Origin of the sequence: Nonomuraea sp. 10N515B (assembly GCF_052245915.1) — a bacterium.
In the GTDB taxonomy this organism is placed as follows: domain Bacteria; phylum Actinomycetota; class Actinomycetes; order Streptosporangiales; family Streptosporangiaceae; genus Nonomuraea.
Genome location: NZ_JBQQBQ010000047.1, coordinates 1 through 81,286, shown reverse-complemented (window position 1 = coordinate 81,286; position 81,286 = coordinate 1). Strand labels below are relative to the sequence as shown.

At 72.2% G+C, this 81,286-nt stretch carries 70 protein-coding genes; 38 read left to right on the top strand and 32 right to left on the bottom strand.

All coding sequences use genetic code 11. The features are described 5' to 3' along the window. Positions 1 to 64: 64 nt before the first annotated feature. From ACTWQA_RS43515 to ACTWQA_RS43505, 3 genes are read left to right on the top strand one after another with little or no spacing between them, the layout of a single operon-like run. Positions 65 to 355, top strand: a complete 291-nt coding sequence (locus ACTWQA_RS43515) for a helix-turn-helix domain-containing protein (protein WP_443164740.1) — start codon at positions 65 to 67, stop codon at positions 353 to 355. Further along, positions 352 to 1,473 (top strand): retropepsin-like aspartic protease, encoded by a 1,122-nt coding sequence (locus ACTWQA_RS43510; RefSeq protein ID WP_443164739.1) that lies wholly within the window; start codon positions 352 to 354, stop codon positions 1,471 to 1,473. The genes ACTWQA_RS43515 and ACTWQA_RS43510 overlap by 4 nt, the downstream gene beginning before the upstream one ends. Before the next feature lie 37 nt (positions 1,474 to 1,510). Further along, entirely contained in the window at positions 1,511 to 2,725 is a 1,215-nt protein-coding gene (locus tag ACTWQA_RS43505; RefSeq protein ID WP_443164738.1) for a winged helix-turn-helix domain-containing protein, read from the top strand. Between the two features lie 5 nt (positions 2,726 to 2,730). Here the strand turns inward: ACTWQA_RS43505 and ACTWQA_RS43500 are convergent, their stop codons facing one another. Then, positions 2,731 to 4,002: an ABC transporter substrate-binding protein gene (locus tag ACTWQA_RS43500; protein ID WP_443164737.1), complete on the bottom strand. Its 1,272-nt coding sequence runs from the start codon at positions 4,000 to 4,002 to the stop codon at positions 2,731 to 2,733. A gap of 69 nt (positions 4,003 to 4,071) precedes the next feature. Next, positions 4,072 to 4,944 (bottom strand): AraC family transcriptional regulator, encoded by an 873-nt coding sequence (locus ACTWQA_RS43495; protein ID WP_443164736.1) that lies wholly within the window; start codon positions 4,942 to 4,944, stop codon positions 4,072 to 4,074. Between the two features lie 96 nt (positions 4,945 to 5,040). Between ACTWQA_RS43495 and ACTWQA_RS43490 the strand changes: the two genes are divergently transcribed. Then, positions 5,041 to 5,820, top strand: coding sequence for a phytanoyl-CoA dioxygenase family protein (locus ACTWQA_RS43490; RefSeq protein WP_443164735.1), 780 nt, complete (start codon positions 5,041 to 5,043; stop codon positions 5,818 to 5,820). Between the two features lie 222 nt (positions 5,821 to 6,042). On the opposite strand, the gene ACTWQA_RS43485 is transcribed toward ACTWQA_RS43490, so the two are convergent. Further along, positions 6,043 to 6,468 carry a hypothetical protein gene (locus ACTWQA_RS43485; protein WP_443164734.1) on the bottom strand — a complete coding sequence of 142 codons (426 nt, stop codon included), beginning with the start codon at positions 6,466 to 6,468 and terminating at the stop codon, positions 6,043 to 6,045. Between the two features lie 192 nt (positions 6,469 to 6,660). On the opposite strand from ACTWQA_RS43485, the gene ACTWQA_RS43480 reads away from it, so the two are divergent. Next, complete coding sequence (locus ACTWQA_RS43480) at positions 6,661 to 7,842, top strand: glycosyltransferase family 4 protein (protein ID WP_443164733.1); 1,182 nt, start codon at positions 6,661 to 6,663, stop codon at positions 7,840 to 7,842. Here the strand turns inward: ACTWQA_RS43480 and ACTWQA_RS43475 are convergent. Further along, positions 7,826 to 8,086, bottom strand: coding sequence for a hypothetical protein (locus tag ACTWQA_RS43475; protein WP_443164732.1), 261 nt, complete (start codon positions 8,084 to 8,086; stop codon positions 7,826 to 7,828). The two genes, ACTWQA_RS43480 and ACTWQA_RS43475, sit on opposite strands and share 17 nt — an antisense overlap. 299 nt (positions 8,087 to 8,385) lie before the next feature. On the opposite strand from ACTWQA_RS43475, the gene ACTWQA_RS43470 reads away from it, so the two are divergent. The 5 genes from ACTWQA_RS43470 (at position 8,386) to ACTWQA_RS43450 (ending at position 16,130) form a co-directional block, all read left to right on the top strand. Then, positions 8,386 to 9,777, top strand: a complete 1,392-nt coding sequence (locus ACTWQA_RS43470; RefSeq protein WP_443164731.1) for an amino acid permease — start codon at positions 8,386 to 8,388, stop codon at positions 9,775 to 9,777. A gap of 115 nt (positions 9,778 to 9,892) precedes the next feature. Beyond that, positions 9,893 to 12,211, top strand: a complete 2,319-nt coding sequence (locus tag ACTWQA_RS43465; protein WP_443164730.1) for an ATP-binding protein — start codon at positions 9,893 to 9,895, stop codon at positions 12,209 to 12,211. Beyond that, complete coding sequence (locus ACTWQA_RS43460; RefSeq protein WP_443164729.1) at positions 12,208 to 14,283, top strand: ATP-binding protein; 2,076 nt, start codon at positions 12,208 to 12,210, stop codon at positions 14,281 to 14,283. The genes ACTWQA_RS43465 and ACTWQA_RS43460 overlap by 4 nt, the downstream gene beginning before the upstream one ends. Before the next feature lie 30 nt (positions 14,284 to 14,313). Next, positions 14,314 to 15,456, top strand: coding sequence for a sensor histidine kinase (locus tag ACTWQA_RS43455; RefSeq protein ID WP_443164728.1), 1,143 nt, complete (start codon positions 14,314 to 14,316; stop codon positions 15,454 to 15,456). After that, a complete protein-coding gene (locus ACTWQA_RS43450; protein ID WP_443164727.1) occupies positions 15,453 to 16,130 on the top strand; it encodes a response regulator in 678 nt (225 codons plus the stop codon). Before ACTWQA_RS43455 ends, ACTWQA_RS43450 begins: the two co-directional genes overlap by 4 nt. Here the strand turns inward: ACTWQA_RS43450 and ACTWQA_RS43445 are convergent. Beyond that, positions 16,120 to 16,776 (bottom strand): DUF2306 domain-containing protein, encoded by a 657-nt coding sequence (locus ACTWQA_RS43445; protein ID WP_443164726.1) that lies wholly within the window; start codon positions 16,774 to 16,776, stop codon positions 16,120 to 16,122. The two genes, ACTWQA_RS43450 and ACTWQA_RS43445, sit on opposite strands and share 11 nt — an antisense overlap. 156 nt (positions 16,777 to 16,932) lie before the next feature. Here ACTWQA_RS43445 and ACTWQA_RS43440 point away from each other — a divergent pair, with 156 nt between their 5' ends. Together ACTWQA_RS43440 and ACTWQA_RS43435 are read left to right on the top strand one after the other, a co-directional pair. Further along, positions 16,933 to 17,931: an NAD(P)-dependent alcohol dehydrogenase gene (locus ACTWQA_RS43440; RefSeq protein WP_443164725.1), complete on the top strand. Its 999-nt coding sequence runs from the start codon at positions 16,933 to 16,935 to the stop codon at positions 17,929 to 17,931. 92 nt (positions 17,932 to 18,023) lie between these two features. Further along, positions 18,024 to 18,830, top strand: a complete 807-nt coding sequence (locus ACTWQA_RS43435) for a peptidoglycan recognition protein family protein (protein ID WP_443164724.1) — start codon at positions 18,024 to 18,026, stop codon at positions 18,828 to 18,830. 6 nt (positions 18,831 to 18,836) lie between these two features. On the opposite strand, the gene ACTWQA_RS43430 is transcribed toward ACTWQA_RS43435, so the two are convergent. The 3 genes from ACTWQA_RS43430 to ACTWQA_RS43420 all read right to left on the bottom strand — a co-directional run bounded on the left by ACTWQA_RS43430 (position 18,837) and on the right by ACTWQA_RS43420 (position 23,044). Then, on the bottom strand, positions 18,837 to 20,753 hold the full coding sequence (locus ACTWQA_RS43430; RefSeq protein WP_443164723.1) for a S41 family peptidase: 1,917 nt from the start codon (positions 20,751 to 20,753) through the stop codon (positions 18,837 to 18,839). 141 nt (positions 20,754 to 20,894) lie between these two features. Next, positions 20,895 to 22,358: an MFS transporter gene (locus ACTWQA_RS43425; protein WP_443164722.1), complete on the bottom strand. Its 1,464-nt coding sequence runs from the start codon at positions 22,356 to 22,358 to the stop codon at positions 20,895 to 20,897. Between the two features lie 56 nt (positions 22,359 to 22,414). Then, positions 22,415 to 23,044: a TetR/AcrR family transcriptional regulator gene (locus ACTWQA_RS43420; protein ID WP_305917095.1), complete on the bottom strand. Its 630-nt coding sequence runs from the start codon at positions 23,042 to 23,044 to the stop codon at positions 22,415 to 22,417. Positions 23,045 to 23,228: 184 nt separating this feature from the next. On the opposite strand from ACTWQA_RS43420, the gene ACTWQA_RS43415 reads away from it, so the two are divergent. Further along, positions 23,229 to 27,392, top strand: a complete 4,164-nt coding sequence (locus ACTWQA_RS43415) for an HAD-IC family P-type ATPase (RefSeq protein WP_443164721.1) — start codon at positions 23,229 to 23,231, stop codon at positions 27,390 to 27,392. Between the two features lie 34 nt (positions 27,393 to 27,426). Next, complete coding sequence (locus tag ACTWQA_RS43410; protein ID WP_443164720.1) at positions 27,427 to 27,789, top strand: hypothetical protein; 363 nt, start codon at positions 27,427 to 27,429, stop codon at positions 27,787 to 27,789. Between the two features lie 15 nt (positions 27,790 to 27,804). Here the strand turns inward: ACTWQA_RS43410 and ACTWQA_RS43405 are convergent, their stop codons facing one another. Both ACTWQA_RS43405 and ACTWQA_RS43400 read right to left on the bottom strand, forming a co-directional pair. Continuing rightward, complete coding sequence (locus ACTWQA_RS43405; RefSeq protein ID WP_443164719.1) at positions 27,805 to 28,455, bottom strand: carboxymuconolactone decarboxylase family protein; 651 nt, start codon at positions 28,453 to 28,455, stop codon at positions 27,805 to 27,807. Positions 28,456 to 28,510: 55 nt separating this feature from the next. Beyond that, on the bottom strand, positions 28,511 to 29,674 hold the full coding sequence (locus ACTWQA_RS43400; RefSeq protein ID WP_443164718.1) for an SRPBCC family protein: 1,164 nt from the start codon (positions 29,672 to 29,674) through the stop codon (positions 28,511 to 28,513). A 249-nt stretch (positions 29,675 to 29,923) separates the two neighbouring features. Here ACTWQA_RS43400 and ACTWQA_RS43395 point away from each other — a divergent pair, with 249 nt between their 5' ends. From ACTWQA_RS43395 to manA, 4 genes are all read left to right on the top strand, one after another. After that, positions 29,924 to 30,868 carry a cucumopine synthase-related protein gene (locus ACTWQA_RS43395; protein ID WP_443164717.1) on the top strand — a complete coding sequence of 315 codons (945 nt, stop codon included), beginning with the start codon at positions 29,924 to 29,926 and terminating at the stop codon, positions 30,866 to 30,868. Further along, positions 30,865 to 31,953: an NAD(P)/FAD-dependent oxidoreductase gene (locus tag ACTWQA_RS43390; protein ID WP_443164716.1), complete on the top strand. Its 1,089-nt coding sequence runs from the start codon at positions 30,865 to 30,867 to the stop codon at positions 31,951 to 31,953. Before ACTWQA_RS43395 ends, ACTWQA_RS43390 begins: the two co-directional genes overlap by 4 nt. A 3-nt stretch (positions 31,954 to 31,956) precedes the next feature. Then, positions 31,957 to 33,183 (top strand): cytochrome P450 family protein, encoded by a 1,227-nt coding sequence (locus ACTWQA_RS43385; RefSeq protein ID WP_443164715.1) that lies wholly within the window; start codon positions 31,957 to 31,959, stop codon positions 33,181 to 33,183. A 203-nt stretch (positions 33,184 to 33,386) separates the two neighbouring features. Beyond that, positions 33,387 to 34,565, top strand: coding sequence for a mannose-6-phosphate isomerase, class I (gene manA, locus ACTWQA_RS43380; RefSeq protein ID WP_443164714.1), 1,179 nt, complete (start codon positions 33,387 to 33,389; stop codon positions 34,563 to 34,565). 12 nt (positions 34,566 to 34,577) lie between these two features. On the opposite strand, the gene ACTWQA_RS43375 is transcribed toward manA, so the two are convergent. Continuing rightward, positions 34,578 to 36,242 (bottom strand): FAD-dependent oxidoreductase, encoded by a 1,665-nt coding sequence (locus ACTWQA_RS43375; protein WP_443164713.1) that lies wholly within the window; start codon positions 36,240 to 36,242, stop codon positions 34,578 to 34,580. A gap of 92 nt (positions 36,243 to 36,334) precedes the next feature. Here ACTWQA_RS43375 and ACTWQA_RS43370 point away from each other — a divergent pair, with 92 nt between their 5' ends. The 3 genes from ACTWQA_RS43370 (at position 36,335) to ACTWQA_RS43360 (ending at position 38,842) form a co-directional block, all read left to right on the top strand. Then, a complete protein-coding gene (locus ACTWQA_RS43370) occupies positions 36,335 to 36,913 on the top strand; it encodes a helix-turn-helix domain-containing protein (RefSeq protein ID WP_443164712.1) in 579 nt (192 codons plus the stop codon). 114 nt (positions 36,914 to 37,027) lie between these two features. Next, positions 37,028 to 37,858, top strand: coding sequence for a hypothetical protein (locus ACTWQA_RS43365; RefSeq protein ID WP_443164711.1), 831 nt, complete (start codon positions 37,028 to 37,030; stop codon positions 37,856 to 37,858). Between the two features lie 90 nt (positions 37,859 to 37,948). Beyond that, positions 37,949 to 38,842: an ABC transporter permease gene (locus tag ACTWQA_RS43360; protein WP_443164710.1), complete on the top strand. Its 894-nt coding sequence runs from the start codon at positions 37,949 to 37,951 to the stop codon at positions 38,840 to 38,842. 9 nt (positions 38,843 to 38,851) lie between these two features. Here the strand turns inward: ACTWQA_RS43360 and ACTWQA_RS43355 are convergent, their stop codons facing one another. Then, the gene (locus tag ACTWQA_RS43355) at positions 38,852 to 39,907 is read right to left on the bottom strand and encodes a TIGR04222 domain-containing membrane protein (RefSeq protein ID WP_443164709.1); all 1,056 of its coding nucleotides are present in this window, start codon (positions 39,905 to 39,907) and stop codon (positions 38,852 to 38,854) included. 222 nt (positions 39,908 to 40,129) lie between these two features. On the opposite strand from ACTWQA_RS43355, the gene ACTWQA_RS43350 reads away from it, so the two are divergent. Genes ACTWQA_RS43350 through ACTWQA_RS43340 form a run of 3 tightly spaced genes read left to right on the top strand, consistent with a single transcriptional unit; the run spans position 40,130 to position 44,318 of the window. Beyond that, positions 40,130 to 40,618, top strand: coding sequence for a VOC family protein (locus ACTWQA_RS43350; protein WP_443164708.1), 489 nt, complete (start codon positions 40,130 to 40,132; stop codon positions 40,616 to 40,618). A 47-nt stretch (positions 40,619 to 40,665) separates the two neighbouring features. Then, positions 40,666 to 41,418, top strand: a complete 753-nt coding sequence (locus ACTWQA_RS43345; protein ID WP_443164707.1) for an HAD family hydrolase — start codon at positions 40,666 to 40,668, stop codon at positions 41,416 to 41,418. Next, positions 41,415 to 44,318, top strand: coding sequence for a pyridoxamine 5'-phosphate oxidase family protein (locus ACTWQA_RS43340; protein ID WP_443164706.1), 2,904 nt, complete (start codon positions 41,415 to 41,417; stop codon positions 44,316 to 44,318). The genes ACTWQA_RS43345 and ACTWQA_RS43340 overlap by 4 nt, the downstream gene beginning before the upstream one ends. A gap of 10 nt (positions 44,319 to 44,328) precedes the next feature. Here the strand turns inward: ACTWQA_RS43340 and ACTWQA_RS43335 are convergent, their stop codons facing one another. The 3 genes from ACTWQA_RS43335 to ACTWQA_RS43325 form a co-directional block, all read right to left on the bottom strand. Further along, positions 44,329 to 45,498 carry an esterase-like activity of phytase family protein gene (locus ACTWQA_RS43335; RefSeq protein ID WP_443164705.1) on the bottom strand — a complete coding sequence of 390 codons (1,170 nt, stop codon included), beginning with the start codon at positions 45,496 to 45,498 and terminating at the stop codon, positions 44,329 to 44,331. Positions 45,499 to 45,658: 160 nt separating this feature from the next. Then, positions 45,659 to 46,453: a putative protein N(5)-glutamine methyltransferase gene (locus ACTWQA_RS43330; protein ID WP_443164704.1), complete on the bottom strand. Its 795-nt coding sequence runs from the start codon at positions 46,451 to 46,453 to the stop codon at positions 45,659 to 45,661. A 29-nt stretch (positions 46,454 to 46,482) separates the two neighbouring features. Continuing rightward, a complete protein-coding gene (locus ACTWQA_RS43325; protein WP_443164703.1) occupies positions 46,483 to 46,995 on the bottom strand; it encodes a MarR family winged helix-turn-helix transcriptional regulator in 513 nt (170 codons plus the stop codon). A gap of 77 nt (positions 46,996 to 47,072) precedes the next feature. Between ACTWQA_RS43325 and ACTWQA_RS43320 the strand changes: the two genes are divergently transcribed. The 4 genes from ACTWQA_RS43320 to ACTWQA_RS43305 all read left to right on the top strand — a co-directional run bounded on the left by ACTWQA_RS43320 (position 47,073) and on the right by ACTWQA_RS43305 (position 52,122). Continuing rightward, the gene (locus ACTWQA_RS43320; RefSeq protein ID WP_443164702.1) at positions 47,073 to 47,984 is read left to right on the top strand and encodes an EamA family transporter; all 912 of its coding nucleotides are present in this window, start codon (positions 47,073 to 47,075) and stop codon (positions 47,982 to 47,984) included. 5 nt (positions 47,985 to 47,989) lie between these two features. Beyond that, positions 47,990 to 48,622, top strand: a complete 633-nt coding sequence (locus tag ACTWQA_RS43315) for an NAD(P)-dependent oxidoreductase (RefSeq protein WP_443164701.1) — start codon at positions 47,990 to 47,992, stop codon at positions 48,620 to 48,622. Positions 48,623 to 48,676: 54 nt separating this feature from the next. Then, on the top strand, positions 48,677 to 49,540 hold the full coding sequence (locus ACTWQA_RS43310; RefSeq protein ID WP_443164700.1) for an SMP-30/gluconolactonase/LRE family protein: 864 nt from the start codon (positions 48,677 to 48,679) through the stop codon (positions 49,538 to 49,540). A 389-nt stretch (positions 49,541 to 49,929) separates the two neighbouring features. Further along, positions 49,930 to 52,122, top strand: coding sequence for a prolyl oligopeptidase family serine peptidase (locus ACTWQA_RS43305; protein WP_443164699.1), 2,193 nt, complete (start codon positions 49,930 to 49,932; stop codon positions 52,120 to 52,122). Here ACTWQA_RS43305 and ACTWQA_RS43300 read toward each other — a convergent pair whose 3' ends face one another. The 4 genes from ACTWQA_RS43300 to ACTWQA_RS43285 form a co-directional block, all read right to left on the bottom strand. Further along, a complete protein-coding gene (locus ACTWQA_RS43300) occupies positions 52,123 to 53,022 on the bottom strand; it encodes a pentapeptide repeat-containing protein (RefSeq protein ID WP_443164698.1) in 900 nt (299 codons plus the stop codon). A gap of 44 nt (positions 53,023 to 53,066) precedes the next feature. Continuing rightward, the gene (gene uppS, locus ACTWQA_RS43295) at positions 53,067 to 53,786 is read right to left on the bottom strand and encodes a polyprenyl diphosphate synthase (protein ID WP_443164741.1); all 720 of its coding nucleotides are present in this window, start codon (positions 53,784 to 53,786) and stop codon (positions 53,067 to 53,069) included. Between the two features lie 99 nt (positions 53,787 to 53,885). After that, entirely contained in the window at positions 53,886 to 54,665 is a 780-nt protein-coding gene (locus ACTWQA_RS43290; RefSeq protein ID WP_443164697.1) for a TetR/AcrR family transcriptional regulator C-terminal domain-containing protein, read from the bottom strand. 93 nt (positions 54,666 to 54,758) lie between these two features. Next, positions 54,759 to 56,303 (bottom strand): LLM class flavin-dependent oxidoreductase, encoded by a 1,545-nt coding sequence (locus ACTWQA_RS43285; protein WP_443164696.1) that lies wholly within the window; start codon positions 56,301 to 56,303, stop codon positions 54,759 to 54,761. A 104-nt stretch (positions 56,304 to 56,407) separates the two neighbouring features. On the opposite strand from ACTWQA_RS43285, the gene ACTWQA_RS43280 reads away from it, so the two are divergent. Together ACTWQA_RS43280 and ACTWQA_RS43275 are read left to right on the top strand one after the other, a co-directional pair. Then, the gene (locus tag ACTWQA_RS43280) at positions 56,408 to 56,872 is read left to right on the top strand and encodes a MarR family winged helix-turn-helix transcriptional regulator (RefSeq protein ID WP_305917124.1); all 465 of its coding nucleotides are present in this window, start codon (positions 56,408 to 56,410) and stop codon (positions 56,870 to 56,872) included. 85 nt (positions 56,873 to 56,957) lie between these two features. Next, positions 56,958 to 57,935, top strand: coding sequence for a small ribosomal subunit Rsm22 family protein (locus ACTWQA_RS43275; protein WP_443164695.1), 978 nt, complete (start codon positions 56,958 to 56,960; stop codon positions 57,933 to 57,935). Between the two features lie 2 nt (positions 57,936 to 57,937). Here the strand turns inward: ACTWQA_RS43275 and ACTWQA_RS43270 are convergent, their stop codons facing one another. The 4 genes from ACTWQA_RS43270 to ACTWQA_RS43255 are packed head-to-tail and all read right to left on the bottom strand — an operon-like array spanning position 57,938 to position 60,783. Continuing rightward, positions 57,938 to 58,279, bottom strand: coding sequence for a DUF4180 domain-containing protein (locus ACTWQA_RS43270; RefSeq protein ID WP_443164694.1), 342 nt, complete (start codon positions 58,277 to 58,279; stop codon positions 57,938 to 57,940). After that, positions 58,272 to 59,210 (bottom strand): alpha/beta fold hydrolase, encoded by a 939-nt coding sequence (locus tag ACTWQA_RS43265; protein ID WP_443164693.1) that lies wholly within the window; start codon positions 59,208 to 59,210, stop codon positions 58,272 to 58,274. The genes ACTWQA_RS43270 and ACTWQA_RS43265 overlap by 8 nt, the downstream gene beginning before the upstream one ends. Continuing rightward, positions 59,207 to 59,608 (bottom strand): helix-turn-helix domain-containing protein, encoded by a 402-nt coding sequence (locus ACTWQA_RS43260; protein WP_443164692.1) that lies wholly within the window; start codon positions 59,606 to 59,608, stop codon positions 59,207 to 59,209. Before ACTWQA_RS43260 ends, ACTWQA_RS43265 begins: the two co-directional genes overlap by 4 nt. A 41-nt stretch (positions 59,609 to 59,649) precedes the next feature. Continuing rightward, the gene (locus ACTWQA_RS43255; RefSeq protein ID WP_443164691.1) at positions 59,650 to 60,783 is read right to left on the bottom strand and encodes a winged helix DNA-binding domain-containing protein; all 1,134 of its coding nucleotides are present in this window, start codon (positions 60,781 to 60,783) and stop codon (positions 59,650 to 59,652) included. A 166-nt stretch (positions 60,784 to 60,949) separates the two neighbouring features. On the opposite strand from ACTWQA_RS43255, the gene ACTWQA_RS43250 reads away from it, so the two are divergent. From ACTWQA_RS43250 to ACTWQA_RS43235, 4 genes are read left to right on the top strand one after another with little or no spacing between them, the layout of a single operon-like run. Continuing rightward, complete coding sequence (locus tag ACTWQA_RS43250) at positions 60,950 to 62,488, top strand: phenylacetate--CoA ligase family protein (RefSeq protein WP_443164690.1); 1,539 nt, start codon at positions 60,950 to 60,952, stop codon at positions 62,486 to 62,488. Beyond that, positions 62,485 to 62,931: a DUF4188 domain-containing protein gene (locus ACTWQA_RS43245; protein ID WP_443164689.1), complete on the top strand. Its 447-nt coding sequence runs from the start codon at positions 62,485 to 62,487 to the stop codon at positions 62,929 to 62,931. Before ACTWQA_RS43250 ends, ACTWQA_RS43245 begins: the two co-directional genes overlap by 4 nt. Further along, positions 62,928 to 64,016, top strand: a complete 1,089-nt coding sequence (locus ACTWQA_RS43240; protein ID WP_443164688.1) for a hypothetical protein — start codon at positions 62,928 to 62,930, stop codon at positions 64,014 to 64,016. The genes ACTWQA_RS43245 and ACTWQA_RS43240 overlap by 4 nt, the downstream gene beginning before the upstream one ends. Then, positions 64,013 to 64,933 carry a hypothetical protein gene (locus ACTWQA_RS43235; protein WP_443164687.1) on the top strand — a complete coding sequence of 307 codons (921 nt, stop codon included), beginning with the start codon at positions 64,013 to 64,015 and terminating at the stop codon, positions 64,931 to 64,933. The genes ACTWQA_RS43240 and ACTWQA_RS43235 overlap by 4 nt, the downstream gene beginning before the upstream one ends. Positions 64,934 to 64,980: 47 nt before the next feature. On the opposite strand, the gene ACTWQA_RS43230 is transcribed toward ACTWQA_RS43235, so the two are convergent. The 6 genes from ACTWQA_RS43230 to ACTWQA_RS43205 form a co-directional block, all read right to left on the bottom strand. Further along, positions 64,981 to 65,799: a nucleotidyltransferase domain-containing protein gene (locus ACTWQA_RS43230; protein ID WP_443164686.1), complete on the bottom strand. Its 819-nt coding sequence runs from the start codon at positions 65,797 to 65,799 to the stop codon at positions 64,981 to 64,983. Positions 65,800 to 65,868: 69 nt separating this feature from the next. Continuing rightward, positions 65,869 to 66,369, bottom strand: coding sequence for a MarR family winged helix-turn-helix transcriptional regulator (locus ACTWQA_RS43225; RefSeq protein WP_443164685.1), 501 nt, complete (start codon positions 66,367 to 66,369; stop codon positions 65,869 to 65,871). Between the two features lie 49 nt (positions 66,370 to 66,418). Continuing rightward, positions 66,419 to 67,588 carry a substrate-binding domain-containing protein gene (locus ACTWQA_RS43220; RefSeq protein ID WP_443164684.1) on the bottom strand — a complete coding sequence of 390 codons (1,170 nt, stop codon included), beginning with the start codon at positions 67,586 to 67,588 and terminating at the stop codon, positions 66,419 to 66,421. Positions 67,589 to 67,672: 84 nt separating this feature from the next. Then, positions 67,673 to 68,686: an ABC transporter permease gene (locus ACTWQA_RS43215; RefSeq protein WP_443164683.1), complete on the bottom strand. Its 1,014-nt coding sequence runs from the start codon at positions 68,684 to 68,686 to the stop codon at positions 67,673 to 67,675. Then, the gene (locus ACTWQA_RS43210; RefSeq protein WP_443164682.1) at positions 68,680 to 70,227 is read right to left on the bottom strand and encodes a sugar ABC transporter ATP-binding protein; all 1,548 of its coding nucleotides are present in this window, start codon (positions 70,225 to 70,227) and stop codon (positions 68,680 to 68,682) included. Before ACTWQA_RS43210 ends, ACTWQA_RS43215 begins: the two co-directional genes overlap by 7 nt. 96 nt (positions 70,228 to 70,323) lie before the next feature. After that, positions 70,324 to 72,624 carry an ATP-binding protein gene (locus ACTWQA_RS43205; protein ID WP_443164681.1) on the bottom strand — a complete coding sequence of 767 codons (2,301 nt, stop codon included), beginning with the start codon at positions 72,622 to 72,624 and terminating at the stop codon, positions 70,324 to 70,326. A gap of 213 nt (positions 72,625 to 72,837) precedes the next feature. Here ACTWQA_RS43205 and ACTWQA_RS43200 point away from each other — a divergent pair, with 213 nt between their 5' ends. Beyond that, positions 72,838 to 74,070, top strand: a complete 1,233-nt coding sequence (locus tag ACTWQA_RS43200; protein WP_443164680.1) for an RNA polymerase sigma factor — start codon at positions 72,838 to 72,840, stop codon at positions 74,068 to 74,070. A gap of 117 nt (positions 74,071 to 74,187) precedes the next feature. Next, complete coding sequence (locus ACTWQA_RS43195; RefSeq protein ID WP_443164679.1) at positions 74,188 to 74,670, top strand: metallophosphoesterase family protein; 483 nt, start codon at positions 74,188 to 74,190, stop codon at positions 74,668 to 74,670. Here ACTWQA_RS43195 and ACTWQA_RS43190 read toward each other — a convergent pair. Beyond that, positions 74,663 to 75,694 (bottom strand): ABC transporter substrate-binding protein, encoded by a 1,032-nt coding sequence (locus tag ACTWQA_RS43190; protein WP_443164678.1) that lies wholly within the window; start codon positions 75,692 to 75,694, stop codon positions 74,663 to 74,665. The two genes, ACTWQA_RS43195 and ACTWQA_RS43190, sit on opposite strands and share 8 nt — an antisense overlap. A 287-nt stretch (positions 75,695 to 75,981) precedes the next feature. Between ACTWQA_RS43190 and ACTWQA_RS43185 the strand changes: the two genes are divergently transcribed. Then, complete coding sequence (locus ACTWQA_RS43185; protein ID WP_443164677.1) at positions 75,982 to 77,274, top strand: FAD-binding oxidoreductase; 1,293 nt, start codon at positions 75,982 to 75,984, stop codon at positions 77,272 to 77,274. Between the two features lie 16 nt (positions 77,275 to 77,290). Here the strand turns inward: ACTWQA_RS43185 and ACTWQA_RS43180 are convergent, their stop codons facing one another. Together ACTWQA_RS43180 and ACTWQA_RS43175 are read right to left on the bottom strand one after the other, a co-directional pair. Then, entirely contained in the window at positions 77,291 to 78,196 is a 906-nt protein-coding gene (locus ACTWQA_RS43180; protein ID WP_443164676.1) for a lysophospholipid acyltransferase family protein, read from the bottom strand. Continuing rightward, positions 78,193 to 78,927, bottom strand: coding sequence for a GNAT family N-acetyltransferase (locus ACTWQA_RS43175; protein ID WP_443164675.1), 735 nt, complete (start codon positions 78,925 to 78,927; stop codon positions 78,193 to 78,195). Before ACTWQA_RS43175 ends, ACTWQA_RS43180 begins: the two co-directional genes overlap by 4 nt. A 543-nt stretch (positions 78,928 to 79,470) precedes the next feature. On the opposite strand from ACTWQA_RS43175, the gene ACTWQA_RS43170 reads away from it, so the two are divergent. After that, entirely contained in the window at positions 79,471 to 81,201 is a 1,731-nt protein-coding gene (locus tag ACTWQA_RS43170; protein ID WP_443164674.1) for an ABC transporter family substrate-binding protein, read from the top strand. The last annotated feature ends 85 nt before the right edge of the window (positions 81,202 to 81,286 follow it).

The following is an 81,286-nucleotide window of genomic DNA, read 5'->3' as shown; positions in this document are numbered from 1 at the left end:
CGAGCACCAGATCGACGACCTGATCGCGGCCGACGGTACTGCCGCGGCGTAGACTCTGGATTCGATGTGCAGCCCGGCCAGGCTGGCGCTGCTCGCTGCGCTCGCCGGCGGGCCACGCGGGCGGGCCGAGCTGCAGGACGCGCTGGGCGCCGAGAGCTCGACCGGGCACCTGTACCACCACCTGCGCGAGCTGCAGCGGGGCGGGTTGATCCGGCAGCCGCGGCGCGGCACGTACGAGATCGTGGGGCGAGCCCTCATCCCGCTCCTCGCCATCCTGTCCGCCGCCCTCGACGTCGGCCCCGGCTCGCCGGGGGTCGACGACCCCGCCCCGCCGTCCGAGACGGAGCCGGAATGATCACGCCACGGCACCGCGCCGCGTGGCGGGCCTGGCGATCGGGGGACGTGGACGAGGCCGCCCGCCTGGCGCGACCGCCCCGTGGCGCCGAGCGGTTACTCGTCCTGGCCGACCTGGTGCGCGGGCGGTTCGAGCAGGGGCTGGCCCGCTACCAGGCGCTCCGGCGCCCGCCGCGTGCGCTGGACATGCCGGTGGCGCACGCCTGGGTGCACCTGGACCGGGTGGACAAGGCGTGCGAGCACTTACACCGCCGGCGCCGCCGCCTTCCGCCCGGTCTGGCGCTGCGGCGCGACCACCCGATGACGGTCAAGGCGGACGGGCCCGTCACGCTGCCGTTCGCCGACCATCCGCTGGCGCCGTACCTGCCGGCCGTCGAGGGCACGCTGAACGGGCGCCATACGCTCATCCACCTGGACACCGGAGGCGCGTTCCTGGTGATGGGCCTGGAGCGGGCGGCGGCGATGGGCGTCGAGGCCGTACCGGCCGGCCGCCGCTTCCACGGCGTCACCCGCACGCCGGTCCGCACCGGCCTCGTCCGGGAGCTGGACCTCGGGGGCGTGGCGCTGACGAACGTGCCGGTGGACGTCCTCCCCACGCTGACCGGCCCCCAGGACATCGTGATCATGGGCACCTGCCTGCTGCGGCACTTTCTGCCCACCATCGACGCTCCGGCCGGTCATCTCCTCCTGGCCCCGCGCGGGCACCGTCCTCCGCCGGACGGCGTCCGGGTGCCGTTCTGCCTCTGGGCGGACCACTTCATGTTCGCGAAGGGCGGCCACGGCCCGCGCGATCTCACCTTCTTCGTCGACTCCGGCCTGGTGCACCTGATCGAGGACGACGGCAGGATCAGGCAGGCGGCCGTGCTGGCGACGAGGTCCCAGTACCGCACCTGGGGCATCCCTCGTGCCGATCTCGCGGCCACCCACCTCACGGCACCGCACCCGCTGCGCCTGGGACCGCTGGAGCAGCCGGCGCACCTTCTGTCCGTCGCGCCGGGCAGGACTGCGCCGTGGTCCGACTTCGGCGGCGTCAGGATCGACGGGCTGATCTCGCAGGCTTTCCTCTCCGAGTACGCCTGGACGCTGGACTTCGACCGCCAGGAATACACGTTCCAATAGCTCCGGTCGAACTCTTTTTCGAGTACGCTTGACGACCATGTCGCGCCCCCTGACGCTCAGCCTCACGTCCGCAAGGCGGCTGGCCGTGACCTGCCAGCACCTGGCCGGTCCCCGCCCAGGCAACGACCTCGACGGCCTGCGGCAGGTGCTGCGGACGTTGCGGTGTCTGCAGCTCGACCCGGTCAACGTGGTGACACGCAGTCACCTGCTGGTGCTCTGGAGCAGGGTCGGCGGCTACGACCCGGGCGACGTGGACGTGCTGCTCTGGCGCGAGCGCTGGCTGTTCGAATACTGGGCGCACGCCGCGTCGATCGTGCTGGCCGAGGACTACCCCATCCACCAGGTGATGATGCGCGTCTACCCGGCGGGCGAGTCCCGCTACGCGCAGCAGGTCCGCGACTGGCTGGCGGCGAACGACGCCTTACGGCAGCACGTCCTCGACCGGCTGCGGGAGAAGGGTCCGCTGCCGGTCGGCGGGTTCGACGACCTCGCGGCCGTCGCGTGGCGGTCGAGCGGGTGGACCCATGGCCGCAACGTCGAGCGGATGCTGGACTTCCTGTGGTTCCAGGGCCACGTGATGGTGGCGGGCCGGGAGGGGCGTACCCGCCTGTGGGACCTGCCCGAGCGCGGGCTGCCGCAGTGGGCCGAGCTGGAGCCGTTGCCGCGGGAGGAAGCGGTGAGGCGGGCGGCCGAGCACGCGCTACGCGCACTCGGCGTGGCCCGCGCGGCCGACATCGAGCGGCATTTCATCCGCTCCCGCTATCCCGGCCTCGCCGAGGTGCTGAGCGGCCTGGAGGCGTCGGGGCGGGTCGTGCCCGCCGAGGTCGAGGGCGGCGACGAGCGGTGGTACGTCCACCGCGACGTGCTCGGCCTGCTGGAGCGCGACTGGGAGCCGCGCACCACGCTGCTGTCGCCGTTCGACAACCTCATCTGCGACCGGGAGCGGACCGAGCGCCTGTGGGGGTTCGTGTTCCGGACGGAGATGTACGTGCCCAAGGCCAAGCGGCAGTACGGGCACTACATCCTGCCGATCCTCCACGGCGAGCGGCTGGTCGGCAGGCTGGTGCCGCGTCTGGACCGGCGCCGGGCGCGGCTGGAGATCGAAGGGTTGTTCCCCGAGCCGGGCACGTCCGCGGACACGGCGACCGCCGTGGGGCGGGCGGTCGCCGAGTTGGCCGCCTTCGCCGGGGCCCGCGAGATCGCCTACGGGGACAAGGTGCCGGACCCGTGGCGAGCCGCGCTGTCGCCCTGACGCGCTCAGTTTCCTTGCTTGTGCGTGCTCCAATACTCATCGGCGGCGGCCTGGATGTCGGCGAGCACCTTCTCGTAGGTGTCGGGCTTGGCGACGAACCCGCTGAAGCCGTCCAGCGCGGCGGTGAGCACGGGTGGCGGCGTGGCCTCGAAATACCGGTTGACCAGCCGATACTCGCCACTGCCCGCGGCCTTGCCGACCTCCGCGATGGCCTCGTCGGCGACGGCGACCTTGGGGTTGGCCGAGACGTCTCCCCTGGCGGTGGCCCACTTCTCCTGCGCGCCGGCCCCCACCCACCACTTGAGATATTTCATGCTGGCCGCGGGATCGGGCGCCTTGGCCAGCGAGCACAGCGGGCCGCTCTCGAAGATCATCGAGGTCTTGGGGAGGGACGCGTTGACGTTCGGGATCACGAAGAAGCCGTAGTCGGTGCCCGGCTTCATGCCGCGCTGGGTCATGCTCGTGTTGAACCACGTCCCGAACGACACCATCGCCGCCTTGCCGGTCTTGAGCACGTCGCCGGGGTCGGTCTTGTCACCGGGGTTGTTGAAGTAGCCCGCATCGATCATCGACTTCCAGCGTTTCATCACCTCCACCACGCCGGGATCGGTGTATTTGGCCTGGCCGGTGGACAGGCGGTCGTACAGGTCGGGGTCGGTGCCGGCGAGGAGCTGCTCGAACCAGACGAAGGAGAACAACACGGAGGTGTGATAGAAGGCGGGCACGCCGTTCTTCTTCAGCGTGCCGGCGATCTGGATCAGCTCGTCCCAGGTCGCAGGCGGCTTCAGCCCGTGCTCGTCGAAGAGCTTCTTGTTGTAGAACATGCCCCAGTAGGCCGCGTTCAACGGCACGCAATACTGCTTGCCGCCGATGGTGTAGTAGGGGGCCAGATCGGCCGACAGGTCGCCGTTCTTGATGGCCTCCTGCCAGATCGCGGTCGTCTCCGCCACCTGCTTCTGGGCGACGATCTCCGCCAGCCGCCCGCCCGTCGTCCAGGTGAACAGGTCGGGTTTCACGCTCGTGCGGAAGGACGCCTTGATGAACGCCTGGTACGTCGGCTCGTCGGTGTAACCCACCGACTTCATCGACAGGCCGATCTGCTGTTGGGACAGGACGCCCATCTCGTCGAAGTATTTGCTCCAGGCGCCCTTGTCGTTGTAGAGCTTCAGCTCGGTCTTGCCGGGCTGCTGCTGCCCGGCGGTGTCGCCGGAGGAGCCGCAGCCGGCGAGTAAGAGGGAAGTGACGGCGGCGATGAGCACTGGACGCGACCGGATCATGCCCGGCCCTCCTGTTTCACTTGTGGTCCTGGCTGGAGATGAAAACGGGCCCGAGTGCAAGTCATCTAATCACTTGATATCTTGGGCGTCCATAGCCGCCGGAACAACAGCCCGCCTCGTGGTCTCCCGGTAGTCCCGGGGCGCCATGCCGTAGGCGCGTTGAAAGAGCCTCCCGAAGTACGACTGGCCGGAGAAGCCGCACCGGTGCGCGATCCCGCCGATGCTCTCCGTGGTCGTGGTCAGCAGCAGCGCGGCGTGCTCCAGCCGCCGCCTGGCCACGAACGCGACGGGCGTGCAGCCGTAGTGCGTGCGCATGGAGCGGGCGAGGTGCCCCGGGCTCACCGCGGCCAGGGCGAGCAGCCGGGGAAGCCCTTCGCGCAGGTTCTCCTCCCGGCTCATCGCGACGCAGGCCGACACCAGCCAGCCGGGCCGCCGGTCCACGGCCGTGCCGTCCGCGCTCTCCAGCAGCGGGACGACCGCCGTCCAGAGCCGCACCAGGTCGAGCACGCGCGGCACACCGGAATAGGCGCCCAGCACGCGGGCGAACTCGGCCGCGACCGGCCCCTCCAGGTCGGCGCGCGCCGCCGGTGGCAGCTCGCGCCGGTCCCAGTCCGCCGTGCCGGCCAGCCCGGCGAGGTCGGCGAAGGCCCGCCAGCGCTCGCTCGGGAAGGCGATGTTGACGAACCGCAGGCCCGTTGCGGTCGTGGCGGCGAACTCGTGCCGGTCGTGCGGCCGTACCAGCACAACATCACCGGCACGCAGCGGCATCTCGCACTCGCCCACTCTCTGGGTGCCCACCCCCGCCGTCACGAACACCAGCTCGTGGAAATCGGCGTGCGTGTGCGGCTCGGGCCGGTCGCGGCGGCCGCCGGTCACCGGCACCAGGGCCGCGTGGTACGGCAACCCGGCCGCGAATTCGACCCACCGCAGAATCGTCGGCATGTCAGGAAATTAATAGTTATGGAGCGGCGAGTACTAGTAACTCGGGCCGCAGTCACCGAAGAATCCGGATCGACGCCCTTCCCTGCAGAGGAGTACATGGTGATCAAGGATGTCGAGCGGACCCTCCAGGACTACGACCGCAACGGCTACACGATCTTCCGGAACGTCCTCGACCGCGACCTGGTCGCCGAGGCGAGCGACCACGTCGCCTGGCTCCAGGCCAAGCACCCGGACCGGCTCGGCGAGGACCTGGCCACCGAGCTGGTCGCCGGCGACCCGTTCTGGGTGCGGCTGGTGAGCGACGACCGGCTGCTGGACCTCGCCGAGTTGTTCGTCGGCCCGGATATCGCCCTGTTCGCCGCGCATTACATCAGCAAGCCGCCCTTCTCCGGCATGCCGGTCCTGTGGCACCAGGATGGGGCGTACTGGCCGCTGGAGCCGATGCGGGTCGTCACGCTGTGGCTCGCGGTCGACGAGTCCACGCCGGACAACGGCTGCGTACGGGTGATCCCGGGCTCGCACAAGGAGGACCTGCACGCGCTCCGGCAGCGCGACGACATCGACAACGTGCTCGGCTCGGAGAGCGCGGTGACGGTGGACGAGTCGCGGGCGGTGGACCTGGTGTTGTCGCCCGGCGACGTGGAGGTGCACCACCCGAACATCCTGCACGCCTCCAACGCCAACACCTCGCCCAGGCGCCGCTGCGGCCTGACGATCAGGTACATCCCGACCTCGACCCGGATCACCAGCGAGCAGCAGCCATTCGTGTCGGCGCTGCTGCTGCGCGGCGACCCGGGAGTGAACGTCTACCAGCCGCTCCCGAGGTACGTCGAGGGTGAGCACATGCCGTTCGCCGGCGCGGAGAAGTGGGCCTGAGCCAGACCTCTCATCGGTAGACGGCACCTGGTAGACGAGCTTGCGCCCGCGCAGGTGCACCCGCACCCGGTACGCCCCGGGACCGGCGGCCGTCAGGCCGGTCACGGTGGTTCCCTGGGTGTCGGAGAGGGCCAGAGTGCCGCGCGGGCTGTCGTAGCCGACCTCGACCACCTCGTCCCACCCCTTGGTCCTGCGCCACGACCAGCAGGATCGCCGTCACCGTCAGGACCGTGGCCGCCGTGCGGGTGAAGCGGCCGCGGCGGCGGCCACGCATTCCGGACCGAACGCCCCATCGACCAAGAGCAGCAGCAGGCTGGGGAGGTGCCGGAGGAGCAGCACCACAGCCGCAGCGCGGCCGACGATCCCGCCGAGCCGGTCCCGCCCGGTTCTGACGCTCGCATACCAGCCCGCGAAGGCCAGGACGATCAGCGGTGCGCCGCCGTACCAGAACAGCGGGAACGCTCCGATCAGGTTCGCCGGGATCATCGAGTCGATCTCGTAGCCCGGGCACCCGCCAGAGATCATGACCGCGTAGAAAAAGCTGCTGCGGTCGCCTCCGGTCAGCAGAGACAAGACCCGGGTGGAGATGCTGGGAGCCAGCGCGGTCAGCAGAGCCGCAGTCCAGAGAACCCATGATCGTCGGGGCACGAGAGGGGAGACTAGGAGACGATGGCACCATCCGCCCATAGCGGAAGAGGAAAGCCGCATGACCGACCTGGACGCGCGAGAAGGCCTGGGCGGCCGGGACCGCCGCGTCCATGCAGACCGGGGTGTTCGGTTCCCAGTCAATCCCCAGAAAAGGCCAGTACTCTCACCCTTCATGAAGTGGGAGTACCAGACGTGAAGATCCGGTACATGCTGCTGCACGCCTACGGCATGGGCGGCACCATCCGCACGGTGGTCAACCAGGCCGGAGCGATGGCCGAGGCGGGCCACGACGTCGAGATCGTCAGCGTGGTGCGGCGGCGCACCAAGCCGCAGTTCGCCATCGACCCACGGGTGCGGCTGTCGGCGCTGGTGGACCAGCGCGACGGGGTGGCCTCCGATTCGCTGGCCCGCAAGGTGTGGCGGCGGGCCCGCGGCAAGATCGTGCCGTACGGCGAGTTCGCCGCCGAGTACTTCACCGAACGTGTGGAGGCCACGGTCATGGACTACGTGTCCTCGCTGACCGACGGCATCCTGGTCACCACCCGCCCGGCACTGAACCTGATCTCGGCCCGCCGCGCCTCCCGCAAGGTCATCCGGGTGGCGCAGGAGCATATGAACCTGGCCGCCTACCACCCGGCCGTACGCGAGCAGATCGCCCGCCACTACGGCCGCTTCGACGCGATCACGGTGCTGACCGAGACCAGCCGGGCCGAGTACCGGGCGCTGCTGAGCCCCGGAGCGCCGGTCGTGCGCATCCCGAACGCCGTGCACATGGAGCACCGCAAGCACTCCGACCAGAGCAACCCGGCCGTGATCGCGGTCGGCCGCCTGGTGCCGCAGAAGGGCTTCGACATGCTCATCCCGGCGTTCGCCGCGGTCGCGGACGCCTACCCGGAGTGGACGGTGCGGATCTTCGGCACCGGACCGTCGCAGCAGCGCCTGCAGGAGCGGATCGACGAGCACGGCATGGGCGGGCGGATCCGGCTCATGGGCCGCACCGACCGCATCCACGAGGAGCTGGCCAAAGCGTCCATCTACGCCCTCAGCTCGCGGATCGAAGGGCTGCCGATGGCGATGATCGAGGCGATGGGCCACGCCCTGCCGATCGTCGCCTTCGACTGCCCCACGGGACCCGCGGACGTGCTGACGCCCGGCCGGGACGGGCTGCTGGTGCCGTCGCGCGACTTCGAGAAGCTGGGCGAGGCCCTCGCCCGGCTGATGGGCGACCGCGAGTTGCGCGCGCGCCTGGGCGCCGCCGCGGCGGAGACGGCGCACGCCTATACGCCGCAGGTCGTGATGCCGCTCTGGAAGGAGCTGTTCGCCGCCCTGGCGAGCGGCCGGCCGCTCCCCGCGAGCCTCACGCGAAGTCCGTGATGACCGGCACCAGGGCCCGCGGCCCGCGGAACGGGATCATGTGCGGCATGCCCGGCACGACGACGCGGGGCAGCTTGTCCTCGGGGCGGTCGCGCATCGCCTCCTGGAACGTGGCGACGACCCGCCGGAGCCCCGCGTCCCGGTAGTCGGCCACGTTGAGCGGCGCCATGCGCGGGCTCTCCCGCACGGAGTTGCGCAGCCACCTGCCGATCATGCGCGGCCAGGAGCGCGCCCGGGGATCCACCGCGGGCGGCAGCTCCTCGGCCTCGAGCCAGGAGACCAGGGCGTCGGTGAGCCCGGGCAGGTCGAGCGGGCGTGCTGTGCCGCCCTCCCGGAGGGACGCGCCGCCAGCCGGTCATGGGCCACCGGCCGGCCTTGACGGTCCGCCGTTCCAGATCCGTGCGATCCATGCGTTCACAGGTGCCCGCCGGAGGGCCGCGAAACCACGTTCTGGAAGTCGTCAAATCCCGAGGGCGGGCAGTATGGCGCGGGCCGTACAGGAAAGGGGCCCGAGAGGAGACCCGCTGGAGCAAGGAGGCCGTGATGGTTTCGTCGCAGAGCGTGTTCCGCCGCAAGCCGGTCGAGCAGATCGCGGAGGAGCACGAGGGTGAGCTGTCCCGGGCGCTCGGGTTGTGGCAGCTCACCGCGATCGGCATCGGCGGCATCATCGGCGCGGGCATCTTCGCCCTGGCCGGGGCGGTGGCCAACCAGACGGCGGGGCCGGCCGTGCTCGTGTCGTTCCTCCTGGCCGGGGTGGCCAGCGCGGCGGCGGCCTTCTCCTACGCCGAGTTCGCCGGCATGATCCCGAAGGCCGGGTCCGCCTACACCTACGGCTACGCGGTGCTCGGCGAGGTCGTGGGCTGGTTCATCGGATGGGACCTGTTGCTGGAGTACACGGCCATCGTCGCCGTCGTCGGCATCGGCATATCCGGATATTTCGGCTTTCTGGTGCAACAGTTGGGCATCACCCTGCCACCGTGGATGCTCGGCGCGCCGGGGACCGGAGACGGGCGCGTGGTGGACCTGTTCGCGGTGCTGCTCTGCCTGCTGATCGCCTTCCTGCTGAACCTGGGCATCAAGGCGGCCGCCAGGTTCGAGACGTTCGTGGTCGCGATCAAGGTGGCCGTGGTGCTGCTGGTGATCGGGGTCGGGTTCTTCTTCATCGACCCGGCCAACTACACGCCGTTCTTCCCCTTCGGCGTCAGCGGGGCCATCACCGGCGCGGCCACGGTGTTCTTCGCCGTCTTCGGCTACGACGCGATGAGCACCGCCGCCGAGGAGTCCAAGGACGCCCGGCGGCACATGCCCAAGGCCATCGTCTACTCTCTGGCCATTTCCATGGTCCTGTACGTGCTCGCGACGCTCGTCCTCACCGGCATGCAGAACTACCGGGACATAGACCCGGAGAGCGGATTCTCCTCGGCGTTCGCCGCCGCCGGGCTGTCCGGCCTGGCCACGCTGATCGCGGCGGGCGCCGTCATCGGCATCCTGACCGTCATGTTCACGTTCATGCTGGGCGTCACCCGGGTGTGGTTCTCCATGAGCAGGGACGGGCTGCTGCCCCTGTGGTTCGCCCGGCTGCATCCGGTACGGCGGGTGCCCACGCGCGTCACCTGGATCGTGGGCGTCGCCTCGGCGCTGATCGCCGGGTTCCTGCCCATCAGGGAGGCGGCCGAGCTGACCAACATCGGCATCCTGCTGGCCTTCGTGGTGGTGTGCGCGGCCGTGATCGTGCTCCGCTACCGCCAGCCCGACCTGCACCGGGAGTTCCGCACGCCCGGCATGCCCGTGGTGCCGGGCATCGGCGTGCTCTTCTCCCTCTGGCTGATCACCTTCCTGGACCCGGTGACCTGGCTGCGCTTCGCCGTGTGGTTCGCGCTGGGACTCATCATCTACTTCGCGTACAGCCGCCGTCATTCCGCGCTCAATACCTGACCACGACCAGGGTTTTACCGAGGGGAGAGATCCGTAAAACGGCCTGGACATAATCTGGGTTGTGGGGCTCGGCACACGGCATGGTGACCCGGGCGCCTGAGTCGTTGGAGCAATCATGACCATGGCCGCGCCGCACGTCTCGGGCGGTCTGCCGGCGGAGCTCAACACTTTCGTGGGCCGCCGGCACGAAATAGCCGAGGTCAAACGGCTGCTGTCCGAGGCCAGGCTGGTGACGCTGGTCGGCGTGGGAGGCGTCGGCAAGTCCCGGCTGGCCCTGCGCGTCGGGTCCGACCTGCGGCGCGCCTTCCACGCGGGCGTATGGCTGATCGAGCTCGCCGCGCTGGAGAACCCCATGCTTCTCGTCCCGGCCGTCATGGAGAAGCTGGAGATCCAGGACCGTTCCGTACGCCCCCCTATCGAGGTGCTCGTCGACCACCTGCGGGACAAGGAGATGCTCGTGCTCCTGGACAATTGCGAGCACCTCCTGGACGAGTGCGCGGCCATGGTCGACACGCTGATGCGCGCGGCCCCCGGCCTGCGGATCCTGGCCACCAGCCGGCAGGCGCTGGGCGTCGCCGGCGAGCGGACGATGCCGTTGCCGACGATGTCGGTGCCGGACGCCGACGGGGCGGGGCCGTCGGCCGAGGCGATGGGGCGGTCCGACGCGGTGCGGCTGTTTGCCGAGCGGGCCAAGGCCGTGCTGCCCGGCTTCGAGGTCACCGACGCCAACAGAGAGAGCGTGGCGTGGATCTGCCGGCGGCTGGACGGCATGCCGCTGGCGATCGAGCTGGCCGCCGTCCGGCTGCGGGCCATCTCCGTACAGCAGCTGCTGGCCCGGCTGGACGACCGCTTCCGCCTGCTCACGACGGGGGCGCGGACCGCGCTGCCGCGCCAGCAGACGCTGCGGGCGCTGATCGACTGGAGCCACGCTCTGTGCACCGAGCAGGAGCAGCTGCTCTGGAGCCGGCTCTCGGTGTTCTCCGGCGGCCTGGACCTGGAGGCGGCCGAGCAGGTCTGCGGCGGGAACGGCATCGCCGTCGAGGAGATCATCGACCTGGTGAACGGCCTGGTGGACAAGTCCGTGCTGGCGCGCGAGGAGCAGCAGAACGGCGTCAGGTACCGGCTGCTGGAGACGATCCGCCAGTACGGCCGCGAGCGGCTGCGGGAGTCGGGCGAAGAGGAGGAGCTGAAGGCCCGCCACCGCGACTGGTACCGGGACCTCGCCCTCCGCGCGCAGGAGGGATGGTACGGGCCCGATCAGGTGGCCTGGTTCGCCCGCCTGCGTGCCGAGCACGGCAATCTCCGCACGGCCATGGACTCCTGCCTCACCACGCCCGGCGAGGCGGAGGCCGGCCTGGTCATCGCCGCGGCGCTGCGGTTCTACTGGATCGCGGCCGGCGCGCTGCGCGAGGGACGCAGCTGGCTCGACCGGCTGCTCGCGGCCGAGCCGGCGCCCACCGCCGCACGCGCCAGGGCCCTGCTGGTCAACGCCAGGCTCGCGGTCCTGCAGAGCGACTTCGGCGTGGCCACGGCGATGCTGGAGGAGAGCAAGGATCTGGGCCACCGGCACGGGGACGCGCTGGTCCTCGCCGGCGCGGCCTACGTCTGCGGCCTCGCGGCCCTGATCCAGCGCGACCCGTCCCGGGCCGTGACCCTCCTGGGCGAGGCCATCGAGGCCCACCGCGCCGCGGACGACCAGATGGGCGTGGTCAACGCGATGATGTACCTGGCCACCGCGCACTCCCTGCTGGGCCACCCCCAGCAGGCCGCGGACCTCTACAAGGAATGCCTGACGATCTGCGAGGTCCAGAACGAGCACTGGTTCAGGTCGTACACGCTGTGGGTGTTCGGGATCGAGACGTGGAAGCAGGGCGACACGGCGCGGGCGGTCGAGATGGAGCGCGAGGCCATCCGGCTCAAGCAGCCCTTCGACGACCGCCTGGGCATCGCGCTGTGCATGGAGGCGCTGGCCTGGATGGCCGCCGAGGACGAGGCCGAGCGGGCCGCGGTGCTGCTCGGGGCCTCCCAGGAGAGCTGGCGCTCGTTCGGCGGGCCGCTGTTCGGCTACCTCTCCGCCTTCCACGAGAGCGCCGAGACGGTGGCGCGCGAACGCCTGGGCGCGCGCGACTTCGACGCGGCCTTCCACAAGGGCACCGAGATGAGCTGCGCCGAGGCGCTCGCCTACGCCATAGGCCGCGCCGCCCCGCGGGACAAGCAGGCGCGCGAGACCTCGCCGCTGACCCGGCGGGAGCGGGAGATCGCCGCGCTCGTCGCCCAGGGCATGAGCAACAAGGAGATCGCGGCCCACCTGGTGATCGCGCAGCGCACCGCCGAGGCGCACGTGGAGCACATCCTGTGCAAGCTCGGGTTCACCTCGCGGACCCAGATCGCCGCCTGGATCTACGAGCAGGACCGTTCCGGGAGCTCGTCATGACCACCGGCCTCGTGACGGATAAATCCAGCTTTGTCGGGCGCAAGCGTGAATTGTCGGAATCCCGGCGCATGCTGGCCTCGAGCCGGCTGCTCACCCTGACCGGCCCGGGCGGCGTCGGCAAGACCCGGCTGGCGCTCAGGCTCGCCGAGATTCTCCGGGGCAGTTTCCGTGACGGGGTGGAGGTCGTGGAGCTGGCCTCCCTGGAGACCGGCGAGCTGCTCGAGCCGACGGTCGCCGCGGCGCTGGGGCTGCGCGACGCCGGCCCCGATCCGGTGAAAGTGATCATCGACTACCTGTCGGACCGGCGGATGCTGCTCGTGCTCGACAACTGCGAGCACGTGCACGAGGCCTGCGCCCGCCTCGTCGACCGGCTGCTGCGCTCCGCTCCCCGGCTGCGCATCCTGGCGACCAGCAGGCGGACCCTGGGCGTGTACGGCGAGCAGGTGCTGCCCGTCCCCACGCTGCCCGTACCCGACCCCGGGCACGGGTTGCGGGAGACCGCCCGCCACGACGCCGTCCGCCTGTTCGTGGAGCGCGCGGCGCGGGCCGTGCCCGGCTTCTCGCTGCACCCGGGCAACAAGGCGTGGGTGGTGCGGCTGGCCCGGCGGCTGGAGGGCATCCCCCTCGCCATCGAGCTGGCCGCGGCCCGGCTGCGCACCTCGACGCTGGAGGACCTGGCACGCGAGCTCGACGAGCGCCTCGACGTGCTGGCGGCCGACGCCCCTTCCGCGCCGCCGCGCCATCGCACGCTGCGCGCCACCATGGACTGGAGCTTCGGCCTGTGCTCGGCCGGGGAGCGGCGGTTGTGGTCACGGCTGTCGATGTTCCCCGGCGGGGTCGATCTGGACACCGCCGAGTCGGTGTGCGCCGGCGACGGCATCGACGACATGGAGGTGCTCGACCTGCTGGCCGGGTTGGTGGACAAGTCCGTCGTGGCCGGCGAGCTGCGGGAGGGCAGGCTCAGGTACCGCATGCTGGAGAGCCTGCGCGCGTACGGGAGCGAGCGGCTGCCGGCCGCCGACCGGCGGCTCCTGCGCTCCCGCTACGTCCGGCACTACCGTGAGCTGGTGGAGCGCCACCGCATCGACCGCCTGGTTCCCGACCAGCTCGAGCGTTACAACCTGCTGCGCGGGGAGCTGCCCAACCTGCGGGCGGCGCTCGACGCGTGCATGTGCGAGCCCGCGCTCGCACCCGTGGGGCTGGGCACCGCGTCGGCGATGTGGTGCTACTGGCTGCTGGCCGGCTCGCTCACCGAGGGCCGCTACTGGCTGGAACGCGGCCTGAGGCTGGTGCCGGACGGCACCAGCACGCGGGGGCAGGCGCTGTGGGCGTGCGGCCTGCTCGCGCTGCGCCAGGGCGACGTGAGGGCGGCCGGGCCGCGGCTCGGGGAATGCCGTGACCTCGCATGTCAGGCCGGGAACGACCGGATCCTGCCGCGCGCGCTCATGGCCGAGGGCGTGGCCGCGTTCTCCACCGGCGACGGCCGCCGGGGTCTGGAGTTGCTGCGCGAGTCCCTGGCGCTCCACCGGGCCATGGAGGACCTAGACGGCGTGCTGTACAGCTTGTACTTCGCCGCCGCGTACGGCTCCAGCGAGGACCCCCGCCAGGCCGCCGAGTTCGGCGAGGAGCTGCTGGACCTGTGCGAGCGGCACCACGCTCTGGTCTCCCGCGCCTACGCCCAGATGTCGCTCGGCGTCGCGCGGTGGAATCTGGGCGACTGCTCGCGGGCGGAGGAGCTGGTGACGGCGGCCACCGAGTTCGCCGGCGAGATCGGCGACCGATGGTGCCTCACCCAGTGCCTGGAGGTGCTGGCGTGGGCGGCGGGCCGGCGCGGGGAGCATGAGCGGGCGGCGGAGCTGCTGGGCGCCGCGCATGTGTTGTGGCGGGTGATGGGCGCCGCGCCGGAGCGGCTGAGTTACCACGCCGTCTGGCACGAGCGCTGCGAGCAGCAGGCGTGCCTGGCACTGGGCAGGCGGACGTTCTCAGGGGCGTTCCGCGCCGGTGAGCGGCTCGGCCCGGACCGCGCCGTGGCCTACGCCTGTGGCCGCGAGAGCATCGCCCAGCACGCGTAGGCCGGTGCGGGGTCTCGATAGCATGATGGGGTGCACGGTCTTCTCCGCTCCTTATGGAACGAGCCACGTGCCCCCAACCCTCCACGGCGGGTGTGGCGGGACTGGGCGCTCGTAGGAGTGCTCGTGCCGGTCGCGGTGCTCGAAGGGGTCATGCGGCCGGACCTTTCCTGGCGGGCCCTGTCGGTCGCTGTCACCGTCGGGCTGGTGTTCACGTTGTTGTGGCGCCGCACCAGGCCGCTGCTGATGGTCCTGATCATTTTCGCCGCCACGAGCCTGGCGCCGTTGTTCACCGGTGGCGCGGCCATCGAGATGTACACGATGGCCTACGTGCTGGTGGCGCTGTACGCGTTGTTCCGGTGGGGGTCGGGGCGGGAGGTCGCGATCGGGTTCGCCATCATGCTGGCCACCGTCTCGATGTCGGTGGCCGCCGGCCGCATCGCCGCCCCCGCCGACATGGTCGGCGCGTTCGCCGTGATGTTCTCCTCCTTCGCGCTGGGCGTGGCCTTCCGGTTCCGGTCGCGGGCCAGGATGCGCGAGCTCGACCAGGTCAAACTGCTCGAACGCGAACAGCTGGCCCGCGACCTGCACGACACCGTCGCCCATCACGTCTCGGCGATGGCCATCCGCGCCCAGGCGGGCCTGGCGACGTCGGCCACGCATCCCGGCGCCGCCACCGAGGCGCTGCGCGTGATCGAGGCCGAGGCGTCGCGCACGCTGGCCGAGATGCGGGCCATGGTCCGGGTCCTGCGCAGGCACGAGCCCGCGGAGCTGGCCCCCGGCAAGCACATCGCCGATCTCGCCCAGCTCGCCGGTCAGGCCCGCGTCGGCCCGTCCGTCGACGTGGAGATCCGCGGCGACCTCGACAGCCTGCCGCCGTCGATCGGCGCCGCGATCTACCGCATCGCGCAGGAGTCGGTCACCAACGCCAGGCGGCACGCGCGGCACGCCACGCGCATCGAGGTGAGCGTGGCCGCCGACGACACCTCGGTGCGCCTGCGGGTGAGCGACGACGGCGACAACAGCTCCACGCGCACGATCTCGTCGGCGGGATACGGGCTCATCGGCATGATCGAACGCGCCGGCCTGCTCGGCGGCAGCTGCGAGGCGGGCCCGAACCCGGGCCGGGGCTGGACCGTGACGGCCGTGCTGCCCCGCACCGGGGCGGTGACATGAGCACCACCATCCCCGACAGGAACATCACGGTGGTCGTGGCCGACGACCAGGAGATCGCTCGCACCGGACTCAGGATGATCCTCGACGCCCAGCCGGACATCGAGGTCGTCGGCGAGGCCGGCGACGGGCGACGGGCCGTCGAGCTCGCCCGGCGGCTGCGCCCCGACGTGTGCCTGTTCGACATCCGCATGCCTCACCTCAACGGCATCGACGCCACCCGCCTGCTGGCGGGCCCGGACGTCGGCGACCCGCTCGCCGTGGTGGTCATCACCACGTTCGACCTGGACGAATACGTCTACGAGGCGCTGCGGGCGGGCGCCCGGGGCTTCCTGCTCAAGGACGCGGGGCCGCAGCTGCTGGCCCAGGCCATCCGGGCGGCCGCGGGCGGCGACGCGCTGATCGCGCCGAGCATCACCGCGCGGCTGCTGGGCGCTTTCGCCGGCGCCGGGCCGGCCGCGCCGCTCGCGCAGCCCATCGAGGCGCTCACGGACCGGGAGGAGCAGATCCTGCTCACCGTGGCACGCGGGCGGACCAACAGCGAGATAGCCGCCGAGCTGCACATCTCGCTCAGCACGGTCAAGAGCCACGTCGCGAGCCTGATGACCAAGCTCGGCGTGCGCAACCGCGTGGAGATCGCGATGTGGGCGTACGAGACCAAGCGCGTCAAGCACTGACCCGGGACCGCCGCCGCCGGCGGATGATCCCTTCGGCGACGGCGAGGTTGATCACCCAGCCGGCGGCCAGGAGCAGCGCACGGGTGACCTCGTCCTGCTCACCGCCGTGCACGATGAGCCAGACGGCCTGGGTCACCGCCTGCGTGCCGGCGCCCATGCCGATCGCGTAGGCGCGGGTCATCCAGGCGCGGTGCCCGGCGATGTCCCGCCGCAGGATCGCGGCCAGGCCGAGCACGAGGGAGACGGCCATCGTCGTGCCGAACACGAGCCGGAAGGCGGCCAGCAGATCGCCGTCGCCGGGCGGGCGGGCCAGGAACAGGGTCATCCACAGGCCGGACAGCGCCGTGACGAGCCCGGCGGGGATGAGGTTCCGCCCCGCCGGGCGGTGCCAGCGCCGCCGGACGCGGCCGAACTGGAACGCCCCCAGGACGCTGTACAGGCTGGCGGCGACGATGTGCAGCATCACCGGCAGCGGCATGGCGACGAACCGCGCGTTCGCGGGCGTGACGTCGGCGCCGCCGGCCAGCTCGGTCAGCCGGACGGCGCCGGCGAGCACGGGAACGAAGCTGAGAACGATGAGCCCGGCGGGAAGGAGCCAACCTGCCCTGGTGGCCGGGCGGCGTGTCCTGGTGGTCTGGAGGGTCATGCCTCGATCGTGGCCGCCGGGGCGGTCGCGGTTCATCGGCGGAACGGCTCGGCCGACCCGGCCTATCGGCCACCGAGGAGGTCGTACTTTCGGCCGTTGGACCCGGGGCGGGTCTTGGCGACACTGACGTTCAACCGCTCCCGGAGGAGGAATGTGATGAAGGCTTTCGCTCTACGCACGTACGGCCCGCCCGCCGCGCTCAAGCTCATGGACGTCGACCGGCCCGAGCCCGGCCCCGGCGAGGTGCTGGTGCGGGTGCGCGCCACGTCCGTCCAGCCCTACGACTGGCACCTGATGCGCGGGGAGCCGTACGTCGCGCGGGTCATGCCCGGCGGCCTCGGGCTGCGCAAGCCGTCGATCCCGATCCTCGGCGCCGACGTGGCCGGCGAGGTCGAGGCGGTCGGGAAGAACGTCACCGAGTTCGCGCCCGGCGACGAGGTGTTCGCGATGTCCAAGCAGGGCGGGTTCGGCGAGTACGTCCGCGTCGAGGCAGCCGAGCTGGCGCCGAAGCCGCGGAACCTGTCGTTCGAGGAGGCGGCCGCGGTGCCGCTGGCGGCCGGCACCGCGCTGCTGGCCGTCCGCGACGACGGCAGGCTCCAGCCCGGGCAGCGGGTCCTGGTCAACGGGGCCTCGGGTGGCGTGGGGACGTTCGCCGTGCAGCTCGCCAAGGCCTTCGGCGCGCACGTCACCGGCGTCTGCAGCCACAGGAACGTGGACCTGGTCCGCTCACTCGGCGCCGACGAGGTCGTCGACTACACCAAGGAGGACTTCACCCGGCTCGGCCGCCGCTTCGACCTCGTGGTGGACAACGCGTGCAGCCGGCGCGCGTCGGCCTACCGGCGGGTCCTGAAGCCCAAGGGCATCCACGTCCTGGTCGGCGGGCCCGCCGGCCGCTGGTTCCAGCCGGCCGGGCGGATGTTCGCCACGCTGGCGGCCGGTATGTTCCTGCCCCACAAGGTGGTGCTGACGGACGTGGTCGGGTGCACGGCGGAGCAGAACAGGCGCAACCTCCTCACGCTGACCGGACTCATCGAGGACGGCCAGGTCAGCCCGGTCATCGATCGGCAGTACCCGTTCGAGGAGATCCCCGCGGCCATCAGGTACCAGGAGGAGGGCCGCGCCCCGGGCAAGGTCGTCATCACGGTGTCGGCGTAAGATCGCCCCGATTCTCGCGATCACGCAGAGATAGGGCATGCTAAAGATCTGTAAGCAACTGCCCGCGACGATTGCGATGAAGGTTCCTGATCATGCCATTCCTGACCCAGCTCGCCGACGTCGCCCGCCGCACCGGCGGACCGGTGACCGAAGTGGCCGGATGGAAGACCCGCGGTCACGGGCCGCAGCCCGAGGTGCAGGGCATCGTCTGTCACCACACCGCGGGCCCGCCGGCCGGCGGCGACTACCCGTCGCTGGCCGTGGTGCGCGACGGCCGCCCCGGATTGGACGGGCCGCTGTCGCACTTCGGGCTCGGCAGGTCCGGGCGGATCTACGTCATCGCCGCCGGACGATGCTGGCACAACGCCCCGTCGACCTCCCCGCGGCACGACAACTCCAGCTCGATCGGCATCGAGGCGGAGAACAACGGCGTCCAGCCCTGGCCCGCGGCGCAGGTCGAGGCCTACATCCGGCTGTGTGCGGAGCTGTGCCGCGAGTTCGGGCTGCCGGCCTCCCGGGTGAAGGCGCACCGGGAGGTCAACACCGCCAAACCGGACCCGCACTCCCTCGACATGAACGACTTCCGGGCGTCCGTCGCCGCCATCGTCAAGGGCGACCCGGACCCATCCTGGACGGAGACCATCGTGAAGAACCTGCCGCTGATCCGCCTCGGTGACGACAACGCCGACGTCAAGACGGTCAGAGGCTGCCTGTTCGCCCGCGGTCACGTGCCGCGGGCCGCCTACGCCGGCGTCCAGGACGGGCTCGAGGGCTGGTTGACGTCCACCCGCTGCGACACCGGCCTGGTCGAGCTGGTCCGCGGATTCCAGCAGGCCGAGGGCCTCGACGAGGACGGCGTCGTCGGGCCCAAGACCTGGCCGTCGCTGCTGCGCGTGTGAGCGGGGTCAGCCGACGATCGTGCGGGCCGCGACGAGCTCCCCTTCCTTGAAACCCTCCACCCGGACCACCTGGGCGGCGCCGATCCCCGGGACGGGGAACGTCACGGACTCCTGGGCCAGGTCCACAGACAGCCGCGGCCGGCCGTCGAGGTAGACGTCGGCCCGGTCCACGAGCCGGCTCCGCAGGGTCAGCTCGCCGCTCGCCGCGGCCACCTGCGCCTCGAGGCGGCGCACCGGCCGACCGGCCAGCAGCTGCCCGGCCCGTTCGAGCAGGTCCGTGTTGCCCTGGAGCACGTCCCTGCGCGTCATGCGGTGCCGCTGGTCGGGCACGACGCCGAGGTCCTCGACGGGGGTGCCCGCGAGGTCGTGCACGCGCAGGGTGCGCCGGATCGACACCCGCATGTTCGCCTGCCCCGGCAGCGGCCTGTACGGCGTGTCCGCGGCCGGCTCCGGCAGCTCCAGCAGCGTGCTGAGCAGCTGGTGCGTCCACACGTTGGCGCCGCCGGCGCCGGTGTTGCCGTCCACGCCGAGGACGGGGCCGATCTTGTGGTCCTGGAAGCCGGCGGCGAAGATGTCGGTCGCCGAGTAGCAGCGGGCGTCGGTGATCAGCACGACGGGGCCGTGGTAGCGCTGGCCGATGGCGTTGGCCCCGTCGGCGGGCGTGATGGTGAAGCCGCCGGAGTAGACGGCGCCCGTCTCCAGCGCCTGCTCCATCGACCTGCACCACGGCGTGAGGTCGATCTGGCCGGTCGGGTTGTTCTTGTGCTGCCCGCAGATCCGCAGGTTGAGCGGCGTCGCGATGAACTGCGTCGGCTCCGGGGAGATCGGGTGGGGGGTGAGCGTCTGCAGGAGGAACTCGCTGGCGAAGATGTGCCCGCCGCCGTTGCCGCGCACGTCCACGATGAGCCCGTTCTGCGGCAGCAGCTCGAGGAGCCGGACGAACTCCCGGACGAACCCGTCGGGGTTGTTGACGTTGAACGTGAACACGCGGATGTGGCCGTACGTGCCGGACGCGGTGACCACGCTCCTGGCCCGGAACACCGCCGGCATGGACGTCGGGACGTCCGCGCCCGGCGCCGCGGGCTCGGTCGTCAGGTCCGCGAAGGCCAGCGACTCCCGCGCCGTGACCGACGTGGGCACGTACAACATCGTGACGGCGCGGCCGATCTCGTCCGTGCCGAGGTCGAGCCCTTGAGCCACGGCCGCGGTGCTGAGCTCGTCGGCGTCGACGAAGGGCGGCACGTTGTCGGTGATGCGCCACTTCTCCCGCAGCTCCCGGGAGATCCCGTCGCCGTTGACGGAGGTGAGCACCACCCAGTCCTCGTCGGGTGGCACGTGGATGCGCAGCGGCCGGAGGGTGAGCGACTGCAGGCCGCGCGAGTGCCGCGCCGCCGCGTTGCCGCCGGCGAAGCGTGCCGCGTTGAGCGCCACCGCCCGCTCGATCGGCACCCCGTTCCAGTGCGTCACCTCCACGCCTGGGCCGAACCCGGGAGCGGAGAAGCCCTCGACGACCCTGGTCACCACGTAGTGCGGAGCGTCGCCCTCGAAGTACTCCTCGATCTGGTACGGCAGGTACGCGATCTTGCCGGAGAACGGCACCGGCAGCAGGTAGTTGGTGTGCAGGTCGCGCATCGAGTGGAAGATCTCCGACAGCTCCTGGTGGAAGCGCCACTCCGGATCCATGCCCATCTCGCTCTGCCGGCCGAGCCGCTGGGCCAGCAGCCTGAGCCGCTGGACCGGGTTCACGGCGTGCATCGCGGCCTTGAGCGGCAGGTGCACGTAGTTCTGCTCGATGAGCACGAGCGCCTGCTGGACCAGCGTGCGCCGGTCGGCGAGCGTCAACGTGCCCGCCGTGCGCAGGAAGTCCGGCAACTCCACCGCGTCGGCCAGCCGCTTCGCCATCGTCTCTGATGCCTCGGTCATGCCTTGCCCACCCCCAGGCGTCGTGGCGCGGCCCTGTCGGCCGGAAGGGGCGCCGGGCGGCCGCGCGGATCGGATTCCCGCAGGCTGGCACGGGACGGGCGGCGGCCGCCTCGGGGGCCGCCCTAGGGCTTTCCCTAGGTTTCACCCCACGGGGACCGGCCGGCTGTCGCGTGCCCGGATGAGCAGCAGCGAGATCGCCACGCCGGCCAGCCCCGCGGCCGCGGCCACCAGGCAGGTGGTGGCCAGCGCGCCGGTGAAGGCGTTCCTGGCCGTCTCCTGGGCGGACTGGCTCACCAGGTCGAACCGGCCGCCGGCCACCACCGCTGCCTGCCCGGGGAGCTCGGCCCCGATCCGGGTCGTGAAGATCGCCCCGAACGCGGCCACACCGGTGGCCGTGCCCAGCGGGAAGAAGGTGTTGGACAGGCCCGAGGCCATGCCCGCCCGTTCGCTGGGCACGACGTCGAGCGTGACGCCCAGCAGCGGCGGGAAGGCCAATGCCCCGCCGACGCCGAGCAGCACGAAGCCGGGCAGCGCGACGAGCCACGAGCTGTCCGGCCCCACCCTGGCCATCAGGACGAAGGCGATCGCGATCAGCGCGAAGCCCCCAGCCATCAGCCGGGACGCGGGGATCCGCTCCCCCAGCCGACCGGCCAGCGGGGCGACGATCAGGATGGGCAGGGTCAGGGCCAGCAGCCGCAGCCCGGTCTCCAGCGGAGAGTGCCCGAGCATGCCCTGCAGCCACAGGATCAGGTACGGCAGGATGCCGAAACTGGTGATCCTGGCCAGGAACGTCAGCAGCACCGCGCCGGTGAACGTCGGCATCCGGAACAGGCGCACGTCCAGCACGGCGTACGGGCGGCGGGCCTGCACCGCGACGAACAGCCCGAGCAGCACCAGACCGGCGACCAGCGCCGCCAGCACCCCCGGCGAGCCCCAGCCCTGGCCGGGACCGGCGATCAGCGCGTAGTTGAGCGCGAAGAGCATGCTGACGGCCAGCACGGCGCCGGCCACGTCGATCCGGCCGGCGGGTGCCTCCCTGGCCGGCTCGCGCAGCCGCAGCAGCGCCCCGGCCAGCAGGATTGCCCCCACGGGCAGGTTGATCCAGAAGATCCACCGCCAGCCGAGCGTGTCCACCATCAGGCCGCCGACCAGCGGCCCGAGCCCGGCGGCCGCGCCGCCCGCGGCGGAGAACGCCCCGATGGCGCCCTGCCGGGCGCGGCCCGCCGGATAGGCGCCGGCGATGAGCGCCATCGCGGTGCCCATGACCATCGCTCCGCCGACCCCCTGCGCGATGCGGAAGGCCGTCAGCGCGCCCGGGCTCCAGGCCGCCCCGCAGGCCGCGGAGGCGGCGGTGAACAGGGCAACCCCGGCCGTGAAGATCGCGCGGCGGCCGACGCGGTCGGAGACCGATCCCGCGGTGAGCAACAGGGCGGCGAACGCGAGCGTGTAGCCGTTGATGGCCCACTGCAGGCCGTCCAGACGGGCCGCCAGCTCACCGGCGATCTCGGGGAGCGCGACGTTGACGATCGTGATGTCCAGGGTGAGCAGAACCGCGGCCAGGCAGACCACGGTCAGGGTCCACCCGGCCTTCGGAGGCTGAGTCATGCGTACAAAGTACACAGAAATTAGGCAAACCTAAATAGAGCGCGGGAGAGATCTGCTCAGCGGGTCGCCAGCGCGTCCACGAGCGCGCGGAGCCCGTGCAGGAAGGCGGCCTCGTGGTCGAAGGAACGCAGCGCGCGGCGGGCCCGCTCGGGGTCGTCGACCGAGGAGGCGAGCAGTTGCTCGCGGGCGGCGCGCCGCTCGGGCGCCACTCCGGGCAGGTAGGACAAGTGGCCGAGGACGTACCACCACAGCGCGGCGTACCCGTCGGTCCCCTGCCGGTCGTCCTGGCCCAGCTCGGCGAAGCGGTCCAGGGTCCAGGTGAACAGGGCGGCGGCCCGGGGCGCGAACTGCTCGCCCTGGCGCAGGATCTCCACGACCCAGGCATGCTGGGCGAGGTAGGCGTCCACGGCGGCGAACGCGGCCACCAGCCGCTCCTGCGGGGTCCCCTCCTCGTCCGGCAGCGGCGGCAGTCCCTCGGCCACGTCCTCGAGCAACGCGAGGATGAGCGCCCGCTTGTCCGCGACGTGCCGGTAGATCGCCATCGGAGCGGCGCCGAGCTCGGCCGCGACCCGCCGGATGGTCAGCCCGCCGACGCCTTCCGTCTCGGCCACTCGCCGGCCCGCGGCCACGACGATCCCGCGGGTGAGGAACTGGCGACGTCCGCTGGAGCTCGTACGCGTGACCACGTCTTTCACTGTAGTGCCCGCCTCCTGCCACGTGATCGCTTCCGCCTGGGCACGGAGCGTGCTGCAGGGGCCTGCGGTAAAGGCGTTGTTCATGGAGATTTAATGAACGTCCTCGACTGATCCCGCCTGGCGGGGTACGGGGACACCCATGCTCGGACACCTCACTCGTACCTTGTTGCGCCGTGTGACGGACGCGGTCGGCGCTCTCGGCGGGCGCTCGACCTGGACATATCCGGGCCACATCCATCTGGAGCTGCTGCGCGAGCCGGTCCTGGCGGCCGAGATCGAGGGCAGGCTGCAGGCGGTCCCGGGCGTGCGGTGGGCCCGGGTCAACGTGCCGCTGAGCCGGGCGATCGTGGCGCTGGACGACCCGCCCGCCGACACCGCCGAGCTGATGAGGGCGCTGGAGGAGGCGGAGGCCAAGGCCGGGTCGCGGGTGGCCGCCGAGCCGCCGCCCGGGCTGGTCCTGGCGGCGGACCTGGGCGGCATCGCGGCGACCGGCGTGGAGTGGCTCCTCCACCGCACCCCGCTGCCCGGGGAGGTCGCCGGCCTGGTGTCGTTGGTCGACAACCTGCCGCGGCTCCGCGACGCCATCGACGACGCGATCCCCCTTCCCGCGCTGAGGACGTGGCTGCCGGTGGCGAGCGCCGCCGTGAAAGGCCTGGCGCCCGGCCTGACGGGGCTGGTGGTCGACACGGCCCAGCGTCTGGTGCAGATCAGGGAGAACCACGCCGTGGACAGCGCGTGGCAGGCGGTGCACGAGCGCCTGACCGGGACGCCGGAGCAGGCCGCCGCCTCGGCGGTCCCCGCCGAGCGGCCCGTCCCGCTGCCGCCCGGCCCCGCCGACCGCTACGCCGACCAGCTGCTCGCCGGTGCGCCGCTGGGCGGCCTGGTCGGCTCGCTGCTGAGCATGAACGCCCGGCGACAGACGGCGATGATCTGTACGCCCAAGCCGGCGTTCGCGGGACGCGAGACGTTCGCGGCCGAGCTGGGCTTCGTGTTGTCGCGCCGCGGCGTGGTGATCGCCGACCGCGCGGCGCTGCGCCGTCTGGACCGGATCGACACGGTGGTGTTCGACGAGGACGTCCTGCTGTCGCCACGCAGTGCGATCGGCGAGGTGCGGCCCGCGCCCGGCGCCGACCATGAGGAGATCGCCACGTGGCTCTACCGGCTGTTCGACCCCGACCGGCCGGAGGCCACGCAGGAGGAGGGGCCATGGCGGCTGCGGGCCCGCGGCCGGCGGCTCACCCTGACCCGCGACGGCGAGAAGCAGGCGACCGCCGAGACCGTGCGGCAGCGCTCGCCGGACGCGGAGGCGGCCGTGGCGGCCGCGCGCAAGGCCGGGCTGCGTGTGATCGTGCGGCCCGGCGCGGGCGCGGAGCGGGTGCGGGAGCTGCAGGCCGGCGGGGCGGGCGTGCTGCTGGTGTCCTCCGACCCCCAGGCCCTGGCGCAGGCCGACTGCGGAGCCGGGGTCACCCCTGGGGTCCGCACCGGCTCGGCGGCCGGCGCCCCGGCCCCGCCTCCCTGGGGCGCCCATCTGCTGCTCGACGACGACCTGCGGCCTCTGGTCGCGCTGATCGCCGCCATCCCGGCGGCCCGCGAGGTGGCCGCCGGCGGGGTGCGGCTGGCCCGCGGCGGCACGGGCGTGGGCGCCCTGTTCGCCCTCACCTCTCCCGCCCCGCGCTCGGCGGGCAACGCCCTGACGGCGATGCACGTCGCGACCTGCCTGTCGATGGGCCACGGCGCCTGGCGCGCCTGGCGTACCACGCTGACGCCCGCCCTCACTCCGGCCGATCCGCGGCCGTGGCACGCGATGCCGGTCGAGACGGTACTGCGCGAGCTGGACACCGGCCCTGGCGGGCTGAGCGGAGCGGAGGCGGCGCGCAGGCGGACACCGGTCGCCGCCAACGGCAGGCGGCCGTCGCTGCTGCGCGAGACGGCGGCGGAGCTGGCCAACCCGTTCACGCCCGTGCTCGCGACCGGCGCGGTGGGCTCGGCCGCGGTGGGCTCTGTCGTGGACGCCGCCCTGGTGTCCGGCGTGATGGGGCTGTCGGCGCTGGCCGGCGGCGTGCAGCGGGTGGCCACCGCGCGCACGCTGGCCGAGCTGGCCGGGCACGTACGCGTCCGCGCGCGGGTCCTGCGTCACGGCGAGGAACACGACGCCGACGCCCGTGACCTGGTCCCCGGCGACGTGGTGGTGCTCTCGGCGGGCCAGGTGGTGCCCGCCGACTGCCGGATCGTGGCGGCGGTCGGGCTCGAGGCCGACGAGTCGGCGCTGACCGGGGAGTCCCTCCCCGTGGCCAAGAACACCGCGCCGATCTTCGCCAGGGACGTGGCCGATCGGCGCTCCATGCTGTACGAGGGCACCTCGATCGCGGCAGGCACGGCCACGGCCGTGGTGGTGGCCGTGGGTGAGGCCACGGAGACGGGCCGCGCCCTGGCTGCCGCCGAGGAGCGCGCCCCGCGCAGCGGGGTGGCCGACCGGCTGGCGCGGATCACCCGGGCCACCACGCCGATCGCCGGCGGTGCGGCGGCGGCGCTGACGCTGGCCGGCCTGGTGCGCGGCCGGCCCCTGCGCCAGGCACTCGCCGAGGGTGTCAGCCTCGCCGTGGCCGCGGTGCCCGAAGGCCTTCCGCTGCTGGTCAGCGCGGCGCAGCTGGCGGCGACCCGCCGGCTGTCGGCGCACGGCGTGCACGTACGCGATCCGCGGACCATCGAGGCGCTCGGCCGGGTCGAGGTGTTGTGCTTCGACAAGACGGGCACGCTGACCGCGGGTGAGATCCGGCTGACCCGCGTCTGCGACGCCCGCCGCGAGGTGTCCGTGCGGAGGCTGGGCGATCTCGACACGGTCCTGGCCACCGGACTGCGCGCGACGCCCCGCCGGGAGGGCAACGGCGAGCACAGCCACCTGACCGACGCGGCCGTCGCCGCCGGCGCCGAGGCCGCCGGGGTGAGCCGCAGAACGGGGGTGCACGGCTGGCGCGAGCTGGCGGCCCTGCCGTTCGAGCCGTCCAGGGGTTTCCACGCCGCCCTCGGCAAGAACGGGCGGACCAGGCTGCTCAGCGTCAAGGGCGCGCCCGAGACCGTGCTGCCGCGCTGCACCCGCGTGCGGGTGAACGGCCAGGAGCGCCCTCTGGACGACAAGGAGCGGCACCGCGTCGAGGAACACGTCGAGCGGCTGGCCGCCTCCGGGCACCGCGTGCTGGCCGTGGCCGAACGCCCGGTGACGGGGCGCGACGATCTCGACGACGGCGACGTGGCCGACCTGACCTTCGCCGGGCTGCTCGGCCTGGCCGACGTGGTGCGGCACACCGCCAGCCCGGCGGTGACCCGCCTGCGCGCGGCCGGCGTGCAGATCGTCATGATCACCGGGGATCATCCCAGCACGGCGAGCGCCATCGCCGCCGAGCTGATCGAGGCCGAGCCACGGGTGCTCACCGGCGCGGAGCTGGACGCCCTGGACGACACGGAGCTGGACGAGCGGCTGCCCTCCGTCGACGTGGTGGCCCGCTGCACGCCGGAACAGAAGGTCCGGGTCGTGCGCTCGTTCCAGCGGATCGGCAAGGTGGTGGCGATGACCGGCGACGGCGCGAACGACGCCGCCGGGATCCGGCTGGCCGACGTCGGCATAGCGCTGGGCCTCACCGGCACCCCGGCGGCGCGGGCCGCCGCCGACATCGTCGTGAGCGACGACCAGCTGGAGACCATCGTCTCGGCGCTGGCCGAGGGCCGCGCCATGTGGGCCTCGGTCCGCGAGGCGCTGGCCATCCTGGTGGGCGGCAACCTGGGCGAGATCGGCTTCACCCTGCTCGGCGCGCTCGCCGCCGGCTCCTCCCCGCTGTCGGCCCGCCAGCTGCTGCTGGTCAACATGCTCACAGACCTGGCGCCCGCGCTGGCCATAGCGCTGCGCGCCCCCTCGCCCGAGGAGGCGGCGAACCTGTTGCAGGAGGGTCCGGAAAGCTCGCTGGGTAAGGCGCTCACGCGTGACATCGCCCGGCGCGCCGTCATCACGTCGCTCGGCGCGGGGATCGGGTGGACGCTGGCCAGGTTCACCGGCACACCGGCGCGAGCACGCACGGTCGGGCTGGTCGCGCTGGTCGGCACCCAGCTGGCCCAGACGGTGCAGACCGCGGGACGGGACCGGACCGTGCTGCTGAGCGCCGTGGGCTCGGCGGTGGCGCTGGCCGCGATCGTGCAGACGCCCGGCCTCAGCCACTTCTTCGGCTCCACGCCGCTCGGCCCGGTGGCGTGGCCGATCGCGCTGTTCTCGGTGGGCACCGCGATGGTCATCGACAAGGTCGCGGAGCGTCCGTTGAACACCATTATGGACAGGTTCATGCTGAATTAGCGCGTTAGGACGGGTGCCCGGCAAGCAATCCGGTGTGCGCATCGTTTGGTTAGCGAACTTCGTCACTTCTACGTCGGGCGGGCTGCGTACCGCCCTGCACGAGCTCGGCGCCGGATACGCGGCGGCGCGGTTACCGGGTCATCACCGGCCGGCGGAGGCTGCGCCGGCTGCTGGAGGAGCCGTGCTGCTGCGCGGCGGCCTGGCCGAACGCATCCCCGACCCTGAGGGCGGCATGGCGCGCAAGCTCCGCATCACCGAGGAGGGACTGCGGCGGGTGGCGGCGGAGCGCGACTTCCGGCTCGGCGGCCTTGCCACGGTGCTGAAGGACTGGAGCCGGCAGGAGCTGACATCCTTCGCCGAGGGCCTGGCGCACTTCAACGCCAGCATCGAACAGTAGCCGCCCGGGGCGCGCTCATCCGGCCGGCCGCCGAACGTCAGACCGGGGGGCGAGGTCTGGTTCGCCACCTGCCCGGTCGCCCGGCTCGCTCTCCTTGTGCTCGCCCGCGAAAACCCTCAGCTGCATGGCCAGCGTGGCGTAGTAGCCCACCAGGGTCGTCAGCTCGAACAGGCCCCGCTCCCCCAGCGCCGCCACCGCGCCGGCGTACTCCTCGTCGGTCAGCTCGCCCGCGACGGCCAGCGTGGCCGCGGCGCGCACGGCGGCCTGCTCCGCGGGGTCGTCCAGGCCGGCCGAGCGGCCCTCGCGCAGCGAGGCCAGCTCGGACTCGGTGAGGCCGCACGTACGGCCCACCGCCTCGTGCGCCTCACGCTCGAAGTCGCTGCCCCAGTGCGCGGCCACAGTGAGGATCGCCATCTCCCTGATCCGGGCGGTCAGGACCGAGCCGTACCGCACGGCCGTGCCCACCGCCTGCAACGCCAGGCCGACGGGAGGGCTCAGCAACATCGCGTTGAACGGGCCCCGCAGCCGTCCCCGCTCATCGGCGAGGGCGAACGCCTGCGGCCCCGCCGCCCGCGGCCCGGCCGCGATGGCGCGGTAGACCTCGGCCTGATCCTCGTCCAGGTGCTCGGGCAGCAGCCCGGGCAGCCGGGTCTTGCGGTGGGACATCCAGACTCCCTGCGAGTACGCGCCGATCGCTCAGATCCGTATCACAGCGTTCCTCCTAGCGCGAGCCGGCCGGTTGCCGCCGGCTCTCGGCGTACGACCGCAGCCGCATCAGGTCCTGCCGCAGCTTGCGTGCCGGGTTCGCGCCCAGCAGCCGCGCCGCGGCGTGGCCTGCCGCGCCCGCCACCGGGTTGTAGGCGAGCCGCACCTGGACGCGGGTCCTGCCGTCGGGCTGCTCGTCCAGGCACAGCGAGCCGGTGTGGGCGATGAGTTCGCCTTCGGCCGACTGCCAGGCGATCTCCCGGCCCTCCTCGCGCCTGATCTCGGTCGCGTCGAACCGGATCGGCGTCCCGGCGGGCCCGCTGATCGTCCAGTGGGACGTCCGGCCGTCGGCGGAGCGGCGTACCTCGAGCACGTCCGGCATGAAGCGGGGGAAGGCCGAGTAGTCGCTCACCAGCGACCACACGGTCGCGGCAGGCGCGTCGATCGAGATGCCCTCTGTGATGTCGACGGCGTGCCGGCCGGCTTTGAGCCCGGTCAGGCGCCGCAGCGGCAGGTTCGTCGCCGCGCGGGCGGCCAGCAGCGCGCCGGCGCCGCGGACGGCCCAGGCGACCGGCCGGGGCAGCCCGCCCGGCAGCGCCATCATGCCGGCGGCGGCCGCGCCGGCCAGGAACCTGGCGGTCGGCGACCACTGCTGCTGCAGCAGCTCGGGCACCGGTTCGCGGCGCCTGCCCGCGCCCTGGAGCCGCGGCGACTGCGCCGCGTCATCGTAGGGAGTCCAGTGCGCCTCGACGCCTTTGACGCCGGGGATGTGCCGGAGCGCCCGCCTGGTCCGCTCGTCCTCTGTGGCGAGCACGTCGCCGTCGAGCCTCACGACGCGGTCCTGGACGTGGACCTCCACCGCGTGCGGGTAGCTGACGTGGCGGCCCAGCTCCGCCCGTACGCGCTCGTAGAGCACGCGGTCGTCGACCGACCGGCCGGCGACACGGTAGCGCACGGCGGCCGCCGAGCCGCGGCTGCGATTGGCCAGGTCCCGGCGGAGGACGCCCAGCCCGTCACGCAGCTCGTGCCTCGCATGCGCCGCCTTGTCGCGGCTCTTGGCCCGGCGGGAGCGTCCCCGCGCCGGATCGAACAGGTAGGCGATCGCGGCTCCGGCGCAGAAGCCCATCCCGGCCGCGGCCGCTTTCCCGGCCAGGTGCGTCTGCCGCTCCCCGGCTGTCATGTAAACCTTTCTCGCACGCATCGGGATCCACCCCTCGTCATCGCCTTTTGAGCAGGTCGGCTACCCTCCGCCCTCGCCCCCTAACGACCCTCCGCCCACCGCCGGCGCGACGTCCGGCCCGGCCGTCACACCATGGCCCGGGCACCGGTGGACCGGCGGCTGAACCGCTCCCCCGGACGCGGTCATGACCCGGTAAAGCGCCCACCCCCGCCCGAATCGACACAAAACGTGACGTTAGAGTGACAAATTGTGAACGACTCGAAGCATGTGGAAATAGCCTGGCCCGCCCTCGGGATCACCGTGGCGGCCGAACTCGACCAGCGCAACCCGGCCCTGGCCCAGTGCTTCTGGGACGCGTTGCCGTACCGCAGCCTGCAAGGCCACGCCCTGGTCGCGGGCAATCACCTATACCACGTCGCACCGGTCCATTCGCTGCTGCACGCGCCCGCGGCCTACCGCGTGGACCGGCGCACCGTCCCTGACGGGACACTGTTCTGCTCGCGGCTGCAGCATCTCGGCATCAAGTACGGCCGGCTCACCGAACCGATGACCGCCACGCCCATCGGCCAGGTCGTCCCGGAGGATCTCGACGCTCTCGTCGAGGCCGGTCGCGAGGTGTGGCAGTCCGTCTACACCACCAAGGAGCCGATCATCGCCGAGGTGCGCCGCGCCGGCGAGCCGGGCGGCCACGATCTGCCCCGGCTGCCCGTCGGCGACCCGGAGCTCAACGGCCTGATCGCCGACGTGCACGCCGAGACCGAGCGCATCTGGCTCCACCCGCCGCGCGAGCTGGTCGACCTGCACGCGGGCCGGATCCCGTCGCAGGCCGGCAGCTACGAGACGGTCCTGACCACGCTGCTGTTCGTCAACGGCGAGACCCGTCCGCTCGGCTACAGCTGCTACGGCGGCCTCGTGCGCGCCGCCCTGGACGGCATGCCGCTGCCGTGGCTGCGCCAGATGACCCGGCAGCTCGCCCACACCCCGGCGGAGTTCCTCGGCTACTGCGGCCTGGACACGCTGTGGGGCTTCACCAAGCGGCTCATGGACGGGCTGGATCGCCTCAACAGCCATGCCGACTACATCTCGGCCATGGCCCACATGGCGCTCTACTGCAACTGCCTGGGCGGCTGGAACCTGCACCTGTTCCCGTGGCACACCGGCGACCGCCTGCGCCGCGTGGAGGCGACGGTATGAGCGACACGGATGTGGCGGTGATCGGCGGTGGCGTGATCGGGCTGTCGATCGCCTTCCACCTGGCGGAGGCCGGGGTCGAGACCATGCTGCTGGAACGCGGCGCGCTCGGCTCCGGCGCCTCGCGCGCCACCGCCGACGTGGTCCGGTCGTACTTCGCCGGCAACGCCGTCAGCTCGGCGCTGGCCGTGCGCAGCCTCGACGCCTACCGCGCGTTCCCGGCCAGGCCGGGCACCGAGCTGCCGCTGCGACAGGTCGGCTACCTGGTGTTGTTCAGCGAGCCCGAGCAGGTGACGGCCTTCGAGGCCGACCTGCCGGCCCAGCTGGACGCCGGTGTGGACGTGGGCCTGATCAGCGTGGAGGAGGCCAGGGAGCACAATCCGCTCATCGGCGACCTGCCGCTGCTGGCCGCCGCGTACTCGCCGCAGGCCTACGTCTCCGACACCACCGCCATCGTCACCGCCTACGCCGAGGCGGCCGAGCTGGCGGGCGCCACCCTGCGTACTGGCTGTCCGGTCACCGGGCTCGACGCGCTGGGCGGCCGGGTGTTCACGGCGGACGACGAGATCACCGCCGACGCGATCGTGTGCGCCGCCGGCGCGTGGTCGGCTTCGCTCGTGCGCTGCGCGGGCGTGGACCTGCCGCTGGTCGAGCCGACCGAGCAAGAGCTGCTGGTCACCGACCTGCTGCCGCCGGGCACGCCGGACATCCCGGTCACGCTGCACGCCGCCAGCGGCCTGCTGGTACGGGTGCGCGGCGACCGCCTGCTCATCGGCATGGGCTATCCGGGCCCCGATCGGGCGGCCTGGCGGCGCGGGGTGGCCGCTCAGCTCGCGGTGACGTACCCGAGCCTGGCCGGCGTGGCCCTGCACACGGCCGTCACCGGCCTGCGGGACGCCAGCCCGGACAAGACGGCCTTCATCGGCCACCAGCCGGGGCCTCCGGCGTTCCTGTACGCGACCGGGTTCTCGGGCCACGGCCTGTGCAACGCGCCGGCCGCCGGCGAGCTGGTCCGCGATCTCTACCTCGGCAAGGACCCCGGCATCGACATCGCCGCGCTGTCGGTCGGCCGGCAACGAACGGGATGACCCATGACCGAGCTGATCCGATTCGTCATCGACCCGGCGACCCGCGAGCTGCACGCCGACAACGAGCGGCTGCGGGACGCGGGGCCGCTCGTGCCCGTGACGGCCGAGGGCGTGGACGCCTGGGCCGCCACCCGGCACGCGACCCTGCTGGCCGTGCTGACCCATCCGGACATGACCAGGGAGATCCGCTATTGGGACCCCGCGGAACGCGGCACCGCCCGGCCGGGGAGCGCGATCTTCCGCATCGTCACCGACATCTCCATGCTCAACGCCGACGGTGAGGATCACCGGCGGCTCCGCGCGCCGCTGGCCGCCGGGTTCAGCCCGCGCCGGATCGAGCAGCTGCGGCCCAAGATCGCCGCGATCACCGCCGAGCTGATCGACCGGCTCGCGGAGCTGCCGCCCGACCAGCCGGTGGACCTGCGGCGGGACTTCGCCTACCCGCTGCCGCGCGAGGTGATCTCCGAGATGATCGGCATCCCGCGCGCTCACCAGGACAGGCTGCACGAGCTCACCGACGCGGTCGCGCAGGTCAGCGGCGACCTCGAGGACGGCCCGGAGGTACGCGGCACTCTGCACGCGTTGCTCCACCAGATCATCGAGGAGCGCCGGCAGACGCCCGGCGAGGACCTGATCACCGATCTGATCACCCTGCGGGAGCAGGACGGCGGCCGGTTGTCGGAGTCGGAGCTGCTCGCCACCATCGACCTGCTGTTCATCGCCGGGCACGTCACCACTGTCAACCTCATCACCAACGCCATCGGCGCCCTGCTCAACGTGCGGGGGCAACTCGATCTGCTGCGCTCGGGCCGGTGCCCGTTCAGCGCCGCCGTGGAGGAGACGCTGCGCTGGGACTCGCCCATCGCCTACTTCCCGTTCCGGTACGCCATGCGCGATGTCGAGATCGACGGCGTGCACCTGCGGGCCGGGGAGCCGGTGCTGGCCTGCTTCGCCTCGGCCGGGCGCGATCCCGACCAGTACGGGCCGGACGCGGATCGGTTCGACATCAGCCGTCCGCCGGCCTCGCATCTGGCATTCGGGCACGGGCCGCACTTCTGCCTCGGCGCGCCTCTGGCGCGGGTCGAGGCCGAGGTGGCGCTGGAAGCGTTGTTCGCGGCGTTTCCCGCCATCAGGGCCGCGGCCCGGCCCGAGGAGCTGAGCCCGCTGGACAATCTGCTGGGCAACAGCACCCGCAGCATGCCCGTCATTCTCGGCCCGCGGGCCCGCTAGCTCGCACTCCCGTCGCAAGGCCGCAGGAACTGCTCTTCCAGCTCGGGCGGCTGGTCCGCTGGGCCGGCCGAGCTGGTCGAGCCCGTCGCCATCCGGTACGGTCGTCAGTCCACGCCTGCTGTTCACCCGAGGTGCGGGACCCGGCTACGCATGACATCCCCTCCCGTTCTAGGCTCCACTCACCACGATTGGAGTCATACGCCGTGCCACAGCCCGACCTGCGCACCCCCGCGCGCCTGGCCACCACCATCCGCCCCTATGACTGGGGCTCGGTGACCGCCCTGCCGGAACTGTTCGGAACAGAGCCGACCGGACAGCCGCAGGCCGAACTCTGGATGGGCGCCCACCCGGGCGCTCCCTCGACCGTCGGCGGCGTCCCGCTCGGCGAGCTCATCGCCGCCGACCCGGCAGGCACGCTCGGCGAGCCGTCCGCCGCCCGCTTCGGTCCCGCGCTGCCCTACCTGCTCAAGATCCTGGCCGTCGCGCGGCCCCTGTCGCTGCAGGTCCACCCCACCACCGAGCAGGCACGGGCCGGGTTCGCCGACGAGACGGCGCGCGGCATCCCCCTCGACGACTTCGCCCGCACGTACAAGGACGCCTCGCACAAACCCGAGATGGTCTGCGCGGTCACCCCGTTCCACGGGCTGTGCGGCTTCCGCTCCCCCGCCGCCACCGCCGATCTCCTCGACCGGCTCGCGGTGCCCGGCCTGCGGCCCTGGGTCGACATGCTGAGGAGCGCGGAGCCCGGGGACGCGTTGCGCCGGGTGTTCGCCGAGATGCTCGACGACGCCTCCCTGCCGCTGCGGGCGGAGGTCGAGGCGGCCCTGCTCGACGCGGACGACGCCGATCTCGCGGTCTACGCCGACCTCGCCCGCGCCTGCCCGGGCGACCGGGGCGTGGTCGCGGCGCTCCTGCTCCATCACGTGAGCCTGCGCCCCGGCGAGGCCCTCTACCTCGGCGCCGGGGTGCCGCACGCCTATCTCGGCGGCGTCGGCGTGGAGATCATGGCCAACTCCGACAACGTGCTGCGGTGCGGGCTCACCACCAAGCATGTGGACGTGCCCGAGCTGATGCGGGTCGTGGACTTCACGCCGGGCGAGCCGTTCCTGGTCCGGCCGGAGCCCGGCGAGCCCGGCGCCCACCACTACCGGCCGCCCGCCCCCGAGTTCGCCCTCAGCCGCCACGACCTCGACGGGGAGAGCACACACGAGCTGACCGGCGGCCTGCCGCAGATCGTCGTGTGCGTCGAGGGCGAGGCCCTGCTGGGCGACGCGCTGGCGCTGCGGCCGGGAGAGTCCGCCTTCATCCCGGCGAGCGTGCCTTCGACGCGGCTCGGCGGCAAGGGCACCGCCTACCGCGCACTCCCGGGAGCCTCCGCATAGCGCGGATATGGATCAGGGGAGCCTGCGGAGCTTGAGCAAGTTGTCCTTCCGCGCGCCCGGCCGGCCGTCGGGGCCGTTCTGCGTGCGCTCGAACTCCTCGCTGCGGAGCACCTCCCACTCCCCCTCCGCGGGCTCGAGCGCGTCGAGGACCTCCTGCGGAGTCGGGAAATGCACCTCCGCGGGCGGGTTGTGCTCCCAGGACGGCCAGTCCGCGTGCCCCACGACGAGCAGCACCCCGCCGGGTGCGACGGCCGCGGCGGCGGCCCGCAGGATCTTCTCCCGCGGCAGGTCCGTGGGAGCGTGCAGGTAGCAGGCGGAGACGAGGTCGTAGGAGCCCTCGGGGAAGGACATGCCCAGGTCGTGGCGCTGCCAGTCGATGCGGCCGGCGACGTCGGCGTCCCTGGCGTGCTCGGCCGCCCGTTCGAGGGCCACGTGGGAGATGTCGGTGGCGGTGACCCGCCAGCCGCGGCGGGCGAGCCAGATCGCGTCGGCGCCCTCGCCGCAGCCCAGGTCGAGCGCGGTGCCGGGCTCGAGGCCCGCGGCCTCGCGGACGAGCGCGACATTGGGGTTGCCGCTCCAGACCTGCGCCTTCTCGGCGTAGAAGGCGTCCCAGAACTCCTCCGGGGGAAGCGCCGTCCCATGCCATCCGGACCCGCCGTGGGACTCGCCGTGGGACTCGCCGTGGGACTCGCCGTGGGACTCGCCGTGGGACTCGGCGCCCGCGGAGCCGGCGCGGCGGTCGGTGACGGCGCGGCGGGTCTCCTCGGCGATCAGGTCGGCGTTGATGGCCGCCGCCACCCGCACGGCGCCCGCGGCGGCGACGATGACCTGATCGGTCACGCTGGCCGCGTTCCCCACGACCCACACTCCGGGGACATTCGTGGCGCCCATCGCGTCGGCCGGGATGCGGGTGCCGATCACGTGGCCGCCCATCTCCTGCTCCTCGGTCTCCAGCCCCAGCCCGGCGAGCAGGTCCTCGCGGGCGGTCAGACGGGTGGCGACGGCCAGCGCCCGGCACTCCACCACGGTGCCGTCGGCCAGCCGCACTCCGGCGAGCCGATCCCCGGTCACCTCCAGGCCGGCCACCCGCCCCTCGACCACCGCGACGTCCCTGGCGGCCAGTTGCTCGCGCTGCTCCGCGTCGGGTTCGGGGCCGGTGTGCAGGAAGAGGGTCACCTCGTCGCTCCACTGCCGCCACAGCAGCGCCTGGTGCACGGCCAGCGGCCCGGTGGCCAGCACGCCGATGGCCTGGTCGCGGACCTCCCAGCCATGGCAGTACGGGCAGTGCAGCACGTCCCGTCCCCACCGCTCGGCCAGCCCCGGCACGTCGGGCAGCTCGTCGACCAGGCCGGTGGCCAGCAGCAGCCGGTCCGCCGCGACCGCCGACCCGTCGTCCAGCAGCACCCGGAAGCCGCCCTCGACGCGCTCGGCGGCCACGACCGTGCCGGTCACGATCTCGCCGCCGTACCCGATGACCTCCTCGCGGCCGGCGGCCAGCAGCTCGCGCGGCGGCGTGCCCTCCCGTGTCAGGTACGTGTGCACACCCGCCGCCGGGGCGTTGCGCGGCTCCCCCGCGTCGATCACCAGCACCTTGCGGCGGGCCCGTCCCAGGGTGAGCGCGCCGCTCAGCCCGGCGGCCCCGCCGCCCACAACCACCACGTCGTACTTCGTGTTCACAGCTCGGCTCCTCTCCATCGATCCGCTACGCCACTGTCCGCCGCCCGCTGCCCATTTGACAAATATCGTTGCCGTATTGGCAAAGTAGCCGCATGGACCTCGAAGAGACGCTCCAGGCGGTCGGACCGCGGCTGCGGGCGCTGCGCCAAGAGCGCGGCGCGACGCTGGCGCAGCTGTCCAAAAGCACCGGCATCTCCGTCAGCACCCTGTCGCGCCTGGAGTCCGGGCAGCGCAAGCCGACCCTGGAGCTGCTGCTCCAGCTCGCCCGCGCCCATCAGGTTCAGCTGGACGAGCTGATCGACGTGCCGGTGACCGGCGACCCCCGCGTTCACCTGCGGCCGTTCAAGCGATTCGGCACGACGTTCATCCCGCTGAGCCGCCGCCCCGGCGGGGTGCAGGCGTACAAGCAGATCTATCCGCCGCACTGGCCGGGGTGCGATCTGGAACAGAAGGTCCACGAGGGCTACGAGTGGCTGTACGTCCTGTCGGGGCGGCTGCGGCTGCTGCTCGGACCGCACGACGTGATCCTGACGCCTGGCGAGGCGGCGGAGTTCGACACGCGCGTCCCGCATGCCTTCGCCAATCCCGACGCCGAGCCGGCCGAGGTGCTGGGGTTGTTCGGGCCGCAGGGAGAGCGCATGCACGTCAGGGCCCGCCCCTCCGCCACATGACGGTCCGCGCAGCGCCCCACGCGTTCGCCCACCGGCTTGGGCGATGGGCCGCCGCCGGTCTCGGGTACGTCTTACTGTCAGCAGGACGCGATCCGCAGCCCCCAGGAGGTCCGCATGAGACCACGTATCGAGAGCGCGCTGCCGTTGCTGATCGCGCTCGGCCTGGCCCTCGCGGGTTGCGGCGGTGGATCACCACGCGAGACTCCTGCCGCGACGGCCTCCCCGCCGCAGGCCAGCCCGACACCCACGCGACCGGAGACGCCGCCGACCCCCGAGGCGACGCGGTCACCGGCATCGTCTCCCAGCGCGACGGCGCCGCCCGGTGAGGAGGACCGGCTCGTGGCCGGCCACTACCAGCCGCTGTGGCCGTTCGCCACGCTGGCCGAGGCACAGGAGTGGCAGCGTGGCCACCGGGCGAACCGCCGCGGCGCCTGGCATCTGGACGCGCGCCGTACCGCGCTGGCCTTCACCCGCGACTACCTCGGCTTCAAGGAGATCGACCGGGCCGTGAAGACCGTGAGCGAGGGGCGGCACGCGCGCGTGCACGTCGGCTTCCGCGCCGAGGAGGGCCCGCGGCCGCTGGTCGCCGCCATCGTCCATCTGGTCAGGTACGGCTCAGGCCCGGACGCTCCGTGGGAGGTGGTCGGCACCGACGACACCTCGCTCACGCTGACCACGCCCAAGTACGGCGCCGCGGTCACCTCTCCGCTGACCGTGGGCGGCCGCATCACGGGCGTGGACGAGAGCATCAGGATCCAGGTACGCGGCGGGTCCGTCCTGGGCGAGCAGTGTTGCCTGCCCGCGGGCGGCGAGAACGCGCGCTGGTCGGCCGGGGTCTCCTTCACCCCGGCGCCGGGCCGGACGCTGACCATCGTGGCCTCGACCGGCGGTCATATCGCCGAGGTGGAGCGCTTCGCGGTGACGGGCGTGACCATGGCACGGTAGGCCGCGACGCTCCCCGGGAAATCTCGGCCAACACCCCCGGCGGCGGGGGATGATCGGACTGCTGACGACCCACCAAGCATCGAGGTGCCCATGAGCCAACTGGAAAACACTTCACAGGACAGCGGGTCGCTGGCCGAACTCGCGAAGAAGCACGGGCTCCGCCCCGCCATAGCGCGCCCGCGCTTCCCCGCCTATGTGCGCCAGCTGTGGACGCGGCGGCATTTCATCCAGACGTACGCGACTTCGCGCAATGTCTCGAAATACTCTGGCTCGGCCCTGGGGCAGCTGTGGCAGATCATCACCCCGCTGCTGAACGCGGCCATCTACTACGTGATGTTCGGCCTCATCCTGGGCGGCAGCAAGAACATCCCCAACTACCCCGCCTTCCTGCTGACGGGCATGTTCGTCTTCACGTACACGCAGCGGACGGTCACCGCCGGCGCCAAGTCGATCTCCGGCAACCTGTCGCTGATCCGGGCCCTGCACTTCCCGCGGGCCTCGCTGCCGCTGGCGTACACGATCCAGGAGCTGCAGCAGCTGGTCATCTCCATGGGCGTGCTCCTCGTCATCGTGGTGATCACGGGCGAGCCGCCCTCCTGGTTGTGGCTCATGATCCCGGTGGTGCTGGTGCTGCAGACGCTGTTCAACGTCGGGGCGGGGCTCATCATGGCCAGGCTGGGGGCGTCGATGCGCGACCTCAATCAGTTGCTGCCGTTCATCATGCGTACGTGGTTGTACGCCTCGGGCGTCTTCTTCGCCATCCACGACAAGGTCGTCAACAGCGCGGGATTGCCCGAATGGGTGGCCACCGCCATGTACCTCAACCCGGCCGCCTCCTACATCGAATGGATGCGCGACCTGCTCATCGAGAGCCACACGCCCCCGCGGATGGTGTGGGTGTCGTGCCTGTGCTGGGCGGTGGTCGCGCTCATCGCCGGCTTCTGGTACTTCTGGCGCGCCGAGGACAGGTACGGCCGGGGGTGATGGCGGCTGTCACGAGCCGCCGCCCCCGCATCCGCCGCCCCCGCCGCATCCGCCGCCGCCACCTCCGCCTCCGTCGCCGCCCCCGAAGGAGCCGCCCCCGTAGGAGCCGCCCCCATCGCCGCCTCCGAAGGTGCCTCCGCCGTAGCCGTGGGAGCCGCCGCCGAAGTCGAAGAACCCGCCGTCGGACCACCCGCCGCCGCATCCGCCGCCGCTGGACCCGCCGTGCGAGCTGCTGTACGACCCGCAGTGGCCGGGGGCGCAGCAGGCGGCGGTCCGGCCGGCCCTGACCCGGGTGTCGCGCCCCAGCGTGTCGGCCAGCTGCCGGTCAGGCAGCTTGGTGAGCCCGTGCAGCGCCACCAGCCGGATGTCGCCGGAGCTCGGCTGCGACCCGCCGGCCCCATGGCCCACGTGCGCCGGCTCAGGGACGTCCGCCTGCTCCAGCGCGGCCTTGCCCGCCTTCGTCAGCGGGTTGGCCAGGGCGCGGCGCAGCCAGAAGCAGAAGGCCACACCCACGACGGCCGCCGCGGCGGCGATCACGATGGCGGCCACCGGCGCCCGCAGCAACAGCCCCGCCACGGCCACCGCCGCCGCCAGCGCGGTGAGGAGGACCAGCCTGCTCGCACGCCGCCGCGAGCGCCCCCGGTCGGCCGGCGGCACGATGAGCCCGTTCCGCCACAGCGGCGTGGTCAGCCGCAGCATCGTGTGATCCTCGAGAGTGCTGTGCCGTACCTGCGCCGTCGTGCGCCCGCCCGGCGCCGACTTGACGTGCTTGTACACCGCCCGCTCGACCGGCATCTGCTTGTCCGGCCGGAACCCCTGCACCGGCGTGACGACTCCCTCGCTCGACACCCGTACGCCGCCTTGCGAGACGAGCGAGACCAGTGCCGTGTTGACGACCCGGCGCGGCCCACCCGCCAGATACGCCGTCTCGTAGAGGTCGAGCGGCTGGCGCATGGTCGAAGCCGCGGTGGCGCGGGCGCGGAATACCACCATCCAGGTCCTGATCGCGGTCATCGTGATGAACGCGAACAGTGCGATGGCGACCCCGGAGAAAACCACGTTCATGGGCGTCCCCTGACAGGAAAGGTGCTGGAAAACCCCGTTTGGTCAAAAGACGTTTCCTGCCGGGGCCGCGGTTCCCGGGAAAGTTTGCAAAATGAGCAAAAGGTGCCCGCCCACGCCCCGACCTGCGACATGACGGGAGAAATGGCAGGAGGGGATGAACGCGCACGGCGAGCGGGTTGCCGTAGGGGAATGAACGTCGTGGCTCGCACCCGGAGGAGAACCATGAGCACGCACGCCGAGCCCGAGGGCGGCCGCCGCCCGGTCCGCCAGCTCCGCCTGGTGGTGGAGGCGGACGACTACGAGGCCGCGCTGGCCTTTTACCGCGACGTCCTGGGGCTCCCCGAGCAGGCCGCGTTCTCCAGCGGGGACGGGGCCCAGGTGGCGATCCTGGACGCCGGGCGGGCCACGCTGGAGATCGCCAACCCGGCGCAGAAGAAGATGATCGACGACGTGGAGGTGGGGCGGCAGGTGGCGCCGAAGATCCGGGTCGCGTTCGAGGTGGACGACGCACGCGCCACCACCGAGCGGCTGGTGTCGGCGGGCGCGGCCGAGGTGGCGCCGCCGACGGTCACCCCATGGGAGTCGCTCAACGCCCGCCTCGACGCACCGGCCGGCCTGCACATCACGGTCTTCGAGGAGCTGCGCCCCCTGGAGGAACGGGAGGCCCTGGACGGGTTCGGCACGAACGACCGCCGCGACCCGGCCCCCTGACCGGCGAGGCCAGGGCTGGAGGGCGTTTGCGCGGGTAGCGTCCAGGCATGGCCACCTTCGACCTCACCAGCATCCGCGCGGTCGTCTTCGACACCGACGGCGTGGTCACCGACACGGCTCGGGTGCACGCCGCCGCGTGGAAGCACGTGTTCGACGGGTTCCTGCGCAGCCGCGGCTCGGCGCCGTTCGACGTGCGCGCCGACTACCTGGCGTATGTGGACGGGCGGCCGCGGCTGGACGGGGTGCGGACGTTCCTGGCCTCCCGGGGCATCTCGCTGCCCGAGGGCGGGCCGGGCGACGAGCCGGATACGCCGACCGTGCACGGGCTGGGGCGGGCCAAGGACGCGTTGTTCGTGGCGGAGATCGACAAGCACGGCGTGGCGGCGTACCCGTCCACCGTGGCGCTGCTGCACGAGCTGCGCCACCGCGGCTGCCGTACGGCGGTGGTCTCGGCCAGCCGGCACTGCCGCGCGGTGGTGTCGTCGGCGGGCCTGCTGCACCTGTTCGACGTGCTGGTGGACGGCGCCGACGCCGCCAGGCTCGGCCTGCCGGGCAAGCCGGACCCCGCGCTGTTCCTGGAGGCCGCCCGCCGTCTGGAGCTGCCGCCTGCCGGGGTGGCGGTCGTGGAGGACGCGCTGCCCGGCGTGGAGGCGGGCCGCAGGGGCGGCTTCGGCCTGGTCGTCGCCGTCGACAGGGGCGGGTCGCGGGCAGCCGCGATGCGGGCAGCCGGGGCGGACGCCGTCGTCGATGACCTGGCCGACGTGCGCGTGGCGGGACGGGTGCCCGTGGGGCGGCCATGAACACCTGGATCCTGGTCTACGACGGCTTCGACCCCAAGGGCGAGGGACTGCGCGAGGCGCTGTGCACGCTGGGCAACGGCAGGTTCGCCACGCGTGGCGCCACGCCGGACGGCGAGGTGCGCACCCCCGGCACGTACGCGGCCGGCTGCTACGACCGGATCGACTCCTTCGTGGCCGGCCGTACCGTAACGAACGAGGACATCGTCAACCTGCCCGACTGGCTGCCGCTGACGTTCGCCACGCCGGACGGCGACTGGTTCGCGCCCGAGCGGGCCGACCTCCTGGCCTACCGCCACGTGCTTGACCTGCGGCACGGGGTGCTGACGCGGAAGCTGCGCTGGCGCGACGACGCGGGCCGGGTCACGGCGGTGCGCCAGCGCCGGCTGGTGTCGATGGCCGACCCCTACCTGGCGGCGATGCAGACCACCTTCACGGCCGAGAACTGGTCGGGGCCGCTCCGCGTGCGGTCCATGCTGGACGGGCGGGTGGCCAACGACGGCGTGGCGCGCTACCGCGACCTGCGTGGTGACCATCTGACCTGCCACGACACCGGAACGCAGGACGACATCACCTGGCTGACCGCCATCACCCGCTGCTCCCGCATCACCATCGCCCTGGCCGGCCGGATCGACGCCCCCGGGCGACCGTGCGTGCTCCATCGGGAGGCCGACAACATCACCTGCGAGCACGTGCTGGATGTCAGCCGGGGCCGGCCGGCCGTCCTCACCAAGACCGTGGCACTGGCCACGTCACGTGACCACGCCAGCCACGACGCCCGCTCGGCGGCGTTGCGCCACGTGCGCCGCGCCCCGCCGTTCGACGACCTGCTGGCCCGGCACGCGGCCGCCTGGGAGCGGCTGTGGCAGTGCGCCCGGCTCGACGTGGGCGGCGCCGAGTTGTCGCGGATCGTGCACCTGCACATCTTCCATCTGCTGCAGACGCTCTCCCCGCACACCGCGGACCTCGACGCCGGCGTGCCGGCCCGCGGCCTGCACGGCGAGGCTTACCGCGGCCACGTGTTCTGGGACGAGCTGTTCGTCCAGCCCTGGCTGAGCCTGCGCTTCCCGGAGATCTCGCTCGGCCTGCTGCGTTACCGCTGGCGGCGGCTGCCCGAGGCGCGGGACGCCGCCCGGGAGGCCGGGTACGGCGGCGCGATGTTCCCCTGGCAGAGCGGCAGCGACGGCCGCGAGGAGACCCAGATCCTGCACCTCAACCCCCAGTCGGGCCGCTGGCTGCCCGACCACTCGCACCTGCAGCGGCACGTCGGCCTGGCCATCGCCTACAACGTCTGGCAGCACTACCTGGCCACCGGATCCATGCCGCCGTGGTGCGCCGAGCTGCTGCTCGACATCGCCAGGTTCTTCGCCTCGATGGCGGTGCGGCACGGCGACCGGTACGAGATCCGCGGCGTCATGGGCCCCGACGAGTACCACGACCGCTACCCCGGCGCCGCCGTACCCGGCGTGGACAACAACGCCTACACCAACGTCATGACGGCCTGGCTGCTGCTGCGCGCCCGCGAGACCGCCCGCCTGGCGCCCGACCTGGTGCCGGACCGGGCCGAGCTGGAGCGCTGGGACGAGATCGGCAGCTGCCTGCGGGTCGACTTCCACGACGGCGTCATCAGCCAGTTCAGCGGGTACGCCGACCTGGAGGAGCTCGACTGGCATCGCTACCGCGGCGTGCGCCGCCTGGATCGGGCCCTGGAGGCCGACGGCGACGACGTCAACCGCTACAAGGCGTCCAAACAGGCCGACACCCTCATGCTCTGCTACCTGCTGACCGGCGATGAGCTGACCGGCATCCTGCGCGGGCTCGGCTACCCCGTCGAGCCCGGCCTGCTCCCCCGTACGATCTCGTACTACCTGGAGCGCACCAGCCACGGTTCGACCCTCAGCGCGGTCGTGCACGCCTGGGTGCTGTCCCGCGCCAACCGTGCCCAGTCCTGGCGGTTCTTCACCGAAGCGCTCCACAGCGACATCAAGGACGTCCAGGGCGGCACCACCGCGGAGGGCATCCACCTGGGCGCCATGGGCGGCACGCTGGACCTCTTGCAGCGCTGCTACCTGGGGTTGGAGCTGCGGCGGGACGGGCTGCGGCTGGACCCGCTGCTGCCCGGGCGGCTCGGCTTGTTGTCCATGCCGATCCGCTTCCGCGGGCGGCAGCTGTTCATCGACGCCGACCATCGGCAGGCGCGCGTCAACGGCGTCGCGTGCCGGTCGTACAGAGGAGGGGAAGCGATCATGACTGGGACGGGAGATCTCGGGCGTCGCATCATCCATCACCGCGAGCGCCTCGGCCTGACCCGCGAGGAGGTCGCCGAACGCGCCGACATGTCGCCGGGCTACCTGACCTACCTGGAGGAGCACCCCGACATGCCGGACACCGGCGCGCTCTACCGCCTGGCCGACGCCCTTCGGACGACCGCGGAGGAGCTTCTCGGCGGGGGCAGGGAACGACCGCCCGGACACGGTCCCGCCATGGCCAATCCGACCATGGAGGTGCTGGACGAGGAGGAGTGCCTGCGGCTGATCGGTCCCGGCGGGATCGGGCGGGTGGCGTTCAACGGCTCGCACGGGCCGACCGTGCTGCCGGTCAACTACAAGATGCACGAGGGCGCCATCGTCTTCCGCACCGCCGCCGGCGGCCCCATGGACCGGGACCTGCGTACGGGGCTCGAAGGGGTCGACATCAAGATCGCCTTCGAGGTGGACCTCTTCGACGAGACCAACCGGGAGGGTTGGAGCGTCCTGGTGCAGGGGCCGGTCCATCACGTGCCGGAGGAGGAGGTGCCCGAGGTGACCCGCGCGGGCGTCACACCGTGGGCGGGCGGCGAACGGCATCTCTACATCCGCATCGCCTGCCAGCAGATCACCGGCCGCCGCATCCACGGGCTGTAGCGGGCCGGCGTCAGCGGCAGCCGGTGGCGCCGAACGCCAGGAACTGCGTCACCTCCTGCTGGCTGAAGTTGTCGTCCGACCCGATCACCAGGGTGCACTCGCCGCTCGCCAGGCGCGGCCCCCAGGCCATGCTCTCCAGGTTCTGCACCGGCGTGCTGACCGCGCTCAGGTCGTGGACCAGGCGTTTGACCACCGGCCGGTACGGCCTGCCGGCTTCCGGGGAGCGCGTGTCCAGCACGTTCGCGGCGTCCTGCAGAGAGCGCCTGTCCAGGACGTCGGTGGCGCCACGCAGGTCGATCTCGTACAGCCGCACCCGGTAGTCGACGCCCTCGATCCAGGCACGTTCGAGCGCCAGATAGCGGTATTCGTCGATGGGCAGGATCTCCGACACCCCGCTGTCGGACTCCCCGCCGGGCGGGACGGGGGCGACGGGCAGCGGGTCGAGCGGATAGACGTACTGCCCGCGCAACCTGCCTGCCCGGTTCCACACGGTGAGCCGCGCGGGTGCGCCTCGATCAGCCGTCGGCGGCGGCCCGTCCTCATAGCGCGGACCCTCGGTGACGGCGGTGATCGTACGGGCCGTGACGGCCAGCCCCTCGAAGCCGAAGTTGCGGCGCGGACCGCTGTCGGCGCCGGTCAGCCGCAGGTTGTGCGGTAGCCGCAGCTCGCCCAGGTGCCGTCCCTGCAGGTCCATCGCCCGTACGGCGGACATGGAGATCGGGATGGCCGGGTTTCTGGCGTCCGGCCGGTCGCCTTCGTCGCCCCACAGCAGCCGGCCGCTGCGCCGGTCGAACCTGATCGTCTCGGGGTCGGCCGACTCCGGCTTGCCGTACGCCGGGTACGGCGTGCCGTCGGCCCTGGTGAGCGTCGTGACCCCGGTCAGCCGGACCCCGTTGAACGCCCCGGTCACCCGGTCGATGTCCAAGTGACCGGTGTAGAAACGGGCCGGGTTGTAGCGCCATCGGTCGTCGGAGATGAAGTACCAGATTCCGGTGCTGGGATCCCGGTCGATGCCGGACAGCCCGCCCACGGTGGTGCCCTCGACGCGTGTCATGTGCGGCACCTGCTGCTCCCCCAGAAATCGGGTGATCCGCACCGGATCCCGCCGTCCCGCCGCCGACGCCGGTGGTGGCGGCGTGGTATTCGCCGCCACCACCGCGAATGCGACGGCAATGACCATTGTTCTCCGCCTAAGAGCCATTTTCTCCCCCATATGGAAGGGCCGCCGACTGGACTGACGGAGAAAATGAAAGCGCGAATGAAGAAGGAAGTCCATGCAGGCAGGACGCCACAATAGACGTAGGCCACCCATAAAACAGGGCAAATTCCGGCGCTTTTTCTTAAGGAAGGCGGCCGATGACGGCGGTGGCGTCCAGCTCGTCGGAGCCGGCCGCGCGGGCCGTCAGGCCGGCGAGCTCGACGGCGCGCACGGTCGCCGCCGCCTGGCGTGCGCTGGTCTCGATCAGGAGGTGACCGCCGGGAGCGAGCCATTGGGGCGCCCGCTCGATCACCCGGCGTACGACGTCCAGCCCGTCGTCGCCGCCGTCGAGCGCCACGCGCGGCTCGTACAGGCGGGCCTCGGGCGGAAGCAGCCCGACGGACCCGGACGGCACGTAGGGCGGGCTGGCGATCAGCAGGTCGACCCGGCCGCGCAGGGTGACGGGGAGCGGCTCGTACAGGTCGCCCTCGTAGACGTGCCCGCCGGGAAGGTTGCGCCGGGCGCAGCGCACGGCGGCGGGGTCGAGGTCGGCGGCGTACAGCTCGGCCGGGCGCGCCAGGCCGGCGGCCAGCGCCGCGCCCATGGCGCCCGTGCCGCAGCACAGGTCCAGCACGACCGGAGTCCCGCGCACCTCGCGGGCGAGCGCGACGGCCTGGTCGATGAGGAACTGCGTGCGGGGCCGCGGCACGAACACCCCGGGCTCGACCACCAGCCGCAGCCCGCAGAACTCGGCCCAGCCGAGCACGTGCTCGAGCGGCCGGCCGCCGACCCGGCGCTCCACCATGGCGGCCAGCTCGCCGGGGGTGCGCGCGGTGGCGACGATCAGCTCCGCCTCGTCCTCGGCGAACACGCAGCCGGCGGCGCGGAGCCTGGCCACGATGTCAGACAGGGCGGCGGATGACGAAGAGACCGACATGAGCGTCATTCCTACCAGGTCCGGCCCCGCTACGGGCTGGGTGGGAGGTCCGTGGCGTCGCCGAGCGACTCCAGCAGGTCGCGGAGCGTGCCCGCGAGCTCCTCGCGCCGCTCCCCGCTCAGCGCGGTCAGCACGCGGTGCTCGGTGGCGACGTGGTCCGGCAGCGCCCGGTCGATCAGCGCGAATCCCTCCTCGGTGAGCGTCACGTAGACGCCCCGCCCGTCCGACTCGCTCGGCGTGCGCGTCACCAGCCCACGCTCCTCCAGCCGGTCCAGCCGCTGCGTGATCGCGCCCGAGGTCACCATGGACGCGCGCATCAGCTCGGCGGGCGTCAGCCGGTGCGGCGGGTCGCTGCGGCGCAGCGTGGCCAGTACGTCGAACGAGGCCCTGTCGAGCCCGTGCGCGGCGAACGTGCGCCGCAGCTCCGCGTCGATCAGCCGGGACAGCCGCGACAGCCGGCCGATCACGGCCATCGGGGAAACGTCCAGGTCAGGCCGCTGGGCGCCCCACTGTTTGAGGATGAAGTCGACGTGGTCTGCCACGGTCTCCACCCTACCGATGTCTTAGCGGTGAGGTAAATCACTGGCCAAGTAGCTTAGTGCTGAGATACTTTGTCTTAGTGCTAAGTAATCGATGGACCGTCGTCCTGCTGACCGCGCTGACCCCCGCCATCTGGGGGACCACCTACCTCGTCACCACCGAAATGCTGCCGCCCGACCGCCCCCTGCTGGCGGCGCTGATCCGGGCGCTGCCTGCCGGGATCCTGCTCCTCGCCATCACGCGCCGCCTGCCCCAGGGGATCTGGTGGTGGCGGGCGTTGGTGCTGGGGGCACTCAACATCGGGGTGTTCCTGGCGTTGTTGTTCGTGGGCGCGTACCGGCTGCCCGGCGGGGTGGCCGCGACCGTCGGCGCCATCCAGCCGCTGCTGGTCGCCCTGCTGTCGGCCGGGCTGCTGCACGAGCGGCTGACCCCGCGCACCGTGGTCGCCGCCGTGGCGGGCGTGGCGGGGGTCGGGCTGCTCGTGTTGCGGGCCGACGCCCGGCTGGACGCTGTCGGCGTCGCCGCCGCGCTCGGCGGGGCCGTCGTCATGGCCGTCGGCGTCGTGCTGAGCAAGCGGTGGCCGTCCCCCGCGCCGCTGCTGGCCACCACAGGCTGGCAGCTCGTGGCAGGCGGCCTGCTGCTGCTTCCCGTCGCGCTCGTGGTCGAAGGACCGCCGCCGGCCACGCTGACCACCGCCAACCTCGCGGGGTACGCCTACCTCACGATCATCGGAGCCGCCCTCGCCTACGCCCTGTGGTTCCGAGGGCTGCGGATCCTCTCGGCGACCAAGGTCACCTTCCTCGGGCTGCTCAGCCCGGTGGTCGCGACCGCGCTCGGCTGGGCCGTGCTCGGCCAGCGGCTCACCGCGGCCCAGGCGCTCGGCGCGCTCATCGTGCTGGGCGCGCTCGTCGCCGCCCAGCTCCAACCCACCCGCACGCGACCGCTGCCGGAGGCGGCGGCACCCCGCGTACTCATCGGAAAGGAATCCTGAACACCATGCGCATCACCATTTTCGGAGCGTCCGGAGCCGTAGGCAGCCGGGTGGTGGCCGAGGCGCTGTCGCGCGGCCACGACGTGACCGCCGTCGTCCGCGATCCCGCTCGCCTGGCCCACACGCCCGCCCGGGTGCGGGCGGGCGACGCCTCGGACGTCGAGCAGGTGGCCGCGTTGAGCGCCGGTCAGGACGTGGTGATCAGCGCGACCCGGCCCGCGCCCGGTTACGAGGGCGAGCTCCCGATCACCGCCAAGGCGCTGCTGGCCGGCGTGGCGCGGACCGGCGTGCGGCTGCTGCTCGTCGGTGGCGCGGCGGGGCTGACCGTGCCCGAAGCCGGTGGGCTCCCCCTTGTCGAGACTCCCGATTTCCCGCCCGCGTTGCGGCCCATCGCGCTGGCCTGCAACGAGCAGCTCGAGGTCTGCCGCTCGGCCACGGACGCCGACTGGACGTACCTGAGCCCGCCGGCGTTGCTGGAGCCGGGGGAGCGTACCGGCGTCTACCGGGTCGGTGGCGACGAGCTGCTCGTCGACGCGCACGGCAGGTCGGCGATCTCCATGGAGGACTTCGCGATCGCGCTGCTGGACGAGGCCGAGCTGCCCCGGCACCGCGGCAGCAGGTTCACGGTCGCCTATTGACCGACTCTGGCAGCATGATCGGTACGTGGCCCGCCAGCGATCGAGGAGACCGGCATGACCATCGCCCCCTACCCCGTGACCGACCCCGTCGCCGAGCACGGGGAGGGGCCTGTCTGGTCCGGCCGCTGGGGCGGGCTGAGGTGGGTCGACATGCTGGCCGGCGACGTGCTCGCGCTCGACGCCCAGGGCGCGGTGCGCCGCCGCCACGTGGGCGCGGTGGCCGCCGTCGTGCGGCCGCGCGTGTCCGGCGGCTATGTGGTCGCGGCCGAGCGGGAGCTGCTGCTGTCCGGCTCCGACGACCTGGACGCCCCGCTGCGTTCCCTGGGCGAGGCGTGGAGCGATCCCTCGATCAGGATGAACGAGGGCGGCTGCGACCCCGACGGCCGCTTCTACATCGGCAGCATGGCCTATGACGCGGCCCGCGGGCGCGGCGCGTTCTACGTGGCCGAGCCCGGCGGCGCGCTGCGGGTGGTGCTGCCGGAGGTGACGATCTCCAACGGGTTCGGCTTCAGCCCGGGCGGCGCCCTGGCCTACTACGCCGACACCGAGACCGGGCGGGTGGACGTGCTCGACTACGACCCCGAGAGCGGGCTCAGCGGGCGGCGTCCTTTCGCCGTCGTCGATCCCGCGCAGGGGGCTCCCGACGGGCTGACGGTCGACGCCGAGGGCGGGGTGTGGGTGGCGCTGTGGCAGGGCGGGGCCGTGCACAGATACGACGTGGACGGCCGGCTCGACGCGGTCATCAGCCTGCCCGTACGCAAGGTCACCGCGGTGACCTTCGGCGGCGAGGATCTCGACCGGCTCTTCATCACCACGTCGGCGCTGGACGTGGACCGGGCCGAGCAACCCGGCGCGGGCGCCGTCTTCGCCGCCGACCCGGGGGTGCGCGGCCTGCCGGTGCTGCCGACGACGCTCTGACGGCCGGCCATTTGGTGGGGGCGACGTCCATCCCGCGCCGGCGAGCGGGAAGGGCCACCCGCGGCGTCATCCGGCTCCAACATGGTCACCGGTGTGAACGTCGCCCATAGCTTGGACCGCCGGACGCGCCCGGCGGTTCCCCTGCTCCAGGGAAACCTTCGGCCGCGATCGCTTTGCTCATTCGCCGGAGATATGCCTAAGATGCCGCAGCGCTTGATCTCCGCCATGCGGCCAGGCGCACGATTCCCCGGCGGGCGGCTCCTGTCGCGCCGGACGTTCAGCGGGTCTCCCTTTCATCGCGGCCGCTGACGCATCACCACGTGAAGGCGTGCGCCTCTGGCGTACGTCTTCTTTTGGCTTCTGATCGATCCTGAAGAGAGGACACACGCATGATCGGCATGCCCGGAAACGGCCCGGCCCCGCGGTCGGTGGGAGCGGACGGCCTGCCTCGGCAGTTCGCCCGGACGCGGCGGTTCAGCCTGGGCGCTCCGTCCGCGTTCACCGTCTCGGCGGACGGCGCGTCAGTGATGTTCCTCCGCAGCCGGGGCGGCGACGACCTCGCCGCCTGTCTGTGGGCGCTGGACCTGGACTCGGGGGCCGAGCGCCTGCTCGCCGACCCGGTGGAGCTGCTGGGCGGGAAGGCGGCGGGCGGGATCGCCACGTACGCCACCGACGAGGCGGCAGGGGTGGCGGCGTTCGCGCTGGCGGGACGGCTGTGGGTGGTGGACGTCGCGAAGGGCGGCGTACGCGAGCTGCCCGCGAGCGGCGACGTGCGCGACCCGCGCCCGGACCCGGCGGGCCGCCGGATCGCGTACATCAGCGGCGGCGCCCTGCGCGTGATCGAACTCGACCGCGCCGAGGACCACGCGATCGCCGAGTCGGACGGGCCCGAGGACCGCGCGATCGCCGAACCGGACGGGCCCGCGGTCCGGTACGGCGTCGCGGAGTATGCGGCGGCCGCGTCCATGGGCCGCACGCGCGGACACTGGTGGTCGCCGGACGGCGCCCGGCTGCTGGTGGCCAGGGTGGACGAGAGCGCCGTGGCGCTGTGGCACGTGGCCGACCCGTCGGACCCGGCCCGGCCGCCGCGCGCCGTCCGGTACCCGGCGGCCGGCACCGCCAACGCCGAGGTCACCCTGTGGATCGCCGGGCTGGACGGCACGCGTGCCGAGGTCCTATGGGACCGGACGGCCTTCGAGTACGTGACGGCCGCGGGCTGGGACGCGCACGGCCCTTACCTGGCGGTGCAGAGCCGCGATCAGCGGACCGTGCGCACGCTCGCCGCCGACCCGGACTCCGGGCGTACCGTGCTGCTGGCCGAGCAGCGCGACGCGCACTGGGTGCAGCTGGTCGGCGGCACGCCGGCGCGTACGGCGGCGGGCGCGCTCGTGGCGCACGCCGACATGGACGACACCCGGCGGCTCACCCTCGACGGTGTCCCGATCACCCCGCCCGGACTGCAGCTGCGCGAAGTCCTCAGCGTGAGCGGCGACGCCATCCTGTTCACCGCCTCCACCGACCCGGCGGAGACCCACCTGTGGCTCTACCAGCCGGGCACCACAGGCGAGCGGCCCTTCGAAGGTGAGCCAGAGGGCGTGGGATCAGGCGCGCGCCGGCCCCACACCGGGCTGGACGATGCGGGTGTGGCCGGGCTGCGGCGGCTGAGCGTGGAGCCGGGCGTGCACGCCGGTGTGTGGCGGGCCGGCACGCTGGTGCACGTCACCCGCACCCCCACCCGCCCCGGCGCCACGACCAGAGCCCTGCGCACCGGCCGGCCCGCCGTCACGATCGCCTCGCTCGCCGAGCGGCCGGTGCTGACCCTGCGCGCCACCGCCCTGACCACCACCGAACGCGAGCTCCGCAGCCACCTGCTGCTCCCCTCCTGGCACCGGCCGGGCGACCCCAAGCTGCCCGTGCTGGTGGACCCTTACGCCGGCCCGGCCCTGCAGCGGGTCACCGCCGACCAGGCGCCCATGACGTTCGTCTCCCAGTGGTTCGCCGAGCAGGGCTTCGCCGTGCTGATCACCGACGGCAGCGGCACCCCGGGACGCGGCCCGTCCTGGGAACGCGAGGTCCACGGCGACATCTTCGGCCCGCCCTTGGACGACCAGGTGGCCGCCCTGCACGCGGCCTCCGCCCGCCATCCCGGCCTGGACCTGAGCAGAGTCGCCATCCGCGGCTGGTCCTACTCGGGCACGCTGGCCGTCATGGCGGTGCTGCGCCGGCCCGACGTGTTCCACGCCGCGGTGGCGGGAGCCGGAACGAGCGACCAGCGCCTCTACGACACCCACTGGCGGGAACGTTTCCTCGGTCACCCCGACCGGCACCCGGAACGCTATGAGACCTGCTCGACGCTGCCCGAGGCCCACCGGCTGACCCGGCCGCTGCTGTTGATCCACGGCCTGGCCGACGACAACGTGTTCGCGGCCGGCTCCCTGCGGCTGTCCGCCGCGCTGCTCGCGGCCGGCCGCCCGCACGAGCTGCTGCCGCTGACCGGTGTCGCGCATTCGCCCACGTCCGACCCCGACGTCTTCGAGGGCCTGCTCCTGCACCAGCTCGGCTTCCTCCGCAGACACCTCTGATCAGCGGCGGCGGGCGCGGCCTCCGGTCCCGCGCCGCGCGCCCCGTCCCCGTCCGGGGCGGGGCTGCGGTCTCGGCTCGCCGCGTGTGCCGGGCCAGTGCGAGGGGCGGGTGAGCGCCGGGGGAAGGCGGGTGGCGGCGTCGCCCTTGGCCGCGTTGAGCTGGGCTTGGGTGAGGAAGATGCTGCCGGTGAGGTCGGCGCCCGCCAGGTCCGCGCCCCGCAGATCCGCCCCGATCAGGTCGGCCTGCCGCAGGTCCGCGCCGCGCAGATCGGCCGCGATCAGGTAGGCGCCGCGCAGGTCGGCCCCGCGCAGGTCGGCGCCCCTGAGCCGGGCTCCGACCAGGTCGGCGCCCCTGCGGTCCTTCCCCCGGCAGCCCGCCCTGACGAGCTCGCTCACCTGCAGCAGCAACGTGTTGACCCCGGCCCGGTGCGCCACCAGATCGAGCTTCTTCAGCGCGTCGACGCTCTCGCGGGTGAGCCGCTCGGTCTCGTCGAGCGCCTCGCGCAGCTCGGCGTGGATCGGCCCGGCGGCCTCCAGCGTCAACGCCTCCGCCACGTACCACAACAGCTCGTGCAGCTGTCGCACGACCGGGAACACCGCGAACATCTGCCCAGCGGTCTCCGGCGCCTGCCGCCAGCTCGTGCCCGCGAACGTGACCTGCGAGACCTTCTGCCCGGCTCCGAAGCAGTCGTAGACGGTGCAGCCCGGATAGCCGCGCTGCCGCAGCTGTGCGTGGATGGCGCAGCTGAAGTCGTCGCGCAGGTTATGGCAGGGGTCGCCGGCGGCCTTGTCGGCGGCGAAGTCGGCCGAGGCCGAGAACGGCAGCGCCACGCAGCACAGCCCGAAGCAGTTGGCGCAGTCGGCCAGCAGGCCGAGCTCACGCGGGTTCGTTCCGGGCAACGTGTTGACTCCTCAGCAGGTGGCGGTACATCAAGGGTACGCCGTCACCCGCCGAAGCGACGCTGCCGGGCCGCGAAGCTGCGGAGCGCCCGCAGGAAGTCGATCTCGCGGAAGGCCGGCCAGTAGGCCTCGCAGAAGTACAGCTCCGAGTAGGCCGACTGCCAGAGCAGGAAGTTGGACATGCGTTGCTCGCCGCTGGTGCGGATCACCAGGTCCGGGTCGGGCTGCCCGGCCGTGTAGAGGTGCTTGGCGATGTCGTCTGCGGTCAGCGTGGCGGCCAGGTCCAGCATGGACTGCCCGGCCTCGGCCCGCTCGTACAGCAGCTCGCGCAGGGAGTCGATGACCTCCTGGCGGCCGCCGTACCCGATGGCCAGCGTGAGGTGGAAGCCGGTGGCGCAGGTGCGGGTCGCCTCGACGGCGCTCTTGAGTGCGCGGGCGGTGGTGTCGGGCAGCATGTCGAGCAGGCCCGCGACGTGCACGCGCCAGCGGGCGTCCGGCCGGTCGAGCCGGTCGGCGACCATCTGCTCGATCACCCGCAGCAGGAACGCGACCTCCTCGTCGCCTCGCCGCTGCAGGTTCTCCGTCGAGCACAGGAATATCGTCAGGTGCCGGATGCCGAGTCCTTCGCACCAGGTCATCACGTGCTCGATGTGGTCGGCGCCGTACTTGTGGCCGATGCTCGGGTTGGCCAGTCCCCTCTGCCTGGCCCAGCGCCGGTTGCCGTCGATGATCAGGCCGACGTGCTGCGGCAGCGGGCCCGACATGACCTGGCGGCGCAGGCGGCGGGCGTACAGGGCGTGGGGAAGATCAGTGATGTGCACCCTATTAGGATGGCGCGCCCAGCGGGCGCCGAAACCGTTTCCTCAAGGGCCGGCAGCGGCCGTTTCGACGCCGTCGAGTAGCACGGCCAAGCCCACCGTGAACGTCTGCCGGGCCCGGTGCCGCAGCCACGGCTCGCCCTCGCCGAGCGTGTCGTCCTCCGACTCCACCCAGCTGACCAGCGGGTAGCGCGCGGCGAACCCGGGGGCCACCTCCTCCAGCAGGGCCGAGCGCGCCTGCCACCATTCCTCGTCCGACACCCCGGTCTCCGACGGGGCCTGGCGCGACTCGGCGACCGTCCTGGCCGCCCCGCGCACGAAGTCGAACAGCAGCGCCACCACGCCACGCAGCCTGGCGGGCGGCAGGCCGGTCAGGCGCAGGATGCCGATTAGGGTCTCCAGCGCCGCGAACTCGTTCGGCCCCAGCACGGGCCGCGCCTGCGACACCTGCGCCATCCACGGGTGACGCAGGAAGAAGGCCCACATGTGCTCAGCCCATGCGGTGACGGCCGGACGCCAGCCCCCGCCCAGGTCGTAGTCGACCGGCAGCTCGGCCATGGCCCGGTCGTACATGAGGTCGACCAGCTCGCCCTTGCTCGGCACGTATGTGTAGAGCGCCATCCCGGTGCGGCCGAGCCGCTCGCCGACCTTGCGCATGGACAGCGCCGTCATGCCCTCGCCGTCGGCCACTGCGATGGCGGCCTCGACGATCAGGTCCACGCTGAGCCCCGGCTTGGGCCCCGGCCGGGCCTCGTCTCGCTCCTGCGTGCGCCACAGCAGCGCCATCGAACGGCGCGCGTCACCCTGACCGGCGTACACGACCAACGCGGGACTCTCCTTGCGGACAGAACTCCTTACGGCATAAAGCGTATCAGTGGCGTGCGCTCCGGCCCTCGCGGGCGGCCGCGGGGGCGAGCATCAGATGCCGTGCCTGGCCAGGGGCTCGACGAGCTCGCGCTCCTCGTAGGACAGATGCGACAGCAGGCTGTCGGTGAGCAGGTCCACGACCGCACGCAGCTCGCTCAGGCGGCCGGCCGGGTCCCCGACGAACGCCACCAGCGCCCGGTCGATCCGTTCGAGGATCTTGTGGATGGCCTGGTGCTCCTCCTTGAGCCGGTCGAGCACCGGGGCGAGTGCGGGCTCGACGCGGCGCAGGTGGGGGAACACGGCCGCGTCCTCGGCGGAATGATGCATGGTGAGGAGCCGGCAGTAGGACTCGCAGTAGGCGCCGAGCGTCCAGTTGTTCTGGCGCATGGTCATGGTGTTGATGTGCGAGCGGGCGGCGTCCGCGTCGAGCGTTCCCGCGGCGACCTGGCCGATCAGGTCGCGCAGCTGGGCGAGCTCGGCGCGCAGGTGGTCGTGCACGTCGATGAGGTGCCGGCCGTTGGCCTGCTCCCGGGGGGTGTAGCGCCTGGCGGAGTCGGGGCGCGGCGCGGTGGGCCGGGTGCTCTCGTCCCAGACGCGGACGTCGCTCAGGCGCACGCCATCGTCCGGGGTCGGGGTGAACCCCAGCGACGGCTCGGCCGCCGGCGGCGTCTGCGGTGAGGCACTGGGCTGGGCCGCTCGTGGCGCGCGTCCCTCGGGGCTCCCCTCCATGGTTGCGGTTGGGGCGGTGCGGCGCGCGGCGGCGACGAGCTCGCGTACGGCCGGCGCCGTCTCCGCGGCGAAACGCTGGATCTGAGCCGGATCGCCGGCCATGAGGGTGAAGACGCTGATTCCGTGCTCCAGCGCGAGCTCAGCGAGCTGGGCGGGTGGCAGCTCCTCGCCGAGGTTGAGCAGGCGGCGGATGTCGCCGGGCGCGCGGCCGGTCTCGGCGGCCGACTCGTCGATGACGGCGTTCCCCTCGGCGATCTTGGCGGTGGTCCGGAGATGCGGGAGGGAGGGAAGCCAGCCGTCGGCGAGCCGTCCGGTGAGGCGGAGCATCCGGGGCTTGTACGCGCCGAGCCAGATGCCGATGTCGTGGGCCGGACGCGGCCCGCGCGGCGTGCCTTCCACCCGGTGGTGAACGCCGTGGAAGTGAATTCCGCCGGGCGCGTCGGTGTCCCATGCGGCACGGATGATCTGGATGCCTTCCTCAAGCGCGGCCACGGCGTCGCCGGGGGTCAGGCGCGGGGCGCCCATGGCCGCGATGGCGTCCCAGTAGCCGCCCGTCCCGAGACCGAGCTCGAACCGGCCGCCGCTGAGAAGGTCCAGGCTCGCGGCGGCCTGGGCGAGCATGGCGGGCGGCCGCAGGGGCAAGGGGTGCACGTTGCCCGCCAGCCTGATCGTCTCGGTGGCGGCGGCCACGTAGCCGAGCAGCGTCCAGGTGTCCAGGAGCGCCGGCTGGTACGGGTGGTCCTGGAAGGTGACGAGGTCCAGCCCGGCGTGTTCGGCGAGCTGGGCGAGGGCTACGACGGTGCCGGGGTCCTGCGCGTACGGCACGATGTTGGCGCTGAAGAGCAGGTCGTGGCCGTAGTCGGGCATGAGGGGCTCCTTGCGGCGGGCCGCGCATTAGTTGGTAGTACGAATAGTTGTTACGCGAGAAAAATAGTTCGTACTACCAACTAGTGTCAACTAGACTCGGTGGCGTGGTCACCACGAAGGAGCCCCTCCTGCGGTTCACCGAGGCGCTCGTCCGCCTGTCGCACCTGGTGCAGCAGGTGTTCGACGAGGTCGCCAGGGAGCACGACCTGACCCCGCAGCAGGCCCAGCTGCTCTGCCTGCTCATCGACGGGCCCGTCGGGATGACGGACCTGTCCCGGTCCCTGCACCTGGAAAAGTCCAGCCTGACGGGGCTGGTGGACCGGGCGGGGAAACGCGGCCTGGTGGCCCGCGCCCGCGACTCGAAGGATCGCCGGGCATGCCGGATCGTGCTGACCCCGGAAGGGGAACGGCTTGGGGCGCTGGCGCACGAGGCGATGAGCGAGCGGCTGGAGGCGCTGGCGGGGAAACTGCCGCAGGAGCACCGGCACCTGCTGACGTCGGCCATCGGCGGGATCCTCGCCGAGCACACCGCCCAGACCGGCCGCGCCTGGACCGCCTCCGCGAGCTGACGGGCCGCACGCCGGCGGGATCGACCCACTCGGCGGCGCCCGATAGCTGTTCGCCAAGGGCACAGCGCTTGGTTGATAATGTCCCATGCTGCCCGACGCCCTCAGAGCCGCTCTGGACCAGGCCCTGACCCGCTACTCGCCGCAGGAGTTGTCCCGGTCGGTCGCCCACCTCACCGAGAGCTACCGCACCCCGTCAGCCGGGGGCACGCACCTGCGCACCCAGGCCGACGTCGCCGCCTACGCCGCGTACCGCATGCCCGCCACCTACGCCGCGGCCGGCGCCGCGATGCGTCAGGCGGCGGCGCTGACGCCGGGCTTCCAGCCGGCGACGCTTCTCGACGCCGGCGGCGGGACCGGGGCGGCCATCTGGGCGGCGGGCGCGATCTGGCCGTCCCTGCGCCAGGTCACGGTCATCGAGCACGACCCGCACGTCATCGACCTCGGCAGGCGCCTGGCCCGCGGGTCGGAGGCGGCCGCCGTGCGGGAGACCACGTGGCGGCACGCCGCCATCCGGCCCGGCCTGGACCGGCCGCGGGCCGACCTGACGACGATGTCGTACGCGCTGGGCGAACTCCCCGAACGGGACCGACCGGACATCGTGCGCTGGCTCGCCGACAGCGCCGCCATGGTGATCATCATCGAGCCCGGCACCCCCGCCGGCTACGCCACCATCGCCGCCGCCCGGGAGGTGCTGTCCGGGCAGGGCATGACCATCGCCGCCCCCTGCCCGCACGGCGGGCGCTGCCCGATCCAGCCGGGCCGCGACTGGTGCCACTTCTCCGTCAGGCTGCCCAGGAGTTCCCTGCACCGCCAGGTCAAGGCGGGGACGCTGAGCTTCGAGGACGAGAAGTTCTCCTACGTCGCCGCCACGGCCGGCCCGTCTCCGCGCGCCGAGGCCCGGGTGCTGCGTCACCCGCAGAAACGCAAGGGCGTGGTGTCCCTGCGGCTGTGCACGGCCGACGACGGGCTACGTGACGTGATCGTCTCCAAGCGGCAGGGCGAGCTCTACCGGCGCGCCAGGGACGTGGACTGGGGTGACGCGTGGCCGGGCGGTGAGGGCTGACGTCAGGAGCGCCGGGCCGCGAGTTCGTCCAGGTCGCGGACGAACCAGAGGTGGGTGCCCCGGTTCGACTCCAGCACCCAGGCGCGCAGGGCTTCGCTCGCGGCGGTGAAGCGGGAGACGTCCCCCACGATCGCCAGCCCCATCCGGTAGTTGACGAACTTCTGCGCGATCTCCCCCGCCACGCCGGTGCGCAGGGAGAAGAAGTCCTCGTGCAGCCGCTCGGCGGGCACGGCGACCCAGGTGGCGCCGTGCCCCCATGCCTCGCCGATGAGGTCGAGCGCGTCGCGTTCGTCACGCAGCGGCGGGCCGTCGAGCGGGCAGAGGTGAACGCCGTCGTCAGGCATGGGCGGTCTCCAGGAAGTCCATGATCTCTCGGGTGTGGGCGGGGAGCAGGTGCCCGGCGTCGGGCAGGAGGCGTACCTCGGCGTGCGGGACGTTGCGCTGGAGGCGGCGGCGCGTGTCGTGGGAGTCGAGCAGGGCGTCGCGGCCTCCGACGATCGCCAGCACCGGCACGGCCAGCCCGCGTAACGCCTCGTCGCCGAAGACCGGCACCTTGCCGCGGCGCGGCCGGAAACTCTTCTGGATCAGCAACGAGAACGCGCCGAGATCACCGCCGCCCTCCGCGGCGGAACCGTTCGCGGCCACCCCCTCCGCGGCGGAACCGTTCGCGGCCACCCCCTCCGCGGCGGAACCGTTCGCGGCCCATCCGTCCGCGGCGGGGCCGAGGAGGCGGCGCATGGCGCGGCGCAGGCCCCGCTCGCCCAGCAGCATCAGCGGCAGCGCGCCCAGCAGCGGCAGCCACCGCTGGCGGCCGATGCCGCTGGGGCAGAGCAGGGCGAGCCGTTCGACCCGCCCGGCCCTGCGCGTGGCGTAGTCGACCGCCAGCCATCCGCCGAGCGAAACGCCCACCATCGAGGCCCGCTCCACGCCCAGGGCATCCAGCACGTCGTCGAGCCACGCGGCGTACGCGCCGGAGCCGAGCGGCGGCCGCGACGGCGCGCTCAGCCCCGGCTCGCCGATCACATCGACCGCGTACACCCGCAACCCCCGCGCCCAAGCGGCGACGTCACCCATCCACATGGCGCTGGTGGCCCCCGATCCGTGCAGGAGCACCACCGCGGGCGCGCCGTCCGGCCCGGACGCCAGCACGAACGTCTCGCCCTGCCCGGTCGGCACGCGCACGTGCTCGCCCGGCACCGGCCAGCGGCCGAGCAGTTCCCGGTAGCGCCGCTCGACCGCCCGCGCGCCCTCCGGCGAGGAGTAGATGCCGCTCATTGCCGCACCAGCGCGTCGACGATCCGCAGCACCTGGGCGCTCTCCTCGAGCCCACCCAGCACGATGATCTTCAAGTGGGCGCGCTCCTCGTCGTACACGAACTCCACGCGGAGCCCGTGCGGCGCTCCCGCGAGCGATCCCATGACCATCGTGCTGATCCGGTCCATCTCACGCCGCTCGACGCCGTCGATCTGCACGATGCTGGACACCTCGGCGTGCCGCGGCACCTCCGGGCGGTCGTCGGGCAGCCCGGCGAACGCCGCGAGGTCCTGCCTGGCGATCCGGTATTGCCTGCCGACACGCACGGCGGGAAGCCGCCCGTCCCGCACGTAGTTACGCACGGTCTTGACGTGCAACCCCAGTCGCCTGGCCGCCTGCTCCACGGTGTATTGCTCCATAACACTCCCTACAATAGGGCATGTCAGGGAAGAATAGGGAGTCAGGCATGCGGTCCCACTGCCACGGGGCCGATGGTCAGGCGCGGCCGGCCCTCCAGCACCTCCCCCACCCGCTCCACCTGCTCGTCGAGCTCGCGCAGGTGGGCCGGTGTGAGATCGCGGAGCGTCTCCACCGTGACGTCGATCTTGCTGCCGGAACGCCGCTGGTGCCACACCCCGCAAACTTCCCCGTCCACCAGCAGCACGGGGAAGTTCCCCGCCTGGCCGCCGGCCAGCGCCCGCTGTGCCGCCGCGCCCGGGTACAGCAGCTCACGCGGCCGCCCGGCCACCACGTACGCGTCGAAGTACGGCAGCAGCCGCACCCCGCGCGGCGGGTCCGAGGGGAAGGCCGTGTCGCCGGCGACCACCCAGGCCCGCCGCCCCTCGAACAGCACCTCCTCCAGCCCGGCCCCCTCGAACCCCCGGGCCGCCCACCTCACCGGCCCGCCGGCCCATTGCGCGAACTGGTCGGGGGTGGCCGGCCCGTACGCCGTCAGATACCTCCTGACCAGGCCGCCAAGCCCGTCCTCGACCGGCTCGGCGGGAGGCGGGGCGGTGTAGGTGACCTTGCGGCCCCTGTTCGGGCCGAAGACGACCGCGCCCCGGTGCCCCGCCAGCGCCATGGCCTGCCGCCAGCGCGGCCACATGCCCTGGAACGCGGGCATGACCAGGTCCCCGGCCCACGGCCCGGTGGCCGCCACGACGGCGTCGCTCAGCTCGTCGATCGTCATCTCCGGCCCGGCGGCGAGCACCTCCCGGATGGCCTCCACCACCTGGTCGGTCCGCTCGGGCGTCATCCGCACGCCGTCGGGGAAGGCGGCGTGCCCGGGAGGCACCGACGACAGCGCGCTCACCCACAGGGGCAGGTCGCGGGCGGGCAGCAGGTGCACGGTGCCGCGCGGCCCGAACGTCTTGACCAGGCTGCGCCGATCCCACAGCGCTTCGCGCAGGTGCCTCCGCGTGGCGCCGTCCAGCCGCAGGGCGACGGACGCCTCGCCGGCCGACATCACCTGCGCGTGCGCCCCGCACATCACCGCCACGACCTCCGCCGGGTCCGCCTGGCCCCAAGGTGCCGCGCTCAGCCCGGCCCGTTGCAGCCGCCGCGCGCTCACCTGCGGCCACGACACTTCGATCATCAGTCCTCCTCCGTCCGCATCCTCACGGTAGAGGCGAACGCGGAAGATTACCTGCCGCAATCGACGGTGGCCATGCCCCTTTGGACGGCGCGCTGCCAAAGGCCGCTACGCCGAAGTAAGTGTTCGTAAAGCCATCTTCAATTCGGAATCAGTAATGTCACGCCTCATGACCCGCCTCAGTCCCGTCCTCGGACCGCTCACCCCCCGCCAGCGCTGGCGGCGGGTACGGCTCCAGGCCTATTCCTGGGCCCTGACCGGCGCCTACCGGCTCGGCGCGATGCATCCGGCCATCTGGCGGCTGGTCGCCCGTGGTTACCATCCCGCGCTGGACCGGGTCGCCGCCAGGCACGCCAGGGTGGCCTGCCAGTTCGCGGCCGTGGACGTGCCGGCATACCGGCACTTCCTGCGCGCGAACGGGGCCGAGCAGGCCAGCCGGCTGGCGGATTTCCCCGAGACCACCAAACAGAACTACGCCGGCGTCTACGACGAGCAGAGCCGCTGCCAGGAGGGCAGGCTGCACCGCCCCGGCGTGATCGTGGACGAGTCGTCGGGGTCGAGCGGCAAACCGTACAACTGGGTACGCGGGCCGCGCGAGCTCAAGGGCATCTACCGCAACGCCGCCGGGTACATCGAGCTGGTCTTCCCGGGCGAGCGGCTGTTCGTGATCAACGCGTACTCGATGGGTGCCTGGGCCACCGGCACGACCACGGGCGCCTCCATGGCGCGTATCGCGATGGTCAAGAACACCGGGCCGGACCTGGAGAAGATCGCCGACACGCTGGAGCACTTCGGGCCCGGCTACGACTATGTGGTGGCCGCGTACCCGCCGTTCCTCAAGCACCTGCGCGACCGCCTCGACGAGGCCGGGTTCCCGTGGCGGGACTATCGCATCCGCGGCATGGTCGGTGGCGAGGGCATGACCGAGGCGCTCCGCGACTACCTGCAGGAACGCTTCGAGGAGGTGCGCTCCGGCTACGGCGCCAGCGACCTGACCATCGGCATGGGCGCGGAGAGCGGTTTCAGCGTGTGGCTGCGCAAGCGCCTGGCCACCGACCAGCCGCTGCGCGACCGGCTGCTCGGCCCGGGCGAGCAGCGGCTGCCGATGATCTTCCACTACAACCCGCTGGAGACGTTCCTGGAGGTCAACGCGGACGGCGAGCTGCTGTGCACCATCAACACCAAGAGCTGCCTGCAGCCCAAGCTCCGCTACAACGTCGGCGACGAGGCCCGCCTGTACACCCTCGCCGAGGTGCGGGAGGCGTTAGGCGCGGAGGAGTACGAGCGGGCGTGGACCGACGAGCGGCTGAACCTGCCGCTGCTGTTCCTGTTCGGGCGCAAGGACTCGACGATCTCCTACATGGGCGCGAACCTCTATCCGCAGGACGTCGAATACGGCCTCTACCAGGGCAATCCATACGCCGCCGCGATCAACCGGTTCTGCCTGTCGCTGGAGGAGCTGCCGGGCCTGGAGTACCGCCCGGTGATCAACCTCGAGGTACGCGGCGACGTGGACCGTGAGGAGCTGGCGGCCATCTGCCGCAAGGGCGTCGTCGCCCACCTGAGCACGGTCTCGCGCGACTTCGCCGAGTCGCTCAAGGAGGACCCGACGGCCGCCGACCTGAGGGTCAAGGTCCACGACCTGGGCGAGGGCCCGTTCGCGGGATTCACGAAGATGAAGAACGTCTATCTGGTGAAGGACTCATGAGGACCACGGATTTCAGCAAGGCGCCGCCGCAGGGGCAGGCGACGGCCATGTTCGTCGGGGCCACCCGCTACCGGGGGCCGCTGTCGATCCTCACCCTGACCTTCACGTGGTTCCGCATGGTGCGCGACATGAAGCGGATGCGCGGCTACCGCTGGCACAAGGTCTACTGGGAGTTCCCGTTCACGCTGGGCACGCTGGCGTTCTTCGAGGACCGCGACGCGCTGCTGCGTTTCGCCCGCAGCCGGCACCACCGCAAGCTCATGCAATGGGTGACCGACGGCACCAAGAACGCCACCGGCGGCTACATCCGGCTCTACCACGCCGAGCCCGAGGGCTACAGCAACGGCGTCTGGCGGGCGGAGGGCGGCCCGATGGCACACATCGAGACGTTCACGCCGCTGTCGGCGGAGGACGGCGACGGCCCGCCGGTGAAGCGCGGATGACGGAGCTCGCGGGGCTGCAGCCCGTCGAGACCCGCCGTGACCTGCGCGACTTCCTCTCCCTCACCGGCCGCCTCTACGCCGGGGAGCCGCGGTTCATCCCGCCGCTGCACGCGCAGGTCCGCACGTGGTTCCGTCAAGGCGTGCGGATGTACGTGCTGCGCCGGCGCGGGCAGGTCGTGGCCAGAACCACCCTGCACTCCGATGACGCACTGGACGCCAAGCTGGGCGGGCCCACCCAGCTGTTCGGCCTGACGGAATTCGCCGAGGAGGCGGCAGAGGAGCTCTTCGACGGCATCTGCGCCGCCGGGCGGGCCGCGGGCAGGGAATCGGCCTTCGGTCCGGTGTCGCTGCTGCCCAACCAGGCGGGCGGGGTCATCACCTCGGGCTTCGGCGAGCGCGGTTTCATCGACAGCGCGTGGAACCATCCCTACTACCCGGCCGCTTACGAGGCTTACGGATTCACCCGGCACTTCGAGTCCGACACCTGGATCTGCCCGGTGCCGGACAAGGAGCTGTTCGCGTTCGACGACCGGAGGATCGAGGCCGAGCGGCTCCGGGTGCACCGGGGAGACCGCCGGCGGGTGGCGGAGCAGCTGCCGATCCTGCGGGAGATGCTCAACGCAAGCTTCGCGCAGCTCGGCTACTACACCGAGATCTCCGCCGAGCAGCTGGCGGCGCAGACGGACGGGCTGGCGTACCTGCTGGACGAGGCGCTGCTGCTGTACCTGACGAAGGCGGACCGGCCGGTGGCGTTCGTGTTGTGTCTGCCCGACATTTCGGAATTTGTCGCGAGATGCCGGGGCAATCTCCATCTCCTGCGGCAGCTCCGGCTGCTCGCCACCCGCTCCCGCTACCGCCGCGAGGCGGTGCTCATCATCAAGGGGACGGTCCCCGGCGAGCAGGGTCACGGCTACATGCGGCTGCTCTCGCGCGAGCTGCACGAAGGGCTGCGCCGCGGCGGCTACCACACGCTGCGCAGCACGTACGTCGAGCGCACCAACCCCGGCTCCGCCGCCCAGTACGTCGCGATGGGCGGGCGCCCGCTGCACGGCTACACCTTCTACGCCAAGGACCTCCTCTCGTGAATGAGTTGCGGGCGCTGGAGCCCGACTTCTGGCGTGCGCCGAGCGCGCACAACACCCAGCCGTGGACGCTCGCCTACGGGGCGGACGAGGTCGCGGTCGGCTGGGATCCGGCCAGGGCGCTGCCCGTCAGCGACCCCACGGGACGCGACCTGCGTCTCAGCCTGGGGGCGTTCGTGGAGTGCTGCCTGATCGTGTGCGCGGACGCGGGCCTGTCCATCGCCTTCCGCCCCGACCCAGGGCCGCTGCGCGTGGGCTTCCTGCACAGGGCCGAGGAGCCGTACCGCACGCCGTTCACGACGGCGGACGTGCGGGCGAGGGGCGCCAACCGGGGCGATTACCACCCGGGACGGCTGCCGGACGACGTGGCCGCCGGGCTGGCCGGGATGCGACGGGTCGCCTGCCGGGACCTGGCGGACCTGCTGCACGCGGCGGACCTGCACCAGTTCGGGGACCGGGAGGTGACGCGGGAGCTGCGTGCCTGGCTGCGCCTGACCCGCCGGCACCGCCGCTACCTGCTGGACGGCCTCAGCGATCGGGCGCTGGCGCTCAGCCGGTTCGAGGCGCTCGCCCTGCGCGCCTCGCTCGCCCTCTACCCGGCGCTGCGCCCCCTCGGTCTGCCCAGGGTGCTGGCCGGCGCGTCGCGAGGGCTGCTGGACTACGACGGGGACGTGCTGGTGCTGGTCGGGGCGGCCGGCGATGAGGTGGAGCAGGGCCGCCTGCTCATGCGGCACTGGCTGACGTTGTCCGGCCTCGGCTACACCACGCATCCGCTGAGCCAGATCATCGACTGCGGGCCGACGCGGGAGGCGCTGGCCCGGCGGCTGGGGGTGGACGATCCCGCGTCCCTGCTCCACGTGGCCCGCGTCGGCCGCCCGAAGGCCCCTGCCGCGCCGTCGGCCCGGGTCAAGGAGGGGTAGCGGCCGGGTGCGCAGTTCCCGATCATCCAGGCACGACTCAGCGGCGCTTATGAGCCGCAGGCGGCCCGCACCTCCGCGATGAGCCGCGCCGCGTCGTCGACGGTGCGGCCGATCTCCTCCGGTGTGTGCCCGACCGCCGCGAGCAGCGCCTGCGCCCGTTCGCCGAACCCGCTGGGCGCCGACGGCAGCCGGTCGGCCGAGGCCACCATGCCCTTCTCGTTGATCAGCCAGGCCCCGTCGTTGGCGTGCAGCGCGTGGCAGGCGGCCCCGATCGCGCGGAACAACGCCCCCGCCGCGTACACCGGGTCCCATCCTGCGGCACCGTACCGGGCGATCATGAGGGCGAAGTCCGCCTCCCTCAGCTCCCTGATCAGCGCCGCGCGCAGCGCCGGCGGGTACTGCGCGGCCTCTTCCCGCAGGGCGGCCAGCTCCCCGCCCGGGTCGGTCAGCACCCGGCACAGCGCCACCTCCCCCACGTAGGCGTGTGAGTAGAAGCCCAGCGGATGCCCTGTCTGGACGCCGACCTCGTACCGGCCTTCCCGGCAGTCCCGCCAGATCCGGTGGACCCGGTCGAGGTCGCGATAGATCCAGTCGACCCGCCACCCGTCCACGGTCAGCCATCCACCGCCGTCCACCCACGGGCCCCACCCGCCCGGCTCGGTCACGTCGACCGGCTCGCCCGTCACCTCCCGCGCGAGCGCCCGCAGCCGGTCCACGTCGAGTCGCCCTCGGTAGTAGAGGCCCAGGTCGATGTCGGAGTCCGGCCGGTGTGTGCCGCGCGCTCTGCTGCCGCCCAGCACCACGGCCACCACACCGGGCACCTCGGCCAGCCGGGCGGCGATGGCGTGAAGATCCTTCTCTTGCATGGGGTCGAGACTAGAGGCCGCTCCCCCACCCACCGGTTCGGAACGGCGGCGAGGCCCGCAGCGCGTACCTCACTCCCACGCCGGGTCCTCCGCCAGCTTCTCGGCGATCCGATCGTGGAAGCTCTTGCAAGCGAGGACCTGCTCGATATCGGCGACGACCCGGGTGAGCGGGTAGGGGATCTCGGCCTCGATCTCGGCGATGGCGGCCTCCGTGGCCCGCCACTCCGCCGCCAGGCGGCCGACGATGCCGCGGGCGTTGTCGGTGAGCGTCACTTTCTTGCTGCGTGCGTCCTCGCCCGCGACGGTCCGGACCCAGCCGGCCGCGCGCATCGCCGCCACCTTCTGGCTGAGCGCCGAATGCGTCCGTCCGACCGACTCGGCCAGTTCGGTGATGGTCATCGGCCCGTGGGCATGGAGCCGGAGCAGCTCCATGACGAAGCTCGGCTTGAGCCCGTTGATGCGCTTGTCGGAGTAGAGCCGGGCGATGTCCGCGTCCATCGAGGCCTGGAGAAGCCGCAGAGGCCGCCAGAGGCTCTCCTGGGTGGGATCGGGTGCGTGGGAGTCCGCCATGAGCAGATTATAAGAGTCCTTATATAAGCACTGTTGCACCCGGCCGCCGTTAGCCGAGCCAGATGCGCCGGTAGGTCTCCCGGTAGCCGCGTGGCTCCCATGAGGTGGAGTTGTCCACGTTCCCGGTCGTGGTCAGGTGCACCGGGGTCACGTACCCGCTGGGCGGCCGGCCGGCGAACGCGCGGTTGAGCTCATCGATGATCTGGCTGCCCTGAGCGTTCAGCGGCTCAGGGACCGTCGCCTGCTGGAACTGCCGGGCACGGATGCGCTGGAACGCCGAAGGATCCCCGTCCCCGGCGCCGATGGCGTAGGGAGGCCCGCCACCATTCCGTCCCGCGGCGCGCAGCGCCGGGGCGGCGTCGGCGAAGTAGACGTCGTTGATGGCGACCGAGTGCGTCCACCGCTCGCCGAAGCGTGACAGCAGCGAGGAGGTCACCACCGGCATCCGGCTGCCGGTGTCGGGCAGCGGGATGTTCTCGTACGCGAGCACCTTCACGCCGGAACAGCTCTGCAGGGTCTTCCTGATCAGCTGGGACTTGTTCTCCGCGAAGGGGATCGAGGAGTCGGTGAAGATCACGACGTCCGCGTCGCCGTTGGAGGTGGCGATGATCCAGTACGCGCTGATCCTCGCGACGTCCTCCACCCGGCTCGTCACGTTGGTGAAGAGCTTGGGATTCGCGCTGGGGCCCGGTGACGGGGTGGCGTGCCAGCCGACGAGCTGAATGCCGGCGGCATCGGCCTGCTTGACCTGCCGAGCCACGGAGTTCGGGTCGAACCCCCCGATGACGATGCCGGATGGCCGGAGGGCGATCGCCTGCCCCAGAGCCGACCGGATCCCGGCCGGGGTGCCTTGGCCGTCGATCACGCGGACGCGCCATCCTATGGTCCGGGCGGCCTCCCGCACCCCGTTGGCGGTGCCGGCCACGCCGGGGTTCGTCATGGTCGAGGCGACGAAGACCACGCTCTTGCCGGCGACCGCGCGCGGCCCGATGGTGGGGCCCTCCCACGCAGTGTTCACCGCTTCGGCCCGCGCGACCGCCCGAGCGGCCGTTTCCGTCACGTCAGGGCACGGACTTGCCGCCCGGTCCCGGGTGGGCGCGCCGTCCGGCGTGGGGCGGGGCGCGCCGCGTGAGCAGCCGCCGGCCACCACGCCGGTCACCACGGCGGCCAGCGCCAGCGCCGTCGCACCACGCCGGAATCCGTGGCAGGTGAGATCCATGCCTGCTCCTCGCTCAGGGCTCCTCACTCAGGGCTGTGCACTCAGGGCTCGTCACTCAGGGCTCATCTCATCACTCAGGGCTCATCAGTCAGCGGCGGCGGCAGCGGGGCCGGCGCGTGTCCGGCGCCGCGCCGAATAGCCGGCCAGTCCGACCGCGATGAGCAGCGTGATCCCGTTGAACAGGGGGGTCACCCAGAAGTCCGCCCCCAGCTGGCTGATGCCCGACAGCCCGATGGCCAGGACGGCGACGGCGACGACGGTGCCCCAGGGGTTGGCCCGCCCGGGCTTGATCGTGGTGGAGCCGAGCAGCGCGGCGACGAACGCCGGCAGCAGGTGGTCCAGCCCGACGCTCGGGTTGCCGATCTGCTGCTGGGCGGCGAGCAGGATTCCCGCGAAGCCGGTCACCAGGCCCGAGCCCGCGAAGGCGAGGATGACGTAGCGGCGGACGGGGATCCCGACGAGTTCCGCCGCCCGCAGGTTGGAGCCGATGACATAGAGGTAGCGGCCCAGAGCGAGCCGCTCGAGCACGATCCAGAGCACAGCGGTCAGGACGAGGACGTAGAACGCGGCTATCGGCAGGTTGAGGAAGGTCGAGTCGTACAGGTCGGTGAGACCGGCGGGCAGGCCTTGCGGGCCGGCGAAGATGCGGGCGCCGTGCGTCACCCAGCCCGTGACGGCGTACAGGACGCTGCCGGTGCCGAGCGTCGCGATGAAGGAGTCGATGCGCGCGAACTCCACGAGGAGACCGTTGATCACGCCGACCGCGACGCCGCCGGCGAGTACGGCCAGGCAGGCCTGGGGCCACGGCCAGCCGGCGTTGACGACGAGAAGCAGTGTCATGACATGGCCCAGCCCGAGGCCGTAGCCGATGGACAGGTCGAAGTTCCCCGTGACGATGGGGATCATCGCGCCCTGCGCCAGGATAGCGATGATCGAATAGGCGGAGATGATCGCCGTCAGATTGGCCATCGTGGGGAAGGTGTCCGGCAGGACGAGTGCGAACACGACGAACAGGAGGAAGGCCAGCGCCGGCAGCCCGTAGCCGCCGATGAGACGTCCCGCGGCGAGCCGCCGCCGGACGAGCTCTCTGGTCAGCAACGCTCCGCCCGGCGGCCGGCGGGCGCGGCCGTGGCCGCGTGGGTGAGGGCGGCGACGGTGAGGGCGTCACCGCCGAGTTCGGCGGTGACCGCTCCGCGGGTGAACACGAGTGCGCGGTCGCACATGTTCACGACTTCCTCGAAGTCCGTGGAGACGAGCAGGGCGGCCAACCCGCTCGCCAGGGCCTCACCCAGCAGCCGGTAGATCTCGGACTTCGCGCCGACGTCGACGCCGGCCGTGGGCTCCTGGAGGATCAGCAGCCGGCTGCGGGCTCCGAGCCAGCGCCCGAGCAGGATCTTCTGCTGGTTCCCGCCGGACAGGGTGGCGAAAGTCGCCTCGGTGTCGGCGGGGCTGACCCGCAGTCGCGTGATGACCGCCATCGTCTCGGCGCGCTCCCGCCGGGCTCCCACCGGGCTCAGCGGCGATCGGCCGCGGGTCGCGGGGTTGGCCAGGAGGTTCTCCCGTACGCTCAGCTCCGCGGCGGCCTCTTCCTGCCGGTCGCCGCTCACGAGACCGGCGCCCGCGCCGACGGCGGCCGACACCGAGCCCGGCCGGTACGGCCGCCCTGCCAGGTGCACGCTGCCCGACAGGAGGGGGCACGCGCCCGCCAGCGCGCGTCCGATGTCCACGTGCCCGGCGCCCGCGAGTCCGACCAGGCCGAGCGTCTCGCCTGTGCGCAGCTCGAAACCGACCGGTCCCGCCTGCCCGGCACGCACGCCGGCAACGCGCAGCAGGACCTCTCCTGGTCGGCGATGCCGGTGCCGGTAAACCCTGCTCTCCCGGCCGACGATGTCGCGTACGAGATCGGCCGGCCGGCGGCCGGCGAGCGGTCCGCGGCTGACGACGCGTCCGTCGCGAAGGACGGCGACGCTGCCGGCGATCCGGTAGACCTCGTCGATCCGGTGGGTGACGTACAGGATCCCGTGGCCGCGGTCACGGAGCGTGCGCAGCACGTCGAACAGGGCGACGCAGTCGGCGGCGGGCAGGGAGGCGGTCGGCTCGTCGAACACGAGGACCGTCGCATCCGTGGCCAGCGCCCGGGCGATGGCCACGAGCGAGCGCTCCGCCCGCGTCAGCTGCGCGATCGGCAGGTCGGGGTCGAGGTGAGAGGCGATGGCCCGCAGGGCGTCCACGCCGCGCTGCCGCACCGCGCGCCAGGAGATGAGGCCGCCGCGCCGGGCATATCCGGCGCCGAGGGCGATGTTCTCCGCGACGCTCATCCATTCCACGAGGCCGAGATCCTGGTGGATGAAGGCCATGCCGGCGGAAGCGGCCTGGCTTCCCAGGGGATGGCCGGCCACGACGACCTGTCCCCCGTCGGCGTGATGGATCCCGGCCAAGATCTTGATCAGCGTCGATTTGCCGGCCCCGTTGGCGCCGAGCAGGGCGAGGATGTCGCCGCCGTGGAGGTCGAGGTCCACTCCTCGGAGCGCGTGGATGCCGCCGAAGTGTTTGCGGAGTCCCCGGATCCGGACGAGCGGATCGGGGCCGGTCCATGATCCCGGTCTGGCCGGACGGTGATGCGAGATGTCGTTGTGCACAGCTGTCTCCGCGGGACCTCACCACCCGGAGGACAGGACCTCGAGGTCGCCGAATATCCGTTTCATCGTACAGAACCCATGGTCAAAGGCCCGGGGTCACTCTTGATCGGGCGGGAGAGAGTCCCAGGTTTTGACGATTTGGGACCTGGACGTGAAGTTCAGCTTGCGGAGGATGTTCTCGACATGGCACTCCGCGGTGCGTTGCGCGATGAACAGGGCGTCCGCGATCTGCTTGTTGCTCATGCCCTTCGCCACGCATTCGGCGATCTCCCGCTCCCTGCGGGTGAGGACGGAGGTCACGTCGGGTGCGGGTGGTCGGGCGGGCCGCTCGTCCAGGGCGTAAGCGGCGACCTGGTCGAGGGTGAGCTCCGCGCCGCGGTCGAAGGCGTCCTGGAACCGGTCGTCTTTCAGGTGCCGGCGGAGGGTGGTCTCGCACCGGTCGTGAGCACCGGCCAGGTGCCCGAGGCCGGACAGTGACGTTCCGATCGACCGCCAGACCACCTGGGCGGCGCCGAGCATCTGGGCGGCCTGCTCGTACTGCTTGTCGTCGGCCAGGACCCAGGCCAGCCCCTCGACGCACTGGGCCAGGCCCAGATGGTCGTTGCAGCGCAGCTTCAGCCGCACGGAGTCACGCATCATGATCACGGCGTCGCAGAAAGCGCCCCGCCGCCACCGCTCGAGAGCCGTGACCCACAGCGCGTAGGACACCGACCACTCGGCGTTCGCGCGCCTGGCCGTCTCCAGCACCTCCTCGCAGAGCTTCGTGGAACGCGGATCGTCCATGAGGACGGCCGTCAGGGCGAGCTGGAAGAGCGCGACCCACTCATGACCCCGATGGCCGATGAGGCGGCGCCGGGCCAGGGCCTCCTCCAGCAGCGTGAAGGCCCGGCCGAAGTCTCCGGCCAGCAGCGCGGAGAACCCCGTGATGTGGACGGCGCCGGCGAGCTGGGCCTCGTCGCCGAGCCGCTCCGCCAGCATGCGGCACTCTTCCAGCAGCGGCTTCGCCGTTTCGGGATCGCCCCGGAGCAGCACGAGCCACGCGTCGACCCACAGGGCCTTGGCCCGGACCGCCCCGGCGCCGGGCTCCTTGGCGAGCGCCCGCTCCAGCCAATGGTGCCCTTCGCTCGGGGAGCTCCATGAGAGCCGGTGACTCCACATCGCGGCGGCGATCTCGAGCGCGGCCCAGGCCTCACCGGGCTCGCTCAGGCAGAACTCCAGCGCGGCCCGGACGTTGCCCTGCTCCCGGCTCAGGCGGCCGAGCCATTCCATCTGATGGTCGCCGAACCATTGCGCCTCGGCTCGCGCCGCCAGGTCGCGGCACCAGTCGCGGTGGCGCAGCCGCAGGGTCGTGTCCTGGCCGGAGGCGACCAGCCGCTCCCATCCGTACTGGCGCAGCGTCTCCAGCATGTCGAAACGTACGGTGGAATCCTGCCCGCGGCGCAGCACGATCGACTTGCTCACCAGCTGAGTCACCAGGTCCGGCACACCCTCCCGGGCGATGCCGTCCTCCGAGCACACTTGCTCGATGGCTTCCAGGTCACAGCCGCCGGAGAAGACCGACATCCGCCCCCACAGCGCCTGCTCCTCCTCGGAGCACAGGTCGTAACTCCAGTCCAACAGCGCTCGCAGCGTCTTTTGCCGCGGCGGCGCGGTGGTGGGCCCTGTCGTCAGCAGCCGGAAACGGTCGTCAAGCCGCTGGAGGATCTGCTCGGCGGAGAGAATCAGCACGCGTGCCGCCGCCAGCTCGATGGCGAGGGGGATGCCGTCCAGCCGCCGGCACAGCCGCGCCACCGCCAGGATGTTGGCGTCGCTGACCTTGAACCCGGGCACGACGGCCATGGCGCGGTCCTCGAACAACCGCACCGCCTCGTTGTGCAGGACGTCCTCCATGGACGCCTCGGCCGGCTCGGGCACCGTGAACGGCGAGATCTCCAGCACCTGCTCACCCTCGAGGCGCAGCGCCTGCCTGCTGGTCGCCAGGATGCGCAGCCCGGGGGCCGTCGACAGCAGGTCGCCCGCCAGTGCGCCGCACTGCGCGAGCAGGTGCTCACAGTTGTCCAGCACCAGCAGCGTCTTCTTGTCCTGCAGGTACGCGGCCAGAGAATCTATATCCGGGTACGGGCATCCGACGGCGGCGGCGACCGTTTCGGCGAGGAGGTCCCAGGCCCCCAGCGGCGCCAGGTCGATCAGCCAGACCCCGTCCTCGAACTCCCGTGACATCTCCGCGGCGATCTTCCGCGCCAGCCGGGTCTTGCCCACCCCTCCCACGCCGATGAGGGTGAGCAGCCGGCCCGCCGAGAGCGCACGCTTGCCCTCCGCCAGTTCGCGCCTGCGACCGACGAAGCTGGTGAGCTCGAGTGGCAGATTCCCGGCGCACGATCGCGTTGTCGCCCCCATAGCACCCCCGCTACCCCTGGCGGGCCATGCCATGACAGGGCGGACGCAAACCCTGCCTCGTCACGACGACGGTCACAGCCCCCGGACCGGCGGACCATCGCGCACGCGCCGGGCCCTCGAGCGGCCGCGCCACTACCATGTGCCCGTGACATACATGCTGATGATCTCCGCCGGCCCCGAGTCGCAGCACGTCATCGACGAGGTGTAGTGGCCGTGACTGCCGTCGAGAGCCTGGTGCGGGAGCTCGCGCCGCAGGTCCTGGGCGTGCTCGTACGCCGATACGAGCAGTTCGACACCTGCGAGGACGCCGTGCAGGAGGCGCTGCTCGACGCGGCCGTGCAGTGGCCGGAGCAGGGTCTGCCGGACAACCCGCGGGCGTGGCTGATCACCGTGGCCGCGCGCCGGGTCGTCGACCACATGCGCAGCGAGCACGCGCGCCGGCGGCGGGAGGAGAGCGTGGCGGTCAGCGTGCCCGCCGACGCGTTCGTGGCGCCGGCGCCGGGCGAGGAGCGGACCGGCGACCAGGACGACACGCTGACGCTGCTGTTCCTGTGCTGCCATCCCGCACTCTCGCAGCCCTCGCAGCTGGCGCTCACGCTGCGGGCGGTGGGCGGGCTGACGACGGCGCAGATCGCCAGCGCGTTCCTGGTGCCGGAGGCCACGATGGCGCAGCGCATCAGCCGGGCCAAGCAGCGTATCAAGACCACCGGCGCGAGCTTCGCGATGCCGCCGGAGGCCGAGCGGGCCGACCGGCTGCGCGTGGTGCTCCACGTGCTGTACTTGATCTTCAACGAGGGTTACACCGCCACCTCCGGACCGGAGTTGCACCGGACCGAGCTGACCAGCGAGGCGATCAGGCTCGCCAGGGCCGTGCACCGGCTGCTGCCCGGCGACGGGGAGGTGGCCGGGCTGCTGGCGCTCATGCTGCTGACCGAGGCGCGGCGGCCGGCGCGGACCGGGCCGGACGGGAGGCTGATCCCGCTCGCCGAGCAGGACCGGAGCCTGTGGGACCGGCGGCTCGTCGACGAGGGCGTCGAGCTGGTGACGAAGGCGCTGTCGACGACCGTGCTCGGGCCCTACCAGCTGCAGGCGGCCATCGCGGCCGTGCACGACGAGGCGCCCACCGCCGAGGAGACCGACTGGCCGCAGATCCTCGCACTGTACGGGGTGCTGTCCGGCCTGGACGACAACCCGGTCGTCACGCTCAACCACGCGGTCGCCGTGGCCATGGTGCGCGGCCCGAGGGCCGGGCTCGAGCTGCTCGACGGCCTGGCGGCCGACGAGCGGATGACGCGGCACCACCGGCTGGCCGCGGTACGCGCCCACCTGCTGGAGATGGCGGGCGACCGGGCGGCGGCGGTGAACGGATACCGGGAGGCGGCCCGGCTGACGACCAGCCTGCCGGAGCGGCACTATCTTGAAGACCGAGCAGATCGCCTGTCCTGACAATGATTTTTTTCGGTGCCCGGCCACGACATTGGCCGCCAAAGTGGGCTCGCCCGACCGGCTGTCGGCGCGCCGGCGAGCTGAGGTTGGGTCGCGCGGACGGGGCATGAGGAGCGTATGAAGGTCGTCGCGCTGTCGGACACCCACGCGCCCAGGCGCTGGCGCTCGTGCCCGCCCAGGGTCGCCGAGCACCTGCGCGATGCGGACGTCATCCTGCACGCGGGCGACGTCTGCGTCGCCTCGGTGCTGGCCGAACTGGCCGCGTACGCGCCGGTGCACGTGGTGAAGGGCAACAACGACGGCCCCGACGTGGACGCGCCCGAGACGCTGGAGTTGACCCTGGAGGGGCTGCGGATCGGGATGATCCACGACAGCGGCCCGGCCACGGGCCGGGTGGCCCGCCTGCGGCGCCGGTTCCCGCAGGCGGACCTGGTGGTCTTCGGGCATTCGCACATCCCGCTCGACGAGTCGGGCGAGGGCCTGCGGATCTTCAACCCGGGCTCGCCCACCGACCGCCGCCGCCAGCCGCACGGCACGATCGGGCTGCTCACGATCGAGGATGGTGTGCTGACCCGGGCCGAGATCGTGCCCGTCACCTGACGACGTCGTCGCGGGCCTTGTCCAGGTTGGTCTTGAGCTCCTCCATGACGTTGGCGTAGCCCAAGTAGCTGTAGCGCTCGGCCGCGCGCCACGGGTAGAGCTGCCCCGCCTTGACCGCGGGCAGCTTGGCCCAGGTCGGCTTCTTCGCCATCTCCTCGATCGTCATCGCCTGGGCGCGGGCGTCCACGAGGATCACGTCGGCCTGGTACTTGTCGGCGCTCTCCCAGCTCACGACCTCCCAGAAGCCGCCTTCGGAGGGCTTGGGCGGCGAGACGACGTTGAGGCCCAGCTCGCCCCAGTATGTGAGGTCGGGATGGTCGGGCTGGTAGGCGATGTACAGGGCGTCGGGCGCCCCGGCGACGATCATCACCTTGAGGTCCGGCTTGGCCGCGGCGAGGGTCTTGAGCGCGGCGCTCGCGGCGTCGAAGCGGTTCCTGGCCTCGACCACAGGGGCCGCCTTCTGGTCCGCGCCGAGCGCGGCGGCGAGTTGGCCGTACCTTTGGATGATCTCCAGCAGGGGCTTGCCGCTGTGCATCACGCCCACGGACGGCGCGATCTGGTCGACCGCCTGGACGGACTCCGCCGGGACGTACCAGAGCTTGTCCTTCTCGTACATGCCCGCCACCAGCACGTCGGGCTGGAGCGAGGCGTACTTCTCGACGTTGAACTCGCCGAAGGCGTTGCCGATCGACTCCACCTTCGTGATGTCGACCTCGCCCACCGCCCGGTCACGGCTGCCGTCCTTGAGCCGGTGCGGGCCGTACACCGCGATGGGCCGCACACCGAAGTCCCACAGCGCGGCCGCCGAGTCGAACTGGGCCACGATGCGCTGCGGCCGTTGCGGCAGGGAGACGCTCTTGCCCCGGTCGTCGGTCCAGGTCCAGGGGCCCTGCCCCGCGGCGGAGGCCGGGGCCGACGAGGCGGGGGCGGCGGGCGGGGAGGCCGTGCCGCCACAGGCGCTGACGCCCAGGACGGCGGCGACGGCGAGCGCGGCGGCAAGGGTGCGTGGCGGGGGGATGGCCATGAATTCTCCTCGTTGCGCGTCTTGCCCTTATGGATGGCATATTAGCTTAGCCTTACCTAACCTAGAAGATCCCGTCGGAGCCTCATACCCCTCCCGCTGGAGCGGGCGGCACGCTCGTACGACCGCAGGCGTAGCCCGGGCGGCGACCACCGGCGGATTCCTTTCCCCGGCGGCGGCAAGATCCTGGAGTCCTTCACGGCTTAAGGGGCGCGGTAAGGCCACGAGAACGGGACCGTAAGCGCCCTCCAGCACAGTGATCACAGATCACCGCAGAGAAGGGCAGAAAGATGAGCCAGCCGTCCACCGTCACCCTCCGGGACGAGATCGCCCTCCCGGGCTTCACCGGCCCCGTGCACCTGCCGGGCCAGGACGCCTACGACGAGCTGCGTCGCTCGCTCAACCCCGCCGTGGACGCCCGCCCGGCCCTGGTGGCCGAGGCGTACGGGGCGGCGGACGTGCGGGCGGCGCTGCTCGCCGCGCGGGCGCACGGGGTGCCGTTCGCCGTGCAGTCGACCGGCCACGGCACGCACGCCGCGGGTGACGGCGGCGTGCTGGTCAGGACCTCGCCGATGGCGTCGGTGCTGGTGGACCCCGTCCGCCGGACCGCCCGGGTGGGGCCGGGCGCACGCTGGAGCGCGGTGCTGGCCGCCGCCGCGCCGTTCGGCCTGGCGCCGCTGTCGGGGTCGGCGCCGTCGGTCGGCGTCACCGGGTACACGCTGGGCGGCGGCCTCGGCTGGCTGGCCCGCAAGCACGGGTTCGCCGCCGACAGCGTGGTGCGGGCCGAGGTGCTGCTGGCCGACGGCCGGCACGTCACGGCGAGCGCCAGCAGCCATCCCGAGCTGTTCTGGGCGCTGCGCGGGGGCGGCGGCGGGTTCGGCGTGGTGACCTCGCTGGAGTTCCGGCTCTACCCGGTCTCGCAGGTGTATGCGGGGTTCGCGTACTTCCCGATCGAGGCGGCGGCCGGCCTCCTGCACGCGTACCGGACCTGGATCGACGACGCGCCCGACGAGATCAGCACCGCCGTCGTCCTCAAGCGCATGCCCGCCGGTGGGCCGCTGCCGGGCCGGCACGTGGCGATGCTGAAGGTCGTGCACGCCGGGGAGGCCGCCGAGGGCAGGCGGCTGCTGGCCCCGCTGTGGCGGGCGGCCGGCCCGGCGCTGCTGGACGAGACCCGCACGATCGCGTACGCGGACGCGGCGATGGGCGGCACCCCGAACCGGCACATGGACATGTTCGACACGGTCCCCAGCGAGGTCGCCGACATCGTGGTGCGGGCCGCCGAGCAGGCGCAGACCGTGGAGATCCGGCACTGGGGCGGCGCGCTGGGCCGGCCGGGACCCGACGCGGGCCCGGTCAGCCACCGGAGCACCAGGCTGTCGGTCATCGTGGACACGCCGGTGCCGGGCCTGGCCGAGGAGCTGCGGCCGTACGCCAACGGGGGCACGTTCCTCAACTTCCTGTCCGACCCGCGGCGTACGGCGGCCGCCTACAGCGCGGCGGACTACCGGCGGCTGCGGGAGGTCAAGCGGGCGTATGACCCGGACGGTTTCTTCCGCGTCGGCCACGTCGTGCCCGCGTGAGCAGCCGTCACGGCCGTCACGGGGAACGCACCGGCTGAGCGAGGTCGATTCCGCCTGCTGCGGCGGGCACGAGCGTATTGAAGGCTGCCTTCGCCGCCCAGCCGGCGTGCGCGTCGTCGAGCACGTGTGCGCGGATCCGGCCCTCGGCCAGCGCGGCCAGCGCCGCCCGGTCGGCGGGCGCGGGCCGTACGGGGTCGAGGAGCGTCACCTCGACGGCGAGGTCCCGGGTGGCGGCCACCCGCAGCATGGAGGCCAGCAGCGAGTCGTCGCCGACGAAGCAGGCGCGGGTCGAGGTGGCGCCGCCCTCGTGATACCACAGCGCCGCCGGGACCACCGCCGCCCCCGCGTCGATGGCGGCCTGGAACACCGCCGGCCGGAACCGGCCCATCCCGCGCCCGCACCAGGTCGTCCCCTCGGGGAAGGCGACGACGGTGTCGCCGGCCCGCAGCGCGCCCGCGACCGCCGCGACGGTCCCCGGCAGCGCGTACAGGCGCTCCCGGTCGATGAACAGCGCCCCCGAGCCGGCCACGAGCCGTCCGACGACCGGCCATCCGGCGATCTCCTGCTTGGCGAGCGGCCGCGACGGCACCGTCGCGGCGAGCACGAGCGGGTCCAGCCAGGAGATGTGGTTGGCCACAACGAGCCCCTCCGCGCCGGGCATTCCCGGCGGGACCTCGACCCGGATGCCGAGCGCCCGGAGCAGCAGCCTGGCCCACGCCCTCGTGATCGCCGTCCGCACGCGGGCGGGTGCCCGGAAGGCCGCCAGAGACACCGGCAGGCCGGCGAGGATCACGAGCAGGGCCGCCGACAGCCGCGCCACCCGGCGCAGCATCCCCGCGGCGGCGGCCGGGCCCGTCACGCAAGTGGCGGTCGTGCACGGGCCGACCGGCCGCCAAGGGTTGACCTGGGCGATGCCGCTCACCGTGACGCTCCCTGCGCGGTCTCTCCGAGGAAGTAGCGAAGGTAGCGGTGGTTGACGCGGGCCATGGACAGCAGCACGAAGAAGTCGGCGGTGCCGAAGTCCCGGTCGTGCGCGGGCGCCCCGCACACCCAGGACCCCAGCCGCAGGTAGCCGCGCAGCAGCGCCGGCGGCACGAACCGGTCGCCGCGGGCCCCGCCCCGGCGGCCGCGCCAGGGCTCGCGCGGCGTGACCCGGTACTCCTCCGGCCCGAGCGGCACCTGGTCGACGACGGCCGCCGCGACCGCGCCCTGGTCGTCGAGCGGCACCGAACAGCAGCCGCCCAGCCACTGGTGGCCGCCGTCCGTCATGTACCGGGCGATGCCGGCCCACATGAGAGCCATCACCGCGCCGTCCCGGTGGTCGGGATGCACGCAGGTGCGGCCGGCCTCGACCAGCCCCTTCCTGATCGGGGCGAGGTTGCGCAGGTCGAACTCGCCGTCGGAGTAGAGCCGGTCGGTCCGGCCCGGAGGCAGCAGCCGGTACGTGCCGACGACCTCGGCGCCGTCCCTGACGAGGATGTGGTCGCAGTAAGCGTCGAACCGGTCCGCGTCGAGGCCCGAGACGGGGCTGTCCAGGCGCGCCCCCATCTCCTCGGCGAAGACCTCGTACCGCAGTCGTTGCGCGGCCCGCAGGTCGGCGGCGGTGGTGGCCATGTCGACCGTGTACCGACCGGTGTCAAGAGAGATCGTCATGGGCGGGCGTCCTTCCCTGAAGGGGTCTCGCGCCTATGTCGACATGCGGAAATGACAACAGCGTCGCCCCCCGGGGGCAGGCAGACGTCCGCGCGGTGAACCTCGTGGCGAAGACCTGCGGGTCCACCCGTACGGAGCCGCGCCGCGATCATGCCGCGCGCCGGGTGTGCGCGGTGCGATGCCGGCGCTCATGAAGGGGCGAGAAGTGAAGGTTCCGCTAAATCTCTAAACGGCCATATCTGTAAATGGCAGACCAGGATGGCAGCGGAAAAGCCGCCTTACCGAGGGCGCACCACAATACGCCCAGGCGAATGTTTCGGACGCCGATGGCTGTAGTCGCACACCTTTGCATAGGTCATGCCTTCCTGTCTATAGGTGCCTTTCGACCTGCAGGCCTCCCCAAGAGGGACATTACGGAACGGGTTGACATAGATCTCAACTCTGCAACATTACTGTCAGGCAATTTGTCCGAAACATTAGTCAATGATTCTATTTCGCACTAACTAGCGGCGTTGACCCTGGTTCGGACAAAGGAGAGCTGTCGTGTCCCACAGGCGGAGACTTGGGAGATTCCTCACGGCGGTGGCAGGAGGCGCGCTTCTGCTGTCGGCTTGCGGGCAGACCGGCGACGGGGCGAGCAAGCCCTCGGCCTCGGCCTCGGACCCCGCGGCGCAGACCATCACCTATGCCGGTGAGCAGGAGTTCAACTCCTACAACAGCACCGCGGTGAACAACCTCGTCAACAGCACGGCCATGCAGCGGGTCCTGGCCGGCTTCTGGTACTACGGCGAGAACGGCGTCGTGACCCCGGACAAGGACTTCGGCACCTACACCAAGAGCTCCGACGACCCGCTGACCGTCGACTACGAGTTCAACTCCAGTGCCGTGTGGTCCGACGGCACCCCCGTCGACTGTGACGACGCCCTGCTGTTCTGGGCGGCCAAGTCGGGCAAGGTCAAGGGCTTCCAGGTCGACGGCACCAGCGGCGTCGAGCTCACCAAGACTCCGGCGTGCAAGGCAGGCGACAAGAAGTTCACCTTCGAGTACTCCGCGCCGTTCGCCGACTGGGACAGCAACGGCCCCGGCGCCGCGGACCTGCTGCCCGCCCACGTGGCCTACAAGGCCGCGGGCATGAGCGAGGCGGACTTCATCGCCGCGGTGCAAGCTCAGGACGCCAAGAAACTGGAGGCGGTGATCAAGTTCTACAACGAGGGCTGGGTCATCGAAGGCGGCATCAAGGACATGTCGCTCTTCCCCGCCGCCGGCCCGTACAAGATCTCCGCCATGGAGCCCGGCCAGTCGCTGACCCTCACCGCCAACGACAAGTGGTGGGGCCCCAAGCCGGCGACGCCGACCATCGTCATGCGGGTCATCTCGCAGGAGGAGCAGGCCCAGGCTCTGCAGAACCGCGAGGTCAACCTCATCGAGCCGCAGCCCAACCCCGACCTCCTCGCCCAGCTCGAAGGCATGCAGGGCGTCACCGTGAAACCCGGCGACCAGTACACCTACGAGCACCTGGACTTCAACTTCGAGGGTGCGTTCAAGGACAAGACGCTGCGCGAGGCGTTCGCCAAGTGCGTGCCCAGGCAGCTCATCGTGGACAACCTGATCAAGCCGCTCGCGCCGCAGGCACAGGTGCTGCAGGTCCGCACCAAGTTCCCGTTCGAGGCCGAGTACGCCACCGTCGCGCAGGGCAGTGGCTCGGAGACCTACGCCCAGCCCGACGTCGAGGGCGCCAAGGCGCTGCTGGAGAAGGCCGGCAAGGCCGGGATGGAAGTGAAGATCGGCCACAACCTGCCCAACCCCCGCCGCACCCAGGAAGTGCAGCTGATCGCGGACTCCTGCGGCAAGGCCGGCTTCAAGATCGTCGACGCCGGTGACGAGAAGTTCTTCGAGGCCGGCGGACCACTGGCCACCAACACCTACGACGTCGCCCTGTTCGCGTGGAGCGGCTCGGCCGAGGTCAGCCAGTGGAGCTCCACGTACACCACGGCCAAGGAGTGCAGCGAGGCCGGCAAGGAGAACAACAACGGCTGCTACTCCAACAAGGAAGTCGACGAGCTCATCAAGAAGCTCAACGGCGAGGTCGACAAGACCAAGCACCCCGCCATGGTCGCCGAGATCGAGAAGCTGCTCTGGGCGGACCTCGCCACGATCCCGCTGTTCGCCCACCCGGGCCTGCTCGCGTGGGACGAGAAGCTCCAGGGCGTCGTGCCGAACCCGGCGCAGTCGTCGGTGACCTGGAACATGGACAAGTGGACACTGGCGCCGTAGCCGTCCGATCATCCTGAACCAGCCGAGCGTGGGGAAGGGAACCGCAAGTCCCCAGCCCACTCGCCAGACCCTCGTCGCCACAAAA

Coding starts and splice junctions, on each gene's coding strand:
- ACTWQA_RS43305 (WP_443164699.1), top strand. CDS start 49,930: ATGATCGGCATGCCCGGAAACGGCCCGGCCCCGCGGTCGGTGGGAGCG.
- ACTWQA_RS43220 (WP_443164684.1), bottom strand. CDS start 67,588: ATGGATCTCACCTGCCACGGATTCCGGCGTGGTGCGACGGCGCTGGCG.
- ACTWQA_RS43250 (WP_443164690.1), top strand. CDS start 60,950: ATGACCCGCCTCAGTCCCGTCCTCGGACCGCTCACCCCCCGCCAGCGC.
- ACTWQA_RS43240 (WP_443164688.1), top strand. CDS start 62,928: ATGACGGAGCTCGCGGGGCTGCAGCCCGTCGAGACCCGCCGTGACCTG.
- ACTWQA_RS43450 (WP_443164727.1), top strand. CDS start 15,453: ATGAGCACCACCATCCCCGACAGGAACATCACGGTGGTCGTGGCCGAC.
- ACTWQA_RS43390 (WP_443164716.1), top strand. CDS start 30,865: ATGAGCGACACGGATGTGGCGGTGATCGGCGGTGGCGTGATCGGGCTG.
- ACTWQA_RS43495 (WP_443164736.1), bottom strand. CDS start 4,944: ATGCCGACGATTCTGCGGTGGGTCGAATTCGCGGCCGGGTTGCCGTAC.
- ACTWQA_RS43400 (WP_443164718.1), bottom strand. CDS start 29,674: ATGACAGCCGGGGAGCGGCAGACGCACCTGGCCGGGAAAGCGGCCGCG.
- ACTWQA_RS43435 (WP_443164724.1), top strand. CDS start 18,024: ATGCCATTCCTGACCCAGCTCGCCGACGTCGCCCGCCGCACCGGCGGA.
- ACTWQA_RS43185 (WP_443164677.1), top strand. CDS start 75,982: ATGAGCCAGCCGTCCACCGTCACCCTCCGGGACGAGATCGCCCTCCCG.
- ACTWQA_RS43310 (WP_443164700.1), top strand. CDS start 48,677: ATGACCATCGCCCCCTACCCCGTGACCGACCCCGTCGCCGAGCACGGG.
- ACTWQA_RS43225 (WP_443164685.1), bottom strand. CDS start 66,369: ATGGCGGACTCCCACGCACCCGATCCCACCCAGGAGAGCCTCTGGCGG.
- uppS (WP_443164741.1), bottom strand. CDS start 53,786: ATGTCGGGCCCGCTGCCGCAGCACGTCGGCCTGATCATCGACGGCAAC.
- ACTWQA_RS43500 (WP_443164737.1), bottom strand. CDS start 4,002: ATGATCCGGTCGCGTCCAGTGCTCATCGCCGCCGTCACTTCCCTCTTA.
- ACTWQA_RS43515 (WP_443164740.1), top strand. CDS start 65: ATGTGCAGCCCGGCCAGGCTGGCGCTGCTCGCTGCGCTCGCCGGCGGG.
- ACTWQA_RS43275 (WP_443164695.1), top strand. CDS start 56,958: ATGCTGCCCGACGCCCTCAGAGCCGCTCTGGACCAGGCCCTGACCCGC.
- ACTWQA_RS43245 (WP_443164689.1), top strand. CDS start 62,485: ATGAGGACCACGGATTTCAGCAAGGCGCCGCCGCAGGGGCAGGCGACG.
- ACTWQA_RS43465 (WP_443164730.1), top strand. CDS start 9,893: ATGACCATGGCCGCGCCGCACGTCTCGGGCGGTCTGCCGGCGGAGCTC.
- ACTWQA_RS43405 (WP_443164719.1), bottom strand. CDS start 28,455: ATGTCCCACCGCAAGACCCGGCTGCCCGGGCTGCTGCCCGAGCACCTG.
- ACTWQA_RS43440 (WP_443164725.1), top strand. CDS start 16,933: ATGAAGGCTTTCGCTCTACGCACGTACGGCCCGCCCGCCGCGCTCAAG.
- ACTWQA_RS43490 (WP_443164735.1), top strand. CDS start 5,041: ATGGTGATCAAGGATGTCGAGCGGACCCTCCAGGACTACGACCGCAAC.
- ACTWQA_RS43205 (WP_443164681.1), bottom strand. CDS start 72,624: ATGGGGGCGACAACGCGATCGTGCGCCGGGAATCTGCCACTCGAGCTC.
- ACTWQA_RS43330 (WP_443164704.1), bottom strand. CDS start 46,453: ATGTCGGTCTCTTCGTCATCCGCCGCCCTGTCTGACATCGTGGCCAGG.
- ACTWQA_RS43175 (WP_443164675.1), bottom strand. CDS start 78,927: ATGACGATCTCTCTTGACACCGGTCGGTACACGGTCGACATGGCCACC.
- ACTWQA_RS43355 (WP_443164709.1), bottom strand. CDS start 39,907: ATGAACGTGGTTTTCTCCGGGGTCGCCATCGCACTGTTCGCGTTCATC.
- ACTWQA_RS43345 (WP_443164707.1), top strand. CDS start 40,666: ATGGCCACCTTCGACCTCACCAGCATCCGCGCGGTCGTCTTCGACACC.
- ACTWQA_RS43445 (WP_443164726.1), bottom strand. CDS start 16,776: ATGACCCTCCAGACCACCAGGACACGCCGCCCGGCCACCAGGGCAGGT.
- ACTWQA_RS43255 (WP_443164691.1), bottom strand. CDS start 60,783: ATGATCGAAGTGTCGTGGCCGCAGGTGAGCGCGCGGCGGCTGCAACGG.
- ACTWQA_RS43285 (WP_443164696.1), bottom strand. CDS start 56,303: ATGCCCGACTACGGCCACGACCTGCTCTTCAGCGCCAACATCGTGCCG.
- ACTWQA_RS43315 (WP_443164701.1), top strand. CDS start 47,990: ATGCGCATCACCATTTTCGGAGCGTCCGGAGCCGTAGGCAGCCGGGTG.
- ACTWQA_RS43505 (WP_443164738.1), top strand. CDS start 1,511: ATGTCGCGCCCCCTGACGCTCAGCCTCACGTCCGCAAGGCGGCTGGCC.
- ACTWQA_RS43510 (WP_443164739.1), top strand. CDS start 352: ATGATCACGCCACGGCACCGCGCCGCGTGGCGGGCCTGGCGATCGGGG.
- ACTWQA_RS43430 (WP_443164723.1), bottom strand. CDS start 20,753: ATGACCGAGGCATCAGAGACGATGGCGAAGCGGCTGGCCGACGCGGTG.
- ACTWQA_RS43460 (WP_443164729.1), top strand. CDS start 12,208: ATGACCACCGGCCTCGTGACGGATAAATCCAGCTTTGTCGGGCGCAAG.
- ACTWQA_RS43190 (WP_443164678.1), bottom strand. CDS start 75,694: ATGGCCATCCCCCCGCCACGCACCCTTGCCGCCGCGCTCGCCGTCGCC.
- ACTWQA_RS43265 (WP_443164693.1), bottom strand. CDS start 59,210: ATGAGCGGCATCTACTCCTCGCCGGAGGGCGCGCGGGCGGTCGAGCGG.
- ACTWQA_RS43335 (WP_443164705.1), bottom strand. CDS start 45,498: ATGGTCATTGCCGTCGCATTCGCGGTGGTGGCGGCGAATACCACGCCG.
- ACTWQA_RS43425 (WP_443164722.1), bottom strand. CDS start 22,358: ATGACTCAGCCTCCGAAGGCCGGGTGGACCCTGACCGTGGTCTGCCTG.
- ACTWQA_RS43340 (WP_443164706.1), top strand. CDS start 41,415: ATGAACACCTGGATCCTGGTCTACGACGGCTTCGACCCCAAGGGCGAG.
- ACTWQA_RS43385 (WP_443164715.1), top strand. CDS start 31,957: ATGACCGAGCTGATCCGATTCGTCATCGACCCGGCGACCCGCGAGCTG.
- ACTWQA_RS43270 (WP_443164694.1), bottom strand. CDS start 58,279: ATGCCTGACGACGGCGTTCACCTCTGCCCGCTCGACGGCCCGCCGCTG.
- ACTWQA_RS43195 (WP_443164679.1), top strand. CDS start 74,188: ATGAAGGTCGTCGCGCTGTCGGACACCCACGCGCCCAGGCGCTGGCGC.
- ACTWQA_RS43370 (WP_443164712.1), top strand. CDS start 36,335: ATGGACCTCGAAGAGACGCTCCAGGCGGTCGGACCGCGGCTGCGGGCG.
- ACTWQA_RS43365 (WP_443164711.1), top strand. CDS start 37,028: ATGAGACCACGTATCGAGAGCGCGCTGCCGTTGCTGATCGCGCTCGGC.
- ACTWQA_RS43350 (WP_443164708.1), top strand. CDS start 40,130: ATGAGCACGCACGCCGAGCCCGAGGGCGGCCGCCGCCCGGTCCGCCAG.
- ACTWQA_RS43230 (WP_443164686.1), bottom strand. CDS start 65,799: ATGCAAGAGAAGGATCTTCACGCCATCGCCGCCCGGCTGGCCGAGGTG.
- ACTWQA_RS43360 (WP_443164710.1), top strand. CDS start 37,949: ATGAGCCAACTGGAAAACACTTCACAGGACAGCGGGTCGCTGGCCGAA.
- ACTWQA_RS43260 (WP_443164692.1), bottom strand. CDS start 59,608: ATGGAGCAATACACCGTGGAGCAGGCGGCCAGGCGACTGGGGTTGCAC.
- ACTWQA_RS43470 (WP_443164731.1), top strand. CDS start 8,386: ATGGTTTCGTCGCAGAGCGTGTTCCGCCGCAAGCCGGTCGAGCAGATC.